93 protein-coding genes and 2 riboswitches (2 of these 95 only partly in view) are annotated in these 115343 nt (G+C 53.4%); of the genes, 22 read left to right on the top strand and 71 right to left on the bottom strand.

Features of this window, described 5'->3' with window-relative positions; all coding sequences use genetic code 11:
* From gltB to AC4G46_RS05235, 3 genes are all read right to left on the bottom strand, one after another.
* Positions 1-4202: the 5' portion of a glutamate synthase large subunit gene (gltB, locus tag AC4G46_RS05245; RefSeq protein ID WP_491128796.1), read on the bottom strand. Its footprint begins 394 nt before the window's first position; the window shows 4202 of its 4596 coding nt (coding positions 1-4202); its start codon is at positions 4200-4202; the stop codon falls past the left edge of the window.
* A gap of 375 nt (positions 4203-4577) precedes the next feature.
* The gene (locus tag AC4G46_RS05240) at positions 4578-6932 is read right to left on the bottom strand and encodes a YhgE/Pip family protein (RefSeq protein ID WP_491126995.1); all 2355 of its coding nucleotides are present in this window, start codon (positions 6930-6932) and stop codon (positions 4578-4580) included.
* A 243-nt stretch (positions 6933-7175) separates the two neighbouring features.
* Positions 7176-7751: a TetR/AcrR family transcriptional regulator gene (locus tag AC4G46_RS05235; RefSeq protein WP_491126994.1), complete on the bottom strand. Its 576-nt coding sequence runs from the start codon at positions 7749-7751 to the stop codon at positions 7176-7178.
* Positions 7752-8056: 305 nt separating this feature from the next.
* Here AC4G46_RS05235 and AC4G46_RS05230 point away from each other — a divergent pair, with 305 nt between their 5' ends.
* Positions 8057-9244, top strand: coding sequence for an MGDG synthase family glycosyltransferase (locus tag AC4G46_RS05230; RefSeq protein ID WP_491126993.1), 1188 nt, complete (start codon positions 8057-8059; stop codon positions 9242-9244).
* Positions 9245-9313: 69 nt separating this feature from the next.
* Here the strand turns inward: AC4G46_RS05230 and AC4G46_RS05225 are convergent, their stop codons facing one another.
* Together AC4G46_RS05225 and thpR are read right to left on the bottom strand one after the other, a co-directional pair.
* Complete coding sequence (locus AC4G46_RS05225; RefSeq protein WP_491126992.1) at positions 9314-10204, bottom strand: cell wall hydrolase; 891 nt, start codon at positions 10202-10204, stop codon at positions 9314-9316.
* An 82-nt stretch (positions 10205-10286) separates the two neighbouring features.
* Positions 10287-10892, bottom strand: a complete 606-nt coding sequence (gene thpR / locus AC4G46_RS05220; RefSeq protein WP_491126991.1) for an RNA 2',3'-cyclic phosphodiesterase — start codon at positions 10890-10892, stop codon at positions 10287-10289.
* Positions 10893-11004: 112 nt separating this feature from the next.
* Here thpR and AC4G46_RS05215 point away from each other — a divergent pair, with 112 nt between their 5' ends.
* Positions 11005-11940: a D-2-hydroxyacid dehydrogenase gene (locus AC4G46_RS05215; protein ID WP_491126990.1), complete on the top strand. Its 936-nt coding sequence runs from the start codon at positions 11005-11007 to the stop codon at positions 11938-11940.
* Between the two features lie 94 nt (positions 11941-12034).
* Here AC4G46_RS05215 and AC4G46_RS05210 read toward each other — a convergent pair whose 3' ends face one another.
* Together AC4G46_RS05210 and AC4G46_RS05205 are read right to left on the bottom strand one after the other, a co-directional pair.
* Complete coding sequence (locus AC4G46_RS05210) at positions 12035-13810, bottom strand: methyl-accepting chemotaxis protein (RefSeq protein ID WP_491126989.1); 1776 nt, start codon at positions 13808-13810, stop codon at positions 12035-12037.
* Between the two features lie 216 nt (positions 13811-14026).
* On the bottom strand, positions 14027-15436 hold the full coding sequence (locus AC4G46_RS05205; protein WP_491126988.1) for a deoxyguanosinetriphosphate triphosphohydrolase family protein: 1410 nt from the start codon (positions 15434-15436) through the stop codon (positions 14027-14029).
* 189 nt (positions 15437-15625) lie between these two features.
* Here AC4G46_RS05205 and AC4G46_RS05200 point away from each other — a divergent pair, with 189 nt between their 5' ends.
* Positions 15626-16399 (top strand): polysaccharide deacetylase family protein, encoded by a 774-nt coding sequence (locus AC4G46_RS05200; protein WP_491126987.1) that lies wholly within the window; start codon positions 15626-15628, stop codon positions 16397-16399.
* 119 nt (positions 16400-16518) lie between these two features.
* A complete protein-coding gene (locus AC4G46_RS05195; protein ID WP_491126986.1) occupies positions 16519-17538 on the top strand; it encodes a helix-turn-helix transcriptional regulator in 1020 nt (339 codons plus the stop codon).
* 88 nt (positions 17539-17626) lie between these two features.
* Here the strand turns inward: AC4G46_RS05195 and modB are convergent, their stop codons facing one another.
* The 5 genes from modB to AC4G46_RS05170 form a co-directional block, all read right to left on the bottom strand.
* Positions 17627-18289, bottom strand: coding sequence for a molybdate ABC transporter permease subunit (gene modB / locus AC4G46_RS05190; RefSeq protein ID WP_491126985.1), 663 nt, complete (start codon positions 18287-18289; stop codon positions 17627-17629).
* Between the two features lie 33 nt (positions 18290-18322).
* The gene (modA, locus tag AC4G46_RS05185; protein ID WP_491126984.1) at positions 18323-19105 is read right to left on the bottom strand and encodes a molybdate ABC transporter substrate-binding protein; all 783 of its coding nucleotides are present in this window, start codon (positions 19103-19105) and stop codon (positions 18323-18325) included.
* A 219-nt stretch (positions 19106-19324) separates the two neighbouring features.
* A complete protein-coding gene (locus tag AC4G46_RS05180) occupies positions 19325-20290 on the bottom strand; it encodes a helix-turn-helix transcriptional regulator (RefSeq protein WP_491126983.1) in 966 nt (321 codons plus the stop codon).
* A 221-nt stretch (positions 20291-20511) separates the two neighbouring features.
* Entirely contained in the window at positions 20512-21162 is a 651-nt protein-coding gene (locus AC4G46_RS05175) for a hypothetical protein (RefSeq protein WP_491126982.1), read from the bottom strand.
* Positions 21163-21350: 188 nt separating this feature from the next.
* Positions 21351-22037 (bottom strand): M50 family metallopeptidase, encoded by a 687-nt coding sequence (locus AC4G46_RS05170; RefSeq protein WP_491126981.1) that lies wholly within the window; start codon positions 22035-22037, stop codon positions 21351-21353.
* A gap of 271 nt (positions 22038-22308) precedes the next feature.
* On the opposite strand from AC4G46_RS05170, the gene AC4G46_RS05165 reads away from it, so the two are divergent.
* Positions 22309-22836 carry a hypothetical protein gene (locus AC4G46_RS05165; protein ID WP_491126980.1) on the top strand — a complete coding sequence of 176 codons (528 nt, stop codon included), beginning with the start codon at positions 22309-22311 and terminating at the stop codon, positions 22834-22836.
* Positions 22837-22877: 41 nt separating this feature from the next.
* Positions 22878-23582: an AIM24 family protein gene (locus AC4G46_RS05160; RefSeq protein WP_491126979.1), complete on the top strand. Its 705-nt coding sequence runs from the start codon at positions 22878-22880 to the stop codon at positions 23580-23582.
* Between the two features lie 104 nt (positions 23583-23686).
* On the opposite strand, the gene AC4G46_RS05155 is transcribed toward AC4G46_RS05160, so the two are convergent.
* The 21 genes from AC4G46_RS05155 to AC4G46_RS05055 form a co-directional block, all read right to left on the bottom strand.
* Positions 23687-24142, bottom strand: a complete 456-nt coding sequence (locus tag AC4G46_RS05155) for a Dps family protein (protein ID WP_491126978.1) — start codon at positions 24140-24142, stop codon at positions 23687-23689.
* 356 nt (positions 24143-24498) lie between these two features.
* The gene (locus AC4G46_RS05150; RefSeq protein ID WP_491126977.1) at positions 24499-27189 is read right to left on the bottom strand and encodes a discoidin domain-containing protein; all 2691 of its coding nucleotides are present in this window, start codon (positions 27187-27189) and stop codon (positions 24499-24501) included.
* A 31-nt stretch (positions 27190-27220) separates the two neighbouring features.
* Positions 27221-28738 carry a glycosyl hydrolase gene (locus tag AC4G46_RS05145; protein ID WP_491126976.1) on the bottom strand — a complete coding sequence of 506 codons (1518 nt, stop codon included), beginning with the start codon at positions 28736-28738 and terminating at the stop codon, positions 27221-27223.
* Positions 28739-28953: 215 nt separating this feature from the next.
* On the bottom strand, positions 28954-31827 hold the full coding sequence (locus tag AC4G46_RS05140) for a PA14 domain-containing protein (protein WP_491126975.1): 2874 nt from the start codon (positions 31825-31827) through the stop codon (positions 28954-28956).
* Between the two features lie 13 nt (positions 31828-31840).
* A riboswitch (cyclic di-GMP riboswitch) is annotated at positions 31841-31920 on the bottom strand.
* Positions 31921-32058: 138 nt separating this feature from the next.
* Complete coding sequence (locus AC4G46_RS05135; RefSeq protein ID WP_090717576.1) at positions 32059-33432, bottom strand: sugar phosphate nucleotidyltransferase; 1374 nt, start codon at positions 33430-33432, stop codon at positions 32059-32061.
* 439 nt (positions 33433-33871) lie between these two features.
* A complete protein-coding gene (locus AC4G46_RS05130) occupies positions 33872-35209 on the bottom strand; it encodes a UDP-glucose dehydrogenase family protein (protein ID WP_491126974.1) in 1338 nt (445 codons plus the stop codon).
* Positions 35210-35213: 4 nt separating this feature from the next.
* Positions 35214-36314, bottom strand: coding sequence for a glycosyltransferase (locus AC4G46_RS05125; RefSeq protein ID WP_491128795.1), 1101 nt, complete (start codon positions 36312-36314; stop codon positions 35214-35216).
* A gap of 45 nt (positions 36315-36359) precedes the next feature.
* Positions 36360-37499, bottom strand: coding sequence for a glycosyltransferase family 4 protein (locus AC4G46_RS05120; protein WP_090717567.1), 1140 nt, complete (start codon positions 37497-37499; stop codon positions 36360-36362).
* Positions 37493-38686: a glycosyltransferase family 4 protein gene (locus AC4G46_RS05115; protein WP_491126973.1), complete on the bottom strand. Its 1194-nt coding sequence runs from the start codon at positions 38684-38686 to the stop codon at positions 37493-37495. Before AC4G46_RS05115 ends, AC4G46_RS05120 begins: the two co-directional genes overlap by 7 nt.
* A complete protein-coding gene (locus tag AC4G46_RS05110) occupies positions 38673-39530 on the bottom strand; it encodes a glycosyltransferase family 2 protein (RefSeq protein ID WP_491126972.1) in 858 nt (285 codons plus the stop codon). The genes AC4G46_RS05115 and AC4G46_RS05110 overlap by 14 nt, the downstream gene beginning before the upstream one ends.
* Before the next feature lie 18 nt (positions 39531-39548).
* A complete protein-coding gene (locus AC4G46_RS05105; RefSeq protein WP_491126971.1) occupies positions 39549-40934 on the bottom strand; it encodes an oligosaccharide flippase family protein in 1386 nt (461 codons plus the stop codon).
* The gene (locus AC4G46_RS05100) at positions 40900-42345 is read right to left on the bottom strand and encodes an O-antigen ligase family protein (RefSeq protein WP_491128794.1); all 1446 of its coding nucleotides are present in this window, start codon (positions 42343-42345) and stop codon (positions 40900-40902) included. Before AC4G46_RS05100 ends, AC4G46_RS05105 begins: the two co-directional genes overlap by 35 nt.
* Positions 42346-42425: 80 nt before the next feature.
* Entirely contained in the window at positions 42426-43199 is a 774-nt protein-coding gene (locus AC4G46_RS05095) for a WecB/TagA/CpsF family glycosyltransferase (protein ID WP_068720658.1), read from the bottom strand.
* 29 nt (positions 43200-43228) lie between these two features.
* Positions 43229-44542: an O-antigen ligase family protein gene (locus AC4G46_RS05090; RefSeq protein WP_491126970.1), complete on the bottom strand. Its 1314-nt coding sequence runs from the start codon at positions 44540-44542 to the stop codon at positions 43229-43231.
* A gap of 9 nt (positions 44543-44551) precedes the next feature.
* Positions 44552-45487: a glycosyltransferase gene (locus tag AC4G46_RS05085; protein ID WP_491126969.1), complete on the bottom strand. Its 936-nt coding sequence runs from the start codon at positions 45485-45487 to the stop codon at positions 44552-44554.
* Positions 45488-45512: 25 nt separating this feature from the next.
* Positions 45513-46205 carry a sugar transferase gene (locus AC4G46_RS05080; protein WP_068720652.1) on the bottom strand — a complete coding sequence of 231 codons (693 nt, stop codon included), beginning with the start codon at positions 46203-46205 and terminating at the stop codon, positions 45513-45515.
* Between the two features lie 35 nt (positions 46206-46240).
* Positions 46241-47134: a UTP--glucose-1-phosphate uridylyltransferase GalU gene (galU, locus tag AC4G46_RS05075; protein WP_082707628.1), complete on the bottom strand. Its 894-nt coding sequence runs from the start codon at positions 47132-47134 to the stop codon at positions 46241-46243.
* A gap of 48 nt (positions 47135-47182) precedes the next feature.
* Positions 47183-47824 carry a CpsD/CapB family tyrosine-protein kinase gene (locus AC4G46_RS05070; RefSeq protein ID WP_491126968.1) on the bottom strand — a complete coding sequence of 214 codons (642 nt, stop codon included), beginning with the start codon at positions 47822-47824 and terminating at the stop codon, positions 47183-47185.
* Positions 47808-48548 carry a YveK family protein gene (locus tag AC4G46_RS05065; protein ID WP_491126967.1) on the bottom strand — a complete coding sequence of 247 codons (741 nt, stop codon included), beginning with the start codon at positions 48546-48548 and terminating at the stop codon, positions 47808-47810. Before AC4G46_RS05065 ends, AC4G46_RS05070 begins: the two co-directional genes overlap by 17 nt.
* 440 nt (positions 48549-48988) lie before the next feature.
* Positions 48989-49624, bottom strand: coding sequence for a response regulator (locus tag AC4G46_RS05060; protein ID WP_491126966.1), 636 nt, complete (start codon positions 49622-49624; stop codon positions 48989-48991).
* 23 nt (positions 49625-49647) lie between these two features.
* Positions 49648-51093, bottom strand: a complete 1446-nt coding sequence (locus AC4G46_RS05055; protein WP_491126965.1) for a sensor histidine kinase — start codon at positions 51091-51093, stop codon at positions 49648-49650.
* Between the two features lie 434 nt (positions 51094-51527).
* Here AC4G46_RS05055 and AC4G46_RS05050 point away from each other — a divergent pair, with 434 nt between their 5' ends.
* Complete coding sequence (locus AC4G46_RS05050) at positions 51528-51974, top strand: hypothetical protein (protein WP_491126964.1); 447 nt, start codon at positions 51528-51530, stop codon at positions 51972-51974.
* 389 nt (positions 51975-52363) lie between these two features.
* Here the strand turns inward: AC4G46_RS05050 and AC4G46_RS05045 are convergent, their stop codons facing one another.
* Positions 52364-53221, bottom strand: a complete 858-nt coding sequence (locus tag AC4G46_RS05045; RefSeq protein ID WP_491126963.1) for a helix-turn-helix transcriptional regulator — start codon at positions 53219-53221, stop codon at positions 52364-52366.
* 82 nt (positions 53222-53303) lie between these two features.
* On the opposite strand from AC4G46_RS05045, the gene AC4G46_RS05040 reads away from it, so the two are divergent.
* The gene (locus AC4G46_RS05040; protein WP_491126962.1) at positions 53304-55244 is read left to right on the top strand and encodes a beta-N-acetylhexosaminidase; all 1941 of its coding nucleotides are present in this window, start codon (positions 53304-53306) and stop codon (positions 55242-55244) included.
* Positions 55245-55256: 12 nt separating this feature from the next.
* Here AC4G46_RS05040 and AC4G46_RS05035 read toward each other — a convergent pair whose 3' ends face one another.
* Positions 55257-55580, bottom strand: a complete 324-nt coding sequence (locus AC4G46_RS05035; RefSeq protein WP_491126961.1) for a hypothetical protein — start codon at positions 55578-55580, stop codon at positions 55257-55259.
* A 116-nt stretch (positions 55581-55696) separates the two neighbouring features.
* Here AC4G46_RS05035 and AC4G46_RS05030 point away from each other — a divergent pair, with 116 nt between their 5' ends.
* Complete coding sequence (locus AC4G46_RS05030) at positions 55697-56674, top strand: hypothetical protein (RefSeq protein ID WP_491126960.1); 978 nt, start codon at positions 55697-55699, stop codon at positions 56672-56674.
* Positions 56675-56742: 68 nt separating this feature from the next.
* Complete coding sequence (locus AC4G46_RS05025; RefSeq protein WP_221802318.1) at positions 56743-56985, top strand: NHLP leader peptide family RiPP precursor; 243 nt, start codon at positions 56743-56745, stop codon at positions 56983-56985.
* 21 nt (positions 56986-57006) lie between these two features.
* Here AC4G46_RS05025 and AC4G46_RS05020 read toward each other — a convergent pair whose 3' ends face one another.
* Together AC4G46_RS05020 and AC4G46_RS05015 are read right to left on the bottom strand one after the other, a co-directional pair.
* Positions 57007-58920: an ATP-binding protein gene (locus AC4G46_RS05020; protein WP_491126959.1), complete on the bottom strand. Its 1914-nt coding sequence runs from the start codon at positions 58918-58920 to the stop codon at positions 57007-57009.
* A gap of 111 nt (positions 58921-59031) precedes the next feature.
* Positions 59032-60930, bottom strand: a complete 1899-nt coding sequence (locus AC4G46_RS05015) for an ATP-binding protein (protein ID WP_491126958.1) — start codon at positions 60928-60930, stop codon at positions 59032-59034.
* Positions 60931-61176: 246 nt separating this feature from the next.
* Between AC4G46_RS05015 and AC4G46_RS05010 the strand changes: the two genes are divergently transcribed.
* Entirely contained in the window at positions 61177-61356 is a 180-nt protein-coding gene (locus AC4G46_RS05010; protein ID WP_491126957.1) for a hypothetical protein, read from the top strand.
* A 20-nt stretch (positions 61357-61376) separates the two neighbouring features.
* Entirely contained in the window at positions 61377-61979 is a 603-nt protein-coding gene (locus AC4G46_RS05005; RefSeq protein ID WP_491126956.1) for a hypothetical protein, read from the top strand.
* Positions 61980-62082: 103 nt separating this feature from the next.
* Here AC4G46_RS05005 and AC4G46_RS05000 read toward each other — a convergent pair whose 3' ends face one another.
* Positions 62083-63321: an MFS transporter gene (locus AC4G46_RS05000; protein WP_491126955.1), complete on the bottom strand. Its 1239-nt coding sequence runs from the start codon at positions 63319-63321 to the stop codon at positions 62083-62085.
* A 146-nt stretch (positions 63322-63467) separates the two neighbouring features.
* Here AC4G46_RS05000 and AC4G46_RS04995 point away from each other — a divergent pair, with 146 nt between their 5' ends.
* Positions 63468-64199 (top strand): peptidylprolyl isomerase, encoded by a 732-nt coding sequence (locus tag AC4G46_RS04995; RefSeq protein ID WP_491126954.1) that lies wholly within the window; start codon positions 63468-63470, stop codon positions 64197-64199.
* Between the two features lie 123 nt (positions 64200-64322).
* Here the strand turns inward: AC4G46_RS04995 and AC4G46_RS04990 are convergent, their stop codons facing one another.
* The 8 genes from AC4G46_RS04990 to AC4G46_RS04955 form a co-directional block, all read right to left on the bottom strand.
* Positions 64323-65417 carry a Leu/Phe/Val dehydrogenase gene (locus AC4G46_RS04990; RefSeq protein ID WP_221802276.1) on the bottom strand — a complete coding sequence of 365 codons (1095 nt, stop codon included), beginning with the start codon at positions 65415-65417 and terminating at the stop codon, positions 64323-64325.
* Positions 65418-65632: 215 nt separating this feature from the next.
* Positions 65633-65962: a hypothetical protein gene (locus tag AC4G46_RS04985; RefSeq protein WP_491126953.1), complete on the bottom strand. Its 330-nt coding sequence runs from the start codon at positions 65960-65962 to the stop codon at positions 65633-65635.
* 39 nt (positions 65963-66001) lie between these two features.
* Entirely contained in the window at positions 66002-66703 is a 702-nt protein-coding gene (locus AC4G46_RS04980) for a pirin family protein (protein WP_491126952.1), read from the bottom strand.
* Positions 66663-66920: a hypothetical protein gene (locus tag AC4G46_RS04975; protein ID WP_491126951.1), complete on the bottom strand. Its 258-nt coding sequence runs from the start codon at positions 66918-66920 to the stop codon at positions 66663-66665. Before AC4G46_RS04975 ends, AC4G46_RS04980 begins: the two co-directional genes overlap by 41 nt.
* A gap of 8 nt (positions 66921-66928) precedes the next feature.
* A complete protein-coding gene (locus tag AC4G46_RS04970; RefSeq protein WP_491126950.1) occupies positions 66929-67576 on the bottom strand; it encodes a nitroreductase family protein in 648 nt (215 codons plus the stop codon).
* 148 nt (positions 67577-67724) lie between these two features.
* On the bottom strand, positions 67725-68162 hold the full coding sequence (locus tag AC4G46_RS04965) for an RrF2 family transcriptional regulator (protein WP_491126949.1): 438 nt from the start codon (positions 68160-68162) through the stop codon (positions 67725-67727).
* A 163-nt stretch (positions 68163-68325) separates the two neighbouring features.
* Positions 68326-69258: a manganese-dependent inorganic pyrophosphatase gene (locus AC4G46_RS04960; RefSeq protein ID WP_491126948.1), complete on the bottom strand. Its 933-nt coding sequence runs from the start codon at positions 69256-69258 to the stop codon at positions 68326-68328.
* Positions 69259-69372: 114 nt separating this feature from the next.
* Positions 69373-70791 (bottom strand): RtcB family protein, encoded by a 1419-nt coding sequence (locus tag AC4G46_RS04955; protein ID WP_491126947.1) that lies wholly within the window; start codon positions 70789-70791, stop codon positions 69373-69375.
* Between the two features lie 258 nt (positions 70792-71049).
* On the opposite strand from AC4G46_RS04955, the gene AC4G46_RS04950 reads away from it, so the two are divergent.
* Positions 71050-71220, top strand: coding sequence for a hypothetical protein (locus AC4G46_RS04950; RefSeq protein WP_491126946.1), 171 nt, complete (start codon positions 71050-71052; stop codon positions 71218-71220).
* 137 nt (positions 71221-71357) lie between these two features.
* On the opposite strand, the gene AC4G46_RS04945 is transcribed toward AC4G46_RS04950, so the two are convergent.
* Positions 71358-71561 (bottom strand): hypothetical protein, encoded by a 204-nt coding sequence (locus AC4G46_RS04945; protein WP_491126945.1) that lies wholly within the window; start codon positions 71559-71561, stop codon positions 71358-71360.
* Positions 71562-72306: 745 nt separating this feature from the next.
* Positions 72307-73134, bottom strand: coding sequence for an AAC(3) family N-acetyltransferase (locus AC4G46_RS04940; RefSeq protein WP_491126944.1), 828 nt, complete (start codon positions 73132-73134; stop codon positions 72307-72309).
* A 240-nt stretch (positions 73135-73374) separates the two neighbouring features.
* On the opposite strand from AC4G46_RS04940, the gene AC4G46_RS04935 reads away from it, so the two are divergent.
* Positions 73375-74361 (top strand): ring-cleaving dioxygenase, encoded by a 987-nt coding sequence (locus AC4G46_RS04935; protein ID WP_491126943.1) that lies wholly within the window; start codon positions 73375-73377, stop codon positions 74359-74361.
* Between the two features lie 117 nt (positions 74362-74478).
* Here AC4G46_RS04935 and AC4G46_RS04930 read toward each other — a convergent pair whose 3' ends face one another.
* Positions 74479-75168, bottom strand: a complete 690-nt coding sequence (locus AC4G46_RS04930) for a stalk domain-containing protein (protein ID WP_491126942.1) — start codon at positions 75166-75168, stop codon at positions 74479-74481.
* A 126-nt stretch (positions 75169-75294) separates the two neighbouring features.
* Positions 75295-75978, bottom strand: coding sequence for a YjjG family noncanonical pyrimidine nucleotidase (locus AC4G46_RS04925; RefSeq protein WP_491126941.1), 684 nt, complete (start codon positions 75976-75978; stop codon positions 75295-75297).
* Between the two features lie 137 nt (positions 75979-76115).
* Between AC4G46_RS04925 and AC4G46_RS04920 the strand changes: the two genes are divergently transcribed.
* Positions 76116-77075 (top strand): MraY family glycosyltransferase, encoded by a 960-nt coding sequence (locus tag AC4G46_RS04920; protein WP_491128793.1) that lies wholly within the window; start codon positions 76116-76118, stop codon positions 77073-77075.
* 74 nt (positions 77076-77149) lie between these two features.
* Here the strand turns inward: AC4G46_RS04920 and AC4G46_RS04915 are convergent, their stop codons facing one another.
* From AC4G46_RS04915 to AC4G46_RS04870, 10 genes are all read right to left on the bottom strand, one after another.
* Positions 77150-77665: a mismatch-specific DNA-glycosylase gene (locus AC4G46_RS04915; RefSeq protein ID WP_491126940.1), complete on the bottom strand. Its 516-nt coding sequence runs from the start codon at positions 77663-77665 to the stop codon at positions 77150-77152.
* Between the two features lie 21 nt (positions 77666-77686).
* Entirely contained in the window at positions 77687-78250 is a 564-nt protein-coding gene (locus AC4G46_RS04910; RefSeq protein ID WP_491126939.1) for an RNA 2'-phosphotransferase, read from the bottom strand.
* A 23-nt stretch (positions 78251-78273) separates the two neighbouring features.
* Positions 78274-80889, bottom strand: a complete 2616-nt coding sequence (locus AC4G46_RS04905; protein ID WP_491126938.1) for a polynucleotide kinase-phosphatase — start codon at positions 80887-80889, stop codon at positions 78274-78276.
* The gene (locus tag AC4G46_RS04900; RefSeq protein WP_491126937.1) at positions 80886-82331 is read right to left on the bottom strand and encodes a 3' terminal RNA ribose 2'-O-methyltransferase Hen1; all 1446 of its coding nucleotides are present in this window, start codon (positions 82329-82331) and stop codon (positions 80886-80888) included. Before AC4G46_RS04900 ends, AC4G46_RS04905 begins: the two co-directional genes overlap by 4 nt.
* A gap of 2 nt (positions 82332-82333) precedes the next feature.
* Complete coding sequence (locus AC4G46_RS04895) at positions 82334-83185, bottom strand: nucleotidyltransferase domain-containing protein (protein WP_491126936.1); 852 nt, start codon at positions 83183-83185, stop codon at positions 82334-82336.
* Between the two features lie 128 nt (positions 83186-83313).
* Complete coding sequence (locus AC4G46_RS04890) at positions 83314-83448, bottom strand: hypothetical protein (protein WP_491126935.1); 135 nt, start codon at positions 83446-83448, stop codon at positions 83314-83316.
* Positions 83449-83598: 150 nt separating this feature from the next.
* Positions 83599-85608, bottom strand: a complete 2010-nt coding sequence (locus AC4G46_RS04885; protein ID WP_491126934.1) for a DUF6449 domain-containing protein — start codon at positions 85606-85608, stop codon at positions 83599-83601.
* On the bottom strand, positions 85562-86464 hold the full coding sequence (locus AC4G46_RS04880; RefSeq protein WP_491126933.1) for an ABC transporter ATP-binding protein: 903 nt from the start codon (positions 86462-86464) through the stop codon (positions 85562-85564). Before AC4G46_RS04880 ends, AC4G46_RS04885 begins: the two co-directional genes overlap by 47 nt.
* Positions 86457-86843, bottom strand: coding sequence for a GntR family transcriptional regulator (locus AC4G46_RS04875; RefSeq protein WP_491126932.1), 387 nt, complete (start codon positions 86841-86843; stop codon positions 86457-86459). Before AC4G46_RS04875 ends, AC4G46_RS04880 begins: the two co-directional genes overlap by 8 nt.
* 255 nt (positions 86844-87098) lie before the next feature.
* Positions 87099-88205 carry a polysaccharide deacetylase family protein gene (locus tag AC4G46_RS04870; RefSeq protein WP_491126931.1) on the bottom strand — a complete coding sequence of 369 codons (1107 nt, stop codon included), beginning with the start codon at positions 88203-88205 and terminating at the stop codon, positions 87099-87101.
* Positions 88206-88741: 536 nt separating this feature from the next.
* Here AC4G46_RS04870 and qoxA point away from each other — a divergent pair.
* The 5 genes from qoxA to AC4G46_RS04845 all read left to right on the top strand — a co-directional run bounded on the left by qoxA (position 88742) and on the right by AC4G46_RS04845 (position 94423).
* Positions 88742-89752: a cytochrome aa3 quinol oxidase subunit II gene (gene qoxA / locus AC4G46_RS04865; protein WP_491126930.1), complete on the top strand. Its 1011-nt coding sequence runs from the start codon at positions 88742-88744 to the stop codon at positions 89750-89752.
* A gap of 43 nt (positions 89753-89795) precedes the next feature.
* The gene (gene qoxB / locus AC4G46_RS04860) at positions 89796-91739 is read left to right on the top strand and encodes a cytochrome aa3 quinol oxidase subunit I (RefSeq protein ID WP_491126929.1); all 1944 of its coding nucleotides are present in this window, start codon (positions 89796-89798) and stop codon (positions 91737-91739) included.
* Entirely contained in the window at positions 91736-92332 is a 597-nt protein-coding gene (gene qoxC / locus AC4G46_RS04855; RefSeq protein WP_491126928.1) for a cytochrome aa3 quinol oxidase subunit III, read from the top strand. Before qoxB ends, qoxC begins: the two co-directional genes overlap by 4 nt.
* A gap of 1 nt (position 92333) precedes the next feature.
* Positions 92334-92627: a cytochrome aa3 quinol oxidase subunit IV gene (gene qoxD, locus AC4G46_RS04850; protein WP_068728289.1), complete on the top strand. Its 294-nt coding sequence runs from the start codon at positions 92334-92336 to the stop codon at positions 92625-92627.
* A gap of 251 nt (positions 92628-92878) precedes the next feature.
* Complete coding sequence (locus AC4G46_RS04845; RefSeq protein WP_491126927.1) at positions 92879-94423, top strand: stalk domain-containing protein; 1545 nt, start codon at positions 92879-92881, stop codon at positions 94421-94423.
* Between the two features lie 100 nt (positions 94424-94523).
* Here the strand turns inward: AC4G46_RS04845 and AC4G46_RS04840 are convergent, their stop codons facing one another.
* The 10 genes from AC4G46_RS04840 to AC4G46_RS04795 form a co-directional block, all read right to left on the bottom strand.
* Positions 94524-96233 carry a methyl-accepting chemotaxis protein gene (locus AC4G46_RS04840; protein ID WP_491126926.1) on the bottom strand — a complete coding sequence of 570 codons (1710 nt, stop codon included), beginning with the start codon at positions 96231-96233 and terminating at the stop codon, positions 94524-94526.
* A 137-nt stretch (positions 96234-96370) separates the two neighbouring features.
* A complete protein-coding gene (locus AC4G46_RS04835; RefSeq protein WP_491126925.1) occupies positions 96371-97057 on the bottom strand; it encodes an ECF transporter S component in 687 nt (228 codons plus the stop codon).
* A complete protein-coding gene (locus AC4G46_RS04830) occupies positions 97021-98727 on the bottom strand; it encodes an ABC transporter ATP-binding protein (RefSeq protein ID WP_491126924.1) in 1707 nt (568 codons plus the stop codon). Before AC4G46_RS04830 ends, AC4G46_RS04835 begins: the two co-directional genes overlap by 37 nt.
* Positions 98643-99587 (bottom strand): energy-coupling factor transporter transmembrane component T, encoded by a 945-nt coding sequence (locus AC4G46_RS04825; RefSeq protein WP_491126923.1) that lies wholly within the window; start codon positions 99585-99587, stop codon positions 98643-98645. The genes AC4G46_RS04830 and AC4G46_RS04825 overlap by 85 nt, the downstream gene beginning before the upstream one ends.
* Positions 99584-100360 carry a DUF4430 domain-containing protein gene (locus AC4G46_RS04820; RefSeq protein ID WP_491126922.1) on the bottom strand — a complete coding sequence of 259 codons (777 nt, stop codon included), beginning with the start codon at positions 100358-100360 and terminating at the stop codon, positions 99584-99586. The genes AC4G46_RS04825 and AC4G46_RS04820 overlap by 4 nt, the downstream gene beginning before the upstream one ends.
* 183 nt (positions 100361-100543) lie before the next feature.
* Positions 100544-105772: an S-layer homology domain-containing protein gene (locus AC4G46_RS04815; protein WP_491126921.1), complete on the bottom strand. Its 5229-nt coding sequence runs from the start codon at positions 105770-105772 to the stop codon at positions 100544-100546.
* Positions 105773-106043: 271 nt separating this feature from the next.
* A riboswitch (cobalamin riboswitch) is annotated at positions 106044-106251 on the bottom strand.
* A 1001-nt stretch (positions 106252-107252) separates the two neighbouring features.
* A complete protein-coding gene (locus tag AC4G46_RS04810; protein ID WP_491126920.1) occupies positions 107253-110390 on the bottom strand; it encodes a GAP1-N2 domain-containing protein in 3138 nt (1045 codons plus the stop codon).
* A complete protein-coding gene (locus AC4G46_RS04805; protein WP_090719956.1) occupies positions 110387-111649 on the bottom strand; it encodes a hypothetical protein in 1263 nt (420 codons plus the stop codon). The genes AC4G46_RS04810 and AC4G46_RS04805 overlap by 4 nt, the downstream gene beginning before the upstream one ends.
* A 153-nt stretch (positions 111650-111802) precedes the next feature.
* Positions 111803-112438, bottom strand: coding sequence for a beta-mannanase (locus tag AC4G46_RS04800; RefSeq protein WP_491126919.1), 636 nt, complete (start codon positions 112436-112438; stop codon positions 111803-111805).
* A gap of 52 nt (positions 112439-112490) precedes the next feature.
* Positions 112491-113762, bottom strand: coding sequence for a vWA domain-containing protein (locus AC4G46_RS04795; protein WP_491126918.1), 1272 nt, complete (start codon positions 113760-113762; stop codon positions 112491-112493).
* A gap of 116 nt (positions 113763-113878) precedes the next feature.
* Between AC4G46_RS04795 and AC4G46_RS04790 the strand changes: the two genes are divergently transcribed.
* The gene (locus AC4G46_RS04790) at positions 113879-114148 is read left to right on the top strand and encodes a hypothetical protein (protein ID WP_491126917.1); all 270 of its coding nucleotides are present in this window, start codon (positions 113879-113881) and stop codon (positions 114146-114148) included.
* 316 nt (positions 114149-114464) lie between these two features.
* On the opposite strand, the gene AC4G46_RS04785 is transcribed toward AC4G46_RS04790, so the two are convergent.
* Positions 114465-115343, bottom strand: partial view of a transcription initiation factor TFIID gene (locus AC4G46_RS04785; RefSeq protein ID WP_491126916.1) — the end only. Its footprint extends 1497 nt past the window's final position; 879 of the gene's 2376 nt are visible here — the last part of the coding sequence; the start codon falls outside the window, past its right edge; it ends in the stop codon at positions 114465-114467.

Here is a 115343-nt window from a genome sequence, read left to right as displayed (position 1 = left end):
GTCATATATTCACAGCCGTGGTCGCCCACGCCTTCTACGACTACATTCGCGCCCGAGTTGCGGACAGCAAACCGTTCACCGGCAATACCGTTGATATACGCTTCACCGCCGGTTGCCCCGTAGAGCGCGGTATTTCCGATAATGATGTTATCTTCAGCGGCAAAGGTAGCCTTAGGCGACGGCTTGATGATCAGCTTGCCGCCGGACAGTCCCTTACCCACATAGTCATTGGAGTCGCCTTCGACCGTAATCGTGATCCCCTTAGGTACGAAAGCACCAAGACTTTGTCCGGCAGAGCCGGTGAAGTTCAGGCGGATCGTATCATCCGGCAGTCCGGCAGCCCCGTATTTGCGGGTCAGCTCACTGCCCAGGATGGTACCGACAGCACGGTTGACGTTGGTAATCGGCAGGGATACCTCCACCGGCTGGCCGGATTCCAGTGCCGGAGCCGCCAGATCGAGCAGCTTCGATACATCAATCGTTTCTTCCAGGCCGTGGTTCTGGAACTTGCTGCGGAAGCGGGTGCTTCCTTCCGGCAGTTCCGGTGTATGCAGCAGGCCGCTCAGATCGACACCCTTCTTCTTCCAGTGGTAATCAGCATGGACAGCATCCAGGCAATCCGTACGTCCAACCATCTCTTCAATGGTCCGGAAGCCAAGCTCTGCCATAATTTCACGCAGATCCTGAGCTACAAAGGTCATGAAGTTAACGACATGCTGCGGATCGCCGGTAAAGTTTTTGCGCAGATCCGGATTCTGGGTGGCAACGCCGACCGGACAGGTGTCCATCTGGCAGACACGCATCATGATACAGCCTACCGCTACGAGCGGCGCGGTTGCGAATCCGTATTCTTCGGCTCCCAGCAGTACAGCTACCGCAAGGTCGCGTCCGCTGAGCATTTTGCCGTCGGTTTCCAGTACAACACGGTCACGCAGATTGTTCAGCATAAGCGTCTGGTGAGTCTCGGCAAGCCCGAGCTCCCATGGCAGACCGGCATGGCGGATCGAGTTCATCGGGGAAGCCCCGGTACCGCCGTCATAACCGCTGATCAGGATAATGTCGGCACGGCCTTTGGCTACGCCGGCGGCAATCGTTCCGACACCAACCTCAGACACCAGCTTCACGTTAATGCTGGCCCGCGGATTAGCGTTCTTCAGATCATAGATCAGCTCTGCCAGATCCTCGATCGAGTAGATGTCATGATGCGGCGGCGGCGAGATCAGGCCTACGCCTGCTGTAGAGCCGCGCACTTCCGCAACCCAAGGATAAACCTTGCGGCCCGGAAGCTGTCCGCCTTCACCAGGCTTAGCTCCCTGTGCCATCTTGATCTGGATTTCATCGGCGTTCACCAGATAGTTCGAGGTTACCCCGAAGCGTCCCGATGCCACCTGTTTGATCGCACTGCGGCGGGAATCGCCGTTAGCGTCAGGAATGAAGCGGGCCGGATCTTCCCCGCCCTCACCGGTGTTGCTCTTGCCGCCGATGCGGTTCATTGCAATCGCCAGCGTTTCATGGGCTTCCTTACTGATGGAGCCGAATGACATTGCTCCGGTCTTGAAGCGTTTCATGATCGATTCTGCCGGTTCAACCTCATCCAGCGGAACCGGCTGGTTCACGGATTTAAATTCCAGCATGGAGCGGATCGTCTGGTGCTTCTTGCTCTCCCCTTGAACAAGCGCCGCGTATTTCTTATACAGCGCGTAGTCACCGCTTCGCACAGAATGCTGCAGCAGATGAATGGTCTGCGGGTTGAACAAATGATCTTCCCCGTCACTGCGCCATTGATAGTCGCCGCCGGAATCGAGCACCTTGTCGTTGCCGTCCTTGTCAGTGAATGCGCGGTTGTGATGCATCAGGGCTTCAGCCGCCACTTCTGCAAGGCCGATACCGCCGATGCGGGAAGGCGTCCAGGTAAAGTAACGGTCCACAAACTCTGTACTCAGGCCGACCGCTTCAAAAATCTGTGCGCCGCGGTACGACTGAATTGTGGAGATACCCATTTTGGACAATATTTTAACTACGCTCTTTGTCGCAGCCTTGATGTAGTTCTTAACAGCCTTCTCATGCGAGATGCCGCGCAGCAGACCCTGGCCGATCATATCGTCCAAGCTCTCAAATGCAAGATACGGATTGACTGCACTCACGCCGTAACCAAGCAGCAGCGCGTAATGATGTACTTCACGCGGTTCGCCGGACTCCAGCAGAATGCTGACCTTGGTGCGCGATCCGGAGCGGATCAGATGGTGATGCAGGCTGGATACAGCCAGCAGCGCCGGAATAGCTGCATTCTCACGGTCTACGCCGCGGTCAGACAGGATAAGGATATTGTGGCCTTTGGCCATTACACGGTCAGCCGCTTCATTCATGCGCTCAAGCGCAATGCGCATGCCTTCCGCTCCAAGCTCAGCCGGGAACAGGATCGGAATCGACATCGACTTGAAGCCGGCACGGCGGACGTGGCGGATCTTGGCGAAATCCTCATTGGAGAGGATCGGCGACTCCAGGGAAATCTGCCGGCAGCTCTCCGGTTCAGGCTTCAGCAGGTTGCGTTCCGGACCGATTGTGGTAGCGGTAGACGTAACCAGCTCCTCACGGATAGCATCGATCGGCGGATTGGTTACCTGTGCGAACATTTGTTTAAAGTAGTTATAGAGACGCTGCGGACGGTCCGAAAGCACGGCCAGCGGGGCATCATAGCCCATCGAGCCAACGGCTTCGGCGCCGGTGGAGGCCATAGGCTCAAGCACCTTGCGCAGATCTTCAAAGGTATAGCCAAACGACTGCTGCAGCTGCTGCACATTGTCATGCTTAGGATTTGGCAGCTCAGGCGCTTCAGGAAGCTGATCCAGACCGATCAGATGCTCATCGAGCCACTGGCGGTAAGGCTGCTCGGAAGCGATTTGGGCTTTAACTTCCTCATCCGAGATAATCCGGCCCTGCTTCGTATCTACAAGCAGCATACGGCCCGGTCTCAGACGGTCTTTGTATAATACATCCTCTGCCGGAATATCAAGCACTCCAGCCTCTGAGGATAAGATAATCATATCGTCTTTGGTTACATAATAACGCGCAGGACGCAGACCGTTGCGGTCAAGCATCGCACCGATTTGTACACCGTCGGTAAAGCCCATTGCGGCCGGCCCGTCCCACGGCTCCATCAGCGTGCTGTGATACTCGTAGAACGCCTTCTTCTCTTCGCTCATAGTCTCATGGTTGCTCCAAGGCTCAGGAACCATCATCATGGCCACATGCGGCAGAGAGCGTCCGCTGAGATAGAGGAATTCAAAGGTGTTATCGAACATAGCGGTATCCGAACCGTCAGGATTTACAATCGGCTTGATTTTGCCGAGGGATTCCCCGAATACTTCACTCTTGAACAAGGACTGGCGGGCATGCATCCAGTTCACATTCCCCCGCAGCGTATTGATCTCACCGTTGTGGATCATGAAGCGGTACGGGTGGGCACGCTCCCAGCTCGGGAACGTGTTCGTGCTGAAGCGGGAGTGAACGAGGGCAATTGCCGACTCCAGGGCTTCATTCTGCAGATCCAGGTAGAACTGGCCTACCTGCTCGGTTGTAAGCATGCCTTTGTATACGATCTTGCGGCAGGACATGCTTGGCATATAGAAGGATTCAGCCTCTTCAACACCGCCGTAGCGGATAGCAAGCTCTGCACGCTTGCGGATTACAAACAGCTTGCGTTCAAAAGCCAGCTCATCAGCAAGGCCTTCCGCACGGCCGATAAACACCTGGCGTACATAAGGCTTGGCAGCCTTAGCGGTTTTGCCCAGCATTTCATCATAGGTGGGAACATCACGGTATCCCAGCACTGTCTGGCCTTCTTCAGCAATAATCTCGCTTAACAGAGCTTCATGACGGGCACGGATCTCCTCGTTATGAGACAAAAAGATCATACCCACGCCATATTGGCCCTGTTCCGGCAGCTCAAAGCCAAGCTTGCTGGCTTCACCGGCAAAGAAACGGTGCGGAATTTGCAGCATAATGCCGGCTCCGTCACCGGAGTTCGGCTCGCTTCCCTGTCCGCCGCGATGCTCCATATTAAAGAGCATGGTCAAAGCGTTGCTTACGATATCATGGGAAGGTTTACCTTTAATATGGGCAACAAAGCCCATGCCGCATGCATCTTTTTCGAACTGGGGATCATAAAGACCTTGTTTGTTGGGCAGTTCAGTGTGTCTCATCATACGCAACCTTTCTATTCTAAAGTAGTACCTTGATTCTCAGGAAAATGTTACAAAGAAATACTTAATATTTATTCAAGCCAGATTGGTTATATAAGTTTATCATCGACCTGACATGAGCGCAATTTAAAGTTTTTTATGAGTTTGATTAACATTTGTTTTTACGGTACAGCTTTACTTGGCGAAAGTGTAAAAAAACTTTATCATGCATATTTATGCATAACTAATGTATAAGTCCTTATTCAATGAAAACGCTTCAGACTGTTTTCTTTTTCACTATGTACTCTTTTTTATGGACTTTTCCGCATATAAAAAACCAAGGGCGCCCCCGCAGGGACGCCCTTTGTTCATATCAGCCTTTTTCAGATAAAGTGATTATACAGTCAAAACTTGTTCACCTTTTACAGAAATTTCATTCTCCTGCTCACGGGTCATGAAGTACGTAAACGTAAGCGCCAGGAATACAATCCCATAAATGGCCAGTGCTCCCGCATCACTCCACATCACACCGTAATTGCCGGTGGAAATGGCTGCCTTGAACCCGCGGACACTGTAGGTCATCGGAAGCAGCGGGTTGAAGAATTTCATCCAGCCCGGAATCAGCTCCAGCGGGAAGGTTCCTGCGCTGGTTGTCAGCTGGAAGATCAGAATCACAATCACTACAAAGCGTCCAGGCTGATCCAGCCAGGTTACAATCGCCTGGATCATCCACATGAACGAGATGCTGGTGATAAAGGTAAAGGCGTAGAACAAGGCCACATTCTGCACCTCAAGGCCAAGACCATACAGTACAATCATTGCCGCCATCAGCGACTGGAGCACGCTCATCATCGAGAAGGTCAGCGTACGGCTGATGAACCGGTTGAACCGGCTGGCGCCTGGAACTTCGGAGCTGCTCATCGGAATGACCAGTGTGCAGATCAGCGCGCCTACAAACAATCCGAGCGACAGGAAGTAAGGGGCAAAGCCTGTGCCGTAATTCGGCACTGCGCTGACCTTCACTTCTTCAATCTGCACAGGCTGTGCGAACATGGACACCAGCGCATCCGTCTTGTTCACGGTGCTGGTCTGGGAAGCGGCATCTCCAAGCTTGGAGGCCAGCTCACCGGAACCGGACTTCAGCTCATCCAGGCCGTCCTTCAGCTGGCCCGCACCGTCGCTGAGCTTCTTCGAGCCGTCCGCTACCGAGCTCAGGCCGCTGCTCAGCTGGCCTGCGCCCGCCAGCAGCTTAGAGGTGCCGGCTTCCAGCGCCTTGCCTCCGTCAGCCAGCTTCGCTCCGCCTGCAGCTGCTTCGTCCAGCTTCGCGCCGAACTGCTGCATCCCGGCGGACAGCGTACCGCCGCCGGTTTCCAGCTTCGCTGCGCCGGCAAGGAGCTGCTGCTGCCCGGCCAGCAGCTGCGTGCTGCCTGCATTCAGCTGCTGCGCACCTTCATGCAGCTGGGTAACCCCCGCATCCAGCTGCTGCGTTCCCGCCTGCAGCTGGTTCGCGCCCTGCACCAGCTGCCCGTGGCCGCTGTGCAGCGATGTTGCGCCAGCCAGCAGCTGCTGCTGGCTCTGATCGAGCTGCGCTGTGCCTTCGGCTACAGCGGCGCTTGCGGCCAGCAGCTTCTGCACATCTGCGCTTGCAGCAAGCTGCGGGTTCGACTTGGCCAGCTGCTGCAGGCCGTCTGATACTGCCTTGGCAGCGGCGCTAACCTTCGCGCTGCCTTCCTTGGAAGCCTGAAGACCGGCTTCCAGCTTCGCACTGCCTTCATTCGCGTCCGTCAGACCGGCCGCAAGCTTCGCGCTGCCGTCCACGACAGACTGTGTGCCGGCCGCAAGCTTCGCTGTTCCGTCTACGGCCGACTGTGTGCCGGCCTGCAGAGCCTTGGCTCCGGCTTCGGACTGTTTCAGTCCGGCGCTGAGCTGCTTGCTGCCGTCAGCGGTCTGGGCAACGCCTGCCTGCAGCTTCTTGTGTGCAGCGGACAATTGTTCAAGTCCGCCTGCCAGGGTGCTGCTGCCGCTCTCCAGCGCCGCAGCACCCGTATTAAGGGCAGTTACACCTTCGGTCAGCGGAGCTACGCCTTCTACCAGCTTGCCTGTACCTTCGGTCAGCACAAGCAGATTATCCTTCAGCTTGAGCGCACCGTCATCCAGCTTGGCTGCGCCGTCGGCAATTTTCGTTGCACCGTCTCCGGCTTCGCCGAGCCCATCGGCGATTTCCGTAATTTTATCGAACACGGAAGTTGTATAAGCTTCAGTAATTTTTGCGGATACCTTGGTCTTGATATCCTTTACTGCAGTCCCGCCGATCTGGCCGGCAAGGAAGTTATAGCCTTCGTTCGGCTCATAGATGATTTTGGCCGGCTGCGGATCTGCTTCCAGCAGCGTCGTTGCGTTCGCAGAAAAATCCTCAGGAACGATAATCGCCATGTAATACGTATTATCGTCCAGTCCGGCTTCCGCTTCGGCGCGGGATACGAAATGCCACTTGAACCCGTCGGTCTTTTTAAGCTCCTCCACCAGATCACTTCCCGCGGTAAGCTGTGAGCCCTCGTATTCGGCGCCCTTATCTTCATTGACAACAGCGACCGGCAGCTCGTTCATCTTGCCGTACGGGTCCCAGAAGGCCTTGAGGAACAATCCGCTGTACAGCACGGGAATGAACAGGACGACAAACATGGGAATCAGCACCTTCGGATTCTTCAGTGCCGCGCCCAGGTCCTTGAAAAAGACAGATAAAGATTTCATTCTGGTTCTCTCCTTATAATCATATGCTCTTTATACAAAGCTATAAATCTCTCTCTGTTTAGGCGGTACTACTAATTTGCTGGCTGGATGAAAGTTGCAGTAACACCAGATGACCATTTTCCCCATTCGGTCAATCAAGAGCAAAAAAAATTTGTTCACCCATTCTGCTGTACTCTCCAGATGCAGCGCCGCATTCAGGGACAGCGGACAAACTGTGCGCCGTTCCCTCCCGCAGGTCATAACTTACTGTGCCAGGCCATCTGACAGAAACAAGTGAAAATAATCCTTGATCTGTTCCTTGCTCAAAGGTACATGCACCTTGTTCAGCTCGGCGGTCAGTACAATGTACAGCCTGAACATTACTATGGACACGATCTTGGGGTCGCACGGCTTGATCTCCCCTTGCTGTATGGCCTGTTCCACCTCCCGCTGCAGATATTCCAGCACAACGTTCTCGAGCTTGTCGAGCCCGTCACCGGCCTGCGGCGTTCCGAAATCGCGGCTTTCCTGGGAAAGCTTGATAAACAGCTCATGTTCGCTTCGAAATTCAAGCAGTGCATCCAGCACCCTGTGCAGGTTATCAAAAAACGGCTTATCCCGCCTGATCTCCCGCTCGGCGATATGCTTCATCTCGGTAATGACATCACGCAGAATCTCATCAAACAGCTGCTCCTTATTCGTAAAAAAGGTATATATCGTGCCTTTTCCGACATTCGCAATCTTGGCGACCTGATCCATTGTCGTTGCCTTATAGCCGAATAATGAAAAACATTTCGTCGCGGCCTGAAGCACCAGCTGCCTTCGATCTACCACAGCCACCTGCATCCACTCCCTTTCCTGCAAAAAATTCGCTGCCACATTGTCCTGACCACTTTACTAATCCGGTCATTTGGTCATTACCCACTTTATCACTTTCCCTTTCACTTGGCAATACCCGGCTGTGCTCTTTATTTTTAATTTATTGCAGTGTTTTAACTTTCCATTTACGTCTTATTTGTATAATGTGAGATAAGGGGTTCATTCCCTTGTATAATGTAATAGAACTATTACAGAGAGGTATCTCGTATTCGATCTAAGAAGAGGACCCGCAATTCTACCCATGAAGGAAAGTAGCAGGTGAACTTATGCGAAAGAAAAGAGTACTGCTGTTTTCGGAAGGCTTCGGCACGGGCCATACAGGGGCAGCCTATGCTCTGGCCGAAGGAATCAGACTGCTTAACCCGGACGTCCAGTGCCGGGTCATTGAGCTGGGCAAATTCCTGAATCCTACGGTTGCGCCTTGGATCCTTTCCGCTTACCGCAAGACAGTCAGCAGCCAGCCTAAGCTGGTCGGCATGATGTATAAAACCCAATATCATAAATCACTGAACCGGCTGACCCGTGCAGCGCTGCACCGGGTTTTTTATACTCATGCCAAAAAGGTGGTCGAGCAGCTGAGGCCCGATCTTATTATCTGCTCCCATCCGATTCCTGCCGCAGTCATCTCCAGGCTGAAGCAGCAGGGGCTGGATATACCGCTTTATACTTTGATTACAGATTATGACGCGCACGGCAGCTGGGTGAACCCTGAGGCTGACCGCTATCTGGTCTCTACCTCTCGGGTCAAATCCATCCTTACCGGGCGGGGAGTTCCGCCTGAGCTGGTCACAGTCACCGGAATTCCGGTGCACCCGAAGTTCTGGGAGCGTTCCAACAAAACCTTGCTTCGTAAAGAGCTCGGACTCGCTGATATCCCTACCGTTCTGATTATGGGCGGAGGCTGGGGCCTGATGTTCGGCCAGGATGTCATGGATTCCCTTACCGCCAGAATGGATCAGATTCAGCTGATCTTCTGTATGGGAAGCAACGACAAGCTGGTAGCGCGGATGCGTTCCACCCCGCTGCTAAATCATCCTAATGTAAAAATTCTGGGCTACAGCAGCGAAATCAACAAGCTGATGGACGCTTCAGACCTGCTGATAACAAAACCGGGCGGGATGACCTGCACGGAAGGGCAGGCCAAAGGGATTCCAATGCTGTTCTACAGCGCCATCCCCGGCCAGGAAGAGAAGAACTGCCAGTACTTCGTAGAGCTCGGGCTGGCCGAGGTGCTTGACTCACAGGTGGTGGACAAATGGTTCTCCCTCCTGCTCCGCGAATACGCGGGGATTGAGGAGCAGCGCAGACGGCGGCTCGCCCTGGAACGCCAGCAGCCCCATAACTGCGCCTCCACGGTGCTGCAGCTTCTGGGCAAGACCGCGGACGGACCTGCCGAGCTGCGGAGCACACGGACGCAGGCGCGGACAGAAGAGGCTGTTTATGTTACGCCCTGAACGATCAAAAACCTCCAATTCTGCCTGATGCAGATTTGGAGGTTTTTTAGTTGTCTGCAGGCAGGGCCTTTATTTATAAAAGGTATGATTGCCGATGGTCTTGGCATAGGTGCGTGAATGATGTACGGTCAGATCCTGTGCCAGCTGCAGCGACAGGAAAAAATACGTATCGTCCGTAACCTCTTTCACTCCGGAAAGAGCGGCATTGACCGCTTTGATGCTGTCTTCATTCGGTTTCACACGTTTAAGACGCCCGTTAGCTACCGGGCTAAACTGGCTTTTCTGATAAATGACCTCATATATAGTGTCGGGAAAATTGGCTGACCGTAGCCTGTTCAGAACAACGTTGGCGACTGCCACCTTGCCCTGGTACGGTTCACCCTCCGCTTCTGCCATTACAATCTTTTGCAGCAGTAGCAGGTCTTCTTCGGATACGGCGTAGCTCCAGGTTGCTTCCGCTTGCTGTTCCTGGTTTAGTAGCTTTGTCCGGGAGAAGAACAATTTTAGGGGGGGATTTTGCTGAGATGCCGTTTTGACTTTGTTTACGGTCTGATTCCCCTTGGCTGCCGCCTGTTTGAGTGCTGTCTGCACTGCCGGCGGGGCCTTCATCAGAGTGGCTTTGGGCTGAACGGTCGGTTTAACGGCTTCCTGCTTGGGCTTCAGCTTGCCAGGATCGATCCATTCCGCCTTGGGCTGCTTGTCCTGCCAGACCTGGCCAAGACTTGCTGCTGATGTATAAAAGATAGGGGTGCTTATCCTGCTTGACCTATCCGGAGCTGACGATTGCTGTACCTGCAGCGCTGCGGCTTCGGCATGGCCGGCTCCGCCTAGTTTATTCAATTGCTGTGTATTCTGGCCTTCGGTAACAACGCCGGGGCTAAACAGGCTTATCGCTGAGAAACACACTAGAATTACGCCGACCAGCAGCGCAATACAGCGGTTTTGTTTAAAAATCTCCATCACTTACCTCCTAGTTTACGGCACATTCCTATTGTATGTAACCGAAAATGGAAGCTTTGAAAACTTTCTTGTCGATTTAAGCTTAGAAAAATGACATTTTTCCGATCATTTCATACATAGGAATGGCATGCATTCTAGTAGCATACACCACAAAAGCATCAACCGTCCAGTCTTTTACCGAACAATTGTTCTCTATTGTGTGTGGCCGGCCCCGCATATCGCTCAGCAGTCCCGTACTGAAAACGCGTTCATCCCGGTATTTACGGGCTAAAGTCAGGTGCGGAGAATAGGATCTTTTTTCCGTCATGAATCCCAGCGCCGAAGTTGCCGAAACAACATTGTGCCGGAGCTCCTGCAGCCGCTCCAGCTCACCGGAAATCCCGGCCCAGAGCACTCTTGGCGACTCCGGAGCACCGAAGGTCCCCCACTCCCCCAGACGGAGCCTGAACGGTTCCTGTCCGGCAGAAATTACCTTCAGGGCAGCAAGCAGTGCCGGAATTTGGGCAGCCGGGGTGTCACCCAGAAACTGGAGGGTAATATGATAATCATCGGGATATGTCCATTTGGCGAACTTCAGCCTTGAAGACAGAGCGGCCGCTTCCTGTCCCAGCAGCCTTCCCTGCTCCTCAGGCAGCTTCACGGCAACGAACAGACGCTCAGGATCACGGCCGGTCAAACGGTTTTCCATGCGAATTTCACCTTTCGGGACAGATTTGTTATCCTTATTGTATACAAGATCAGCCAATTTTACGAAAATTGTATAACGGGAGGGAACCATCATCACTAAATCCATTGTTTGTTTGCAGCCCCTTACTTCTCAGCAGCAGGAGACCGTTCTCGCCGCCGCTCCGGGTTATACCCTTACACTCGGAAATGCCAAAAGCCCGGATCTTGATCAGCTTGCGCACGCGGAAATTATAATCGGCTGGGGCAAAGGCATAGCAGATACCGTGCTGCAGCCGGATTCACCGCTCCGCTGGGTCCAGACCTGGTCTGCCGGCGTGGAGAAGCTTCCGCTCGGGAGGCTTGCGGAGCGCGGCATCCTGCTGACGAATGCCAGCGGTGTCCATGCCGAGCCGATCACGGCCGTTATTATCGGATTCATGCTGATGTTTACCCGGAACTTTCACACAGCAATCCGCAATCAGCTGGAACGCAAGTGGCATTCGGACGGCAAGGAGAGCGAGCTGACCGGTAAAACCGCCGTCATTGCCGGAACAGGCTCTATCGCAAGCGAGACCGCCAGAATCGCCAAGGCTTTCCGGATGAAAACCATCGGAATCAGCCGCTCAGGCTCAGAGGTTGACGGGTTTGACAAGGTCTACACCACTGCACGGCTTCAGGAAGCAGCCGAATCTGCCGACTTCCTGATCAACACCCTGCCGCTTACTGACGAAACGCGTGGACTCTTTAATGCCGATGTGTTTAATGCCTGCCCGCAGGGGGCTTATTATATCAACATCGGACGCGGGGCGACCACGGATACGGAAGCCCTTATGACCGCGCTGAACAGCGGGCAGCTGGCCGGAGCCGGCCTCGATGTCTTTGACCCCGAACCGCTCCCTTCTGAACATCCGCTCTGGGGCATGGAGCAGGTCATTATTACACCGCACTGCGCCGGTACGACGGACCGTTATGCCGACCGGATCGTAGAGCTCTTTACAGAGAATGTACAGGCTTACCTGAAGGACGGCCAGCCGTCCCGTAACCTGGTGGATTATAGCCGGCAATACTAATATCGTATAGCATCCGGTTTAATTATTTAAAAAGGGGTATTCCCGGCAGCCTTTCCTGGCCGGGAATACCCCTTTGTCTTTTGCTGATCGCGGTTTATATCCGGAAACGCGTTACCGACTCCTCAAGCTCCACCAGACGGCTGCGCAGCTGGCCGATGCCGGCTGCCACCTCACTGGTCGCCTGTACCTGCTCATTGGCGGAGGCTGACGTCTCCTCCACCCCTGCTGCCGACTGCTGGGCAAGCGCCGAGATATGCTGGCTGAATTCATTCATCGTCTCACTTGCACCGGCCATTTTCCGGATGTCTCCGCCCATATTATCAATGGTCCCAGCCATCACTTCTACCGAGCGGTTAATATCCGCCAGGGCGCTGCCGGTCTCCAGAATCTGCCGTCCGCCCTCCTCTGTCTTCAGGACACCTTCCCGCAGCTGCTCCACCATCTCTCTTGAATCAGCCTGAATCCCCTGGGTGATGCTGGTGATTTCGGATACAGTCTGCTGCACATCCTCTGACAGCTTGCGCACTTCCTGGGCAACGACCGCGAATCCGCGCCCGCTGTCCCCGGCTCTGGCTGCCTCTATCGCCGCGTTGATGGCCAGCAGATGGGTCTGTTCAGAGATGCTGCGGATGGAGCCGACCAGCCGGAAGATCCCTTCATTCTTACGGTTCAGCTCCTCCACCGTATCCATCGAGTGGGATACAACTTCGGCAATCTGGCCCATCTGCGCCACCGAGCTTTCCATTAGTGCCCTGCCCCGCTCGCCTTTGGTACGCACCTGATCCGAATGCAGCAGCAGCTCATTTCCTTTGCCGGAAAAATCATTGATCAGCTTGTTCAGATCCTCAACCGCCTTGGAGGCTTCCACTGCTGATTCCGCCTGGCTGCCTGCCGCATTAGCCAGCTCCTCCATTGTCACGGCAATCTGGCTGCTTCCCTCTTTGGTCCCTGACACCGTGCGGACCAGCTCATCGCCCTGCCGGGCGATGATTCCGGAGACATTACGGATCTGGCCGACGATCGCGAGCAGCGTCCGGTTTGTTTCATTGACGGTTTTGGCAAGCCGCCCGACCTCATCCTCATTACGGATCAAGGTATCCTCAGAGGTCAGATCCCCCTCCGCAATCCGCTGCAGATGGGCGGTTACCGCTTTGATCGGGTTAATAATCGTCTTACGGATTACCATATTGATTATGCCAATGGTCAGCAATACAAGCAGTATGATTATACTGATAGTAGTAAGCGAGGCGTGAAATGCATCCTCCGAGTGTCTCCCTTCCTGCTCGGCATCCTCCTGGCTGTGCTTGACCAGCGCCTCCAAATCAATCTGCATCGCATTGAAGGCTTCAATCCCTTTTTGCGAGACCTCCAGCGCCAGCTCCTCATTTCCCTCATCACTGAGCTTGATAGCCTGATTATTGATCGTCATGTATTCATTCCATTTGTCACTAAGGGCTGACAGCTGCTCCAGTCCTGTGTCACTGTTAAGCGATTCTCTGTAAAGCTTCATTATATCGGCAACCTTACGGATCGCCTGACCCCTTTGTTCTTCCAGCTTTGCCTTTTCAGCACTGTCTGTATTGAGAATATGCTGCATGCTGAGCGCCATAATGTGCTCTGTATAATAGTTGATATCATGCACCTGATTAAGCGCCGGTATTGCTTCTTCAACAATATTCCCTGTGTTTTTCTGCATATTGTACATTTGATAGAGGGAGGTACCCCCGATTAGCAGAACCAGTAGGGCCAAGGCTGCGTAGCCTGTGGCGATTTTAGCTCCAACGCTTTTTTTTCTGGCCTCCATGCCCTTTTTCATAGTACCTTTTGTCTGCTTCAGTACGGATTCCATACGATTCCGCTCTTTTCCCACAACAATGCCCCCTCTGATTTCCGAAAACTTTACACGTAATTTACAATCGATTGCTTTCATTTTCACAATTGGGCAAAACGACACATTACACTCTATATTTCGGCAAGGATTACGGATATTTTTAGATGATGTCATATATTCCAAACCATGAACCGGCTTTACTCCTCTATACAAATAACCGGGCTCCCGCAGGGAGTCCGGTCTGTCTGAACGGCTTTAATCCAGGTCGTAAATGGAGCCTACCTTAAGGCCGTACAGCTCGTTATAAATTTTTTCGGCAAAAGCATCCGTCATCCCGGCGATATAGTCGATCACCATATGCTCCCAGGTCCAGATCGGCTTCTGCTGCCGCTGATCCTTCTCAAATCGCTGCAGCCAGTCGCTCGGAATGATCGCCTTGGAGGTCTCCGGATCGTTGAACGCCCCCCACAGCCGGCGGAGAATCCATTCACTGCGTTTTTGCAGGCGCTGCACGCGCAGGTCGCGGATCATTGTAACCCAGGCGAAGCTTTTGAGCACACTGACCGTCCGCAGCATATCTTCATCCTCTGCGCCATCCTTGATGAATGTGACCTTCTTCCAGTCCCCGTCGGAAATGACCCCGAGACTGGCCACGAAGGTGCTTACCCAGTAAGCCTTCACCTCCCGGCGCGTACGTGAATAATCATTTTCGCAGGTCGGCATCTTTTCCATCCAGACTCTCAGGAACTCGCTCAGCACCGCCTCCACCTTGATATGGATCGCTTCAGGCTGCCAGTCCTTCCAGAAGGAATCCTCCAGTGTCGTGATCTTCTCCACAATCAGCCGCTGGATATAGGCATCGTGCATAAAGTGCTCATGGACTTCTATTTTGCCCGCCTTGATCCCGTCCTCCAGATCATGCGCGGAATAGGCGATGTCGTCGCACAGGTCCATCAGCTGGGCCTCCAGCGTCTTTTTGCCGTCAGGAATTCCCCATTCCTTGCGGATCTCCGAGATATAATTCCATTCGGACAGATACATACCCTTCTTCAGCACCGTGCCGGGAAAAGGATACTTGTTGATCCCCAGCAGCACAGCATCGGACAGGTTCAGCCCGTCGATATTCTCGCGCTTTTCCAGGAACATGATCAGCCGGAAGTTATGCGCATTGCCTTCAAAATGCTCATACTGCCGCTTCATATTCCCTTCGATCGTCTGCTTCTGTACCGGGCCGGCGCCTGACTTCAGCGCTTCCTCGGCTGTTTTTTTGGCGATAAGCTGCTCCAGGATATTGTCCAGCACCTCTTCCCCTTTATGCCCGAACGGGGGATGACCGAAATCATGGGCGATGGCTGCACATTCCACCACTTCAGGATCAATGACAAGCCCGGGGTTGTCCGCCTGTCCGGTTTCCACCTCGGGATAAGAACGCAACAGGCTTTTGGCTGCCTCGCGGGCAATCTGCGCCACCTCGAGCGAGTGGGTCAGACGGGTCCGGTAATAATCGCCTGTGCCGGCGCCGAATACCTGTGATTTGCCCTGCAGCCGGCGGAAGGTCGGTGAGTGGATCAGGCGTGAATAGTCGCGTTCATACGCGGCTCTTGATGTCTCCAGACGGGTAATCTCCGGATATTGCCTGTGCTCTCTTTTCTCAATTAGTGTCATATCCGCTGCCCCTATCCATGTTCTGTATTTAGTACTTCATTATAGTCATTTCCGGCAAAACTTTCACTCTAAAATAGAAAAAACGAGTTCTCGCCTACCGTGAATATTTCAGCACAGGGATGGAGCATTCTAAGGTCAAAATAGCCCGTTCCCCGCACACGGGTCCGCTATGGAGTGAAACTGACAACCATGAAAAGATTTCGCCGAATATCTGCAGCAGTACTGGCCCTGCTCATGCTGCTGGCCAGCTGGTCAAGCCACGCCCTGGCCCGTTCCGATATCAAGAACCGCCAGTATCACGAGCAGAAGGGCGACATGATCTGGGAGGTGCCGACGCGCCAGAAAGTGATTGCCCTGACCTTCGATGATGGACCTGACCCGACCGACACCAACAAGATTCTCGATGTACTGCAGGAATACAACGCCAAGTGCACCTTTTTCGCCATAGGCAAAAAAATCGCCGCCCACCCTGAAATTGCCAGCAGGGTTATCTCAGAGGGCCATGAGCTGGCCAATCACACTTATAACCATGTATATTTCAAACGGCCCATCTCTGTAGAGCAGGTAATGAAGGAGCTGAAGCAGACGGAAGACGAGATTGTAAAGGTTACCGGCCGGCACAGCAGCCTTTTCAGACCGCCGGGCGGGATGTACGACGAGACGCTGGTCAATGTCTCTAACCGCATGGGGCTGAAGCCCGTGCTGTGGTCGTGGCATCAGGATACACGCGACTGGAACCGGCCGGGGGTTTGGAATATCTCGAGCAAAGTCATCACGAATGCTCATAGCGGTGATATTGTGCTCTTCCATGACTATGTTCATGGACAATCCCAGACCCATGAGGCCCTGCAGATCATTCTGCCCGCTCTGGAGAAGCAGGGATACCGGTTTATTACCGTCTCCGAACTGATCGGACTGTCAGCCTCCGAGAAGGCGGGAGACATTAGACAGCTTGCCTATTAGGGACTACCCTGCCTCCTGAAGGTTCTATAATTGCACAGGCTCTCAAAATAAGGTAGGCTTGATCTATCATTTAGACTGATTGGGCGCTGCCGCAGTGCACCTCTAGGAGGCTTTATCCCATGTCCGAGAATACTTCCTATACAACCGAGGAAATCGCCCGGCTGTTGAAGATATCGAAATTAAAGGTCTATGACCTGATCAAAAAGGGTGAGCTGCCGTCATACCGTGTCGGCAAACAGATGCGGGTAGACCACTCTGATCTGGAGGCCTACAAGCAGAATTCGCGCAGCACCAGTGCGTCCGCAGCGCCGCAAGGTGCTTCTGCCGCACCCGTCCCTCTGCAGACGGGTATGCCGTTTGTTCTGCCGCCGGCCACCTTTTCGCCTCCGCTTCACCTCACCCAGCCTGGGGCCGGACCGGTTAAGGCTGCTGCAACGAACATAGTGATTACCGGGCAGGACATGTCACTTGATATTCTGGCTACCCATCTGGAGCGCAGCCTGCCCTCCTCCCGGCCGCTTCGTTCTTATGCCGGCAGTCTCGACAGCCTGATTGCCATGTACAACGGCGAATCGGACATAGTCAGCACTCATCTGCTGGACGGCGATACAGGGGAATATAACCTCCCCTATATCCGCAAGCTGCTGGTGGGCTTCCCTTATCTTGTTGTGCATATGCTGACCCGCAGCGCCGGGCTCTATGTACAGCAGGGTAATCCGCGGAATATCCGCGGCTGGCAGGATTTGCAGCAGCCGGGCCTGAAGCTGATTAACCGTGAGCGCGGCTCCGGCGTCCGTGTGCTGCTGGACGAGCAGCTGCGGCTGCACGGAATTCCTGCAGCCGGACTGAGCGGGTATGGGACCGAAGAGAACAGCCATTTGGCGGTAGCCGGCCGCGTGGCCCGAGGTGAAGCCGATATCGGCTTCGGTATAGAAAAGGCCGCCAAAATCATTGAAGGTCTGGATTTCATCCCGCTGATTCAGGAGCGTTATGATCTTGTGATGCTCAAGAAGCCGGAGAATGAACAATGGATTGGCGCAGTGCTCGATATTTTGCGTTCCCCGGCCTTCAAGAATGAGCTTAATACGATTCACAGCTATGATCTTACAGGAACTGGTGAGATTATCTACGAAACATAACGCTTGGAAGCATAAAGAAAAACTCCGGCTTTCCCTGACTGAACAGGCAAAGCCGGAGTTTTTGTATGTAATCGTACACTTTCACCGCTTAGGAACGGCGGTTAACAAACATCAGCATAAGCGCAGAAATGACTATGATTGAACAGACCCACATCCACGCGAGGGTCATATTGCCGCCGTCAACGGCAACATAGATTGCAGTCGGTACAGTCTGGGTACGCCCCGGAATATTCCCGGCTACCATAATGGTCGCCCCGAACTCACCCAGCCCCCGGGCGAAGCCCAGCACAAATCCGGCAGCCAGCGCCCGGCCTGCCAGCGGCAGCGTCACATACCGCAGTACCTGCAGCTCGCTGGCCCCCTGGGCGCGTGCGGCGTCCTCAAGATCCTTATCCACTTCCTCAAAGCCGGCCTTGACGGTCCGGTAGACCAGCGGAAAAGCGACAACTACAGCCGCTATAACCGCTGATCCCCACGTAAAGAGAATAGTCTGCTCTGTAAAGCGTTCATACAGCTCACCGATCCAGCTCCTGCGTCCCAGAATGACCAGAAGCACAAACCCGACTACAGTGGGCGGCAGGACAAGCGGCAGCATCAGTACAGTCTCCAGCAGACTGTAACCCGGGAATTTCCGGCCCGCCATCAGCTTGGCCGCATAGGTAGCCAGAATAAATACAATAATGCTGGTAATTACAGCGATTTTGACTGAAAGCCAGACCGGGGCGAAAAATTCAGTCCAGTTAATCTCCATCCGCTTTCACCCCGCTTATCTTCATTCGATGAATTAATTGGCCAGTGAAAAGCCGTAGCTTGTAAAGACACCGCCTGCTGCCTTTGTCTGAACATAGTTATAGAAGGCCATGGCTTCTGCCTGATGATCAGATTCCTTGATAATGCCTACAGGGTAATTAATGGCTTTATGCACATGTGCGCCTACAGTAAGTGCGATCTTCACCTTTTTGGAAGTCAGGGCATCCGTCTTGTATACGAAGCCTGCATCCGCATTCCCTGTCTCTACATAGGAAAGCACCTGGCGGACATCCTTGGCAAATACCAGCTTGCTTTGCAGTGTATCCCATACATTCTTGGCAGTCAATGACTGCTGGGCATACTGGCCGGCCGGCACGGATTCAGGCTGGCCGACAGCTACCTTTTTAAAGGTTTTGTCCGTAAGCTGTGTTATAGTAGTAATTTTTGTTTTGGAGTCCGCAGGAACAACCAGCACCAGCTGATTCTTTAAGAGCTGCTTATTCTCCGAGATAAGCCCTCCGTCTACCAGCGCCTTCATCTGCTTATCCCCGGCAGAGAAAAACAGGTCCGCCGGCGCTCCTTGTTCAATCTGCTTCTGCAGTGTGCCTGAAGCACCATAATTGAAGACAAGGTCAATATCAGGATGCTGCTTCTCGTACTGTACCGCGATTTTGTCCAGACTGTCCTGCAGGCTGGCAGCTGCGGATACGATAATCTCAGTTTTCTTGGCTGCTGCCTGTACCTCATTCCCGGGCGCTGCCGATGTACCCGATACGAGCAGAACAGACATGATGATCACAGCGAGTTTCTTGAACATTTGGATTCCTCCTACTTATGTATCTGTATATTTTGGTGTTATTTTAGCACATCCTTTTTTATAATACTATATGTTTAGTTATGTTTGTTTATATTTAGCTATGAATAGTTATATATAATATAAATTGAACATAGGTCAAATACGCACGAATCAGATTAGTTGCCTGTATCGCGGGTCTAAATCCAGGGTACAACAGGAACAATTCCTGATGTATCCTGATTATTTGTATAGCATCAGCCATTGTTCCATATGATATCTGAGCACATCCCTGTAATAAAACGGCTCCAGGATCTCAGCCTCCTCCTCAAACCTCATCAGCCAGCGGACAAAAGCGATATCCTGCTCAATAGCGACCTTAAAATGCATACAGCTGTTCTGTCTGTCCACCTTGCTAGGCTTTACCGGCAGTTCCTCATACTTCAGCCGCTCCATCATCCGCTCCGAGAACCGGATTCTGAATTCGATCTGTACACTGTCCTGATCAAGATTCCATTTTTGCGACATAAAGGCCTGCAGGTCAAAGCGTTCCTTGGAAAACCAGTTATTCAGCGTCTTCACCTTGGAGAAGCCATTAATATGAAAAGCGCGGATTCTTCCGAAACGGTGACAGGCACCTATCAGATAAATCCGGTTCTCCAGCGGAACAAGACAGTAGGGGTCAACCTGGAGCGCCTGCTCCTCCTTGCCATTCTCACAATAGTCTGCCTGCATGCTCCGCTGCTTCATTACAGCTGAGAGGATTTCCGTAAGAAAAACAGACTGCTCCAGCTGCATGGAATTCCAGTCTGCGCCGGGCTGCCCGGCTTCCTTTCTCACACTTTCCATCGTTTCTTCCCTTTCCGCCCTTTGCTTATATTGTGCAGCCATTATTTTTTCATAGGCAGTTTCAAACTCAGCAGGCAGCAAAGGCTTGATATCTTTCATCACTTTACGCAGCTGTGAAAAGGCAGCCGCCTCGTCATCCGTGAGATCTAAAGGGTACAATGCAAAATTACCGATAAAAGCATATCCCTTCCCATGCCCCAAGTGGGTAATCGGAATATGCATGGCGCTGAGCGCATCCATATCCCGATAAATCGTTCTTTCGCTGTTGCCGCAGCGCTCCGCCAGCTCACGCGCCAGAATCCCAGGTTTTGCCTGCACTAGCGTGATGATGCGCATCAGCCGGATTAATCGGTCTGTCATTTTTCAGTTCCCCTTGATATATGGTAAAATAGACCCATTATTTTTAATAATTTAGTTATATTTATCTATAAATGATAATCAAATAACCGAGTCACAAAAAGATAATAGAACTATTTTACTACATTACCACATTTATATTACATGAGCTGTAAAGCACCTTATTCAATATCGGGTGATTCTTATTATGTATGTAACACTGCTTATCCCGCTGAATTGGCCTGCTAGGCTTCAAGCTGCTTATACAGCACTTCAGCCTCCTTTACCAGCTGCATATCGCCTGAACGTGCTGCCAGCAGCAGCAGCTTATCCGCCTGTCTGCGCAGCCTCTCCTCCAGCACCAGATCCCTTCTGCGGCTGTCTGACAGCGGCACCTCCTCAAGCACCTTAACCATCTTTAGAAGTTCCAGATGCTTTTCAACATGAAAGCAATTATCCAGCGTCAGTGCATCGGTATGATGCGTATATTCGAGTCCCAGCTTTTGCAGCGGCAGCTCCCTGATCCGTTCCACCGGCGGCTGCTTGTATTGCCACTGCAGCCAGAGTGCTTCATGGATTCCGGCAGGCATGCCTTCGGTTTTAAATTCCAGGCAAATGAACTTGCGGGCTCCGGCATGGATCTTTCCCAGCTTCAGGAGCAGGGATCTCCCTTCCCCGGCTTCAGCGGTGCAGCCGTAGGCCCCGATAAAGGTCAGGTGTGCTTCCAGCCAGATTCGCAGCTCGATCTCCTTTGCCACCAGCTTGCGGCTTTGCTTACGCACCTCCTCCCGCTGGTTCAACCCTTTCCATTCCACAAGCAATATTAAATTCCGGGATGCTCCGGCAAAAATCCGGCTCCGGCTCCATGTAAATATGGGCTGGATACTTGCTTGCATATTTCCACCTCTTTCTTTTTTTGGTTCTTCTATTAATGTACCAATAATGGCGGACAACTCCTTGTCATGGAATGTATGTTCGTCTCTATATTATCGACAAAAAAAGAGCCAAACTGCTTAAAAAGCAGATTGGCTCTTTTTGAATTGATGTCCTTTTGTCTAAATCTGACGAATTTCTCATCAGACCTTCACCGGCGCCCTCTTGTAACCTTCGCACGTTCCTTTCTGAAAAAGCAGGCGAGCGACCATTTGGCACAAAGCAAGGAAAACAGAAAGAATAATGCAGCCCAAAAGACGGCAGGCAGAACAGTAAGTCCGGCCAGATTTGCCGCATCTCCCGCTCTGGACGGTGACAGCAGCGATGCTGAGAGCAGAAACAATGTGCCCATTACCGACTCTTCCAGCGTCAGAAAGGCCAGGAACAGATAATAGTATTTGAGTGCCTTGGGCCAGATGTACAGCAGGGACAGATTAAGGGCGATGAACCCGCCCAGCCAGAGCATGCCGAAGCCGCCCCTGACATACAGCACCAGCATAATCAGAGCGACCAGCGAGGATAACAGCAGCCCCCAGCGTTCACGCCCTGCGGCGTACAAGTAAAACAGCAGCAATGCAAACAGCGACGCCAACGGATAACCCGAAAGAGATACCAGCACTGGCCGAAGTCCTGCTTCAACAGCCGAATAGGTTACACCGCTATGGTCTGCATACAGCTCGATCCTCAGCACTTGTCCCGAGAGCAGCAGGGTTACCAGCGCATGCCCGAATTCGTGGAACATCGTATCCAGATTGCGGAACACCGATGAGAATGGAATCAGGCGTGTCAAAAGCGCGGAGCCTGCGAGAAACAGCACGGTTTTCAGCCATTTATTCATACGATCAGCCCTCCCCGTTCACAGTATACGTTAAATTCATTATTTAAGAAAAGCCATTTGAAACCTGCCTGTCCGAATCGCTGTATTACTCTTTGGTTACTGCTGTAGGCCGAAGGGTAAAAGTCCTTAAACTGATCTTTTCCGCCAAAATCACACACCGTCTGTCAGGCAGATGCCGAAATGCTGCCAGACTTCGATCAAAAGTGCCAGGGCCTGCCTCTCTATGCTAAAATAATAGTAAGTACGAACCTATTTTCAGGTGGTGAATGATATGAAACTCATACAACCTTTAACCCGCACATGGAAGAAGCTGACGCTATCAGCCCTGCTGCTGCTCGGTCTTTCCGTCTACCTCCCGGCTCCGGCAGCAGAGGCCAATTATTTCAGTGATTTATATAATGGATTACAGAACTTCTCAGAGCTGCCGGGCGAAGTAAACAAGCTGCAGCAGAGCTATCAGGAGACTGTTGAAGAGCTCCAGCAGACCAAGGATCAGCTTGGCCAGACCGTTGATGCACTGGGGGAAACCCAGAGCCAGCTGGGGCAGACGCTGGAGCAGATGGAGACCTACCGTGCCCAGAATGAGGCCCTGCAGGAGCAGAACCGCCAGCTCAGCCTCGTTGTTGATGAACTCAAAAATGACCGCACCGAGCGGGAGAATTATTATAACCGGATAAAGGTTACAGTGATTACCGGAATTGCCCTTATTCTTGGCTATTTTGTTATCATCCGGCTGCTGCGCTTTATGATGCGCCACCGCTCCACAAAAAGCGACAGCCTGCGTGACAGGCTGCGTTAACGCAGTATCTGTTTCTCTCTCAACAGGAAGGAGTATGAACGATGAACGTTGACATCCAGGATGAAGGTGACAGCAGCAGCGGACAAGCCCTTGCTTTTACTGTCGGGGAGAACGAAGAGGTTCATGTCCTGCATCCTCAGCAGATAATTGCATATCAGGGCCCTTCCTCCGGAAGGGCTGACCGGCTGATGGATGTCAAGGGCATGTACCGCAAGCGCAAGCTGATCCGTTCTGATCTGTCCGGACCCTGCCGGTTTGTCGCAGCGCTTCCTCCAGGCTACAAGGTCAAAACCCTGCAGCTGGACGGCAAAAGCGATCTGCTCTATGACTTCAGGCACCTGTTCTTCTACAGTAATGGAATTACGATGCAGACACGCGTACTGAGCATGAAAAATATGCTGGTGACCCGCGATGTGGTGAAGGTGAAATTTGCCGGCCACGGCAGCATCGGCATTCTTACCGAAGGAACGGTCTGCGAGGCTGAACTGCATCCCACCGAGCCGCTGTACGTGGATGCAGGCAGTATTATTGCCTATCCGGAGAACGCCAGGCTCGAGCTGACCGTTTACGGCAATCATCTGGCCAGCCAGCATATGAGCTATCACTGGAAAATGACCGGCCACGGTCCGGTGCTGTTTCAGGCAGGCCGCCAGAGCCGCCGCTTTGAACGGGAGCATGACGAGGATGGGATCATCAAGCGTTTTCTGCGTGAGGCGCTGCCATTTGGCGGTGTATTCATTAAATAGGCTGTATAATTAAAAGTGCCCGTGCGGTTATCGCACGGGCACTTTTAATTATACAGCAGCCTGCACAGGGCAAAACAGCTCAGCCATTCATCAAGCAGTTGTTATTAAGCCAGATAAGCGTTCAGCATCCAGGCATTCTTCTCGACACTGGTTCTGATTCCGATTAGAAGATCAGCCGTCGGCTGGTCACTAAGCTCCTCCGCAGCGGAGATCGCACTCTTGAGCTCTTCGGAGACATGTGCAAAATCCTTAATCAGCTGGGCAACCATTTCTTTTGCACTTTCGCCGCCGACAGCTTCCTTCAGCTCGGAGAGGGCCAGATATTGGGTCATTGACGAAGCCGGCTTACCGCCGATAGCGAGCAGACGTTCAGCCAGATCATCCACATAGGTGGCAGCCTCGGTGTAGAGCTCTTCGAACTTGGCATGCAGGGTAAAGAATTGTGTTCCGCTCACATACCAGTGGTAGTGATGCAGTTTCACTCCGAGCAGGGTCCAGTTCGCAGTCTGGCGGTTCAATGCAGCGTGCAATTCAGTCTGATTATTGACTTGAGTACTCATTCTAAATAGCCTCCTATAGTGAATTTATTTGTTATTGTATTTAGACTCAATCTAAATCTATATACAATATAACATAATGATATGCTGTCTGCAAGGTTGTTTTTCGCTTTTGTTGCTGCAAATTCTAGCATACCTAATAGGAGAAACCTGTTATTTGTATCACAATCAGCGGAGTACAGCTATATTGACATAAATCACCTGGCGGCGGGATAGAATCTGACATAAACAGCATAGCAGGGCGATTATCTGCTTCTTTTTAGCATGTGCAAATCCCGCCGTCCTATACAAAGCAAAAACCCTGCCGGTAGCGGCGGGGTCCCTTCACAAGAATGCAGAATTGCTGCCACTCCTGTACCCTATTCTCTTGAGTATACCTGCAGTTCCTGAATGGACCAGTAATTCCCTCCGGCTCCTGTCTGCAGAATCTTGATATAACGCGTCTTTAATTGAGGAAAAGGGATCCGGGTCATACTAAGCTGGCCTTTACCGCTGACCACCCGCTTCCAGTTCTGCGCATCATCTGAAACGTACAGCTCATAGCCGCGGGGATAGTCATAGGAGGACAGAGTATAATCTAGCTCTACCACCTCAACCGTATGGGCTTTGCCGAGGTCAATCTGAAAATATTCCCCTGATGCCTGATGCTTGCCGGTATCCCAGCGTGTGCGCCGGTCTCCGTCTATGGCACCGCCCGGATTGGAAACACTGGTACTGATGTTGGAGGAGACCTTCCATTCTGAACGGTCCAGCGGAACCAGACCTGTAGCAGTAATCTGCACTTTGTCCGACAGAAGATGCGAACCGGCAACCCTTACTGCATAAGTATAAAGCATGCCCTCCTTCAGCTTGCTGTCGGTATATCCGGTGCTCTGCACATTCGTGGCTACAACCTTCATATCCCCGCCGGAGCCGTCGGCCCGGAGCACCTCATAGCTTGCTCCGGGAGCCTCCAGCCAGCTCAGCTTCATGGATAACCCTTTTACTGCCTGCGCTTTGAAGCCTTGTGGCGCAGCATCCGCCACCCCGGAAGAAGGCTCCAGAATATACTGGACCGCCTCTCCCGGCGCTAAGGTCTCGGTGAATTCGAGCTCAGGGGCTGCATTTTTTCCGGTTACATAAATGCGTGCTGCCTCATAGGTATCCCCGTTGCCGAAACGTTCTCCTTCGTATACCGTTTTTTCAGGCATAGTGACTTTAACCTTAACGGTTTGTTCTGTTTCTTCAAAGTTAATGAAATTCACCAGCACCTTATTGGATGTAGCTCCGCTGCCGGCCAGCGGCTCCAGGGTTGAGGTGTCTACAGCCCGGACATAGACCAGCTTGTCGGCCAGCTCATCCTTATTGGTGATCTGATAGGTTAATGGTGCTCCATGCGTGGCATAGGCAAGACTCAGCCTGCGCATAATGCTTACCCGGGAATCCTCATTTTCTTTGGTGTAATAGATTTCCGTCTTGGCCGGATCATGCTCTTCCAGATTAAAGCCGTATTTAAACAGACTGAAATTTTTGAAGAAAGCGGCATGCTGCACAAACATATCCGCGTAACCAACATGGGCGCGCATGATCCGGTCAAATACCGCTGCCGTAGGCTCGGAAGCCCCGTACTGGTAAGAATCGACATGTGAATCCGAAGTACCGAATTCAGTGGTCAGCATTTTTTTGCTGAGTCCGTCTGCCGCACCGCCGAAGGTTTTGAGATTCTCAGTGAAGCTTCCCCCGTCGCTGAAAATATAGGAGTCCCCGTAGGAATGCCCGTTTGTCAGATCCGTAACCTCTTCCAGCTCGGCCCTCTGCTCGGGATCACGTTCCCAGCCGTCAGGATCGCCGCACTGTTTGACGGTCCCTTTCTGATTGCCGCAGGAATCTGTTCTATATTCAGGCCAGTAGGCCCAGCCCGGTGCAACAGTCTGCAGATGCGGGGCAATGGTCTTGCCCTTCGTATTCAGCCAGTCGGCAATGGCCAGGTTAACTGCTTTGGAACGGTTAAACAGCCCCGGCTCATTATCAACCTCATAATATTGAAAATAAGGGCTGTATTGCTCGAAGTAATCTGTCAGCTTCTTCTCTGCATCCGCCGGCAGTGAGCCGTCAGCATTCAGCTTGATATCTCCGGTATACAGGTAAAGAGCCACCGACTGCATATTGTAATCCTGAAGCACTTTGTAATAATCCGCCATGTTGGAGCAGGAGCGGCCGACGTCGCTGGCACAGCTGGTACGCATAACGTTGCCGCTGTATGCTATACCGAGCCATTTCATAATATACGGAAGATGGGTAACCGCACCTTCGTCAAAATAAAACTGCTTATTGTTGACCATCGTGCCCGTCAGTGTGTAGCTGCCATGTATCGGTTCCAGAATCGGCTCATTCAGCGATTCCAGACTAAGGGCATCCCAGGTCCACCAGTTGTACTTATCCTCCATACTTGACGAATAGATTCCCCGGGCAGCCTGCAGCTTCAATTCATTGCTCCCTGCTATAAGCTGCTCTTTCGGTATATAAAGCTCATAGGTTTTGCGGAAACCGTATTCGTTGTCTGTGCCGGCCACACCGGCAATCTGGATGATGCCGGACAGCTGGCTGTTGGAGAAAACACTCATTTGGGGGACGGATTTGTAGGCATCAATGATGCTTACGCGAAATAAGACCCCGTTCTCCGGGATCTTATTCAGATTGTAGGTGATACTCAGCTCAGGATTGGTATCCCCTCTCAGCCCCGAAGGTACGCCCTGAAGATTTGAAGGCGTCTTGCCGGAGGCGGAAGAAACAGTATAGGCGGCTTTGACACCAGCAGAAGTAGCTGCCGCAAATTCTGCGGACGATCCGTCATGCTTGCCAAGCTGCCACAGCATAGTCCCGTCAGGCAACTTCGGGCCAGAATCACTTGCTGATGACAGTTTGGTCATGTCTACCTCCACCTCGCCCCGTTTCGTGCCGTCCTCTCCGAAGACAGAAATAGACACTAGAAACAAGATGGCTAAAGCTGCGAATTTAAGCAGTAGATGAAGAGGTTTAATGGTTTTTTTCTTCTTATTTCTGGTCCTCATTCCCTTGTCCTCGCTTTCTTCCGGGGGTAGATTACTTAGGAGGAGTCAATGCGCTCGGGGGAATAACTCCCTGCTTCTGACTGGCGCTCTTCCATTGTAAACCAATGCTTGCGTTGCCGTGATCCTCATAATATTCGACTTTGATGTCATATGGAGTTCCGGCTTTCAGCAGTATACTACCCTCCCGGCTGTCGCCGCTCTGCTTCTTCCAGCTGTCGATAATCAGCCTGCCGCCGATCCAGACGCGGACTCCGTCATCCGAGGAGGATATAAAGGTATATCTTTCGCTGTACAAAGGCTTAATGGTTCCGGTCCAGCGGACGGAAAAAAGATCTTTCTGGATTCCGACCGCCGGCGAATTCTGATGCCAGTTAAAGTCGATCTTACTGTCATTGCGGATCAGATCTGCACCGCCGGTCAGGTCAATATTATTGAAATACTGTGCCCTTAATCCTTTGGCCTGAACAGCGGTTGTCTTGTCTACCTTGCTGGCCAGGTTAACAATGTAGTCATCCCTTGAAACAATGTATTTATTGTTCATAAAACTGGTTATTTTCTGGTTATTATTATTCTCCGTCAGCATTTTCCCCCATGTCATCGTATATACCCATTTGCTCTGGGTTTGAGACAATGTTACAGGGTCTGGAAGCTCTCCGCTTTCGCCGATGCCGATCGGCTTTCCTTGCGCAAGTCTCAGCAGCTTATCATAGTAGGACTGCCTGAAGTCATTATTGTAAATATCTGCAGCCAGAATATCCACCTTGTCGATACCCGGAAAATAAGGATCATATTCATCAGACGATTCATTAGGCGCATTCGGATTCCAGACCCACAGCAAATTATTCAGTCCGTGTGTACGGGTCAGGCGGCTGTACATAATGTCCCAGAGCTTGACGAAGTTTTCCTTCTCCCCCCACCAGAACCAGCCCCCGTTCATTTCATGATAAGGCCGCCACAGCACCGGAACTCCGGCTTCCTGAAGCTGGTCCAGATAAACGGAAATTTCATCAATATCAGCAATCAGCTTGTTATATTCTGCGGTACCCGGAGTCACATAAGCATCAAACTTCTCCTGGCTTAACCCCATCTTGACATTCTTCCATTCGTCAGAGGTTCCGGGCAGATTCTGATGGAAGGTCATCGCTACGATGCCTCCGCCCTCATGCCAGCTGATCGCACTGTCCACAACCCACTGGCGCTGCTGGGCTATAAGGGATTTCGGCTGATTGCCAATTGCTCCGAGCTCATAACCATGCAGCACGGCGGACTGCCCGCTTATTGACTTCAGCTTTTTGTTAAATTCATCAGGGCTCTCCAGATAGTCATGCTGCCCGGAAATCAGTCCGGTACCGCTCAGGCTTGTGAGATAGCTTAGTAAATCTTCCGCTTCCGGGGAAGCGTCAGGATTAATCGGGGTAATTTCTGCTGCCGGGCCTACCGGTGTTTGAGTAACAGGAAGACTGCGCACCTCGGACCAGGGCAGCAAAGAAAGGATAAAGATAATGGGCAGGACAGTGGTGTACAGCCGGTACTTGCGGTAAGTGTTCAATGTTATCTCCTTTCTCCAGCCGCATAGCCGCATAGGTGCCAAAAAAGGGTTCCCGGCAGGGATTCCTATTCTTGCAACCGGATGAGGACTATAGCTTAGTAGCCCTGCCGGTAAGCAGGGCCCATAAGGTGGACTGTGAGGATTTAGTATTGTAACAGCTCAACCAGCATCAGTGACGGCGAAGAACTCAGCAGAACACACACTCCGTTTCCTGATCAGGAAACGGAAGGCAGGAATAAGGCACTGGCAGGAACAGCCTCCTTGATTTGGCTGGCACTTTCCCACATCAGTTTAGCCTTTGCATCTCCTTGATTCTCGTAATATTCCACTTTAATATCATATAATTTCCCGGCCTGCAGGCTGATGCTTCCTACACGTTCGGTTCCGCTCTGCTTCACCCAGCTGTCGATGATCAGGTTGCCATCGACCCAGACGCGGATGCCGTCATCTGAAGTGGTATAGATGTTGTAGTTTTCACTGTACAGCGGTTTAATTTTGCCGCTCCAGCGTACGGAGAAAAAATCAATCCCTATCGCTGCATCGGGCGTGCCCTGCCGCCAGTTGAAGTCCAGCACCGCATCGGTACGCACCAGTGCAGGAGCACCGCTAAGCTGAATATTGTTAAAATATTCTGCCTGCAGTCTGTTTACAGCCACAGCTTGTGCAGGTGTGGCTGTTGGTACTGGTGTTGGCGCCGGCGTTGGTGCCGGTGCAGCTGTAGGCGTTGGCGCCGGTGTTGCTGTTGGAGTTGGTGCCGGCGCTGGTGTAGGTGCCGGTGTTACCGTTACTGCTGCTGCCGATTCCAGTGAAGCTGTAACTGCTGTATTGTCAGCAGAATTCTTAACAAACAGTGCGCCGGTTGGAACAACTACCTTCGCCTGGCTCGGGCTCTGCCACAGCAGGCGGACGCTGGCATCGCCGGCATTCTCATAATATTCTACTTTAATGTCGTATAATTGGCCGGCCTGCAGGGCAATGCTGCCGGTACGCTCGGTACCGCTCTGCTTCATCCAGCTGTCGATGACTGCTGTGCCGTTAACCCAGACACGGATGCCGTCGTCCGAGTTAGTAAAGAACTGGTAAGCTTCGCTGTAGGCCGGCTTGATCTGGCCAGTCCAGCGGATGGAAAAACCGTCTACCGGGAGTACCGGATCCGGAGCTGCCTGACGCCAGCTGTAGTTAATCTGTGCATCATTGCGTACAAGCGCCGGAGTACCAGACAGCGTCATGTTCTTGAAATACTCACCTTTGAGCCCGTTAACCACCGGCTCCTGCAATACAGAATCCGGAGCCAGTCCCGGTTTGACAGCCAGCACCGGCGCTTCTGTTGGTACTGGTGTTGGTGCTACAGTTGGTACTGGTGTTGGCGCTGCTGTTGGCACAGGCGTAGCCGTTGGTACTGGCGTTGCTGCTGCCTGGCTGGATGCCGGGTTCTTAACAAACAGTGCGCCGGTTGGAACAACTACCTTCGCCTGGCTCGGGCTCTGCCACAGCAGGCGGACGCTGGCATCGCCGGCATTCTCATAATATTCTACTTTAATGTCGTATAATTGGCCGGCCTGCAGGGCAATGCTGCCGGTACGCTCGGTACCGCTCTGCTTCATCCAGCTGTCGATGACTGCTGTGCCGTTAACCCAGACCCGGATACCATCGTCCGAGTTGGTAAACAACTGGTATGTTTCACTATAGGACGGCTTGATCTGGCCGGTCCAGCGGATCGAAAATCCGTCTACCGGGAGTACCGGATGCGGAGCTGCCTGACGCCAGCTGAAGTTAATCTGTGCATCATTGCGTACAAGCGCCGGAGTACCGGTTAGCGTCATATTTTTGAAATACTCACCTTTAAGTCCGTTAACTGCCGGCTCCTGCACTGAGGAATCCGGAGCTGGTAGCGGAATTGTTATTGGTGCCGTTGTTGCTGTTGGTGCCGGTGTTGCCGTTGGTGCCGGTGTTGCCGTTGGTGCCGGTGTTGCCGTTGGCACTGGTGTTGGCGTAGCCGTTGGTTTGACTGTCGGTGTCGGCGTCGGTGTTGCTGTCGGTGCGGCCCATACCTTATACTTGTCACGGGTCAGGGTATAGCTGTCATTCATAAAATTTTTGATAGTATCAGTAGTGTTGTTTTCGTACAGCATTTTTCCCCAGTTCATCATAAAAACATAGTTTTGCTGGGAAAGCTTCAGCTTGGCAATACTCGGCATTTCACCGTTTTCACCGATACCAATCGGTTTACCGGCAGCCAGGCTGAGAAGACTGTCATAATATCTGTTCAAAAAGTCATTATTATATATATCTACTGCGAGCACATCCACTTTATCCGCACCCGGATAGGTCAGTTCGTAGGGATCCGAATTGGAATTGGGAGCATTCGGATTCCATACCCACAGCAGATTGTTTAATTGATGAACGTTGACGAAACGGTCATACATGATATTCCACAATTGAGCAAAGTTATTTTTCTTGCCCCACCAGAACCAGCCGCCGTTCATTTCATGATAGGGTCTCCAGAGGATGGGAACCCCTGCGTCCCGTAAACTTTTGAGCGAAACAGCTACTTTATCCAGATCAGCAATCAGGGCATTATACTCCGCAGTTCCAGGTGTTACATACTTGTTAAAATCAGCCTGGCTGATGTTTTTCTGTACATTGCCCCACTCATATTTGGTGCCGGGCAGATTCTGGTGAAAAGTCATTGCTACGATACCGCCGGCTTTGTGCCAGTTGGTGGCGCTCCAGACGATGTTCTTGCGCTGCGCAGCTACCCCACTCTCAGTCTGTCCGCCGATCGCTCCAAGCTCATAGCCGTGCAGGGCGGCATACTGTCCGCTTATGGTCTTCAGCTTGTTGCTGATTTCATCCGGACTTTCGAAATAGTCATGCTGTCCTGTAATAATCCCCTTCCCGGAGATGGCGTACATTTTGTCCAGCAGCTTGACTGCCTCTGCTGAAGCATTGGGATTTACTGGGGCTCCGGTCACGGAAGCTGCTTGCGCAGATAACGGTGCAAAGCCTAATCCTATAGGTACAGCGGACAATAAAACGGCCACGGACAATACGGCAGACAACAGACGAGACTTACGGTAAGCTTTCAATATTCATCTTCCTTTCGGTAGCCAGGCTGCCACTTGGTAGAGGCCCTATAGCTTTGCGTCCCTATCTTTCGAGTAGGTTTGCCTTTGTCGTTTTGGAAGGAAATATCCTTCTTACCGTAAGTATCGACTCTATGAAGTTGTAGGTTTATAGCAAAAATGAATAAATCTTAATAAATAGTTCCAAATACCCGTTTCACACTTTTCACAATTGGTTAAATAGATAAATTAGACCTAAGAAATAAACTGGTGTAATTCAATATCTTCCCAATCGAGCGTAATCCGGATGTTATCCTCTTCCACCAGCTCGGAGCCGCTCTGCACCTCGATAAACTCTACATCTGTCAGCGCCAGAATGGCATGTTTGGTTCCTTCGGGGATGCGGACGACATCGCCTGCCTTTACCTTATGCATCTTTTCATTGATGACGATGCTGGCTTCCCCGCTTACAAAGGTCCAGATTTCACTGCGTTTGTGATGAAGCTGGTAGCTGATATTTTTACCCTGCTCGATAAAAATCCGTTTGGTCAACACTTCATTGCCCTCATCATATTTCACATAGTCAATTACCTTGTAGTGGCCCCAGCGGCGTTCCTCGTACATCGGTCTTTGTTCATGAGATTTGAGCACTTCCTTGATGCGCGGGCTTTCCGCCTTATGCGTAACAAGAATTCCGTCAGGGCTCGCGGCGATGATCAGATCCTTGGCTCCGATAACCGTAATCGGAATATCCAGCTCATTGATCAGGCAGGTCCGTTCGGAATCCGAGGTTACTACCCCTTTGCCGACCAGATTGCTGCTCATTTCCTCTGTAAGCGTATTCCATGTGCCAAGATCCTTCCAGAAGCCGGCATACGGCTGAACGACGATTTTCTCTTCTTTTTCCACCACTTCGTAATCAAAGCTGATGGAAGCCATCAGTTTGTATTGCTTCTGCAGCTCCTCGTAGTTAAGCGGCAGACCTTTGCTCTGCAGAATATCCAGCAGATAACCGAGGCGGAAAGCAAATACGCCACAGTTCCAAAGTGCGCCCTTACTGATGAGCCCTTCTGCCTGCACACGGTCAGGCTTTTCCTGGAAGTGGCTTACCTGCAGGTAGCCGCTTGCCCCCGCCGCATCACTGGTAGGAATAATATATCCGTATTTTTCTGACGCATGTTCAGGCACTACGCCCATCAGCGCCAGGTTCGCGCCGCTCTCCTCCATCGTCTGCTCCAGCCGGACTACCGTATCGAAGAAGGAAGCCTCCACATACGGATCGACAGGCAGAATGGCCACTGTTTCCGCCGGGGAAACACCGGCAATGGAATACAGGTAAGCCGCTGTCAGCGCAATAGCCGGGAAGGTATCGCGGCGTTCCGGCTCCACGATAATCGGCACATGACTGCCGAGCTGGCTCTGGATGGACTCCACCTGGCTGCGGCCTGTAGCGAGGTAGGACGAGCCCGTCATCCCTGCTTCCTCCAGCTGTCTCCAGACCCGCTGCACCATTGATTCCGGTTCACCTGCCGGGCTTTCCAGTACTTTCAGAAATTGCTTGGAGCGAGAATCGTTGGACAATGGCCAGAGCCGTTTACCTGAACCGCCTGATAGAAGTACTAGTTTCATGGGAACCCCTCCTTGGTATATGTGACGCGAAAATTTCGGATTGTTATTGGGAGCTGTATGTTGTCGGAAAGCAAAACCGTTTCTGTTGTAAGGGTCACTGCAAGGAATGTTTGGGCTTCCGGCCGCTGTTGTCTTCGGATTTCCTGATTTAAACCGCTGGCCGCGGTAGAAATCCGAAGACAAAGGCGGACGCTACCGCTCCTACAGCTCCAAAATTCCTCTCCGATCCTTTTTACAACAGGTGAGCTGTTTGCTGTTCACGCAGGGAAGGCTCCCTGCTAAAGATCCGGAATTGCCGCTTGGTTGAGCGGCAGCTAAAGATTAAGAGCTAAGAATTAAAAGCTAAAAATCAAGGGCTATAGTTATGTCAGAGTTTTGCACTATGCACGAAAGAGATAAGAGCGTACAAGCGTACAAGCCTTCAAAAAAATTTACGAGCTTAAACCGCGCCGGCAACCGGAGAATATCCGCTAAGCCCGCCCATCTGCGGACGGCCGACAGAATGATACTCCAGGCCCGTGCCCTCGATCTGCTCCTTCGAGTAGACGTTGCGCCCGTCAATCAGGATTTGGCGGCGCATAGTGCCGGACAGGTGATGCAGATCAATATCCTTGAACTGTGCCCAGTCGGTCAGCAGGCAGACAGCATCACTGCCTTCCGCAGCCTCCTCCGGCACGCCGCACCAGCGCAGCTGCGGATGATCATATTGTGCGCGGAAGTTGGCAGCGGCGATCGGATCGTACAGCTTCACTGTAGCTCCCTCCGCTACCAGTGCCTCCACGATCTCGCGGGCCGGAGCCTCACGGACATCATCGGTATTCGGCTTGAAGGCGAGGCCCCAGATGCCGATCACGGCGCCGCGCAGGCTGCCAAGCGATTCATGCAGCTTGGAGATGATCATGAACCGCTGGTCCTTGTTCACCTCGACCACCGATTTCAGCAGCTTGAACTCGTAGTCCACGTTGCCGGCAATTTGAATCAGGGCATTGGTATCTTTCGGGAAACAGGAGCCTCCGTAGCCGATGCCGGCCTGCAGGAACGAGGAGCCGATTCTCCGGTCCATCCCCATACCTTCCGCCACCATGGTCACGTCAGCTCCCACCTTTTCACAAATGTTGGCGATCTCGTTGATGAAGGAGATTTTGGTCGCCAGGAATGCATTGGATGCATATTTGATCATTTCCGCACTGCGGATGTCCGTTACGAAGATGTTTTCCGTGAAGCCCTGATGAAGCTGGCGCATAACCGGCTCAATCGACGGGTTGTCGAGGCCGATAACGATACGGTCCGGGTGCAGGGTATCGCGGATCGCGGAGCCTTCACGCAGGAATTCTGGAGCGGAGACAATATCGAAGGGGTGATTGGTGCGGGAAGCGATGAGCTTGCGGATTCGTTCATTCGTGCCGACCGGAACCGTGGACTTGGTCATGATGATTTTGTAGCCTTCCATGGCATCGGCAATTTCAGCGGCAGCCCCTTCGATATACTGTAAATCGGCTTCGCCGCCAGGCAATGACGGTGTTCCTACAGCCAGGATCACGATATCGGAGCGGCGTACCGACTCCTTGAGATCCGCTGAAAAGGACAGTCTGCCTTCACGCAGATTCATTTCAATCAATGCCTCAATGCCCGGTTCGTAAATTGGGGATTCCATCCGGTTAAGCTTGTTGATTTTTTCCTCATCCTTATCGACACAAATCACATGGTTTCCATTCAAGGTAAAGCACACGCCTGATACAAGACCGACATAGCCGGTACCGATAACTGCCAGCTTCATACAATCATCCTCCTTTTAGGAAATTAACGTAGGCTTGCTCTACATACTGCTTGAACTGCACCATAAACGCCTGTTCATCGAATTTGCGGGCATGCCCCATAATCCGGCCGATATCCCATGCGTAGGACTCCACTTCGTTTATGGCCTTCAGTAAATCGTCAACTTCCTGATGCTGAAAAAATACCCCGTTCACATAAGGCACGATTGTATCCAGCGCCCCTCCGGCCTGGTAAGCAATAACCGGTCTTCCTGCAGCATTCGCCTCCAGCGGAGTGATGCCGAAATCTTCTTCTCCCGGGAAAATAAAGGCCCGGCACTGCGACATAAGCCCCGTTACCTCGGCATCCTCCAGCCGGCCCAGGAAGGACACATTGCCCTTGGCCATGCCTTCCAGACGCTTGCGGTCCGGTCCGTCACCGACGATGAACAGCTTCAGCCCGTTGCGGTTAAAAGCTTCCACCGCGAGATCGATCCGCTTGTAGGATACGAGCCGTGAGACGATCAGGTAGTAGTCGCCGATTGAGTTCGAGCTGCTGAAGCGTGCGGTGTTGATCGGCGGGAAGATAATATCCGCATCGCGGTGATAATAGTTCTGGATCCGCGTCTTCACGACGGAAGAGTTGGCTACGAACTGGTTAACATTTTTACTTGTCCGCTGATCCCAGGTCTTGAGCCGCTGCATGTAGATCTTCAGCAGTCTTTTGAACAGTCCGGAATTGGTCTGCCGCTCCATATAAGTGTCATAATCCCAGGCAAAGCGCATCGGTGTATGGCAATAGCAGAGATGGAACGTCGATTCGGGCACCTGAATGCTTTTCATAAAAGCACTGCTGGAGCTCAGGACGATATCATATCCGCGAAAATCCAGATCACGGATGGCCATGGGATATAGCGGCAGCACCCCTTTAAAATTGGTCTTCACTCCCGGAATTTTCTGCAGCCAGGAGGCCCTAATGTCCGCGTCTTTGAGGTTGTCGGTCAATCGGCTTCCGTTAAACACGGTTGTGAAGATCGGAGCCTCCGGATACATGTGGTGGAATACCTCCACTACTCTTTCCGCCCCGCCCATTTGGATTAAGTAATCGTGCGCTATCGCAATTTTCATGTGAATCATCCTCAAAGTTTTATGGAGCTGCATCATCAAGCACAATCAGGTTGCCGCCAGCAGTCCTTTGTAGTAATCAACAATGTCCTTGACGGTATTCTCGATGACAAAATGCTCTTTCACCCGTTTCGTTCCATTCTCGGCCATCCGTCTGCGCTCCTCGGGGTGTTCCAGCATCCATGTAATGGATTCTGCGAGTATCCCTGCGTCTCCAGGCTGGATCAGCATTCCGGTTACTCCCGGTACTACAATCTCTACAGGCCCGCCTTCGTTCGAGGCGATGACCGGCAGCCCGGCTGCCATGCCTTCAACAATGACCTGGCCGAACGGCTCAGGCGTAACCGACGTGTGAATCAGCAGATCGGCTTTTTGCATTAATCCCTGTATGTCATCCACATGGCCCAGCAGACTGACATTGGTCAGATCATTCTGCTGAATCGTCCGGATCAATTCCTGTTTGTATTCCTCTTCTCCGAACAGCGCATCGCCGGCCAGCCAGAATTTCACTCTGCTGTCCTGCTTGAAGGCCTTGGCTGCCTCCAGCACGACATGCTGGCCTTTCCAGTGTGCCAGCCGTCCGACCAGCAGCACGTTGAAATCCTTCTGGTCCCGTCTGCGGGTCCCTTCACTGATCGCCTTGGCGAAGGCGGAGTAGACAACGAGTGTCTTTTTCGTCTGCGGCAGCTCCAGAGCGCTCAGTGTAGAGTGCGAATTGGCGATGACCCCGTTCGGCAGCATGCGTGACATCGTGCGGATGGCCTTGGCGACCACCGGCTTTAAGTAAGGGGCACCGATATGGTCCCGGATATGCCAGATCAGCGGTACGCCCGCTTTCTTGGCGGCGACTGCACCGTAGAACGCTGATTTCAGCGAATTGGTATGCACACAGTCCACCTTTTCCTGCTTCAGCAGGGGAGCCAGCTTGCTGCCGTAGGCCAGCAGCTTGATTGCTGCTGCCGGAGCGCCAAGATTGACGGCGTTGCGGCCGCGGCTGCGGATGCTCTCATCCAGCGGAATTACGCGGACATCAATGCCCTTTTCGCGCAGCCGTTCAGCAAGTGCACCTTCTTCGGCCAGAATGACGAGCGGCTGCACATTTTCTCCGATATTGGTGAGGATATTGAATAAGGCAACCTCTCCTCCGCTCCACTTGGCGGTGTGATCAATATAGGCTACTTTTAGCATCCTGCGGCCACACCCTTTCCCAAAGTCTGCAGAAATACCGATTCAACCTGATCTCCGACATGCTGCCAGGTGTACTTCTCAAGTACATGGCCACGGCATTCTTCACGGCTCGGCAGGAGCTTGCGGTTGCTGAGCATATGAATCATACCCTCTGCTATATCGTCGCTGGCTGCACTCTTGAACAGCAGCTCCGGCCGGAAGCCCTGGAGAATTTCCTTGTTGCCGCCTACCGGGGTAGCCATAACCGGAAGTCCGGAGGACAATGCCTCGACGGTAATCAGCCCGAAGCCCTCCAGCGCCTGTGAGGGAACCACGAACATGTCGGCTGCCTGGTAGTAGGAGGCCAGCTCATGGTCGGGAATATATCCGAGCAGCCGGACCTTGTTGCCAAGGCCGTAATCGGCGATTTTTTCTTCAAGCTCGCCGCGCAGCGGCCCTTTGCCGCCGATCAGCAGAATCGCGTTCGGGAAGCGCTCCGACACCTGCTTCCAGGCATCCAGCAGCTGCAGCAGCCCCATGCGGTTCATCAGCCGCCGCACGGTCAGCACGGTAGTTGCCCCTTCGGGCAGATTCAGTGTCCGCCGTACCGCCAGCCGGTTGTTCGCCGGAACAAAGCGATCGATATTGGCCGCTCCCGGAATCACGACAATCTTGTGCAGCGGTACTCCGTGCAGCTGATGCAGCATGTCGCGGAAGTACTCGCTAAGGACGATAAATTTATCTGCCAGCTTGTAGGCTTTGCGTTCGATGGACTTGGCGATGGTCGTCTTGACCCGGTGCTTGATGCCCTGGCCCTCGATCTTCATCTCTTCATTCCATGGACCGTGGAAGGTCATGATAACCGGAATCCCCCGCTTCTTTGCCTCAATCGCCGGCCCTACGCCGTAGGGGGCAAAGTGCGAGTACAGGATGTCGATGCGTCCGCTGCCGCTGCCCATCAGATCTGCCGCTTTGCGCTGGAAGGCATCCCTGCGCTTCCAGATCGTCTCTTTGGGATCACCCGCGTTATGGATGATCAGATCCTTGGGAGTCGGCGGTGTCTCCTGGCTGCAGATCAGCGCATGCACCTGATTGCGTGTGGAGAGCTGCTCGCAGACAGATTTGAAATACGTGTTGAGCCCGCCGGGCTGCAGCGACGGCCAGCTGAGGCCGGTCGTCATAATGTTCAGTCCGTCACTGTACGGCATAGCTTCTCTCCCCCTTCTTCTTTCCTTTCTCCGCTTGGCCCTGCGCGTTATGCCGGGCCAGCCTGCCGGAGCTGGTTAATTCGTAAAGCTTGAAGCCGACCATGAATTCATACATCACCCAGAATACGGATACCGCAAATCCGGAAATGCCTTTCTTGAACAGGCCATGCAGGAAGTATTTCTGCAGGAAGCGTGCCGGCGGCCGCAGCAGCAGGTTTCTCAGCTTGAACGGCTTGCCTTTCTCAAATGCCGCTTGTGCCTCCAGGTCGGTATATTTGTTGAAGCGGGCCACATGGTCGTTGATGCTGCGGAAGCCCTGATGCCATAGCACCCCGTTCAGCCGGACCGTCCTTTCCTCCTCAACCTCGGGCATCTCATGCACCAGGGAATTACGGATGCCGTACTCCTTGCGGTTGTACAGGCGGACCAGGTACTCCCCTTTGTCCAGCCATCTGCCCAGGAAATCACCGATCCGGTAAAGTGAGAAGGCTACGCCCCGGTCTGTCAGCCCCGGCTTGCGCTGCAGAATATCCTGTGCCAGCTCCTCGCTGACCACTTCGTCGGTATCAATCAGGAAGACCCAATCATGGACGGCGCGTTCCACTCCGAATTCCCTTTGTTTGGCATATCCGGGCCACGGGTTGACGTATACCCGGCAGCCGAGGCTTTCAGCCAGCTGCACCGTCCCGTCCTTGCTTCCTCCGTCGATTACGACTACTTCGTCGGCGAAGGGCCGGCAGGACTGAATTGCTTTGGATATGCGAACTTCGTCATCCTGAGCAATGATGACAACCGAAATCGGGTAACTGCCCGGGCTGCCAAGCACGCTTGTTACTGAATCCATGAAGGTTTCCTCCTTTGCTTAACTGCTGGTATCCGCTGGTTTCTTGCGGATGTAAGAATTCATCGTTGTCTTCATCCATTGGATGTCTTGCCTGCTGATCAGCAGGCGGGGAAGCTTAACTTTCAGGTTGTATCTGATATTAAGAATAATGAACAGGAAGCGCAGGATTGCCGATGACAGCATCGCCACTCCCGCTCCGAACAATCCGAACTTTGGCACCAGCAGGAAGAGCAGGGGGATTACCAGAAGCAGCCCCACCCCCTGGAGGATGGATACAAACTTCGGTTTGCCGAGCGCCATGAAGGTCTGAGCCAGAATCAGGGTGCCTCCGCTGATCGTTACCTCCAGCAGCAGCAGCCGGAATACCGTCAGTGCGGTGTTGAAATCCTTGCCGTACAGCAGCGGGATAACAAAGGGGGCTACCAGCATCAGGAACAGTGCGCCGAGCAGGGTGCAGGTGGTGCTGATCCGGAAAGCCTTGAAGGTCAGCGAGATTGCTTCATCTTTCGAAAGCTCGGAGGCTTTCGGGAACAGCACCACAGTAATGGAATTCGAGAAAAAGTTGACCATCCGCGACAGGCTTACCGCCACGGCATACAGCCCCAGGTCGGCCGGCCGCAGCAGGCCGGCGATAATGATCTGGTCAATGTATGTAGAGAACTGGCCGAGCAGGTCATTACCGTAAGAGCCAAGCCCGTAGGTGAACAGTCTTTTGAAATTAAGGTAAGTGTTTCTCATCTTGACTCTGTAGGTGCGCAGCAGCAGCAGCGTCATCCAGATAAAGAGCGGCACCGAAGGAACCAGATAAGCCAGTGCGGTAGTATATGGATTCATACTGCCGGTAAGGATCAGAATGCCGATGACCGCCAGCGTCAGGAGCGGCACCAGATACCGCTGCCAGTTGAAGGTTTTGTAATCCCCTCTGAACTGAAAGGCCGCATTGTTGATCTGTGAGACCACAATCAGCGGGCACAGGATCATGGACACTTGCGCGAACAGCACAACCTCTGAACTGAAGGAATCGAGCCAATACGGCAGAACGAAAATCCCTACTGTCATCGCTATTATCCCGAAACCCAGGCCGATCAGCAGCGCCACCCGGTACAGCACCCCGGCTTCATCGGGGTTCTTCTTGGCGTTGTAGATCAGCGCCGACGGAATCCCGAAGCTCATACTGAACGCCAGGAACTGCGACCAGCTCACCATCGCCGTCTGTTCCCCGCGGCCGGATGGTCCAAGGTAGCGGGCGGTCAGCACGCCGGTCAGCATATTGACCAGCAGGATCAGCACGCTGACCATCATGGTTTTGACTGCCGCCGAGCTGTTGTTCTTGCTCTTGGTAAACCGTTTGAGCGAGGACCAGACCGCGCTAGTGGGAAGTGATTTGGCGTTCGACTGCTGCATGCGGTGTTCCCTTCTTTCTACTCTCAATAATCTCTTTGGCTCCGAGACCCAGCCCGATCAGCATCCAGATCAGGTACCCCTTCAGTCCCGGGAAGCCGTTATCGGATAACAGGCTGACTACCGCTCCTGTCCAGGCTGCCAGTGAAAGTCTGGCGTACGGCTGAAGACTGTCCTTGCTCGTGACCCTTTGGGCAATCTGTTTGATGACAACGCCCAGTGCGCCGAAGAAGAACAAGGCTCCCAGTACTCCGAAGGTGAGCAGCAATGCGATAAACCCGTTATCCATATTGCCGTACTCGCCAAGTTCGCCTCCGTTACCCAGCTTGGTACTCTGTCCTACACTGCCTATTCCCTGGCCAACGGGGTTCGAGGCTACCAGCGGTACCATGTTCTGCCAGAGGGCGAGCCGCTCATTGTAGGAGTGATCCTCCTGTACCGAGGTTAATGTCTCCATCCGTGCGACCAGCCCTTCTGCACCCGGAAGCTTGGGAACAATCCAGAACAGTGCTGCGGCGACAAAGCCGAGCTGGAGCAGCGTCTTCCACTTGCCTTTGGAAGGAGAGGAAGCGATGTAGACCAGCAGCATGACCAGCAGCACCAGCCAGGCCGAGCGGACCAGGGTGGTCAGCAGGCAAATTACGACGAGCAGGACGCCGAGCCAGCGCAGCGTACCCTGCCATCTCCGCTCCAGAATCATCGGCACCAGGGCGAATACCAGGAAGGTAGCGGCCGGTCCGGGTGAATTCAGCGTGGAGAACACCCGGACTTCCAGCGGATAAGGCGTTCCGATAGAGATCATATCGGCATTGCGCATCCAGAAGGCATCCCATGGCGGAACGGTCAGATACTGGATGATGCCGTAGATGGCTACCAGCACTGCAATGTTGGCAAAAGCGTACAGCAGCCGGTCAATATCCTTCGGCGTGAACCGGGTAACCGCAAAGAACGGAATCAGCAGCAACGGTACGATGTAGTTCGCCAGATCGTACACCGAGCCCACGCCGTTCTTGGCCAGCCCGATCATTGCGCCGTAAGCCAGCGCCACCGAGAACAACAGAATGATCCGGGATGACGACTTGCGGATCCGGTGAATCTCGCGCAGCACCGGGATGGCAAGGGTTGCCCCCGTCAGCAGCGGCGCCAGACTAAGCAGAGATACCGAATGGTACACGCCTTCCGACCAGTCGGCGATACGTCTCAGCTCCGGGGCCACTGCCCAGATGAGCAGCGTATAGGCAATCAGCTGTTTGGGTTTCAGCAGTGCCAGCAGGAAGGCGGGAAAGAGCAGCCCTGCCAGAATGGCTCCCTGCAGACTGTCGGAGGCACTGAGCTGTGCGCTGGCGAACCCGATGATCAGCGGAAGGCCAAGACATATGGCGCAGATCAGCGCTGTCGCTGCGCCGGATTTCATCGTGTTCAGGGATGGCAGCGATATACTGCTCTCATTCTGCTCCGTCATCTTCGTTCCCCACCTCCTGCCGGCAACTGTAATTATTCAAGGCTTCTGCCCTTTACCCGGTCTTTCTTGCGCAGCTCCTTGAGCAGCAGAACCAGGAATTGGGCATCGTCTACAAGATATCTCTTCCAGAGCCTTCCCGGCTCCTGGCTTAGCCGCCAGAACCATTCAAGCCCTGTCTTCTGCATAAAGTCCGGCGCCCGCTTCACGGAACCGGAGAGGAAATCGAAGGTTGCGCCGACACCGATCGAAATCGGCGCCTGGTAAGAGGTGTAATGGCGGTAAATCCATTTCTCCTGCTTCGGCGCGCCCACGCCGACGAATACAATGTCCGGCTGGCTGTCCGTCAGCATCTTGATGATGTGCCGGTTCTCCTCCTCGTTATGCTCAAAGCCGTAGGAGGGAGAGTAGCAGCCGACAACATTGATGCCGGGATAAGCCGCTTTTAAATTCATTGTCGCCTTTTCCGGCACACCTTCCGCCGAGCCCAGGAAGAACAGCCGGTACTTCCTTTGCTCGAAGGCGTTGCCCAGACGGCTGAAGAGATCCGAACCGGATACCTTCTGCTTAAGCGGCTTGCCAAGCATCTTTGAAGCCCAGATCAGCGGCATCCCGTCTGCGACGACTGCGCCCGCCTCTGAATAAACGGCCTGGAACTCTTTGTCCTTGCGCAGCTTGATTACATGATCGACATTGCAGGTCAGGATGTAGGACTGGTTCCTTTCCTGAATCGTTTTGTCGATGTAATCAAGCAAGTCCATGAAGTCATAGTTATTAAAGTTAACATCGAACATATTCACTTGATTCATCGTATCACTTCTTTTTGTGGGGAATCGGCCTACTGTGAAGATCGATACAGGCAGTTCAGGTACCAACAGAACGGAATAATGAATTGGACCGTCGACAGCGTGTTATCTGAAAAGGAATATACTAGAAACGCTGCAATCAAGAGTGCGTAATAAGGTCTGACCCGCGGCGCTAAAGCTCTGTAAACCACAAGAAACACAGCCAGTAAAGAAAGCATTAGCAGGATGGCGCCGATGTACCCTCCATCGTAGTAAAACCGGATGTACTCGTTATGCGGAACAACAAACCCGTAATAGAGTGTACCGTCATTGGCTACGGTGGCTGATCCAAGTCCCCGGCCCGCCCAGGGCGACCCGGCTGCCTTGTTCAGGAAAAACTCCCAGGCTTCCGTCCGGCCCGACAGGTCAATCCCCGTCTCGGTAGTCCGCTCAAAGGAGCGTTTTCTGAGGTTATCCAGCTGCAGATAGACAGCTCCGGAGAGTACGATCCCCCCGCCCAGAAGCAGGAACAGGTACTGTGACTTGCCTTTTAAGTACTGGCGCGAGATGTCGTAGAAATAATAGAGAACCATAGGTACGAGTGCCAGCATCGGCCCTCTCGTTCCTGTTCCGACAAGAATCAGAAAGTTCAGACCCAGCAGGGTGTAAAAAAGCCGGATATGCTGCGGGCTGCGCTTGATCTCTATGAAGCAGATCGCCACGCCCATGAACGCCAGCATCGCCAGATGCGGTGCAATATTTGCTCCCTGCAGCCGTACAGCACCTGTAAATTCAGTAGACAGAAGGGAATGCATGCCTGCTATCTGCAGCAGTATCCCTATCCCTACACTGATTACGGGCAGACTCGCAAGAATGCGGATCTGCTTGTCGGCGACCTCCTTCTTCCAGTTGATCAGGAGAAACACGAAGGGGAGCGACAGTCCGATAAAAGCTTTTACAGCAATGGAAGAGCTCATCTCCGGCAGCCAGATGGAGAAGCCGAAGGTGATAATCACCAGAATAAACATCGCCCACAGGGGGGGACTCAGCTTGAATCTCAGTCCGTTCACCAGAATGCAGGGTACCAGCAGCATCAGGATTACCAGCTTGTAAAGCGAGAGAATTTCGAAACCGAACATGCTGCCGCTGAACAAAAAGTTGATCGAGACCGCTGTCGTCAGCAGTACGAAATAACTGATAACATCGGGGCGTGAGATGGAGACAGTCAGTAAAATAATCAAGAGTACGGCCGCTACCGCAAATACCGGCTGGTAAATGACCGCGGTCCCCAGAAACAGTGCGGACACGAGGTAGAGCATTCCGTATGGCAAAGCGTTTAGTTTGGTGCCCCACTCAAAATTAGTCATTGTCTACCCTCACCCCGCTGCAGATTCCCTTTTCCGGTTCCAAAACATATGAAGCGTCCCCCGAATGCTTTCCAGCCGGCACTTGTTCAGCAGCTTTCTGCCCTGGCTTCTGGAAAAGACCGAATCGGCCATGACGTACACGATTTTGGCGGCCGTTATACCCAGCAGCAGCAGATTACCCTTCAGCCCTTCGCTTTTCATGGCGTTGGAGATGCCCTGGCTGTAATACCTTTTCATAATCCAGTCTTCGGTCAGACGCCCTGCTGCCACGAAATGGTCTACGGCCATCTGCGGGTGATACAGGATGGTGTGTCCCTGCTTCTGCAGCTGCCCGAAGAGCCAGGTTTCCTCACCGGAGATGAGGGAATCGCCCTTTCTTCCGAGATCCAGCGGAAACAGGCTGATATCGAAGGCCGGCTTGCGCATCGCCATATTGGCTCCGCATGGATGCAGCCGCTTCGGATATTCCCTGACCTTGCCTCCGAGATCCACGATGGTGTAAGGCAGCTCAAACGGCTTGATCAGCCAGTCGGGGCGCTTGCTTTCGAAGATCGGGGCCACCTTTCCGCCCATGGCCATGACTTCCGGCCTTTCTTCAAAGGTGCTGATTATTGTTGTAATCCAATTCCGGCAAGGTATCGCATCGTCGTCGAGAAAGGCGATGATCTGCGATTTGGAAGCCAAAATTCCTGTATTCCGGGCCGCCGACAATCCCTGTACCGGCTCCAGAAGATAACGGATATCCATTTCTGTACCATGACTCCCGATGAAGCCCTTGATCGCTGCTGCCGTATCATCCGGTGAATTATTATCCACCACAATGATTTCAGCCTGATGCAGATTCTCAAGTCCGATCAGCGACTGAAGGGTTTTAACCAGCAGGGCCGACCTGTTATAGGTGCAGATAATAATGGAAACCTTTGGGATGTCTCCGTACTCAGTCATCGGCAATCACCCAATTCCCATATTTTTAATAAGCGTCCTTGGAACCGAGCAGCATCAGTCCGGTTTTGAAAATGATCTTCAGATCCAGCATCGTGCTCCGGATATGGATATAAGTCAGATCCAGCTGCACCATTTCGTCAAAGCCGACGCTGTTTCTGGCGTTAACCTGCCAGTATCCGGTACAGCCCGGCGTAACCAGCAGCCGCTGCTTGTCGTAATCCGTATACTGCGCCACCTCTTCAACGAGCGGAGGACGGGGGCCGACCAGACTCATGTGGCCCATCAGCACGTTCCAGAGCTGAGGCAGTTCATCAATGCTCGTCTTGCGCAGAAATTTTCCGATCCGGGTGATGCGGGGGTCATTTTTGATTTTGAACATCGCCCCGCTCACTTCGTTGTAAGCCTTAAGACTTTCTTTCAGCTCCTCGGCATTGGAAACCATGGATCTGAATTTATACATTGGAAACAGCACTTCGTCCTTGCCCACTCTGGTCTGCCGGAAGAATACCTTGCCTTTGGGATCCTCCAGCTTGATCAGGATAGCCACAAGAGCAAAGAGCGGCAGCAGTACGAGAAGACCAAGTGCGGAGAAAAGAATATCAATGATCCGCTTCATTACCAGATAGGAATCCATCCCTTTGCTTCCTTCTTTGGCATGCAGCATGTAAAGTTTCGGCAGGACGGCCTCGTAGTCTTCCGGCAGTTTTTGCATGCTCATTTCTCCTCATTCCTCCTAAAGGTTTAAATATATTTTTAGCTGCTGAGTGTGGTTTGTCCGGCTTTACTGAGCCATTCTGCCATTGCATCCATCACCGGATAACGGAGATCATCGCTCTGGAGGGCAAATTCCAGTGTAGTCAGGATGTAACCGAGACGTTCACCGACATCATATCTGGTTCCGTCGAAGTTATAGGCATATACCCGTTCGCTCTGGTTCAGCTTCTGGATGGCATCGGTCAGCTGGATTTCGCCACCGGCGCCTTTTTCCTGCAGATCCAGGTATTTAAAGATTTTTGGAGTAAAGACGTAACGTCCCATGATTGCCAGATTGGATGGGGCTGTGCCCAGAGGAGGTTTTTCCACAAAGTTGTTAACCCGGTAGAGCCGTCCGTCCTGCAGATCCGGTTCGATAATCCCGTAACGGTTGGTGAATTCATCCGGAATTTCCTGTACTCCGATTACCGAATTCTGTGTTTCCTCGTACTGGTCAATCAGTTGTTTAAGGCAAGGTGTATTGCCTGTTACGATGTCATCCCCGAGCATAACGCCGAAAGGCTCGTCTCCGATAAAGCGCCGTGCGCACCATACGGCATGCCCCAGACCCATCGCTTCTTTTTGGCGGATATAGTGGATTTCCACTTTAGAGGAACGCTGAACCTCTTTGAGCAGCTCCAGCTTTCCATCCTCCAGCAGTCTGGATTCCAGCTCGAACGCATTGTCAAAGTGATCCTCAATCGCCCGCTTGCCCTTACCGGTAACGATGATAATGTCCTCAATGCCGGAAGCGATGGCTTCTTCCACGATATACTGGATGGTCGGCTTGTTGATAATCGGAAGCATTTCCTTAGGCATGGCCTTTGTCGCAGGAAGGAAGCGCGTTCCTAACCCAGCTGCAGGGATAATTACCTTCTTTACCTTTTTCATCATCGCACTTACCTCCTGATCGTTATGTGTAGGATTGTAAATCTTGGGACTTTACCGGGTCTGATTCATGGCGATGCCGAGAATATTCGACCCGCTCTGCTCAAGCAGCCCCTTCAGCTTGCGGACCGCTTCGCGTTTCGTCTTACCGTGCCTGGCCACCAGGATCACTCCGTCGGAGAGCGGGGCCAGAATACGGGCATCACTGTACTCCACTGCCGGCGGGGTGTCGAGCAGGATCAGATCAAAGCTGCTCTTCAGCTCCTCCAGCAGAGCGCCCATTTTGTCGTTGCCCAGGAGATCCGGCGGACTGATGCGGGTCTTGCCTGCCGGAATGACGGCCAGGTTGGCCAGATTGCCGTATACGGCAATATCCTTCGCAGCCTCCTGACCGCTCAGGTAGGCGGCCAGTCCTTCACTGCCTTCCACCTCGAACACGGCATGCAGTCCGGGATGACGCAGGTTGCAGTCTACAACGGCCACCTTCTTGCCGTCCTGTACAAAGGATACAGCGAGATTAGACAGCACTGTTGTCTTGCCCTCCCCGCCTTCAGCAGAGGTAAAGAGAAGCACCTTGCCGCTGTCCCCCCCGGTCAGCCCGAGCTGGCGGATGTAGGTGCGCAGCGAGCGGAAGGATTCGGAGATATGCGAGGATGGATTCAGGTCTGCAATCAAGCTTTTATTCAGCCGTAACATAAGTACCCTCCCCTACTCTTGCTTTGGCGTTTGCCGCACTGCCCAGATCACGTTTACGGATGGCGGGGATGCTGGCAATAACCGGCAGTCCGACATCGAATTCCGCTTCCTTCTCGGTGCGGAGCGTTCCATTCAGCGTTTCTAGCAGCAGGATGATACCGATAGCAGCCATTAATGAAATAACAAAGCTGATAATCAGGTTCATGGCGACGCCGCCGTTAGATGGAGCTGGAAGATCAGCCGGATCAGCCGGGGTCAGGAAGGTAACATTGTCCAGCATCATAAGCGACGGCAGGCTGCGTATGAAGCTTTGCGAAACCGCGTTTACAATGTTGGCTGCCGTGCTGTAGCTTTCGTCCTGTACACTCAGATTGATCACTGAGCTTTTCTCCGAGGATCTTACCTGCAGCTTCGCGGCCAGCTGTTCTTCCGTGAGACCAAACTCGGGATGATCGGCCACAACACTGCCCAGAATTGCGGGGGACTTCATAATTTCCTTGTAGCTCTCGATGAGGTTCAGGCTGAAGTTCAGGTTGTTGAGATTGTTGCTCTCGGGTACATTTGCGGTATTGTTGACCAGCAGCTGTCCGGAGGCGGAGTAGACGGGTGTAACGAAGTTCTTGCTGACATAGAAGGTAGTAGCACAGGAGATCAATACAAATACCGTTATCAGCCAGAGCCTCTTCTTAATCAGGTTAATGTAATCCAAAATCGTCTTTTCCACAGTAACCCTCCTTCCGCATTCATTACGTTCTGAAAGCATTCATGAAAGTTTCAGATATCTTGTGTCTTATTCTATCAATCTGTACGGATTGCCACATGGCTCCTCCCATTACTTTAATGTTCACTTTCGAGTGAGTGAATTTGGTGCCTATGCGGGGCAGAATGGTATACTTTAGTACCATATCTCCGGGCAATCGTTTCCGGCATATGGAAGATAAGCCTACGACAACCGGCATCTCATCCTCTGAACCCCCAAAATTCCGTACATAATATGTCAGTTAAAGAGAATTCGGACGCACGCAAACAGGACCGCCTTTAAGAAAGAGGGCCCTGTTTTCTGTAATATACTTACATTTGCACAAAACATTCTTAAATTTGCACAAAAAAACACGGACAATCCTGTCCGTGCTCTGCCGCCTGTATAAGCTTTATAAAGTGCTGTTAATCATAGGACATTTCAAATTTCGTCAGTCCGACTGCATTGGCATACAGCGCCGCCTGAGTGCGGTCGGCTACCTGCAGCTTCGCCAGAATCTGGCTTACATGCTTCTTGACGGTGAATTCGCTGATGAACAGGCGCGAAGCAATATCCTTGTTGCACGCTCCCTGGCCGAGCTCAATCAGAACTTCCTTCTCCTTGGGTGTCAATTCGTCGGTAGGACTGCTGCCGCTCATCCGCATCTTGTCTTCCATCAGGCCCGGATCATAATACTTCCGTCCCTTGTAGACCAGCTGGATCGCGAACAGCAGCTCCTCCGGCAGAGCCTCCTTCAGCACGTATCCGTCAACCAGCACCTCTTCCGCCTTGAGAAAATCCTCCCGGCTTGCCGACGAGGTAAGCAGAATGAATTTGCTGGTGAGGCCGCGCGTCCGGGCAGCCTTGATTACATCAAGGCCTGACTCGTCTGCCAGCCGCAAATCAATCAGTACAAGATCAGGCTGAGTCTCTTCTATAACCTGAAGAGCTTCCTGGCCATTCGTTGCTTCGCCTGCAAAATGCAGATTGGGCTGCATGGAGATAACCGCAGCCAATCCTCTTCTTACCAACGGGTGATCATCAACAATGACGATATTCACTTGAATGACCTCCTGCCTAAAGTTTATGCATTCTTTAATTCAGCCACGCCGACAGGTATCGAAATCAAAATCCTGGTTCCTGCATTCTCGCTGCTGGAGATGTGGAATTCTCCGCCCAGCGACTGAGTCAGATATTGCATATTCTTCATGCCAAGCCCGCCGGTGGTATCCTCAGATGTAGTCCACAGAAGATCCGTATCAAAACCGATACCATCATCTGTAATGGACAGTCTGATCCATTTGGGCTTCAGAGACAGCTCGACATCCACCCGGCTGGCCGCGCCATGACGTATGGCGTTACCTGTCGCTTCGGAAATAATCCGGAAGAGCGCCTTGTGGTAAGGATAAGGGAGGCTGAAATCATCCCCCGTTATTTTGAGTTCAATTTCAACATCGTTGAGCCTGGACAGGCTCTTCAGATGCGATCTGACCATCCCCAGCCAGGTTGGCCCGCCGCTCTTCTTGGAGCTGAGGCTATAGATTGTTATCCGCAGCTCTTTGGCAACCCTGGTTGCCGAATCATGAATCAGGTCAATCTGCTCTTCAAGCTCAGAGTCAGACATCTTGCGCCAGGTCTGCTTCAGTGAATGGGTTGCGTATACGATACCGAACAGGCTCTGCGATACGCTGTCATGCATTTCATCCGCAATCCGGTTCTGCTCATTCGTGATGATCAGCCGGTTTTCAATGACACCCAGCTCATGCCGTTCCAGAATAATGGCACTCAGCTCCGACAGGAACATCAGCTGCTGAATATACCATCTGCGCCCTTCAAGTCCCTCTGAGGATTCCAGCTTCACGCCGATCATACCGACAAACCGGGTGCTCATTCTCACCGGCATCAGCAAAAAATCGCCAAGGCCCGGCATACTTTTGAACACCGGCTCACGCTGCAGCCTCCACTCGTGCTCATGCTTTTCCAGCTCTGTGAACAGAAAACGTTCTTCTTCATGCTGCCAGCCGGTCTGCCGGCTCTGCGGAGCGGGCTCACCGCTCTTTTTGGCAAACCAGAATAAGGCCTTATCCAGTTTGGTCAGCTTCACCACGTAATCCGTTATGACCTGGCCGATGTTCATGAAGTCATGCTGGCTGGAGGTTTCGACGATGTGATAGAGCGATTTGATATGCTCCATGGTTTCGTTGGTCCGCGCGTTCGCTTCTTCCCGCTGCCGCTTGATCCTGTTAACCATCTGCATAACTATAACCGCAAGAACCAGGGCTAGAAACAGGTTGCCGTTCTGAAGTACTGCTTCTGATAAAGATTTGCCCGCAGCGTTCACAAACATATAACAAAATCCGGTTACGACAGCAATGTAGCCGAGCAGCAAACTCCACCCGAAGTACACGGACAGCGACCCTGCTGCAATCAGAACAGGATTAAGTACATACAGCTTAAACACACTGTCAAACCCGCCGGTCAGTAAAGTCAGTGCAATAACACCGGCCATCTCTATGCTGACTGCCAGCATAAGAATCCGCGGTCTGGTCCGGAGCCTCCGGTAAATCATTACGAATACTTGGGCGATTAAGAAAAGCGAGATAATTAATAGGGATTTATAAATAACGGAAGGCCCCGTATGGTCCAGGAGGTACATCAGAGATGTGAGGGACAAAGAAAAGTATCTGTAAAATGCTATCATTCTGTCTTCCGCGGTTGTTTTGATTTTCATCCCACCACCCTATTCTCCACCTTTTTTGGAAAATGCGAGCTCATCAAAGCTTTGTTTAAAAGCATCATACATGAGAAAAATCACAATAACAAGTTTCTCTATTTATTGACAACGTTTTCTTTTCAAAAAAATAACATTATGGCCTAATTTTTTTTCATGATTTTATTATATTTTTATTCCTCCTCCTTATACCTGGTACTGGTAATCTTAGGGATCCGGAATCAAGGGCATTTTTGCCTTTGATTTCGCTCGTTCCGGCGCGGGAGCCGGAATCAAGGGCATTTTTGCCTTTGATTTCGCTCATTCCGCCGCGTGGGCCGGAATCAAGGGCATTTTTGCCCTTTATTTTGCTCATTCCGGCGCGGGGGCCGGATTCAAGGGCATTTTTGCCCTTGATTTCCTTCATTCCTCCACGTGAGCCGGATTCAAGGGCATTTTTGCCCTTGATTTTGTTCTTTCCGGCGCGTGGGCCGGAATCAAGGGCATTTTTGCCCTTGATTTCGCTCGTTCCGGCGCGGGGGCCGGAATCAAGGGCATTTTTGCCCTTGATTTTGCCCGTTCCGGCGCGTGAGCCGGAATCAAGGGCATTTTTGCCCTTGATTTCCCTCTTTCCTCCACGTGAGCCGGATTCAAGGGCATTTTTGCCCTTGATTTCGCTTAACCGGCCGTATTCCGCCTAACAGAAGGGGCTGCGGCACGCAAAACAGCCTGTCCGCAAAGCGGACAGGCTGTTTACAGAAGCATTATTGGTTACGGGCATTCAGGGCGGCTCGGCTTGACAGGACTCCGGGTCTAAGACGGCTGCGGCTGTTTATTATTACAAATACAAATCTGATAGCGCTGCTCCCCAACGATATGATAGCCGGTGGAAAGGACTCGGATAGTATGATTATTACGCACATCAACCTTATGGAGACTACGGCAAGCAATGCAATAAAACTCTCTCATGGTTTCATCTCCGGAAAACGCATAGTCAAAAAGCACTAAAAAAGGGCTAATATTATCTAAAATAATAGCATCCCGTTTTTATGAGTGTCAACATAAATCCGCATAATCCGACAAAATTCTGCTATTGAACATTGCTGCGGCAGAGCTGCGGAGAGAGCCCCATATATTTCTTGAACAGCCTTGAAAAATAAAACGGGTCACTGTAATGCAGCATGCCGGAAATTTCCTTGACCTGCAGCGATGTATTAAGCAGCAGATGCTTTGCTTCCGCCATTTTCATCCGGTGTATATATTCATGCAGCGGATAGCCGCTGCTGCTGCGGACCAGCCGACGCAGGGTGGACATGGAGATATGGTGCTTCGCAGCAATCCCCGGCAGATTTGGCTGCTCATAAATGCAGGCTTCCAGATCGCCGCGTATTTCCGTCAGTGTCCCCTGCCGGCGGAACCGCGGATGATCAGGGAACAGGCAGGCGCATTCCAGCAGCGTGGACTCCAGCCGCAGAGCTGCCCGGTCGGCATCGGCCGGAACGCCCCCGTCCATCAGACTCAAAACCTCCTCAAAGAAAGGGACCAGCTCCTCCGGACTGCCGGCCTGAAAGACACTTCCGCCTGCTATGAGTCCCGCTTCCAGCCACTCATCCGCCCGGCTTCCGATAAAGTTGATGTAATATTCATCCCAGCTCCCGCCGGGGGGCGGACCAAAGCTGTACCTGCAGCCCGGCCGGAAGAAGAACAGGCTTCCTGCGCGTACCTGCTGCGCCGCCCCCCCGCTCTCGGATATACTGCCGGAGCCCGCGGCAATATAGACCAGCGCCCAATGCCCGAACACTACCCCGCTGCGGAAAAGCGTTCTTCCCGGCAGATGTCCGGCCTGCCCGATCCGGATGCCTGTCAGCCGGAGCATGGAAGCATCCAGCTTGGGGTCAATGATTCTGACAGGATACGGGCTGATCATATAATCCATGATCTTGGGCATCCCCTCTATTCCTCCCTTAATTGCCGAATGGTATCGTTAATGCAGGTGAACATATTCTACAGGAACAAGAGGTGTTTAAGCTATGCCTGAAATCTGTAATCTGCAGCTTTTGCCCGTTCCGCAGACCCTTACAATGTCTGAAGGGCTATTCCGCATTCCGCTAAAAAGCCGCATTATTCTCCCTGCAGCAGAAAACCGGGACATCCTGCCCGCTGCCCGCAGGCTTCAAGAGGCAATCGGCCGAATTCTTCAGCTTAGCCTGCCCCTGTCGGTCGGCAACCGCTCATCTGTCCGGCCCGCTGCCAGCTTCTGCTGCAATCCCCTGCTCCCTGCGCAGAGTTACGAGATCACAATAGCAGCAGACGGCATTACCGTAACGTACAGCACACCGGAGGGCGCTTACTACGCCGTTGCAACACTTCAGCAGATTCTGGAGCAGTGCGGCAGGGAAGTACCCTGCCTGTTCATCCGTGATCAGCCGGACTTTGCCGCCCGCGGCCTGATGCTTGATATCAGCCGGAACAAAATCCCCAAGCTGGAAACCCTGTATAAGATTATTGATCTGATGGCTGACCTTAAACTCAATCAGCTGCAGTTATATATAGAAGGTTCTCCCTTCGCCTACGAATCCTTTCCGCAGGTCTGGGAGCTGGAGACACCTGTTACCGGTGACGAAATTCTGCTGCTGGATGCCTACTGCCGCGAGCGGTATATTGAGCTTGTACCGAACCAGAACAGCTTCGGCCATATGGAACACTGGCTGACCCGCCCGGAATTCAATCATCTGGCAGAAATTCCGGAAGGCTTCATGCTGCCTGATAATATGTACGACCACGACTTGTATCCGGACGGCCTGTTCATGCAGCCGGGAACCTTCGACACAGGAAACCCCGGAGTCCTGGAGCTGCTTGAAACAATGTACGATGATCTCCTGCCCTACTTCACTTCAGCCCAGTTCAATGTCGGCTGCGATGAAACCTATGAACTGGGACTTGGCAAAAGCAAAGCACCGGCCAATTCAGCGGGCAAAGGCCGGCTATACCTGTCCTTCCTGCTTGAAATTCATAAGCTTGTCACTGCCCGGGGTAAAAAAATGCAGTTCTGGGGCGATATCATTATCCAGCATCCCGAGCTGATTCCGCAGCTGCCTAAGGATATCATTGCCATGGAATGGGGCTACAGTGCGGAGCATCCGTTCGAAGCCGATACCCTGAATTTCCGCGAGGCGCAGATTCCGTTCTATGTCTGCCCGGGAACAAGCTCCTGGAATTCCGTAACCGGCCGCACGGACAATATGCTGGCCAATCTGCGCAGTGCAGCTGTTCATGGCAAGGAAAACGGGGCAATCGGCTATCTCATTACCGACTGGGGCGATTTCGGCCATTGGCAGCATCTGCCGGTCAGCTATGCCGGATACGTATACGGGGCCGCGCTGGCCTGGAATGTCCGGAACAACCTGGAGGCCGATGTGGCCGGATACCTGAACCGCTCCGTTTTCCGGGACCGCTCGGCTAAGACCGGACAACTGCTGCTTGACCTTGGAAATTACTACAAGCTGGAGTCCGGCGCCCTGAGGCCCAATGATTCCGAGCTGTCGATGCTGCTGCGCAGCCGGCTGGATAACATGGGCATCGCCCGGAAGCTCAGCCCGGTCCAGCTTGACCAGCTTGAGGCTTATATCCTTGGCATTGAGAACCGCCTGGAGGAGCTGTCTCCCGGCTGCAGTGATGCCGGGCTTGTCTTGCAGGAGCTGGCGAACGGCATCCATTTCCTGAAGCATGCCGTGCAGCTGGCCCGGATCAAGCTGCAGCTGGACGGAGAGCCGGGTGCCCTTGATCCGGCGTTTATCCACAGCCTGATCAAGGATCTTGACCTGCTGCTTCATGATTACCGCAGGCTATGGATCCGTCGCAACCGCCCCGGCGGACTGGAGCAGAGTGTGAGCCGGCTGCTGCGTCTTAGAGGTGAATATGACGCCCTGCTGCATACCCTTCCGGAGCGTCCGGCAGCACCGTCTGAATAAAAGTAAAACGCATTAAGGCCCGGCTTCTTCTGCCGGGTCTTTCCTTCTCTCAAGAAACAACTGCCGCGCTTCCTCATACTGGTTCACCAGCATTTCACGCTCCCTGCGTTCATGCGTCTCCCGGTCCCCGGCCTCCCGCAGGCTTTCTTCATCCTGGGTTATCGTCCAGATGTCGGAGAACAGGTAATCCCTGATTTCAACCACAGCACCGGCAAGCCTGCCCTCCTGCCAGACCAGGCCGCCGGAAGTGCGGATTACGGTACGTCCGTCAGGTGTGGCTGCCCTCTGCCCGAGGCGGATCTGCATCAGCATTTGCCCGAATGTGTACCATTCCATCAGCTTCATTCCCCCTCTCAAGTTCTAATTGAAAAAGACGTTATTGCAGCATACAATCAGATTAACCTACAGCTAAAGATTTACGTACAAACCTTATAGTGACAGGGGACAAGCCTATGGATTGGCTTAACGATTATGAGCAGGAGCTCCGGACGGTATTTGAGGAATGCAAAGCGATCATTTCCGGATTCCCCGAGCCGCTTGACTCCCGCGGGCTGGCCTATCTTGAACAGTTCGATGTCTTTGAGGCCCGCAGCAAAAAGAACTATATCTGCTATCTCCTCCCGTTCTGGCTCCGCAGTGAATGCGGACTCGGGGCAAGAGAGGCGCATATCATGTCCTCAGGCAATGTTCTTCTGATGCTCTACTTCTTCCTGCAGGATGATCTGATGGACAACCGCCGCAGCTCTGCAGCAGAACTGCTGCCGCTTGCGAATCTGCTGTATGCGGAGTTTCTGGATCTTTACCGCCCGCTCTTCCCTGCAGAATCCTCCTTCTGGACGCATTTCAAACGTTATCTCTTCGAGTGGTCAGACAGCGTCAGCGGAGAAATCGGCGGGGATTATTACTTTAACGACCGGAGCCGGATTGCCGGCAAAGCAGCGCCATTAAAGCTGTCTGCCATAGCCGCCCTGCTGCTCGCCGGCGTGGACTCCTCTATTTCCGCTGCAGAACAAGCATTGCAGGAAGTGCTGATCACCCTGCAGATGCTCGACGATTATGAGGACTGGGAAGAGGATCTGGCTGAAGCCAGCTATAACTGCCTGCTGTCCCTGGTCCGCCACCGGCTGCACCCGCAGGCTGACAGAGCTGTTCTTACTCCGGACGAAGTAAGGGCATTTATCTATACGTCCGGCGGACTAATGGAGTATGCGGCAGCGGCAGCAGCCAACCATGAACGGCTGATCTCGGGCGCTTTCCGCATTCCCGGACTCACCGCATTCCATCAGATGCTGGCGGACAACCTCCGGCAGATTGCCGCAGCGATTGAAGCGGAAAAGATGCTGCTGCAGCAAGGCGGCTTACAGTACTGGCTTTCCAGGCATATGAAAGAAGATCTGCGTTCTATTCATTCAGATAACAACCAAAAATAGTCATAGATTCAAATAAAATGCTATGGTATGCTTACGGGGTAATATTACCATTTCGGGGAAGGGTGATTATTGTGTCAGAGGCGATTTTTAAGAATCAAGTGATTCAGAAAGCATGGGAAGATCCAGGTTTCAAAGCGAAGCTGCTTGCCGATCCGAAGGAAGCTCTCAGAGAAGCACTAGGTATCAATCTGCCTGATCATATTACACTCAAAACGGTCGAGGAAGGCTCCAATGAGTTCTATCTGGTTATTCCTCCAAATCCGTCCTCCGGTGTTATGAAAACGGATGTCACCACCCTCGGTTCCTGGTAAGCATACATCACGCCTCTGACTTCACAGGGAGCCTGAACCTTCCGGAGGCTTTGCCAATGGCAAAGTCGTAACGGATTCGGTTCCGGCTCCTTTTTGGCTTTCGAAGCGGATTTCGCCCGCCATCGCTTCAATGATCCGGAAGGTCACCATCAGCCCCAGGCCAGTCCCCTTGGTTTTATTGGAGAAATACGGTTCACCGAGCCGGCTCAGCACTTCAGGGTCCATCCCCTCACCGTCATCCTGAATATGAATATACACATAATCACCGACACCGTAAGCGATCATCTGTATGCTGCCTTCATCTCCAAGCGATTCAATGCTGTTCTTGATAATGTTGATAAAAGCCTGCTTGAACTTCGAGGAGTTGCCTTTGACCCACAAGCCCTCACCGGCCTGCATGAGCATTTTACCCCCGTTCAGATGGCACAGCGGCAGCATAATGCTCTCGATATGCTTGAACTCCTCCCTGACATTCAGAATGGAAATCTGCTCGAATTCCGGTTTGGCAAAGGTCAGAAAATCCGTAATGATATTAGCTGCACGGTCCAGCTCACTAAGTGCCATGGATAAATACTGTTCCTCGCTGCCGCTTGCCTTCTCACTGAGAAGCTGCAGAAATCCTCTTGTCACCTGCAGCGGATTACGTACCTCATGAGCTACTGAGGCAGCAAGCTCACTGATGATTTCCATTTTTTCGGAACGCTGCAGCTCGTTATTGAACAGCTCCAGCTCCCTTGAATATTTGACCACCTGCCGGTGGTTCAGAGCCAGCCTGCGGCCCAGAATGATAATCAGTGAAAGAATGAACACGACCAGCGCCCATTTCCAGTAGAACAGATCGTAGTCACCGTTGTTGATATAATACCAGACCAGCTCGGCTACCCCGGTTAAGGCTGCTGTACCGAAGCCTATGGCAAATGTAATCGCGTCCTTGTTCTTTTTTAGTGAAAAGAAGATTACACAGGCAATGAGCAGGACAAACTGGGCGATCATAATAAAACCGATTACCGTAGTAGAGACAAAATAATAGAACTCCACAAAGCGGTTGTCTGTCAGTGTATTAATGATCAGGCACAGAATGCAGAATGCGGAGTAGGCCGTCTGAAAAATGCGAAACCGCCGGATGATGGCGAAGCGGCCGCTGCCGAATATTTTCTCAAACAAATACGTAAGCGCCGGGAGCAGTGACAGCAGCCCCAGATCCAGAAAGATGATACTTAACGCTCCGTATTGACTGTAAAACGTATAAATAAAGGGCGAATAGGTAATCGCCAGTATACCCGTGGCCGCAATGACAATGGATAAAGACACGGCAATCGAAAAGTGCTCCCTGTCCAGAAAGAAACCGCACATAAACAGGACCAGCGCCACAAAAATAAAAGACCCGCCGAGAATGACATCAATGAGCCCGTTTTTGACAAAATTGCGGATCAGCTCGCTGTGCTCGCCTATCACGATTGAATCCTTGATTCCGATCCGGTCCTGGAGCGTCGAAGTCCATATATACATGGTTTTACCGTTATCCTCGCCCGTTAGCGGTACAAGCAGGGAATAGTTATCCTTGATGTAGCTGCGGTCCCCCTCCAGCACAAGCCGGTCCTCTACAAATACCTTGATATGCAAGGCATAGAGCTTTTCGATGTAAACGGCAGGCGATACATAGTGAAAGGCCGGAAGCTCGATGCGGGTCCACGCGGAGGATAGCCCGTCCGGAAGATCGCCTGCAGGATTAGCCGTTCCGCTGTCGAACCAGGCCCCCTGATCCCCGTCCGGGACTCCAAGGCCTGTGTCGCCCGGGCTCTTGCCCCACTGCATCTGCCATTCTGTTATTTTATTTACAGCATAATGCCCTTCCCCGGAGGCCGACAATGACACGAACATCATCATCAGCAGCAGCATCGCTGTTATATGTACACTTTTACCGATCAAGCGCATGCAAGCACCCCAAGAGAACGTATTGGTATAAATGCGGGACAGATCACAGCTAGTATTTCGCCCAGCAATGCCCTTATCCCTTTAAAATACCCATTTTTTATCAAATCTTTTCTATCTGCTGTAATCCGCTGGTAATTTTACGACAACCTCGGTTCCCTGGCCTTTTTTACTATAGAATTGAATGGTGCCGTTCATCGCTTCGACGATCCGGAAGGTGACCATCAGCCCCAGGCCTGTTCCCTTGGTTTTGTTGGAATAATACGGCTCTCCCAGGCGGGACAGCTCGCTGAGCTTCATGCCCTCCCCGTTATCCTTCACACTGATGATAATATGCTGGCCCGATTTCCAGGCTGACACCGTAATCAGTCCCTCTTCGTGCAGCGATTCCACACTGTTCTTGATCAGGTTGATGAAAGCCTGCTTAAACTTGGCGGGACTGCCCAGCACGTAAAGCCCTTCCTGCAGCTTCAGTTCAATGGTACCGCCCTGCAGATTAGCCAGCGGCACCAGGATTCCGGCAACATGCCGCAGCTCCCCGGACAGCTCGAATACATCCACTTCCTCCAGTCCGGGCTTGGCAAAGGTGAGGAAGTCTGTAATGATCAGAGAGGCACGGTCCAGCTCCTGCACCGCCATATCGAGATATTCCTTCTCTTTACGGCCGGAACGTTCACCCAGAATTTGCAGGAACCCGCGCGTCACCTGCAGCGGATTGCGCACCTCATGTGCTACAGAGGCAGCGAGCTCGCTGATGATCTCCATTTTTTCCGAGCGCTGTGCGGCATTGTTGAACTGCTCCAGTTCACGGGAATACGCAAGCGCCTGCTCGTAATTTCTGGCGAAGCCCCGGCCGAGAATGATGATCAGCGAGAGAATAAACGCCACCACGCCCCATTTCCACCAAAACAGATGGAACGGGTTTGTTGAGGTAAAGTACAAAACCAGCTCGCTCATCGAAATGACTGCGAAGATGGTGAAACCGGTGGAGAAAATAGCGGCATCCTTGTTGCCTCTGTAAGCATATACCACGGCCAGCCCAAGCAGATATACCAGCTGAACAATCATCAGCACCCCTAGCACATTCACCGTCATGATTACATACAGCTTGTCCAGCCGGAAGGACAGCAGGACATTCACCAGCAGAAACACAAAGCAAAAACATGAGTACCCCAGCTGTATGTTGCGGAAGCGGACAAGATGCCGGCCTTTGCCGGGTCCGAAAATCCGTTCGAAATATAAGGTAAAGGCCGGCAGCAGGATAAATAGTGCCGTATCAAAGCTGGCCTCGACCAGCCGCTTGCTGCTGCCCAGAACCAGAGACAGGAACGGGGAGTACGTAATAAACAGCACGCCGAATGCAAGAATCACCAGCACCAGGTAGTACCCGCCGGACAATGTCTGCACCCTTATAAAAAATAAACATACCAGCAGGACAGCAGCCATAAAAATGAGCGAGGTCCCCAGGATCACATCCACCAGGTCGTTTTTGACATAAAGGGACATGAGACCATTATGGTCTCCCGCCCTGATCTGCCCCCCTACCCCGAAGCCCCTGTCCCCTCCGCTGCTCCACAGATACAGCGGTCCGTCAGCCTGTCTTGCCGTTAACGGAATCAGCACTTTACTGCCGCTAAAATTAACGTTCTGCCTCGAATCGTAGATGAGCGTGTGATTGCTATACGCCTTAAGCGTTGTTCCGTATACTTTATCAATAAGCAGCGCTGAATCTGTCTGCATTGGCGGTATTTCAATGCGCAGCCAGGCTGCGTCAACATCTGCAGGAGGCAGCGGTCTGGCTGTATCCGCAGAACATTTCATCCAGTCCTCCTGCGGAGCAGCTGCCGCTTCAGCAACAGTCTCATCCCCGGATTGCGCCCATTTCAGCTCCCATTCCGGCAGGACAATATCCTGTTCACCGCTCCGCCCGATCGCAATCCCTGCAGTCACCAGAACGGTCAAGAGCAGAAGCATGAATATGGCGGCCACTCTCTTTGGTGATGACAGCTTCATTAGACACCTCAATAAATCATAAGTTGGATTTTAATAGTTCGTATGATTCTTACTTTCGACAACCTTCGCACTTTCCCTGCCTCTATCGGCAAAATTCAGCGAAAACCCTGTTTTTTATTATCGGCACGGTTAATCAATCTGAAGAATGAATATATTAAGAATGCCCTGCCAAGCCCGGGAGGCGCAGATTCGCAGCCGTTTAATCGGGTATAGAATTACTATAGATCAGGGTAAGGAGGTCCGGCTATGACTGACAAAAAGAAATCTGATGCCAGCGCGGAACGGGATGACGACGGGCTCATAACCGAGCGGGATATAGATGAGGATTTCGGCTTGTTTCAGGAAGGCTCTTATCCCGGTGCACTGCGGGATGAGGAGCAGGAAGCTGCCATTAATCATGCTGTCCCCAAAGAGGGACAGACTTAAATCTAAGGAGCTGAACGGCTATGGGTAATGAGTTCAACAAGACTGAAGCCGATTTTGCATATGAGCGCTATCAGAAAATGGGCGACGCCCCACCGGAACAGGATATTCCGCTTGAGGATCGTCGCCCTCTCGGCACTATTACAGAGCAGGGTGTAAGCGGTGTTACTCTGGATGTGGAGCGCCAGCCGCTGGAGTCGTCACTGGCCAGCCATGAGCCAGCTCATGAAAGACCAGTTGATTATGTTGACGGCATAGCGGATGATGGGGCTGATCCGGCGCTTGAGGGTGACTCCATCCTCGCCGCCGATATCGGTGTAAACGAGCCACAGCCGGCGCTTGGCCGCAGAGCCGACCGGGATAGCAGTATCTTTGCTTCCCCTGCCCCGCAGCGGGACGAGCTGCTGGAATCCGACTCGCTTTTCGCCGCCGGAGCAGCCGGTTTAACCGGCAGTGTTATTGATTATGCCGATGACGAGGAAAGCTATGAGGAGGAGCAGCCGCTGGAGGATGTTCCGGATGCCGATGAGCTGCAGCCAGGCACGGCGGTTGACCCGGCCGCCCCTCCGGTTGATGTTATGCCCGGAACCGATCTGCTGAATGGCTCTACAGGCGAAGAGGATTAGTCAAGGAGCTTTAGCTGAAGACGTTTAAGCAATAATGTGCAAAGGGCCAGAAGCAAATCCGGAAACGAGTTCCCGGTGCTTTTGGCCTTTTGTTATATTCTTTTTAGATATTGCCGCTTGCCTGCGCATCTGCTGCTTCACCGTGGGCACGCGCTTCACTAACCTTGTCCTCCAGGTTCCGCAGCTTGACCAGCAGCGCTGCTGCAAGCAGTATCATCCCGTTAATAACGAATACCCAGCGGATCGGGATGAACGCGCCCAGCAGCCCGCCGATGATCGGCCCGGCCATGGTAGCAAGCTGCGAGGCTGCCTGATTCAGGCCGAACGCGCGGCCGCGGAAGCCCGGTTCAATCGTCTGGACAATCATTGCATTGACTGAAGGAAGCACTCCCGCATAGAACAGGCCGTAGGCAAACCGCAGAATGGCAAACTCCACATATCCGGACACGAAATATTGCAGAATGTTGCCGATCCCGCCGCCGATCAGGCCGATGAACAAAATAAACCCGAAGCCCTTACGGCTGCCGATCCGCCCCCACTGCGGAGCCATTATTACCGTTGCTATGCCGACAGCAGAGAAAACAATCCCCGAGCTAAGCGATGCCGTGTTCCTCGAAATCCCCATATCCAGCAAATAAATCGGCAGCAGCGGCTCCAGAATCATAACGGAGAAGGTGCTGATTCCCACAAGTGACAGCAGCGTAATGAACGCTTTATTTTTGACTGCCTCCCGGATGTCATCGCTGACACGCGATCTCGCCGCGGAACGGTTAAAGTTCTCCTCCCTGGCAAAAAAGGTGGCGATCAGTGCTGACACGAGCACAATGGCCGCCGAGAACAGAAACGCATCACGGTTGCTCGAATAATAGCTCACCACCCCGCCGATCAGCGGGCCGATAATGCTGCCTGTCGCTCCCGCCGTGGACATAATGCTGAGCGCATAACCCGTCTTTTCCTCCGGTGTATTGGTTGCTACCATCGCAATTGCGGCTGGAACAAACCCGGCCAGCAGCCCCTGAAGCACACGCACAATCAGAAACACATACGGGTCATGAACAAAGAAATTAATCAGATAAAGTGCAGCCAGACTGAAGCCCGAGCGGATAAGCATCGGCTTGCGCCCGTATTTGTCAGCCAGAGACCCCCAGTAAGGTGAGATCAGCGCGCTCGCGAGAAAGGTAATCCCGAAGCTCACCCCTGACCAGATTTCCAAATGACTGGTAACTCCGAGCTGGTCACTAAGAAAAATGGAGAGGAACGGAATCGAAATCGAGTAGGCGGTGCTGCAGAAAAACACCCCTATCCAGAGCACGATCAGATTCCTTTTCCATGAAAATGCCAAGACAACCACCGTCCCTTCTGTTAAACCCTGAAGTATCTACCATTCTAGACCTCTTTTCCCGTGATGCCAAATCAATGTTATTCCCGGGACTTTGCATCAGGACGGACAAACCATGTATGATGAGTGATGAGCAACCCAGCCTACTCATGATTAAAGGAGAGATTTACAACGTGAAGCGCATTAGAAGAACCCCTGTCATTCTGCTGCTGATGATGACCCTGCTGATGGTCTTTGCCGCAGGCTGCGGCAGCAAGCCGGCAGACAACAATGCAGCAGGCAATACCGGCGGAAACCAGGCCAGCCCGGCTCCCCAGGAGGGTGCAGCTGCCGCCACCGAAGGCGTCCCGTCTGCCACGGCCAGCCATCCTGTCGTTACCATTGAGATGGATAACGGAGGCATTATCAAGGCTGAGCTCTACCCTGAGGTTGCCCCGAATACCGTAAACAACTTCATTTCCCTGATTCAAAAGGGCTTCTACGACGGAACGATTTTCCACCGTGTTATCCCGGGCTTTATGATTCAGGGCGGTGATCCCGACGGCACCGGCATGGGCGGTCCGGGATATAGCATTGCAGGCGAATTCTTGGCCAACGGCTTCACGAATAACCTGCTGCACACCGAGGGTGTGCTGTCCATGGCCAGAAGCCAGGATATGAACTCCGGCGGCTCCCAGTTCTTCATTATGGCCGCAACTTCTCCTCACCTTGACGGCAGCTATGCCGCCTTCGGCAAGGTAACGGAAGGCCTGGATGTCGTGCAAGCCATCGTTAACCTGCCGCGTGACAGCTCGGACCGGCCGGACACGCCTCCCGTCATGACCAAGGTTACGGTAGACACGCTGGGCGTTACTTATCCGGAGCCTGAAAAAACAGAATAGCTCCATCCTGACCGGGGGAGCTTCAATCAGTACAGCATAGAAGCCCGTCTCCGGGTTAACCGGAGACGGGCTTCTTTACGTTCCAGCAGCCTGCACCGGATGGCTTCCGGTGCAGGCTTGCTGTTATCTTCTGCTGATGGCATGATGCGGATTGCGCAGGAAGGTGCTGCGGCTGTTGCGCAGCAGGGCAATCCGTTCCTCGGCCAGCCGGTCTGCTGCGGCATACGCAGGAATACCGCTGGTACGCGAAATTTCCAGCACGCGGGTAATGCTGTCATAGATTTTGCTGATCTGTTTGAAGGCGCGGTCCTTATTGTAGCCGTTCAGTTCGTCGGCAATATTAATGACGCCGCCGGCGTTAATGACATAATCGGGCGCGTAGACGATGCCCATCTCATGCAGGGCGTCCCCGTGGCGCGGCTCCTTCAGCTGGTTGTTGGCTGCGCCTGCAACCACCTTGGCCTTAAGCAGCGGCAGCGACTCGTCGTTGATAGTCGCTCCAAGCGCGCAAGGTGCGTAAATATCACACTGTACACTGATAATATCCGCCGGATCAACCGCCTTGGCGCCATAGGCTTCAACCGCCCGGGCTACCGCTTCCTTATTGATATCCGTGACAATCAGCTCTGCGCCTTCCTCATGCAGATATTTGCACAGCGTAAACGAGACATTCCCGACACCCTGCACAGCCACCGTTCTGCCCGCCAGCGAGTCACTGCCAAAGGCGGCCTTGGCCGCTGCCTTCATCCCTTGATAGACCCCGTAGGCTGTCGCCGGTGACGGGTTACCGGAAGAACCGTAAGTAGCCGAAATCCCGGTTACAAAATCGGTCTCCTGATGAATAATGTCCATATCCGCTTCTGTGGTTCCAACATCCTCAGCTGTAATGTAACGTCCGTTAAGTCCTTGTATGTATCTGCCGAAAGCACGGAACATGGCTTCATTTTTATCCTTCTTCGGATCGCCGATGATTACGGTTTTACCGCCGCCCAGGTTCAGACCGGCCACGGCATTTTTGTAGGTCATCCCTTTGGCAAGCCGGAGCGCATCGGTTATAGCGGCCTCTTCAGTAGCGTAGGTCCACATTCTCGTTCCGCCCAGCGCCGGTCCCAGTGTAGTATCGTGAATCGCAATAATTGCCTTGAGGCCCGATGCTTTATCCTGGCAAAACAACAGTTCCTCGTAATCGTCCCGCTCCATTGCTGCAAACAATTCCATTATGTCCATATCTCCTGTCTTATCGCATTATGCGTGTTACGTTTCATAACAAAGCTAGTATACTCAACTTTTGTTGTCAAGTTCATTTGTCCTTTTCTTAGGAAAAAACGCAAAATAAACCCAATAGCCGACATCAATATAACGTATGATGTTACCCCCAAGTTGAGCCGGCTATGCCATCCTTAACGCTTAAAAAAAGAAGCGCAGGTGCGCCTCTATTCCCAGTATTCATCCGGCCGGTATTCGATTTCTGATTGTATAGTGATGCTAAGACATTGAGCATCCGCATCATATACAACAGGGTTATCCCCGACATAATACCAATGCTTGATCACCGGGCCCTCGGCCGGCTCTTCAAACCGGAACACATTCAGCTCCGATCTTAGCTCCACCACGGCCGCTCCCTGCGCAGCCTTTACTCCGCAGAGCTTAATCACCGTAAGCTTCCCTTGCGGGCTGAAGGTGTATGTCATTCCATCCGTGCTGCTGATAAGCATACGCCCGGTTACGGAGTGCTTCACCAGCACCCTCTCCTGCTGCTGCATTTTTGGCTCCTCCTTCATAGTGGGATTGTCCGTACCTGACTATGGCAGATCAATAACCATGACCAGAGTGTCAGCTTCACTGGCTAGCGCAAGCCTGCTGATTCCCTCAATCCGGGCCGAATCTCCCGGCTGCAGAAGCTGATCATCCGGCAGCTTAACCTGTCCTTCAATTAAATAAATGAAAATACGGCGGCCTGACTCCTGCTCAAACGTCAGCTCCCGGCCTGACTCGGCCCGGCCGAGATAAATCGTCATATCCTGGGCGATGTCTACTATCTCCGGTGTGCGCTCCGGGGCAACCACCGGCAGCAGTCTGCCTTCAAGCCTGGCGGGATCAAACCGCCCGGTTGTATAGGAGGGGGCTGTACCGCGTGTGCGCGGCATGAACCACAGCTGCAGCAGCCGCACTGGTTCTGTGTCCGAAGGATTATGTTCGGTATGGATCGCCCCGGTACCGGCCGACATCCGCTGAACGCCGCCGAACTCCGTCTCCGCCACATTGCCCAGATTGTCCTCATGGCGCAGCCGGCCGGACAATACAATGGAGACGATCTCCATGTCGCTATGCGGATGGGCGCCGAAGCCTCTGCCCGGTGCAATGGTATCATCGTTACAGACGCGCATAGGACCAAAAGCCGTATTATCCGGATCATAGAAATCCCCGAACGAGAAGCTGTGGCTGCCCTTCAGCCAGCCATGATCAAACCGGTGCGCGGATGCCGCGGGATAAACCTTGATCATATGGATCCCTCCTGATTGTCTGTTGCGTTTTAAGTTCATAATTCAGTGATTGCTGGAAGCATAAATTCTGCTGTAGAAAGCCTGCATTATTGCAGGGCACTAACAATAGTTTAGCAGAAAGACCGGCAAAACCAAAAATGACGGTTAGCAGCCGGAGAAAGCACTCCATCTGCCAAAAGAAAAAGGAGCAGCCGGCATACACCGGCCACTCCTTCATTTTTCAAGTCACCCCTCGAATCCGTTCCACTGGACTACTTCTTCCAGCGGCAGTCTGGCGGTGGAGCGTCCTTCCGCTGCTGCTTTGCCCAGAGCAATCAGCATTACAGTCTCGTACCGTTCAGGAATGCTGAACAGCTCACGGAACTTATCGGGTTGGAAGCCGCCCATAGGAACCGTGTCGTAGCCCTTCGCCTTCGCCGCAAGCATCAGCTGCATGGATACCAGGCCGCCGTCAACGAGGGCAATTTCCTTCAGCTTCTGGACCGGCATGCTGGAGTATCCGTCTCTGCTGCGCTTAGCCATTGCCGCCCCCACCTCTGCAGTAACATATCCGGCTGCTTCAGCGTACTCATATATTTTGTCTGCATTGCGGTAAGCCTCGATGTCGCCGATTACAGCAATCGTTGCCGAAGCATCGACAACCTGCTGCTGGTTATGGGCAATCGGAAGCAGCTGCTCCTTCAGCGCCGGATCTGTAATAACAATAAAGCGCCAAGGCTGCAGATTGGATGAGGACGGGGCCAGAATGGCATCATCCAGAATCGCTTTGATTTCCTCATCGGAAATTTTCCAGGACGGATCATATTTCCGCACCGAATGCCGCTCCCGGATCACCTTACTGAACTCCACTTCCGCCTTCAATTCTGTTGTCATTGTCTAACTCCTCCTCTTCCTGATTCCAATTCTGTGATTATAAAAGCACAGTTAATGTCAAAAAAATATCTGCGTCTTCATGCCCTATGCTGCCCAACATTTAACTGTAATTAATTATGCACAGTATAGTTCACAAAAAAGCCTTCTGTCAACAGCCAGCCTTGCGCACCATTTCAGCCAGCGTATATTTTTCCAGCACAACCACGATACTGCGGTCCATTTCGGCAAAAATATCACCGCAGGCGTCCATCATCTGCTCACCCAGCGGATTGCTGCACATCGTCTCGCTTACCGCTTTGCTGCACACTTCGTCTGCCTCCAGTGCCTGATAAATCTCGGCAAGGGTCAGCTTTTCCGGGTCACAGTTAAGCGCGTAGCCCCCGTCCCGGCCTTCTTTGGTTACCAGAATCTGCGCTCGCGTCAGCTTGGCCATCGTCTTTCTCAGCAAAGTTGCCTCGGAAGAGAGCAGCTCGGCCATTTCACAGCTTGAACAGGTATCCCCTTTGCGGGCAAGCACCACCAAGGCCTGCAGTACCAGTCCGAAGGATTTATATTGGGAAGCGCCACTGCTGCGTGTTTTTGTCATACGGGCTCCTTTCTGACTCATTGATTGTATGTTAAGTATAGAACGCCGCACCTTTTTTGGCAAAAAGAAAGCCCCCGCCCTAATGAACACAGGTCCAAGGCAGAGGCTTGCTGCTATACACACGGGCCGTCAGCTGGTAAGCTTCCTTGCCCTTCTATATTGACTACAGCTTGGCGATCGTTTCAGTGAGTACCGGCACGATCTGGGATTTGCGGGATACAACGCCTTTGAGCACCGCTTTGTTGTCATCCAGCTTCACATTGTAAGCCTGCTCAACTGCACCGGCGATACGGCCGAGCGCCAGACCTACGGAGTCGTTGTTCAGGATATCAGTTACTACGAACAGGAACAGATCCAGCTCCTTTTCAGCAATAATGGCTGTCAGCGCTGTTTCCAGTTCCGTCTGCTTGGAGAGCACATCGTTCACGTCAACCGCGTTGACCTGGGCGATTTCTACCTTGTAGTCTCCCATTTTGAATTCCTTGGCATCCAGGGAGATCAGCTGGGCAATGCTCTTGTCGCTGAGGTCAGCACCGGCTTTGAGCATAGCCAAACCGTATTCTTCGGCATTTACACCGGCGATTTCAGCCAGTTCACGCGCAGCCGCTACGTCCTGCTCGGTGCAGGTCGGCGATTTGAACAGCAAAGAATCGGAAATGATTGCGGACAGCATCAGACCGGCGATTTCCCGGGGAATCGCTACACCGTTTTCTTTGTACAGCTTGTTCAGGATAGTCGCTGTGCAGCCTACTGGCTCAGCACGGTAGTAGAGCGGGTGCGCTGTTTCGAAGTTGGCGATCCGGTGGTGGTCGATTACTTCAACTACACGGACCTGCTCAATTCCGTCTGCACTCTGCTGGCGTTCGTTATGGTCAACCAGAATCACCTGAGCGGCTTCTCCGGCAACATTTGTAACGAGACGGGGTGCAGCTGTGCCAAACTGATCCAGCGCGAATTGAGTTTCCCCGCTTACTTCACCCAGGCGTACCGCTTCAGCATCCCAGCCCAGCTCCTTCTTGAGTGCTGCATAAGCAATTGCTGAACAAATTGTATCCGTGTCCGGATTTTTGTGTCCAAAGACGAGTGTTTTTTCCATTTCCAATCTCCTTACTTTGTTTTTTGTGAGAATAATATACCATACATTGATAGGGACAAGCCAGAAAAGGAACAGGAAGTCTTTGTTGTCCTTGCATTCTATAATTTTTCGCAGCTAAATGCCTTTAATCACCGCCATCGGTTTGCACTTGGCTACAACATCAGCGAGCCCTGCCCCTGTGATGCTGTCGATAATCTGGTCCACATCCTTATAGGCTTGCGGACATTCATCAAGAATCGTATCCAGGGAGCGGTGATTAACAATAATCTCCTCGTCGGTACCCACCCGCAGTGACTGGCTAAATTCATCTACGGTCACTGCCAGCCGGGTCGCTCTTCTTGAACGCACCCTGCCGGCCCCATGGCAGATGGAATAGAAGTTCTTCAGGCCCTCCTCGCGGCCGAGCATAATGTAAGACGAGGTTCCCATAGAGCCGGGAATGAGCGCCGGATGACCTGTCGCTTTGTACACCGGCGTATTCAAAAAATGCCCCGGCGGCAGCGCCCGTGTAGCCCCTTTACGGTGCACCAGCATCGGCTGCCCGCGGTGGAACTCTTTTAACGCATAGTTATGCATCAAATCATACAGCACCGGCATTTCAAACTGCGGCCCGTACAGCTCGCGAAAAGCCTCCCGCACCCCGAACGCAATCATATGCCGGTTCGTCACGGCAAAGTTCAGCGCAGAGTACATCAGATTCAAGTATGTCTGGCCCTCGCGGCTGCTGATCGGCGCATAATTCAGGTTCGGATCAGGGTTCGTTACACCCCACAGATGCATCGCTTCCTTGATGGTTTTTGTGTGTTCACGGCCGACCATCGCCCCCCAGGCACGCGAGCCGGAATGGATCATAACCACAACACCGCCGTCGAAGAGCCCCCATTGTGCTGCCAGCTCTTTGTGCTCCTCGGCAATTTCCAGGTACTGAATCTCGCAAAAATGATTACCGCTCCCCAGGGTGCCGAGCTGGCCGTGGGCGTTTTTGCGGATTTTAGGCGGCAGCTGCTCAAGCGCAGTATGGTCATAACGGAAGTTGCTCTCCTCCACATGGGTGATCCATTGCGGCGAAGGGATATATTTATCCGGCAGACCGTTCAGGCCACTGCGTACAACCTCCATAATATCGATGTCGGCATAATTGCTGTTGACCCGTTCGTTCGTTGGCACATATTTTTCAATCGCTTCGATCAGTCTGCGGCGGACCTCCTTATCCTGCAGATCCCGCTTATGCAGCGGTGTCGTGTGCACACGCATCCCGCAGCCGATATCTACACCGACAATCGAAGGCGAGACCATCCCGTCCTTCATGTTCCACACCGCCGTTGTGCCGATGCAGGTTCCCACGCCGACATGCGCATCCGGTGTATAGGCCATATATTTATTGCGCGGAATCCGCAGATTGTTGTCAGCCATCTCAAACACTTTGTCTTCGAATGACTCGTAGATTTCCTGATTGGCGAACACATGCAGCGACCCGTGCGTGAGCTCCAGCTCATAGTGATTGCTGCCGTGCAATTTGATCTTTCTGTTCATTGATTCTCCTCCTATAGTTTTGTTTATATAAAAAAGCTGCCGGCCTGCGCTGTCCCTGCTATACCTGTAACCAGGTATAGCGAAACCTTGCGCAATCCGGCAGCCTCATTCAACGTCTATTGCTGCAGCACGGCTATGCGTGTTGCGGCAAATGTAGACCAGACCTGTACCTCTGCCCCGTGTGAGAGGGAGAGATGGCGGAATGAGACGGATAACAGCCGGATAGATAGAGCCCGCGCTCCCCGCTCTGCCGTCTGAATGCGGCGGAACGGAAGCGAAAGGGTTGCGGGTAGAGGCCTCGCTCGATATCGGCTGCCGGGTTTAGAGCCGGAGCTGGAGCTGGCGATAGAGCTGGCGATGGAGCTGGCGATGGAGCTGGCGATGGAGCTGGCGTTATGTCTAAAACCGGATCGGATTCCGGGGTTATAGCTAGAGCTGTAGCTAGAAATAGATCGGATTCCAGAGCCAGAACTGGAGCTGGGGCTGATTGCGGAGCAGGATCTTGTTCATTGCCCATACCTGTGCCCGTCTGTATGCCAAGCCCTGCTGTCCGCTCTAACTGCTGCTCATTCCAGGTGATTAGTTTGCTCATTCTTCTCTCTCCTTTCAGGGATGTGGGATTGGCTAGGTGTGGGTTCAAAGGGATTTTTCCCTTTGATTTCAATATTTGGCCCGCTTGCGCCTCGGATCAAAGGGATTTTTCCCTTTGATTTCAACATTTGGCCGCTTGCACCTCGGATCAAAGGGATTTTTCCCTTTGATTTCAGCATTCGGCCCGCCTGCACCTCGGATCAAAGGGATTTTTCCCTTTGATTTCAACATTTGGCCGCTTGCACCTCGGATCAAAGGGATTTTTCCCTTTGATTTCAGCATTTGGACCGCTTGCACCTCGAATCAAAGGGATTCCCCCCCTACTTCAGCTCTATTGCTCAAGTTTCAGGACAATTAGTGGGATTTTTCCCCTTAAGCCTTGTTTACTCAATATCTAAGAACAACAAAAAGGCTGCGTCGCGCCGCCCTTCTCTCCGCCCTTGCACAAGGTCAAAGAAAAAGGCTGCGGTGCACGCAGCCTGAAATCCCGGTATTGCCATAGATTTGGCGGCAGAATCAGATCTGCCTGACCCAAGGCACGGGAGTGCTGCGTGAATCCTGAGTTTCCTCTGGATAGGAATATGCCGGACGCGTGAAAGGTATCGTTAGCTCACGGTCAAATCGTTGGCTAACTTGTTCATCCCTGTTCAATGTCTGCATTGTTCCTGCTCCTCCCTATGCCATCTGCGGCGTAAATTTGTAGCCAGCTTACCATGGTTTTCCAGAAGCTGTCAACCTCCAGAATCGTCAGTACACATCGATATCATAAGCCTGCATACTGATACTCTTTCCATACCTCTAACTAATACGGCAATGAAACCACCCGTTAGTTCCCGGGCTGAGCTGGGAGGGAGAATTCTGCGCTAGCATCCAGCTATAATCACCTGGCACTGAATTCTGCGCCAGCCTTTTAGCTATGATCATCTAGCCCTGCCCGGCACCCGACCGCGGCAATCCACGCAAAGTCCTGGGCAGGGGATCAGGTACGGCCTGGCCATCCAGCGGCTCATTGTCTCCGAACAGATCCGGGTTCCCGGCCAGCATGCCGCTTATGATGTCTGTAGTTTCCGCTGCACCGCAGATCATGACAGGAGCAGCGCCGAAATGCCCCCTGCGCAGCGCTCCGCCGTCCTCCAGCACATGCTCCACCTTCCAGAAATGCTGGGACCACGACAGCCCGCAGTGTTTGCGCGACGGCACAGGGATCTCGGTTCCGTCCGGCGTAATCGTGTACAGCTGCTCCGGTTCATCGGTCATTCTCCCCGGAATGTCCACCCATTCCTCAATGCCGTGAATGAACGTATTCCTCCGCAGATCCACGCCAAGCAGCATGATCTCCGCCTCACGGTCCAGCAGCTTGCCGTAGACCGATCCGCGGGCACAGGGAGTATCCCAGCGGTAATCCCCCGCGGTAAAAGCTTCGGCATCCTGCCCAAGGGCAGCCACCGAGTGGGTCGGGTGCCAGGAACGGATAACACCCGGACGCGCCCGGAACAGCTCGGGCAGAACTCCTACGCAGGATGGTGAATCCTGTACGGAGAAGCGCGGATTCGCTGCATCAATATACGACCAGGTATGTGTCGGCAGGACAAGCAGCCCTTCCTTCATATATTCGGACAGCACATCCAGCACGGTATCTGCGCCACCTTCTACGGGTCCAATGCTTTTTAGTGAGGAATGAACCAGCAGCGTTCCTTGGGGATTAATCTGAAGTTCCTTCAGCTGTTTGAGCAGGCTGGCTTTCGTATACATTGCGGTATTCTCCTTTTTACGGTCGATATATAGTTTCCACTTGCAATTTAATAAACTAACTATTAAAATTATAGTAACTTAATTTAATTCACCTATTGACCCAATATTAACGCTGCAACATTGTGTAAATAATGAAAAAGCATTTACGAACTCTGTCTATTCCAGTTGTCCCTTCACTCACAATATTCAAAAATACGCTTACATCATTCCATAACATCACAAATCCGAGGAGGATCTACAATGAGTTTAACATTAAAAGGCCTTCACCATGTATCCGCCATTACAGCCAAAGCTCCGGAAAACTACAAATTCTACACTGAAGTGCTGGGACTCCGGCTGATCAAAAAAACAGTCAACCAGGATGACATCTCCGTCTACCACCTGTTCTACGGCGATGAAGCCGGCAATCCGGGCACAGAGCTGACCTTCTTTGAGCTTCCGAACGCCGGACGCAACCGGGACGGCAATAACAGCATCTCCGCCCTGTCGCTGCGTGTACCGGACGATAAGGCGCTGGATTACTGGAAAGAACGGTTTACAGCCTTCAATGTAGACCACGACAGCACAATCACTGACCGCGGCGGCCGCCTTACCCTTGGCTTCCGCGACCATGAAGGCCAGCGGTTTCTGCTGGTCTCCGACCAGAACAACCAGGGAGTTGCCGGCGGCAAGCCATGGCCGGCCAGTCCTGTGCCGGCGGAATATGGCATCACCGGTCTTGGGCCAGCCCATCTGACCGTTGAGGATGCCGAACCGACAACGCTCATCCTCCAGGATCTGCTCGGCTTCCGCCGCAAAGGAAGCTATCCTTCACCGGCGGCCGGACAGCCGGACATCGTCGTATTTGAAACCGGAGAAGGCGGCTCCGGTGCCGAGGTCCATCTGGAGGAGCGCAGCGATCTGCCGCAGGAGCGCCTGGGCCGGGGCGGTGTGCATCACGTTGCCTTCCGGGTGGATAATGAGACGGAACTGAAATTATGGATCGAGCGTATCCGCACAGTCCAGCTGCCCAATTCCGGCTTTGTGGACCGCTTTTACTTCCGGTCCCTGTACTTCCGTGAGCCGAACGGCATCCTGTTCGAGCTGGCTACGGACGGCCCCGGCTTCGCGACCGATGAGCCGCTGGAGCATCTCGGCGAAGCCCTCGCCCTGCCTCCATTCCTGGAAGCGAAACGGGATCAGATCGAAGCTTACCTCAAGCCGCTCGACACCCGGCAGCAGCAATGACATAGAACCAGAATGTAACCCAGCTCAGCCCAAACAGCTGCGTTCCGCACAGGAACGCAGCTGTTTCTGTTGCACCTATTCCCGGTCCGCTCCAGCTTCAGACAGCCGCAGAAGCGGTCAGCTCTCCGACCAGGTAATGGTGAAAATATTGAAGCCGGGCCGGGCCGTAGACGGCTTGCCCGTAATCGAGACCGGACTTATGCCGCCCAGCCGGCCGGTAATCTTCACCGTTGTTGCCGACACAGTCTGCGAGGCATTGTCGAGCCGTTTGATTTTGGCATATTCACTGTAGACGAAGCCCATCGTCTCCAGCGATTCCTGTGTGGAATAGCTGAAGGCAGCCTTCTTCACGCCGCCCGAATCGGTATCCAGTGTCGTTGCGATGATAGCATCACCCGGAATCGGAAAATCCTGCGGCAGGTTGACCGGCCGCACCGTGCTCTCCACAGGCGCAGCAGTGCCTGAACCTGAACCGGAGCCAGAGCCAGAACCGGCAGAGGTCCCCGCATCCGCACCAGTGCCGATCCGGACTTTATAGTTTACCGCATCATACGTAATCGGCACATTCAACGCCTCCGCAACCGAGCGGACCGGCAAATACGTAAGGCCCTCGTACGTTATTGGCCTTAAGGTTTTGCCGTTGCCGTCTCTCAGCCAGTATGGCGTGCCGTCAACCACTACTCCAATGCTGTTGTTCAGATAGGCCTTAATCTCCTGAAGCTTGGCTCCGGCATATACACCGGCTGATCCGGTAAGCGCCATACCGGCGGCAACCGCGGCGATCAGCCATTTCCGGTTCATTTTCATGAGAAATCCTCTCCTGTTCACTGGGATGATGTAGCTATAAATACTGCGTCCTAATATATTTAACACCGGAAGAAGTCTTCCAACCTTTTATCAGGGCAAAACACCTGCCGCATACGTCTATATTAATCACTTAACAATATCCAGCAGCTCCGCCAGTTCACGGATTTCATAGTCCGGCACAACACCGGCACTGTTAGTCTTTCCTAGAGGATTGAACCAGCAGGTATCAATTCCATAGTTAACCCCGCCGCGGATATCCGAGGTCAGTGAATCTCCCACAATCAGCACCCTGCTTTTATCGGAAATGCCCAGCTTGTCAAAAGCATAATCAAATATCCCGGCCGCCGGCTTCTGATAACCCGCTTCCTCCGAAATAATAATCTGCTCAAACGTGCCCGCAAGCGGCGAGCCTTTAATTCTCGACAGCTGCACATCCTTGATTCCGTTCGTAATAATTGCCAGCCTGCAGCCTTCAAGCGCCCCGCACAGCTCGACCGCCCCCTGGATCAGAAACGTGCCTTCCCCCAGAAAACGCAAATAAGCCTCGCTGAATTCCTCCGGATTGTACTCCAGATTATGCCGGACAAACAGCCGGTTAAAACGCTCCACCCGCAGCGCTGCAGAGGTAATCTGCCCCGCCTCCAGATCGGCCCACAGCGCACGGTTAATCTCCTGATAGCTCGCAGCATACTCCTCTGCTCCAGCCGGCAGCCCGAAGTGGGTGAACACATTCAGAAACGCCTGCCCTTCAGCCATTCCATAATCAAACAGCGTATCGTCAGCATCAAACAGAATTACGTCGTATTTCATCATCCGCCTCCAAAATGGTTGTACAATCGACAAGTTATTGCACTCTGAGATATAATCTAGACAGCCCTGCTCATAAGACAATTTATCGTGGTACATCTTAAGCTTATCTTTTTAAAAAATCAACGGTGGTGATTGTCATTTTTTACGTTTTGGCGTTTCTGGTATCGTTTTGTATCGTTTATCTGCTCATTCCTCCGCTCGGCAGGCTTGCATTCCGGCTTGATTTTGTGGACAGGCCCCGGGAGGATGTAGAGCGTAAAATCCACAGGGAGCCTATCCCTCTGACAGCCAGCTATGCGATATTTATCGGCTTTTTCATTACATACCTGCTGTTCGCCCGTGATTTCTCGCTGGAGACGCTCGCCCTCTTCATCGGCGGGGTGCTCCTGCTCACTATAGGTACTATTGATGACTGGTACAAGACCAAAGGCAAGGATTTCCCGGCATTGCCCAAGTTCATCGTTCAGATTGCGGCAGCCATTCTTGTCTTTCTGTCCGGCAATGCTTTTACCGGCTTCATCAACCCGTTCTCGGGAGATTATGTCTCCCTGCCGTTCATCCTGCAGTTCATTCTGACGATCGTATGGATCTTCGGTGTGACTACAGTAATTAACTTCTCTGACGGCATGGACGGGCTGGCCGGCGGGCTTACAGCAATTTCAGCCGTTACACTGTTTATCGTTGCGCTCACCAAGGGTCAATCCGCTTCCGCAATCATGGCGATTTCCCTTGTGGGTGTCACACTGGCTTATCTGCGCTTCAACAAAGCTCCGGCCAAAATCTTCATGGGCGATGCCGGCGCCACGTTCATGGGCTTCATTCTGGCAGTCATCGCGCTGGACGGTGCCTTTAAGCAGGCTACGGTGCTTTCCCTGTTCATCCCGATCCTGGCGCTCGGCGTGCCGATCTTCGACAATTTGTTTGTCGTGATCAAGAGGTTCCTCCAGGGCAAAGCGATCTATCAGGCCGATGCCAGCCAGGTGCACTACCGGCTGCTCAAGGCCGGCCTGAACCAGAAGCAGGTCGTTGCCGTGCTCTATCTGGTCAGCGTCTGCCTGTCGCTGTCCTCCATTATTCTGCTGCTGATTGAAACATAACGGACTTTGCAGCAGCGTGCTGCCCCAAACAGCAACACCTCCTTCACTAATGTGAGGGAGGTGTTTTTTTGCCTTCAGCCATTCTCCTGAATGAAGTCATATAACTGCCGGTAGATGCCTATAATCTCCGTCATCGGCATCCGGACCAGCCCGCTGGAGGAGGGGGCGACGAACTCGCGTACCCCGTCGACAACGGGCTCTGCTGTCTGGAAGCCCCAATCCGCTTTGGATCTGCGGCTGAACTCCGTGTAGACCCCCTTGCCCACAAAGCAGGCAATCTGCGGCCGGTACTGCTCCAGCTTCCCGCGCAGCAGCTCCCGCCCGGCATTATATTCCTCGCGCGTGATATCCTCCGCACCCACCGTAGGCCGGGCCACAATATTCGTGAAGCCGTAACCAAGCTTCAGCAGCTCACCATCTTCTGCAGCCTCATACAGGCGCGGCGTCAGGCCGGACTGCTGAAGAATCCGCCAGAAGTTGTTGCGCGGATTCGCATAATGATGCCCCAGCTCCCCGGAGCGGATGCTCGGGTTAAAGCCGATAAATACAATCTGCAAGCCGTTCTCCAGGTGATCCGGCACTTCCTCCATGAACATCCCTCCTGCCCTTCGTTATTTCTCCTTGTTCTCCAGCTCAGCTATACAGTCCGCAGGAACAGCTCCTGCAAGCCACACCTCATTGCCCGCATAATAGAAGGTTACACCGGAATTCGCTGCCTTAACCGTATCTATGGCAAGAAGCACAAGCGCTCCCCGGCGGCGGCCGGCCAGAGATGCAAAATGCAGCCCCTCCGACAGGTGAACATACTGCCGGCCCATGGGCTTCAGCCCTTCCCTCAGAATGACGGATAGCGCACTCCGGTGCGTTCCGTGATAGAGCAGGGCCGGTGGCTCTCCCGGCGGATAGGCCACCTTGGTATGGCTGTGCCCGTACCGGGCTCTTATCCGCTCCCCCTCAATGGCAAAACGCTGCTTTTCACAGTTCGATACCGTCTGCCTGACATCTGACTCGGTGATCCCTGACCACTTGGGAGCTGCCTTGATTACATCAAGCAGCTCTTCCAGCAGGCAGGAGCCGTCCTCCGGATCAAGAATTAATCCGTACTGCTCCGGCGTATGCCGCAGCACCTTGGTCATAAATTTGCTGAGGGAAACCTCAGCTTTTGCATCTAACATCCTATAGAACTCCCCTCATCCCGCTACAGCCGGGGATCAACCGGATCAGACTCCAGCGCAAGAGCAGCCAGCACACATTCATGCACACGCTCCAGCGGCTCCTTGCGGATGAACCGGTTTACGGATTCCACGCTGAGCGCGCATTCCATCAGAGCGTGGCGCTCTTTTTTGGAGGTCCGGCGCTGCTTGAGCCGTTTCAGGTTATCCGGCTGCAGATAGTCGATACCGTATATAATGTGCAGGTATTTCCGTCCCCGCACCTTGATGGCCGGCTGGACCATGTGCCTGCCGTTCTTCGTAATAAAGGTTTCCGGCTTGATGACGATGCCTTCATGGCCGTCCTCCGTCATGTCCTGCCACCATTTGATGACATCCGCCTCATCAGCCCCGCTGCGGATGACCCGGTACTCCGTCTCCATGAACAGCGGCGAAATTCCGGCCAGCAGACTGGTCTGCTCCATATGCCAGATATGGCTGTGGTCAAAAAAGCTCTGCCCGCTATGGGCCAGCACATGAAACGGGGCGATCCGGATGCCCTCAAGCCCGCTCACATCCCAGCAGTACTGCTGGAAGGCCTGGCGGAAGACCTGGACATTATGCAGCTTCGCTTCCATCTCCTGCACCCAGCCGGAGACATCGCGGCCCGCCGCTTCTGCCTGACGCAGCTTAACCAGCAGGTGCTCACGGTCCATTTTCGCCGCTTCTGCAACATGGGCATATTGGGTGGCAATCAGCTCCCGCGCCTTGAGGTTCCAGGGAATAATCTCCGCATCCAGCAGCAGCATTTCCGTATTGTATCTGGTAAAATAACCGGCCTGCACCAGATCGGCATTCAGCCGGGCCAGTACCTGCGCTTCCGTCTCCCGGTCAAAAAACGTCCGGCCTGTACGGCTATAAATAGTGCCCAGCGCCGGCCGCCCGATATAGGACACAGCCGCCTGCTCGTCGCGGAAGAGGAGCAGCACGGCACGGCTGCCCATATGCTTTTTCTCGGCGACCATCGTGGTAACGCCCTGCGAACGGAAATAGTCGAAAGCCTCCTGCGGATGCTCCAGGTAAGACTCATCTGCGGATACAGACGGAGTCGGACTCATGGTCGGCGGAATATACACCAGCTCCTCCAGCGGAACTGTATAGTGGGAGACAGTGTCGACCGCCGCCTTCACATAATCCCCGCGCACCGCGACCTCTCCGTATGCGTCGGTAAAGACAGAATAGCCATTTACCAGCTTGCCGAGGTTAGGCGGAGCAAACCGCCCGCGCTCCCAGCGGATCAGCGGGCTGTCCGGATCTTCCGCATAATCGCGGTGTGCCTTGACGCTGACAAATTCCTGCTCCGGGTAGCGGTAAGCCGTAAGTGCTCCGCCGAATACCGCCCCCTGGTCGATGTTGATCGTATTCTTCACCACTGCGGGATACGGACGCGGGTCATGGCCCCAGATAATCAGCTCGCCTGATTCATGTCCGGTATACCACTCTTTGCGTACCGGTGCTCCTGCAGCGTCCATCCCGTCAGTGTCACCGTAACGGCAGAAATCCTGAACACGCCGCGACTGCCTGCCGATATATTCATCACGGATGCCCGCATGGGTAATGACAAGCCGCCGCACCCCGTCCCGGCACATAACTAGATGGCTGGGGGCAGACAGAAGAAACTGCTTCAGCTCATCTTTTAAGGCTGCCGCAGCCTCAGCGCCGGACGTCTCGGCGAATAAGCGGAGCTCCTCGGCAATATTCTCGTCACCGTGACTCAAGGTGACATTGCGTCCGCTGAGGTACCGGGCGATCTTCCAGCCGTGGTTGCTGTCGGTCATCCGGGCAATCCCGGCATCAAAGTGCCGCTTCCAGAAGATCATCGTGTCCAGCGATCTCGGTCCGCGGCTCATGACATCACCGACCGAGACCAGCGTCCGGCCTTCAGGATGCCTGTACAGCCCGTCTTCACCGGCAGCATAGCCAAGCTCTCCGAGCAGCTCCAGCATTTCATCGTAGCAGCCGTGGATGTCGCCGATCACATCTATTCCGGCGCCGATATCAGCCAGCAGCGGATTGTCCCGGCGCACAAACTGCACAGCTTCAGGATCCTTAAGCATGTATGTAAAGTCAAAGCCCTCCTCGCGCAGCCCGCGCAGTGAGCGCTTGAACTGGCTGTACTGGCTTTTGACCCGCTGACGGCCGCGCGGCTGCTCCCGGGTCTTGTCCCGTGCAAGCAGTGTCTGCTCAGGCACATCCAGCACCCATGCCACGCAGGGCAAATCATGCTCCGCTGCAATATCAATATACTTGCGCCGGTATTCCGGCTGCAGATGCGTAGCGTCCACTACCGTCAGCTTACCCAGCCTGCTGCGCATGGACACCACTGTGTTCATCGCCTCGAAGGCCAGGCCGGAGAGCTTCTGATAATCGTTGTAAAGGATGTCTGCCTCCTCCCGCGGCCGCCCCTTCCAGTCCAGGTACTCGACATCACCAACAAGGGTACGGTAGGTATCCGAGGATACCATTTCCGTCTCCAGCAGCACGCCTTCCTCTACCAGTCTGCGGAGCAGAGTGGTTTTACCGCTGTTTGACGGCCCGACCAGCACGATAATGCCTCCGTGCGGAAACGGAATGGTCCGCTGTGCTTCATTTTTTTCCGTCATTGCAGGTGTTCTCCTCTCGTAAATACCGCCATCTGCGTCGGGTATCCATACTCCGCAGAACCTTCACCGATTCCTGTAATCTCAGCTGTATAAGGAAATGCTCCTGTCCAGCGGCTGCACCAGGCCGAGAAAGCTTCGCGCCCCCACTCAAACCGGTGGTCAGCATGCCGGATCTCCTCCTGCTCCATCCCGTAAACGGTGTTGTAATCCTTGTTCGGCGTTGTCACAATCAGGGTCTTGGGGGCATACTGGGCAAGAATAGTATCCATCACCCGGTCCAGCCGGTGTTCATCGATATGCTCAATAACCTCACACAGAATCATAACATCACTGCCCCGCAGTGACTCATCGAAATAGAATAGCGAGCCGGTCACGGGCTCGGGAACCACTGCCCCCGGTCTGCCCTCCAGCTTGGCGAAGCGCTCCATTGCCCGCAGCTGTGAAGCAGCCGACGGCTCTACCGCCCTAATCTCGCGGACGCCCGGCACACTGCTGAGCCTGGCCGACAGCTTGCCTTCCCCGGAGCCAAAGTCCACAATGCTGGCTTTGGCTGCCAGCTCCCCGACCGTCCGGGCAATCGCCTCATAGCGCAGATCGTTAAGCCGGACCTTCGGCGCTTCCTGATCTCCGGATGGTTCTGCAGAACCGCCGGGAGAGGCTCCTTCCAGTACGGGAATGTCCGCCGGTGCTCCGGTGCCGCCGCCGGCTTCCCGCAACTCTTTTGCCGCCATTTCCTCATATTGTCTGATCGCTCCGGCAAAACGCAGTGTGCGCTTCAGAATCAGTGCCCGCTGCGGATGCTGCTCCAGCCAGCCTGCGCCGTAACGCCGGATTTTATCCACTTCATCATCACTGATGTAATAATGCTTGTAGTCATCCAGGGCGGGGATCAGTACAAACAGCTGCTGCAATGCAGTCTGCAGTGTCTGCTTCCCTTTAAGCCGGATATACCTTGCCGAGCTGCGCGCTTTTAGCGCAAAGGTATATTCCGCATCGCCACGTTCCAGAGAAACCTCATAGCCGAGAGCACCAAACAGCTCTTCCACCGTGCGGTCCGGCAGATTGGATGCCACAGGCCCGAAGCTCAGCGCAAGCTCCAGCGGCTCCTTCACCCGGGGCACATAGGCTTCCTTCGGTTTGCCGTTCAGTGCCGTGCCAAGCGCCGCCCGGATGTAAGTACAGAACAGGCTGCTGGTCACAAATTCCCGGTCATTGATATATTGCGTAATATCATTGTGCGCCTGTGAGTCTCCCTTTACAAGCTCCACCGGATCAGGCGTCACATAAATAACGGCTTCGGTCACCTCTTCGGAAGAGGCGGTAAAAACAATGCGCACTCTTGCCTCTTTTTCAGTCCGGTCGTACAGGTTATTCGGATTTTTGGCCAGCAGATGGGACAGCATGCCTGCTCCCGCTCCCGTCGCCCTGATGATTAAATGCATCTCTAGTTCCCTCCATAAGCGTTGCCTGACGGCCTCCTGACCTCTTTTAATCCTGCAGTCCAGGAGCTTTCATTACCCCAAACCTCCGCCAGTGCGCTGTAAAATAGTACGTCCAGTTGTTCATCCGGTACTCCGTCAGCTGCTTCAAACAGGGAAGCCGACTCTTCAAAATGGGCAATTGACTGCTCCAGATAATTATTTATAACCTCAAGCCGGGGCTCTACATTCAGTTCGTCGCCGGACATTTTACGGATCAGCAGCTGATCTACCGTTTGCCGCAGCGGTGTTCCCCCGGGAATCAGCGTCTCTACGAGCACGGAGAATTCCAGCGGCGGAACCTCGTTATATTTCTCAATCCACGCACAGGCAAGCAGCGGCCGTAGCACATAAAAGTATTTCTTGATCTTGACCTCGCTGCCCTGAAGATAGCTGCGGTAGTTCCCCCGGGCCATGTTCAGATAATGATAAATGCAGGACTTCGGTGAAAAGCCGAGCGGCGAAAGCGCGCGGATGCTCTCGGCTACGGTGTAATTTTCCTCATACCGGATGCCGGACTGCAGCCATTCCAGCAGCGGCGGGTTGGATTTGCGGAACAGCAGCAGCGCTTTTTTCAAATCCCAGCCGTTAATGTCCAGCAGATTGTTGATCGGCCGTTCAATGACATCCCTTGGTTCAAAAATCGACAGATACGCTTCAGGCCGGCGCACGTACAGGAAGCGCACATCGTAGTCACTGTCCCTGGACGGAAACCCCCAGGCCCGGCTGCCTGATTCGCAGGCATACAGGATACGCACATCTTCTTCCGACTCGATCATGCGCAGCTGGCGTATAATCTCCAGCTTGATTTCAGACATTCTGTTCATGCTCCTTTCGACTCAAAAAATATACAAAAAAGGCCATGGACTCCGTCGTCCATGGCCTTACCCCATTCTGCAGCTGACTGCCGGTTACGTATCGCGGCTTCCGGTAAATACCGGTACCGTCAATAAATCACCTGCTGCCGAGACGGGTTATGATCCAGGGAGGCCAGAGAGATGGAATACATGTGCGGATTCTCGGAATGCATAAGATTTTCATAGCTATTATTGTTGTTGAACGCATTCTTGTAAGTATTCATCTGCCGCTGACCTCCTTTAACATTTTGTTTGGTGAATTGAATTTGAAAATATATGCTTTGCCTGAGTATTTTCCAACAGCATAATTCACAGGCCCAGTTTCTGTCAACCCGCCGGGCACCGGCAGGCCGGTGCCCGGCACACTGTAGAGGCTACGGAAGAACCGCCCTGATTGCCGGCGTCAGATCCTCTTCCCGCAGGGTTATGAAGTCCTCTCTGCCCTCATTATAGACCAGCTTCACCAGATAACCCCCGTCGGAGTTAGTATAATATCGTCCCCGGTCAAGGATATCCTTGACCGCTGCAGCATCATTAACTGAAACGGAGCGGTTCTCCTTGCGGGCCAGCTCCAGATGGCGTTCAAGATTATATCGGTCACTTCCGGTGAACCGGCTGGAATATTCGTTCGGAATTACTTCTGCCGACTTCACATCCCCCGGTGTCACACGGATTTTGTCGGCATAACCCAGCTGCTCAAGCCGCTCCGTCAGCTTACTGAAGGAATGCATCCACTCATAGCTTGAGAAGTAAGGATATCCTTCATCATCAGGCTTGCCTATAATCTGAATGGTTGCGTAAGAACGCTGCCGACCGGTCTGGTCATCATAGCTCATATTCATAATTTCCTGTTTCAATAATTCTTTCAGTTCATCAATTTCCTGCGGGTCCGAAATAATAAGTGCCTTGTTGTAATCACTGAAACGCAGGCCTTCTATTTCTTCATCCAGCTGATAAAGCCTGTACAATGTACGTTTATACCCGTCGCTCTCCATTACGGCCCGCAGCTCCGGTTCAAAACCGGCAACGGGAACCCGGTAGCTCCGGTTCAAAATCCGTCCGTTGTCCAGTTTATACATGAGATAAAAATCACGGTATTCCACATTCTGCGGATGTGGCCGCATGGTTGCCATTGCCTGATGCAGCCTGCGGACAGCTTCAACATAGTCCTTATCCCCGATGAAGGGGTCCTGTTTGTCTGCAAAAGGATATGCATTGTTCCAGTAGGCATCATAGGTGGAATAATTATCTGAAGCATATACACCCGCTATCTTATCCGCAGCCGGAACCCTGTTCTCATAGCCGGTGAGCCCGGATACCGGAATATACAGCACAAGTCCCAGCAGCGCTGCATATCCGGCAAACTCGAGCGCCGCCTTGCGGGTCAGAATCAGCCAGGTTTTGCGGATAATCATCTCTGCGGCAATATAGCCGATCAGTGCGCCGATCAGATGGCCGCCGATAATCCAGCCAAGCTGCTGGTACCGGAGATGAGCGAAGTAAGTACCCGATAACAGCATGGCACAGAGCATAATCCCCGCTTTGAACAGCGGGTTAAAGTAAGTAAAGGCAATCGCCTGGCCCGCTTTCTCCCCGTGCCGTCTACGGTACAGCAGGAAGGACAGCCCAAACAAAAGGACAGTCAATGCCGAATAGAACCAGAGATAGCCGGCGGTGAACGGATTGGTTTTGACATAGATCATATGCATCAGCGGAGACCAGACTTCACTCCGGCCCCTTAATCCGTACCATGCCGGGTAACCATACAGATACATGCTGAAATGTTCATTCACCAGCATCAGCAGCGCGGCAGGCAGAACCAGCAGAATGTAGATCACCACCCCCTGAAGCACGGATTGCCCGGTACAGATGCCGACAAACACACTGAACACAAACAGGAACAGCGTAAGGATCGTCAGCGTCAGGCACCATTGCCCCACGTCTGCCCAGGAGTAAATATACATGTTGCCGGCCATTGGCCGCACTATTGCGGTCACGGCAGCAGTCAGCCAGACCGGTCCGAGCACCAGAATCAGCCCGCTTGCCGTATGGGACACCAGCAGGTGTTCCCGGCGCAGCGGCAGGCTGTGCCACAGGTCGGATGGCGCTTTGGCCTGCAGATAACGGAACAGGAACAAGGCTGCCGCGACCGGCACCGTAACGGAGAACAGCATCTGAATCTCTCCGCCGATGAAGAACAGGTTGTCTATAGTCCTGCGCTCCGGGTTGGGGTCATTGTTTAAGAACAGCTGCAGCGGCAGCGCGAATAAAAGAACGAGCGAATAAATAATTCCGATCCAGCCATGCTGGCGCAGGTTCTGGCGGATGACACTGCTGTTAAAGAAGAATCGGCTGCGCATCATATCCGGCATCCCCCATTTCATAAATAAAGATTTCCTCCAGCGTCAGCGGCAGCAGGTCGAACACATAAGGCTCATACACATGAAAAGCCTGCGTGATCCGCTCACGGTCGCCTTTTACAATATACAGGCTGACGCTGCCCCGCTGTTCCTGGTGGAGAATCTGCAGCTTGGCGGCAAGCGCACCGGCGTGGCGCTGATCGCGGAAGGCCACCTGGATTTTATGCGTATCCGCCTTCAGGTCATCCAGCTCCTTCTCTACCAGCATCCGGCCGCCGTGCATGATACCGACATGGTCACACAGATCTTCGATCTCGCGCAGATTGTGGGAGGAGATCAGGACGGTCAGCCCCCGGTCGGCCACTTCCTGAAACAGCAGATTCTTGATCTGCCGGCGCATAACCGGATCAAGCCCGTCGATCGGCTCGTCCATGATCAGCACCTCCGGCGTACAGCTCAGAGCAAGCCACAGTGCCGCCTGGCGCTGCATCCCTTTGGAGAACCTGCTGAGCTTTCTCTTCCTGTCCAGCTTAAAAGCTGTCCCAAGCTCCCCGAACCGCTTCTCACTCCACGAAGGATAGATCGACCGGTAAAAAGCAGCCATGCTCTGCAATGTTGCCTGCGGAAAAAAATACGGGCTGTCCGGCATGAAAATAATCCTCCGCTTTACATCCGGAGCTTCAAAAACCGGCTCACCGCCAACCGTAACGGTCCCTTCGTCGGGCCGGTAAATCCCGGCCAGTGTTTTCAGGAGCGTGGTTTTGCCCGCGCCGTTTGATCCGAGCAGGCCGTAGATCGTCCCTTGCCGCACAGACAGCGAGAGGCTGTCGACGGCCTTTTCCCCTTGAAATATTTTGCTTACCCCGCGCATCTCAATCATGCTTCTCCCCCTCTCTCTGCTCCATAACCTGCCGGTACAATGCACTTACTTCGCTCTCGGTGAAACCGAGGTATACCGCCTCGGCCATCAGCCTCAGCAGCTGTCCGCGCAGCTCTGTCCGCTTACTCTCACTGCGCTCCTGGGCAAGCGGTGCTACGAAGCTCCCTTTTCCGGGCAGGGAATAAATAAAGCCTTCACGCTCCAGCTCCCGGTAAGACTTCTGTATCGTATTGGGATTGACTGTGAGCTGTGAGGACAATGTTCTTACCGATGGAAGCTGTTCATCCGCCTGCAGAATGCCGTGCATGATCATTTCTTTTACCTTATCAGTCAGCTGCTCGTAAATCGGCTTGCGGCTGCGGACATCCAGTTCGAACATAGGCGCCCTCCTTTACTAAGCTACAAATATGGAAAACTTAGGTGTATTAACTGTACTACTATTATTAATACAGTTAGTTGGAATTGTCAACGCAAAGAAACGGCCTGCCCGCTAGAATACACTTATTTCAACTTCGCAGTTCCGCCACTAGTAACGTTTATACGCAAGCAGCCCATGCACAGCAAAAAAGCCGGCAGACTAAGTCTGCCGGCCTCTTTTCACAAACATCATGTTTTCCGTTCCATAAACCTGCTGTTACCGCTCATCATTCCAGAAGTTCAGCGGCTTCAGATCTTTGGTGATTACAGCAAAGCTGTAGCCTTCCTTCTTGAAGGTCTCCAGCAGGCGCGGCAGCACCTTCAATGTTGCCTTCTGGTCATGCATCAGGATGACCGGATTAGTCTTGGATGACTGCAGCTTGTGCACCTGGTCCATAACCGATTTATAGATTTTATCGCTGTCTTCCTTGTATCTCCAGTCCTCCGAATCGACATTCCAGTCCCACAGGTGGTAGCCCTGGGCCAGCACCTTGTCCCTGAAGCTTTTGGTGAAGTAGGGCTTGCTTCCGTATGGCGGACGGATCAGCGTAGTTTCCGCCCCGCTGATTTTCTTCAGCACCGCGTTATCCGCCGTCATTTCAGCCAGCGCTGCCGCAGGCGAAGCATAAAATTTCTCCTTACGGTGGGTCATGCCGTGCAGCCCAAGTCCGCCCCCTGCCTTCACAATCCGCTTCACCTGGGCGGGATAACGGTTCATGTTCGGGCCAAGCATAAAGAATGTTGCCTGGACTTCGTACTTATCCAGTATATCCAGCAGCTGTGCCGTGGTCGCCGACGGCCCGTCATCAAAGGTCAGATATAGGGTCCGCCCTTTAACGTCCCCTTCTCCGGAAGGTTTAGCCGGACTTACAGCCTGCGGCTTCAGTTCGTCCGCATACTGCTTCACAAAAGCCTCATCGCTCATGGCCGCCGACCCGTCGCGGACTCTCAGTAAATATTTATCTCCCTGAAAGGTTATGCTATACCCGAGGTATCCGCTGAGCTTCACCGGTACCATCAGATTCCCGTTCTGCAAGAAGCTGTCCATCGGCACAACTGTACCGTCCTGCAGCTTTAAGCCGCCGTTATTCTTGAGCAAAAGTACGGATTTGCCGCCCGCAGCAACCGCAATTCCGTCAGTCAGCCCGGTAATCGTCCACTTCAGCTCTGCAGATACAGCCCGCAGGGGGACATAATAGCTGCCCTTAACCGGCACAGCTTCAATTCCGGTCAGCTTGTCATTCACACCCAGCTTCAGGCTCGGGCCCGCACCGGCTGCACTTGCTGCAGTCTGCAGCACACCAAAAGTTACAAATAAGGACATAAGAACAAGCATTACTTTTTTAAACACAAGCAAGAGCTCCAATCTATGTATATTTGCCTCTAACTCTACCATACATAGATATAACGTAATTTGAGAGATTGTAACCGGGTGCCTAAAATATTGTTACTTTTTCACGCTGTGACAAATCACACAATAGCACTTTACGCCAATAGGAGTGCAACTTTCGTCGAATACTGTCAGACCAACAAATAAAGCGGTTAATTTCTGTGAATTTCACACATTATAATTGTGACGAAATTAGCAACAATACGGTAATTTTGAACAAAGTTTGAACAACCTTAAATTTAGCTTAAAGCCCGCCGCTACAGTGATCTTTGTCATACATAACTGTACTTGTAACAAATTGATCACACATCTTTAACTTTATCGCCATTTTTGAGGACGATTATAGATATTTTTACAAATTATGTATTTTGCAATCCGGGTAAGTAATTCTTACTATATATACAGGTTATTAATTCGCCCGCCAGCAACGAACGGCTAATGAAAAGAATTATTGAAGGAAGGAGTTCTATATGAAAAAAAAGGGACCGTTATACGCTTTGTTTCTCAGCCTGCTCTTTATTCTTCCGGGATGCAGTTCGTTAACCGTACTGAATCCTAAGGGCCCGGCTGCACGGACGCTGTCTGACACCATTATCCTCTCCATTGCGGTGATGGCCTTTGTCCTGGCAGTTGTCTACATCTTATATATCTTCGTCCTGGTGAAATACCGGGCAAAGAAGAGCAATGAAGGCTACATTCCTGAACATGAGGAGGGCAATAAGGTTCTTGAAGCGATCTGGATTATTATCCCGATCATCATCGTGGCCTTCCTGTCGGTTGTGACTGTAAAGTCCACCCATGCCGTAGAGAATGTGGCGAATGAGTATAAGGACCAGAAGCCGCTAGTCATCTATGCCTCCTCCTCCAACTGGAAATGGCATTTCAGCTATCCTGAGGAAGGCATCGAAACAGTAAACTATGTGAACATCCCGGTTCACCGTGCAGTTGAGTTCAGACTGTATTCCTTCGGAACGATCACCAGTTTCTGGGTTCCGCAGCTGGCCGGACAGAAATACGCAATGAGCGACATGCTCACCTATCTGAACCTCTCTGGTGATACCGTAGGCTCTTATATCGGAAAGAACTCGAATTTCAGCGGTAAAGGCTTTGCCCACATGGAATTTGAAACGCTGGTTATGACTGACGCGGATTATCAGGATTGGATTAAGGAAGTGAAGGAGACTGCTCCTGCGCTGACAGAAGACGAATTCAAGGGCCTTCTGGCCGCCGAGCATCTCGGACGCAAGACTTATTCTTCTACCCATCTGGAATTCAGTCCGCCTCCTGGCGATCACAGCGAGCATATGAGCGGTGACGGCATGGAAATGGATATGCAAAACGGCGGCGAAGAGCATGAGGACAACAAGGAAATTCATCCTTCCCCGGCACCTTCAAGTGAGACTGAATTCAAACTGGACCCGAATCCGGAGCTCTTTGAGCCACTGCCGACTTCCGCTGTCCAGGAAAATTCTCAACGATAAAGATTAGATCCGCAACAGCAACAACCTGAAAGGAGCCACCCTAATGGATTTAGAAAAATTTAAGGTTCACGGCGGAGCCTTAATATATGGAGCCATGGCCAGCATCGTCCTTGCTACCATTGCGATTATTATCGGGCTGACCTACTTTAAGAAGTGGGGCTATCTGTGGCGCGAATGGCTGACTACCGTGGACCACAAAAAAATCGGGGTTATGTATATCCTGGCTGCCCTCCTGATGCTCTTCCGCGGCGGCGTGGACGCCATGATGATGCGTCTGCAGACTGCAGCACCTGAAATGAAGTTCCTTGATGCACAGCACTATAATGAGGTCTTTACCACTCACGGTCTGATCATGATCCTCTTTATGGCCATGCCGTTTATCATCGGTCTGATGAATGTCATCATTCCGCTGCAGATCGGCGCAAGAGACGTTGCTTTCCCGCGTCTCAACGCCGTCAGCTTCTGGCTCTTCTTTTTCGGGGCCATGCTGCTTAACATCTCCTTCGTCATCGGCGGTTCCCCGGATGCAGGCTGGTCCGCTTACTTCCCGCTGGCGAGTCTGGAATTCAGCCCGACTGTAGGGAACAACTACTACTCTCTGGCGCTGCAGATTTCAGGTATCGGTACGCTCATTACAGGGGTTAACTTCATTGTTACCATCCTCAAAATGCGCGCTCCGGGCATGACACTGATGAAGATGCCGATGTTCACCTGGTCTGTTCTGATTACCAACATCATTATCGTCTTCGCTTTCCCTGTGCTTACCGTAGCACTGGCACTGATGATGTTCGACCGCCTGTTCGGCTCGCAGTTCTTCACGATGGCCAACGGCGGGATGGATATGCTCTGGGCCAACCTGTTCTGGGTATGGGGACATCCTGAAGTATATATCGTTATTTTGCCGGCCTTCGGTATTTATAGTGAGATTATCGCCACCTTCTCTAAAAAGAACCTGTACGGATATACCTCCATGGTATTCAGTATGGTTATCATCTCCCTCCTGTCCTTCCTGGTATGGGCGCACCATTTCTACACCATGGGTCAGGGCGTAATGGTCAACAGCTTCTTCTCCATCACTACAATGGCGATTGCTGTACCGACAGGGGTCAAAATATTCAACTGGCTGTTCACCCTGCGTAAGGGCCGGATAACCTTTACTACACCGATGCTGTACACGCTGGCCTTTATTCCGATCTTTACCATCGGCGGTGTTACCGGCGTCATGCTGGCGATGGCCAGTGCCGATTACCAGTACCATAACACGATGTTCCTGGTAGCGCATTTCCACTACGTTCTGATTCCGGGCGCTGTGTTCGCCGTTATTGCCGGGTTCCACTACTGGTTCCCGAAAGTATTCGGCTTCCGTCTGAACGAACGTCTCGGCAAGCACGCTTTCTGGTGGATCATCATTTCCTTTAACGTAACCTTCTTCCCGCTGTTCTTCCTCGGTCTGATGGGGATGACACGCCGCATGTACACCTATTCGGAAGAGACCGGCTTCGGTCCGCTGAATATGCTGTCGTTCGCCGGAGCGGTAGGTCTGGCTATCGGTTTCGTTCTGCTGGTGTACAACATCTACTGGAGTACCCGCTATATGCCGAGAGACACAACAAGCGATCCTTGGGATGGACGTACCCTGGAATGGGCTACACCAAGTCCGATCCCTGCCTACAACTTCGCTATTGTGCCTAAGGTTAACTCCCTGGATCCGTTCTGGGAAGCCAAGCAGAAAAAAGTATCGCTGTTTGAAGATAAAATCACCAAGATTCACCTGCCTAACAACACTGGGAAGCCGTTTATCCTGGGTGTAATCTTCTTCTTCCTGGGCTTCTTCCTTGTATTCAGCATGTGGATTCCTGCTATTGTTGCCGGAGTCGGTGTTATCGTTATGCTGGCTGCAATGTCCTTTGACCAGGATCATGGCTTCTATGTAAGTGCAGAAGAAGTTATTGCTACTGAAAAGAAACTGCGGGGTGAGACTGTATGAAAATAGATGCGTCGAAGCCGCTGGAATATTCAACGGAAGAAAACAGTAACAAAATCTTCGGCTTCTGGGTTTTCCTTGGAGCTGAAATTCCGCTCTTTGCTACATTGTTCACTGTATACTTCGTTATGGTTAACCGTTTTGCCGACGGACCAAGCGGCCCTGAAATTTTTGAAATCGGCCCCTTGCTGATATCCACCTTCCTGCTCCTGACGAGCTCGTTCACGATCGGCCTTGCCGTGCACGCCATGCGCCTCGGCTACAAGAAGGCTATGATGTTCTTCATGGGGATTACACTGCTGATGGGTCTGGGCTTCATCGGCGTTGAAATCGAGGAGTTCCTCACCTACGTTCATGAAGGAGCAACCCTGCAGACCAGCGGCTTCCTGTCCAGTCTGTTCGTATTGCTCGGAACTCACGGTGCCCACGTCAGCTTCGGCTTCCTGTGGGGAGTAGGGATTATGATTCAGTTGTGGCGCCGGGGGATCACACCCGCTACCGCCAACAAGACTTTTATCTTCTCACTGTTCTGGCATTTCTTAGACGTAGTCTGGATCTTCATCTTCAGCTTCGTCTATCTGAAAGGAATGATGTGATATGATAAAGCAACTGTTTCCAATCCGTCATGTAATGGGCTATCTGGCCTCCCTGGTTCTTTCAGCCGCTGCGCTGATTGTTATTTACGGTGATCTGTCCCACGCAGCCAACGTGGTGGTTCTCACGGTCACAGCAATTATCCAGGCATCCCTGCAGCTGTTCGTGTTCATGCACATCGGCGAATCAGCAGATACCAAAAAAGAGCTTTACATCAACATTGCCTATGCTTTGTTCGTAGGCCTGATTACCCTTTTCGGTACCCTCTTCATCTTCGTATGGGGCTGGTACGCGTAAGCTTTACAGCTTCATAATCGTTTTCACAATACAGCCCGCTTCCGGCATATGCTCCGGTTGCGGGCTTTTTTTTCGTGATGGGACACCTTGCCTTCAGGCATTTTCAACAAACATTCAGCCCGGGTTCAACCAACATTCAGCGCAGGCTCAGATGGTTCTCAGTTAGCGGTTCTACAATGTAGTTATTCACAGCACAGAAAGATGGAACTACATAGCAGGGCCTACACTAACAGCAAAGGATGAGAACAAGTATGAGTAAAAAAAGTGGAATGAAGGGTTTTGTCGTTGGAGCCGCCGTAACCGCCTCACTCGCCATGTCAGTATCAGCTTATGCCGACACCATTACGAAAAAGATTGCCGTCACCTACGATGATATTATCGTTGAACTGAACGGCCAGGAAACCGCACTGAAGGATGCCACAGGCGCGACTGTAGAGCCATTCATCTATAACGGCACCGTCTACCTTCCGGCCAGAGCGATCTCGGAAGCGGTCGGATTAACGGCCAGTTATGACAAGACCACCAAAACCGTCAGCCTGACCGGGGCCGGCGAAACGGGTTCAGCACCGGAAGAAGCAGCCGGAACTGCAGATGCGGCCAGCTTAGGGAGTGCAACTTATCTGCTGGACGGCAGCACTGCCAGCAAAACAGATGAATCCTTAACTGCGGTGACAACAGATACCTCCGCAGTCAAAGTTACAGCCGGCGGTGCCCTCACGCTAAACGGAGTGACTTTGAGTAAAACCGGCGGCACTTCCTCTGAAGACAACAGTAACTTTTACGGGCTAAACGCCGCGCTCCTTGCAGCCGGGGGCAGCACGGTGTCCCTGAATGATTCAACCATTACCACCAGTGCAAACGGAGCAAATGCCGTATTCGCAACCGGTGCCGGGTCAACAGTCAATGTATCCGGTGCAACCATCACAACTACCGAGGATTCATCCCGCGGTCTGGATGCCACCTATACAGGAACCGTCAATGCGACCAATACCAATATCACCACAGCCGGCACCCATTCCGCCAGTATTGCCACTGACCGCGGAAACGGTACCGTAAATGTTACCGGAGGCAAGATGCTGACAACCGGTACAGATTCGCCGGGGATTTACTCCACCGGTACGATCGCCGTCACAGATGCGCTGATTACAGCGCAAGGATCGGAAGCAGCCGTAATCGAAGGCAAAAATTCCATCACACTGACAAATACTCACCTGTCCGGTGCCAAAAAAAGCGGGATTATGCTCTATCAGAGCTTTTCGGGTGATGCCGAGACCGGAACCGGCTCGCTGACAATGACCGGCGGCTCGCTGACCGCTTACGAAGGACCGCTGTTCTATGCCACCAATACTGATGCAGTTATCAATCTTAAGAACGTTGGACTGATAAATAACTCCGGCATCCTGCTGGCTGCCAATGCTGATAAATGGGGCACAACGGGTACAAACGGCGCTACAGTAACGCTTAATGCCAATGCCCAGCCTTTGACCGGTGATGTCACCGCCGACAGTATCAGCTCGGTTAAGCTTACTCTCTCGGACGGCAGCTCCCTGACCGGAGCAATTGACGCTGCCAATGCAGCCAAGTCGGTTTCACTTACGCTTGATGCAGCCAGCGTTTGGAACGTTACTGCCGATTCCTACCTGAGCACCCTGACTGACGGTGATATTACCCTGTCCAATATCAAGGATAACGGATACACCATCTACTATGATGCGTCGGCAAGCGCCAACAGCTGGCTGGCCGGGGCGACTATTACACTTAGCGGCGGCGGCCGTCTGACACCATTCACCAGTTAAGGCCATTTGAATAACCGGACGGATCAAGCATGAAAACATAACAGCCCCTGGAACCTAAGCGTTCCGGGGGCTGTTTGCGGATGACATTCTTTATACTCTGCTATAGCTTGAACCTTGCCAGCTCCTTCTGTAAATCTTCAGCCAGCGTCGCAAGGTACTGGGCGGACATGGACATCTCACCCATAGAGGACAGCTGCTCTCTGGTCGCAGCACTGGCATCCTGAACATCCTCCGCACCTTTGCGTGAAGCTTCGCCTACCTGTTCCATCGCTTCTGTCACCGACTGTGATTCCCCGGAGACATGCTCCACCGCGATTCTGATCCGCTCTGTCTGCCGGACAGCCGACCCGATGGCAGACTGGATTTCCGCAAAGGCCAGCGCGACAGCTTCACTCTGCGCGACACCCCGCGCCACGAGCTCCGATCCGGCTGTCATGGAATCGACCGCACTGCTCGTCTGCTGCTGGATATCCGTAATGATCTCCGTAACCTTTAGTGAGCTGTGCCCTGTCTCTTCAGCCAGCTTGCGGATCTCCTCCGCAACCACTGCGAATCCCCGTCCGTGTTCGCCTGCTCTGGCAGCTTCAATAGAGGCATTCAGCGAGAGCAGATTCGTCTGGTTCGCGATATCGTTTATTGTAGTAATGATAGTGTTAATCTCTTCCGAGAGGCTGCCCAGATTGCCGACAATGGCTTGGGTAGCAGCAACGCTGGCATTGATTTCACTCATCCGGGTGATAATGCCGTTTACCGCCTCGGCACCGTATCCGGTGGAAGCCGCTGCACCGGTCATCAGTTCAGCCATATCGTTGCTGCTGTGCTCGACTGCTGCAATATCCTCTGCCATGGTCTGCACGGATGCAGTGGTACGGATGATACTGTCAGCCTGAGTCTCGAATCCGGCCGCAATATCGCCCGAAGCCTCGGCAATCAGCTGTGAAGCGCGCGCCGTCTGCTCTGCGCTTGCACTCATCTCCTGTGAAGAAGCGGACAGCATTTCCGTACTCTCCGATATCCCCTGCATCATCCGCTTCAGGCTGGTGAGCATCGAATTGAAGGACTGGTTGATCTGGCCGATCTCATCATTGGAGGCATACGCCGCGGTTACGGTCAGATCGCCTTCTTCCGCGCGTTTCATAAGAGCCTGAAGCTCCTTCAGCGGTTTTGTGATCAGCCGGGATATAATGATGCTGATGGCAATGCACAGCACCCAGGCAGCGGTAATCAGCAGGGTGCTGACCGCACGGGAGGTCTTGGCATTGGATAGTGTAAGCTCGTTATGTGCTTTGGCATCTGCAATCAGGGAAGCGGCGGCATCGTCTAGCAAGCCGACCATCTTGTTCCGCGAATCGCTGAAGGCACTTCCCGAATATACCTGGTAGCCCTCTTCATTCAGATTTTTGCCTGCCAGCTGAAGGATATTATCGCGCTGTGTCCGGTAGTCCTCAAGCAGCGACAGATACTCATCGATTAAGCCGCTGATCTCTGCATTATTGAATTCAATGGATTTCAGCTGCCTCATCAGCTCATTGTTCTGCTCGATCTTGCCCTGAATGTCAGCGGTAAGCTGTTTGCTTTTGTCCGATTCCCGGGTCAGCAGATCCTCCAGGAGAAAAGACTCGATCGCCCGGTTATTGGCGCGTGTTTCAGTAACCAGATAGATGGGAATCAGATTCTGATTGTAAGTCTCCTGGGACCGGTCAGCAAGTTTACCCGTAAAGAGGATCCCTACAGTTCCGACACCAACCACCAGGATTACTGCAACAGCTACCAGAACTGCCATTTTGAATTTTACTTTTAAATTCCTCATTAGCCTTATTCCCGCCTTCTCCCTATCGTGCTATAAAATCTATATCGGCGAAAAAAGTCGAAAAATGATGCATATGTTAAAAATTTGTAGAATACTTCAGTGTCGGCTGAATGCTCCTACAGGGATAATGAACCCGTTCAATCCTGCAGCAGCCCGTATTTCCGGCGAAAACGCTCCAGTACACCAGTCCATCCCCCGGCAAGTATGGCCAAAAAGAACACATTGGACAAGGCATGGGCCAGGTCAAAATAAAAACTGGAAGCGTAGGCAGTCATAACCAGCCCCCAGCTGAAGGCCTCCGGCAGACTGATAATGTACCAGATGTTCATGATCCATCCGAACAGGAAGCCCCAGAGAAAGCCGAACAGCAGCATGCCTCCGCGCTTTTTCATCCACCAGGAATTCCGCAGCCAGCCTGCGCTTAGCCCGGCCATTCCCCAGGCGAACATCTGCCACGGTGTCCACGGCCCTTGTCCAAAATAAATATTGGATACCAGCGCAGCTACGGCCCCGATGATAAACCCCGCTTCCGCCCCAAACACATAGGCCGACAGGATCACAAGGGCGGATACAGGCTTCACGCTCGGCAAAGCTGCGAACGGAATCCGGCTGACTGCGGCAATCGCCGACAATACAGCCAGCAGCACCAGCTCCCTGGACTCCAGCTTCCGCCGTTCCAGCCGGAGAAAAACAGGCAGCAGTGCCGCCCCCAGCAGCAGAAGGCTCAAAAGCATATAATGGCGGTCCTTAAGCGCAGCCGTAAGCGCCAGCCCCCCCAGAAACAGGGCTACAGCAACGATGAGCGGAAAGCGTAACCTTGCCATGCTGTCATCACATCCTCTATTGTCAGTGCCTGGGGCAGTATATCCCGCACCATGCGGTTAACTGCAGTCGTATAAAAATAGTTGCTGCTGAAAAAATCCGCCGGACTCCCCTCCGCCGTAATGCTCCCGTCAAACAGCAGGGCACAGCGGGAAGCATACCGTGCAGCAAACTCTACATCATGTGTTACTACAGCGATACTTATCCCCTGCTCCAGCAGCTGCCGTAGCAGCCCGGCAAAGCGCACTTTCGCGTCAGGGTCGAGTCCTTTGGTCGGCTCATCCAGCAGCAGGACCGCCGGCTTCAGCAGCATGACCATGGCAAGCGCCAGCTTCTGCTGCTGACCGCCGCTGAGATCATGCGGGTGGCTCTGCAGCACCTGCTGAAGCTCAAACGCCTCTGCCAGCCGGGTGATCTCCGATGTGGCTTCATCCGCCGCCAGACGGGCAAACGCAACCATGTGCTGCAGCTCTTCCAGCGCGGTATCATAGCTGAAATAGAGCAGCGGGTTCTGGGCAAGAAATCCTGCTGATATCCCCCTGGCCAGCTCCACCTTGCCGCGCTGCGGCTTGGCCAGCCCGCTCAGCACATGCAGCAGCGTGGACTTACCGGCGCCGTTGCTGCCCAGAATGGCAAGCAGCTCCCCCTGGTACAGCGACAGACTCAGCTTGCGCAGCACCTCCCGGCCTTCCTTCTCGTAGCGGAAGGTAACTTCTCTCGCACTTAACAGCGGAGCGGAATCAGCCTTATGCGGCAAGGCAGCGGTGTTACTGCCGGAAGCGGCAGCAGAATTGCCGCCAGGCGGTTCGCCCGCCGCAGGTGACACAAGGTTATGCAGCCAGCGTTTACCTTCGCGAACCGTCAGGGGGACGGACTCCGTCAGAGCATCCGTCTTCCCCTGTGCAGGCAGCGCCAGGTACAGGCGCGCTGCGGTAGGCAAATACGATTGGACCGCGGCAAACGTGCCCTCCGCTGCTTTGGCAACAAGCTCCCGCGGAGGACAGGCCGCCCGCAGCATTCCGCCCTCTATAAGCAGCACACGGTCAGCCAGCGGCAGCACCTCCTCCAGACGGTGCTCACTGATGATAATAGTCACCGACATTTCCTCATTCAGGCGGTGCAGGGTCTGGATGAATTCACGCGCTGCAACCGGATCGAGCTGTGAGGTCGGCTCGTCCAGCAGCAGCAGCTTTGGCTGAAGCAGCAGGACGGAGGCCAGATTAAGAAGCTGCTTCTGGCCACCCGAAAGCTCATGCACCGGCTTGTACAGCAGCGGCTCCAGGCCGAACAGTCCGGCCATCTCCGCCAGTCTGCTCCGCATCACCTGCGGCGCGAGACCCAGATTCTCCATCCCGAAGGCCAGCTCATGCCAGACGGTATCCATGACAATCTGCGCCTCCGGATTCTGGAAGACCATCCCGATCTCCCCGGCCGCCCGTTCCTCCGGCAGTTCAGCCAGCGGCAATCCTGCATAACGGATCACGCCGCTCCCCGTTCCTACAGGGGTGAGCTCACGCTTCAGCTGGCGCAGCAGCGTCGTTTTGCCGCCGCCTGACGGGCCCATCAGTACTACAAACTCCCCTTCCTCTACCGTAAAGGTGAGCTCATGGAGCGAGTCCCGTTCGGCTCCGGGGTAACGGAAGGATAGGCCTTCCGCCGCGATGATCTCCATAGCCAAATCTCCTTTCCTTCCAAGCCCGTCGGTATCAGCACGAACAGGCAGAAGCTGATGTACATCACTGCTTCTCCGCTGCCGAATACCAAAGGCTTCATACGCGGATAAATCTCAAATGTTCCGAAGCCCTGCAGCCAGAGAATCAGCGGAATCAGTCCGCTTAGCCCCAGCAGCAGGAGCACGGTTTTGTCTAACCAGTCCATTTTGTATATCGAGTACGTACTGCGTCTGCGGATACCGTACCCCCTTGCTTTCATGGAGTCACCCGTCTGCAGCGCCTCCTCCAGCGACCAGGTCAGCAGTACCTTCAGCAGGGTCATGCCGTCACGCATTCTTTTGCGCAGGCTCCCTTCACCGACATCAATTCCCCGAAACCGCTGGATCAGGGTGATTTCGCGCAGCCTTCTCTGGAACAAAGGCACAAACCGGATGGCCATCAGCGTCAGCAGGGCCGTCTTGGGCGCAGCCGCAGCAAAGGCATACATGAATTTATCCGTTGTTACGGTGTAGTTGTAAGAGATGAATAACAGAAATATCGTAAGCAGCACCAGCATCATGATCAGCCCGTACAGCACAGCCTCCAGCGTAATCGGCTGGTCCCACAGGTAGAACAGGATATGCGCTCCCCTGTGCGAGAACAACGGGTTCAGCACAGCCACGGAGCCGGCCATCAGCAGATAGAAGGGCAGCCCGCGCAGCAGCTGCCGGCCCTGCCCCTGCAGCAGCAGCAGGAGGATTAGCCCTGCAAGCTCGGTAATCAGAAAGAGCGGATGCGTAATCAGTGCGGCGAACAGCAGTAGCCCGGCGTAATAGAGCAGCGCTACTGCCGGATGCATGGCCCGGAAGCCGCTGCTCATGGCGCCTTGGCTCCGATGTCCTTGCCGAGGTCAAGTGTATACAGCCATTCTATCGTATCCCCGGGCTGTACGGTGTAGCTTCCGGCACTCTTGTCCGGAAACTCCCCGTTCACCCGGTACATCCAGCCGCTCTCCGCGCCATGATCCAATTCATACAGATTGTCTATGCCTTCGACATAGGCAAAGCCTTTGGCTCCCTGGAATTCCATCTGGATTTTGTGCTGGCGGGTAATCCGCTTCAGCAGGTCCAGCGCACTTTCGCCTTCCTTGATCTCGAACGCCGCCGGCGCAAGAATCACCCCGTGCTCCGCATCTCCTGTAATGGAGATGACGGCTGTATCGGCCACGGCGGCAGGCTGCGCAGCCGCCGTGGGTTTGGCCGCCGCTGGCGGCGGCGTTGCTGCCGGCTTCGCAGCGCCGGCAGAAGGGCTTGCGGCAGCGGACGGCTTCGCCGCTGCCGCCGCGGTGGCGCCGGCGCCCTTGGCGGGCGGCGCCGTAGCCGTGGCCGCGCCTTGGGTGGCCGTCTCCGCTGCGGGAGACGGCGTGGTGTGCCCCGCCGGCGCGGACGGCGGGGCGGTGACGGCAGCGTCTCCGGGCTGCGGAGACGCGGTGGCCGCCGGCTGCGGGCTCTGTGCCGCAGCCGTGGCGGTGGCGCTGCCGCCCGCGTCCGGGGCGGCGGCATCCCTGCCGGGGGCTGCGCAGCCCGGCAGCAGCAGCGCGGCCAGCAGCACTAGCGCTGGCGGAAGCAAACGGCGGATAGCCGGTCTAATCATTACTCTTTGCACCTCCTGGAATAATCCGCAGAACATACCCTTTTTATCTTTGAAAAAAAGGGAAAGAACGAGAGCCAGATGCCCCCGTTCTATCCCGATCCTATCATCTTCATTTATTTTAGCTTAAACCGGGCTGTAAATCTGCTCTTTCTTGTAACCTTTCGCATAAACCGCAGCAGCGCTTTACGGCAGCCGGACTGCAACGACCGCGGCCATCTCACGGGTTACCGCAGCTGCAGGATCAAAGGAGCCGTTATATCCGCTCATATAGCCCAGCTGTGACACCGTCCGCACAGCAGTCAACGCATAGCTGCTGATCCGGCTCTCGTCCGTGAAGGCGGCAGATGCTCCGCTGCTCTCCAGCTTGAAGGCCCTCATGATCATAACCGCCATATCCTGGCGGGTAATATAACCGTTAGGATTGAAGGACGTATCGCTTACACCCGAAATCATTCCCAGCTCCTTCGCTTTCAGCACCGTCCCGTAATACCATGAACCGGCTTTTACATCGCTGAATACAGCAGCTGCCGAGGAATCAGCCGGTGTTTCTCCAGTCAGTCTTAACAGCAGGGCTGCGAATTCGGCACGGGTGATCTTCTGCTTCGGAGCAAAGACCAGGTCCGTTTCACTAACGCCCTTCATCAGTCCCTGATTAAAGGCCTCTTGTACGGAAGCAAGCGCCCAGGCAGAAATTTGGCTTTCATCGGTAAAGGTAACGCCGCTCACTGCTCCCGGCGTAATGCTGAACAGCTTGGAATCACCTGTCAGGAAGCGGCTATAGGCTGACAATGCCAGCAGCGCCTGCTCCGTAGCCAGACCGTTGCCTTGCTGTCCTGCAGTGTGGGCATAGCTGCCGTCTGCCTGTCTGAATGAAGCCAGATGGCTCAGCAGACCGCCCTTCGCTTTTACAAAACGTGCATCTCCGGGACCAATGCCGGCAGTACTGAGGGCGATAATGACCTGGGCCGTACTCTCACTGTTTTCAGTGCCGGATACCTTGTAGCCGCCGTTCTCCAGCTGCTGTCCGGACAGCCACGTTACCGCTTTGTCCAGAGCGGCCTTCACTGCCGTCTGGCCGGTATGCGCGGAGAGTGCCGTGACCGCCATCGCGGTCAGATCCACATCATCAGTGCCTCCGGCGGTCAGCGGGAAGCCACCGTCCTTGCTCTGCAGCTCCAGAATCGCAGCAATCAGACGCTCCCTGGTCCACAGCGCATCTGCAGGCACCTTATAGGAGCCGCTATCGAGAGCAATCAGGCCAAAAATCAGACCGTTGCTTCCCTGGCTTGCCATATTGCGGTTGTTATAAATCTTCTCAATCAGATTATATCCGCCGATACTCTGCGGATCTGCCCCGGCCGCAGCCACGGCCAGCACCAGACGCTCATAATCGGTTACCTTGCGGAATTCACCGCTGCTTGCAGCAAGCTGCTCCTTCACTGCGTTCAAATAACCTGCCGGTACAGCATGGCCGGTGCGGGCCAGGCCAATGGCCTGCCAATCACTCAGCTCCTCTGATGCTGCCACAGTCTTGGCTGTAGCCGTAATATCACTGGCTAGCTTGCCCTGCTGCGGCTCAAACTTGCTGCGGTCTACGACCGCGTATGTGGTGAAGTGGCTGACTTTACCGGTCATGATGCCAGTCTTCAGATCAAGTGAGGCGGGTACCGGTATCCAGTTGCCTGTACTTTCATCCAGCCAGGCCAGCGCCAAATTGCTCGGATTAACGGCTGTAACGGGAATGCGGATCAGCAAATCCGCTGTCTTCAGGAATTTCGTACCGTCCGGCTTGAAATCATACAATCCCGATACAAGCTCGGTACGGCTTGCGCTGCTCTCTCTTACACTGATTTTCACTGTTCCGGACACTGCACCGGAAGGCAGCTGCAGTTCTACTTCTCCGCCGCTGTCCTTCAGGGAGGCTGCCGCCCCCGGAGTCACATCCTGCTCAATAGTGACCACGTTGGCCGCCAGCTGCTGTTTAAGCGCCGCAGCTTCAGCTGCTGACATCACAGTACCGGTTACGGCTGTTGTCTGGCCGGCCTGATTGAGCGGAAGAGTATTGTCTGCAGTGATGGTTACTCCTGCAAGACTTCCGGAACCGGCTGCTCCTGTTCCTCCCGAGCTTCCCGCGCCGCCCGGCGGATTTCCGATATCTGCTCCGCCGTCGGTTGTATAGCGCCAGGCCAGCACATCCCCGCTGCTGAGCTTATAGCTGCCGGCACTTGTTTTGGGATAGCTGCCGTTGACCGAATACATCCAGCCGCTGTCCTTGCCGCGGTCCATCTCAGCCAGGCCGTCGATGGATCTAATATAGACACTGTCACCGCTGCCGCCGCTCACCACTTTGCTGCCAAGCTGGCGGACCAGCAGGCTGTAAGCTGTTTCGCCTTCGTTCAGCGTTACAGTTGTACTGGAGAGAATCGTACCTTTCAGGCTATCGCCTGTAACGGAAATGGTGGCTGTTGCCGGCTGTGGAACCGTGGACGGGCTCACCACCGTCAGCGCCTGTGTAAAGCGGGCAACGTTAGGCGTCTTCCCGTCCACATAACCGGTGACAGTCAGGGTGTAAGCACCGGCCGCCAGGCCCTGGTTGAAGGAAGCCACACCTTTCTCGTCCGTTGTTACAGTTTTTCCGCCAATGCTGACCTGTACGCCAGCAGCCGGAGAAACAACCGGGTCCATCGTAAAGGTTGTATTGTTCCAGACCCATTTTTTCTGTTCAACTGCAACCGTGAAAGCCTCGCCTGTCTTCGGCTGCGAAGGCGATACGGCCAGCGAATGCACTACCTGCGTATTATTCCCTGCATAGTACACGAGCACATGATCAGACGGCTCAAGTACAAAGTCATTCAGCCCTACATCCGGTGAAATCCACTCCCCGCCGCGCAATACGGCGAAGGCCCAGTAATCCTGCTGATTGTAAGTGCCGTTCTCAACACCGCCAATGCCAGACACAAAAATACCGTATGCAGACTCCGTGCTTTGCAGTGCAAGGCTGCCGGAAGCAGCCAGCTGCTGCAGGGCATCGTAAGCGTTGAACGCCTCAAGCCTGCCCTCGGCCATAACCCCCTGCGGTCCTTCTATCGCCAGGCTGGCTGTAACATTTCCCGGGGCTACCTTCAGGGACTCCGCGTAGCGGGCAACCTTTGGGGCAGCTCCTTTGACGTAGCCGGTTACTGCCAGCGTGTATATTTTTGCAGACAAGCCTTGTTCAAATACAGCAACGCCGTTACTGTCCGTTGTTACCGCCGTTCCGCCAATGGTCACCTGAACGCCTGCAGCCGGTGAAACCACTGGGTCACTTGTGAATGTTGCGCTGTTCCACACCCACTGCTTCTGGATAACCTTAACCGTGAATGCTTCATCCGGCTTCGGCTGCTGCGGAGTTACTGTTACCGAATCGACAATCTGCGTACCGGTTCCGGCAAAATAGACCAGTACCCGGTCCGATTGCTGCAGCTTGAAATCTCCCATACCCACGCTAGGGTAGATCCATTCTCCGCCGCGGTAGACTACAAAATTCCAGTAGCCGTCATAGGTTCCATTCGTGATCCCGGCAATGCCGGACACATAGCTGCCGTAGGCGGAATCCGTAATCTGCAGCGGGATGTCCTGTGCAGCAGTCAGTTTTTTCAGCGCAGCAAGTGCATTTGCGGCTTTCAGCGTTCCCTCTGCCACCATGCCTTCCGGTCCTTCGACCGTCAGATGGGCAGCTGCGTTTCCGGAAACTACTGTAACAGCCTGAGTATATCTGACTAACGCCGGGGCCTTGCCGGCAGCATAACCGGTTACGGTCAGCGTATAGCTTCCTTCCGCCAATCCGTCTTTAAACGCCGCCAGCCCGTTCTGATCCGTAACAGCCTTTTGACTGCCGATCGTGACCTCGACCCCGGCAGCTTTTGAAGTCACCGGCTTTGAAGTAAACGTAGCGTTATCCCAGACCCATGTAATCTGAGTAACCGTGACGTCAAAAGCCTCATCTTCCCCTGGCTGCGCCTTGGACAAAGTCACTGATTCAACAAGCTGGGTATCAGCACCCCCGTAATAGACGACAATCCGGTCAGAGCTCTTGAGGCTGAAATCCTTCATGCCTACATCCGGATACAGCCACTGTCCTCCGCGGACGACAGCATAGCTCCAGCCATCCCAGCCGCCGAACATTCCCGCAGCTACATTGCCGATGGCCGTAACATAATTGCCGGACGGATTCGTAAGCGCCAGCCCGTTCTGGGCAGCAACCTTCTCCAGCGCTTCGAGGGCATTGCCTGCATAGGCATTCCCTTGGCCCAGCGTACCCTGAGGTCCTTCAATTACAAGCGGTACATATACAAGCGGATTCTGCGCTGCCGGTTTAGTAAAATCATACAGCTTCCCGTTGCTTCCGCCGCTGAACAGATTATAGGCAACCAGCGCCTGCAGACCTTGTTCGGTAGCATACGCATTGACCTTCCCGCCTTCGTTATGGGCAAAACCTCCGCCGGCTGTAAAGAAGCTCAGCAGTCTTCCGGTCAGATCTCCTTCTGCTTTGGTAAACTCAGCTCCTGACGGATCTATGCCAAAGGAGGTCAAACCAATAATAACCTGGGCAGCACTTTCACTGTTGTCGCCGTATCCGCCTTTGCTGTCCTGCGCAGCGGATAACCAGGCTACCGCCTTCTGTCCGGCTGTCGCTACGCCCGGTTCATTCCGGTGTGCAGCCAGCGCCGTCAAAGCCATTGCTGTCATATCCGGGTCGCTTGCACCTGAGGACAGGGTAAAACCGCCATCCGCATTCTGCTTGGACAAAATCTCGCCGAGCAGCGCAGATTTGGTCCATTTCGCATCGCCCGGAATGGTATAATTACCGGAATCCAGTGCGAGCAGCGCATATACCGGGGCATTCAGGGTCTGCCCGCTGATTCTGGTATTGTTATAAATTTTCTCAATCAGATTGTAGCCTGCAGTGGTGCCGGTACCGGCATAATTCTCCGGATCAGCGCCGGCAGCCTTTACTGCGAGCACGATCCGGGCATAATCCGTTACACTGGAAAAGCTTCCGCCGGCAGCCTTCACCTTTTGTTCAAGTGCCTGCACATAGCTGTCAGGTACGGTATAGCCGGCCTGGGCCAGCCCGATGGCCTGCCATTCCGATGTCACACCGCTGCCCAAAATATATTCGGCAGTTTTATAGGTGGCCTCTTTTACAGTAACTTGTCCATTTTGCGCTACTGCCTCCAGAGTAACCGGCAGTTCCGAGGAGGAAGCGTCTGCTGCATACACAGCATCTGTTACACGTTCAGCACTTTGCACCGCTGAATCAGCGGCTGCATAGCTTTGTCCGGAGGGAACAACAGCGCCTCCAATAATCGAGATAACCAGCAATAAAGCCAGGCCAAGCCGCCAATACCTGGCAGAGAATTTCTTCTTCATTGTTAACCCCTTTTCTGTTAATAGAATGATCGTACAAATAGTGCAGTTAGCAGCACGGACTGGGATTCCCCCGCAGCCTCACTTGCCCAACATAAAAACCGCCCTGTTAAGGGCGGCCGGGAAGAATACAAATTAACGGCTGGACAGCTTGTAAGCTGAGCTTGCTGCTCACAGGCCGGCCATCAGCAGGCGTACCTTCTGCAAGGCGCGCATCTGCTCTAAGCCGCAGTTCATCTGCATGTGTTCCGCATTCTTACCCCACGAAGAAGTGAAACGTCCATGAAAAAAGGCAGGTCTCCTGGCTTATGCCTCATCGCTTCCCCTTTGCCTTCCCGTCAGCATAAACAGCCGGACAGTGGCGCATCCGCAGGAGTCGCTCTGCATTTACAGTGGCGGGACCGCGCCGGACTTGCACCGGCCTTCCCTATTAAGCGGTTCTATGAAACACAAGAACGCGCACCCTTTTCAATAGCTTATTAAATTTTAATATTCATAATCATATCTACTATTTCCCTCTATGTCCATAGAAAAGCTGTTACAATCTCATTCCATCCCATGTCAGCTATTAGCGGCGGAATAAAGCTGCACAGAGCTTGCTTCAACCAGCCGCTTGTGTCAGAAGGGGCGGTGTATATGCGGACTGCTCTTAATTGGCAACCACCTTATCTGCGCAGACTACCTTCTGCTCCTACCTAGACCAGACAACCACTAGCCATAAGGACTACACAAAGCATGAAGTCTGCCCAAGCACTTAAGCTACTCTAACTCAAACTACCTGCCACGTGAGCTAACCTGTCCTTGCAGACTACCTTTTACTTTTACACAGACCACTCTAACCACATCGGCTGTTCCAACCCAATATAGTTGGCCTAAACTCCCCGCCCTGGCAAGCTAACCTGTTCTCACAGACTATCTACCACTCCTACATAAACCAGACCAACCACTCGCAGACTACTTTACTCTTACACACGACCACCCCGACCACACGCAGACTACTTTATAAAAACTTGTCGCCGTAGCTAGTTGGAAAAAAGCAGCTTAATTTCACCGAAACCCTCATTCCGGCGTAATTAATTGGAAAATGGATACTTCATTTACTGGTTAAGCACACATTTCAGCAAAATCGCCTGAATTAAGTGGCAAATTTCCACTTAGTTCTGTTCATCACTTGTTTCGGCAGAGATTAGTTGTCTAAAATCCACTTAGTTACAACCAGGTGGCCGCAAAGAAACATAAACATGCTACCCGTCATCTGCGGATGGTTGTACTGCTCAGAATAGAGTATATGCTGCGAATAAGATCAAGTTAGTCTGCAAGAAAACGTTCCTCCACTCTGACTGCTCTCTGCACCAGTATTCTGTTGCCAGCTCCAACACATTCTGCTGAAAAAAAATCCTGAACGCACTCAAGCCGTCATCCGGCTGTTTGTGCTGTTCAGGATTATAATATTTGTTTATCAGTTAATTATGAAAAATAGTCGCTACTCCGCACCGGCAGTGCTCTCTGCACCAGCACCGTTTGTGCCGGATTCGCCAGTACTTGTCTCACCCGCTGTATTGCTTCCGCTGGTATTGTCACCAGTGTTATTGGTACCAGCTGAAGCATCAGGCGTGGCCTCAGCTGTGGCAGAAGGCTGTGCTGCCGGCGATGCGGTCACTCCCGCCGCAGGATCAGGCTGAACAATCAGCTTGTACTTACCGGCAGTAATCATATTGCCGGCTGCAAGCACGGCGCCCTGCTCCAGGTCAACGGTGACCTGGTAAGCCGGCGGAGACGAGACTGCCGCGCCGCCGTCTGTCCCAGCACCCGCGTTGTCCGCCGCGCCGCCGTCTGTCCCGGCACCCGCGTTGTCCGCCGCGCCGCCGTCCGTTCCGGCACCCGCGTTGTCCACCGCGCCGCCGTCTGTCTCGGCTCCCGCGTTATCCGCCGCGCCGCCATCCGTCCCGGCACCCGCGTTGTCCGCCGCACCGCCGTCCGTACCAGAGCCGGCCGCATCCGTGGCAGCGGCTCCCGGTTCCGGCGACGCCACCAGGCAGCTGCCCGTCGTTGCAACAACATCATACATGTCCGTCACCTCATCCCCGGACATGAGCCCAATTTCCGCCGGCTTAAAGGCGGAGCATTCCGCTGCATCCTCAAAGGTGAACACCAGCCTGGTCCCGGCAGTCCCGCCGCTGCCAAGCATAGCGGTAACCGTCGAGGCACCGCCGGCCCCGGAGCCAGTCGCCGGCTGCGCCGTGTCAGCAGGGTCCGGCCGCAGCAGGCTGACCGCTATAATGACCGCGATGATCACTAGCCCCAGAACAGAGCCGCTGATCAGGAGTTGAAATCGGCTGCGGCTGACCCACCGCGCCAGCGGTGAAGCCAGCTTGCTGCGGGCTTCATTGTAGATAGTCTGCAGCGCCGGTCCTGCGGCAGCTGCATAGCTTTTGCGGAAGTCACGGCTCTTGAACGCTTCACGGTCCTTGTTCATGAAATACTTCAGAATGGCCCGTTTATATCCCGGCCACAGCTTTTTATTCGAGACTGTGAACAGCCGGCTGCCCTGCGACCAGTCGAAGAAACGGTACACCGTCTCTTTATCTCCGCCCGCCTTGCGCACAACCAGCTCCAGCAAAGCCTCATAATCCAGCGGCCCGTCCTCGCGCTCACTGATATGATAGAAGGCCAGCGGCAGACGCTCAAAAGGCTCTGCACTGCGCATATCCTTCAGCCAGCGCCGTCCGAGCAGCTGCACATCGTCCAGCTCCCGCGGGGCAAGGCCGGCAAAAATCTTCTCATCCGGCTTCTCCTCGCCAAACCAGCGGTAGGCGGCCCGCAGGGCATTCGCCTTGCGTCTGCTGATGGAATCCAGCGGCGGCTGCCAGTCCTCAGCGTCACGGTAACGCAGGAACGAAATATCCAGCAGCTGCTCCAGCGTCAGCTCGTCCAGATCCACACGGCTGAGCAAGAAGCGGTCTGCAGCATCCGCAAGCTCCAGCAGCAGCGACATCGCCTCCGGATAGAGGCCGCTGCCTCTGCGCCGTTCTTTTTCGGCCTTTTCTACAAAATCATGGGCGGCCGCTACGGCGGCCACAGGATTGTTGTCCCCGGCCAGCTTTTCCAGCAGATATTCTTTGATCATATCCCGGGCGAAGGACTGCTGCAGCACCTCCGGCAATGACCGCCCCCAATGGAATACGAAGCGCATAACGTCCCTTGAATCAGCCGCAGCAGCAAGCCGGGATTCCATATAAGGCTCCAGCAGCTGTCTGCGGAATATGGGCTGGCCTAGCACTTTTTTGAAAAAGGCTGCACTCAGCCCGTCATTGCTCTCGATAATGCCATAAGCCGCAGCCAGCACATCCTCCCGACCTGCAGCCGGACAATTCAACATGCCGTTGATGAAAAAGTCGACGATTTTGCCCCGGTAGTTATGACCCTCCAGCACAAAGTACTCCTTGAACTGCTCAAGTACTTCAGGCTGGGGAATCCCGCGCTGCCGGATGGCATCGTACTCACGGTCGAACCGCTCCAGGAACAGATCGTTCAGCCGCACCCGTGACTCCAATGCTCCCTGGGGCTTCAGGTAGGACAACAGACCGCTGAGCACAGCTATTTTATTGTCTGTGTACGCCTGCTCATCCCCCTGCTCAATCTCATAAAAGACCGCCAGCTCGTTATATACCGCCAGCTGCAGCTTACGCTCCGGCCCTTCACCTGTCAGCAGGGAATCGGCAAAACGGGCATAATCCTCCATGCTGCCCTTCCGGTTAAGCGTCTTCCAGACAAGCTCGGCAAAAGGCTGGCGCGTTCCGCCAAAATCAGCATTGAGCATGCGGCCGGATGCCAGATCAAACACATAATCCTTCTCGATATTGCGGTCCCCGGGACGCAGCGAGCCTTTTTCCACAAAGGTCAGATGGATATATTTGCGGCTCTGCGGCTCATTCGCATATGTAATGACGCCCAGCCGGCGGCGGAAATCATACGGCAGCACGCTGAACAGAATCTCTGTCAGGTCTGCGGCACGCTGCGATACCTCGCTGATGGGCACATCGAGCGCAATATAGATTTTTTTCTTCCCGGCCACGGAGAGCATGACCGCCTGCAGCAGGGCCTTGAACCATTCCTCGTTAAAACCGAGCGTACGCAGCACAGTCAGCGGGTCAGGCCGGCTTTCGCGCTGCCGCACAGGAATATGGTCCAGCTCCGGCAAGGCTCCGCCCGGCTCCCCTTCATGACTGACGGCAAAGTCCGCATGCAGCCAGTCCCCGTAATGCTCCACAATCTCTTCCGAGCGGATCGGCGGCACAACAAAGTTATGGGCGAAAAAAGCGCTCCGCTGCCCCGTAAAATCAGCCGCCAGATAGCGGCTCTGCCCAATTACGGTATCGTTCGTCTCCGTATGGAACAGATGCAGCGCAGTTGGATAAATCTCCTCATTCTTCTCGCCGCGTGCCGAAAGCTCAGCCGGAGCATCGTAGACGCAGAAGGGGTGGAGAATTTTTTTGACAAAATTATTATCTAGACTGTCCGATTTCGCTACTGTATCGAAGCCCTCGGTTGCCCGGTAAACCCCGCGCCGCTCGCGGGTGTACATCTGCTGGGTGATGCCGGACCCTGAAAATCTGTTCACGGCCCGTCGCTCCCCTCAATATAATTCAGCTTATGCAGCAGCCAGATAAACGGCTCGTCCACCCGGATTGGGCTGACCACACCCTCTATTCTCTGATTGACCGGGTTGCTGCCCAGCGCAGATACAGCGAAATACCCCGTGTTGGCAAAATAAACATCCATCGTATCCTTGAACGGGCGGTCCACCTTCTCGATGAAGCGGCGGATTTCCCCGTCGATGTTATGATACTCGTCCAGATTCAGTGTTTTGCGGTGCACATAGTTATTAAAAACATTGCTGTTCGACTTGATATAATCGCCGTCCTCATCCTTGAGCGAATGCAGCATATCGCTTTTGGTCAGCACGACCGCTGTCGGGATGGAGGTTTTGCTCTTCTCCTGATAGGCGATAAAATCGCCGAACATCGTCAGCACCACATCGCGCGGCTCATCATACTGTGAGACCCACTCGCCGGGCTTGTCGCCGTAGTTGATGCGGATTTTCTCGCGGATGGAGCGGATCTGCAGCGGATCGACCATGAACAGGATGCCCGCCGAGTTTTTGATATGCTGGCCGTGCAGCCCGAGGTAATCCTGATCAACCATGCCCTCACCGGCAACATCGAAGAATACCAGTGTCAGCGGCGGCTTGCTCTCATCCTTGAAGACAAACTGGAAGATGAACGGCTCCTGCATTTTTTCCTTCTGGGTCGAAGCCAGCAGATCGCCGCGCTCAAACAGCGGTTCTTCGTACAGCGTGCGGAACTTGCGGCTGATTTCGGCATTCAGCGGCATGCAGGCTGCGTCAAAATGCCCCGCCGTCGTATGCTGCAGCGTATGGATCAGTGAGGTCATATACACCGACTTCCCTACCTGGGAAGCGCCGATGATGGAGATAATGTTGCTCGGCACCTTGCCCGCGGTTACAGGCAGCTCATTATGGCAGGCCGGGCAGAGCCGTCTGCGCGTCAGCACCCCGTAGCGGTCGGTTAGACCGGTGAGTACATGGTCCGTGTAATGATGGTATTCTTCCGGAATGTCAGCCGGATTCAGAATCGCTTCCATATCATCCACCGTATCGAGCCCGAAGCGCTCACGGTATTTATTCAGAGCGTCATCCTCGCCCAGCGCGTAATTCTCATCATCCTCACGGCTGTGCATGGCCCGGAAAACAACTTCCTCCGGCTGGAATTTCGTGAAGCAGTACGGGCACACAATATCATAGAAAAGCGGCCGCGGCTGCGGCTGGTTTTTCTTCATAAAGCGGCTGAAAAAAGACATCTCTTGTCCTCCCAACGTTTTGTCGTTGTCTGAGCGTTACTTCTTGTTGGCCATTTGTTATGGGCTATGCGCTGCTTCGCGCCTTAACTGCACTTTGTACAACTATTTTGCCTTTCAGTCCGGATATTTTCCTTTAAGCTGCATAAAGTACACTTATTCAGGCACCAGCTCATAATACTGACCGTACTTCCGTCCGTCGGTGAAAAAAATCCGCACAAAGTCCTCTTTGCCGATCTCGATCGGCGGCAGCGCGTTCCGTCCGGCGGCAAAATCCTGCACGAACGGGAACAGCACGCCGTCCTCCCTGGAAGCCGGGTACCCGCCTCTTTTTTTGACATAGCAGAGTACATCCTTCGGCACCGGCACTTCGGCGGTAATCGTCATATGTACTGTTTTTTGCTTGCCGAATATCGTTTTCTTCTGGTTGACGGAATAATAAATTCTGGCCTTGCCGGCGCTGACTGTAATCTCGTTGGAACGGTCCGGCTGCCTGATGAGCAGTGTCTCGCCGTTATCGTTAATCCGGGCATATATGGTATAGACCACCAGGCCGATATCATCCATCCGGTCCCGGTAGCCGTTGTTCGCTTTGTATTCCTCACGGGTGTACAGCTTCATGCCGGAAGGCGGAAGCTCCCCTTGGCCGGGTCCCTCCGCCGTTCCTTTGTGGATGCAGACCGCCTGTACGCCGTCCGGCCAGCGCCATCTCAGCGTACAGAGCCGGTCCTCCACCCGGGCAGTCACTTCCGTAATGGCCTGTGCAGGGGGAGTTTCTTCGGCGTACCTCATGACTGTATGCTCCTTTCACCTGTTCATTAGCTTTAGCTGATGCTGCCGGGCCTTAAAAGCCTTTGCTGTTCCTGTTTCTGCGCGGCGAATGAAACCCTTCGGAACCGGATGCTGCCGCCTCTCTTCTTCCCCGGCGGGACAGCCGTCCTTCGCCGACCGGTACCACATAGGTAAAGAGTGAAATAATAGCCGCCAGCACCAGTACAGCGCTCAGCCGGACCAGCGTATCGCCGACAGAATGGCCGTCAAGCCCGAATTCGAGAATCAGACCGGCACACAGGCCGGCTGCCCAGCCGCCAATGCCGAAGCTTTTGGCCAAATGCCGGTTATCAAAAATAATGCCAAGCCCGATCCCAAGCGCAGTACCCACCAGCATCAGCGCCAAAATCCGCACAACTGCATAATAAGGGCTGTCTGCTGTAGCATCGCTGCGCTCTGTGAGCAGGGTACGGTCGCCCAGCCGGTCATAGATTTGCTGGAACACCTCGCCCAGACGGCCAGCATCGGTAACATCATAATATTGCCCGCCTGTCGCAGCGGCAATATCCCGCAGCAACGTGGCGCCTGACGGGTCGTCCAGCGCAAGCCCGACGGTGTTCACGGCGATTCCCCGGCTTTTATACTCATTTAATTCAGTAGCTGTATCAAATTGGCTAAAGCCGTCTGACAGCATGATCACCATAGCTCCGCGACTGGCTCCGCTGTCTGTGTTAATTACGTTCATGGCTTCGGTGAGTGCTCCGCTGATATTCGTGCCGCCCTCCGTCGTCTGCAGACTGCCGATAACCTCCGATACCTTCTCGCGGTTTTCGGTACTCCGCAGTGAGGTCAGCGGCTGAACCACTGCTGCATCCTGGCTGAAGGTGACTACGGCCACCTGATTATCAGTGTCCATCTGCTGCACCAGTGACTGCGCGGCGGCATACCGGCTGTTGCCGGGGTCGCTCTGCTGCATGCTGCCCGAGTCGTCGATGACCATCACGACATTTTTGACCGTTTTGATGCCGCCAAAGTTCAGCTCATACACAAACTCCATCAGCGTGCCGACGCCGAACAGGATAACCACCGTCAGCGGCAGCAGCTTCCACGACAGCCCCAGATAGCGCTGCTTCCATGACAAGCCGTTCAGCTGCGGGGAGATCATCTCAGCCAGCAGTGCACCCAGTCCGATGCCAAGCGCCACTATGGCGAAATAGATGCCGACAATCAGGATTGACGGCAGATCATAAGGCCTGCTGCCCAGCAGCAGCTCTCCAAGCACAAAAGCTATGCCGCCGCCAAGCAGGCTAAAACACAATAAGAGCAGATTGATTTTCCGCTGCATCCATCCTCATCCTTTCAGGAACAACTATTGTTAGATTTATACGTTGCGGAGCACAGCCAGCCTGTTATCCTCTTGGACGTGTGTTCCCTGGCGAAGTAGGCGGCGGAAAAACTCCCTTGCAGTTAACAACTGGCGCATTGCCCGTTTGGGCTGGAATCAAAGGCATTTTTGCCTCTCATTTCGGCCGTTTGCTCGTATCGGCTGGAATCAAAGGCTTTTTTGCCTTTCATTTCGGCCCTTTGCTCGCATTGGCCGAAATCAGAGGCCTTTTTGCCTTTGATTCGGGCCGTTTGCCCTCATTGGCCGAAATCAAGGGCTTTTTTGCCTCTCATTCGGCCCATTTACCAGTATTGGCTGAAATCAGAGGTATTTTTGCCTCTCATTAGGGCCGTATGCCCTTCCTTATTAGTCTGGAGTATGCACGGGCTAGCTGCAATACCTCAGACTGAAATGTCGGCAACTTCCTTCCCAATTTCAGCATTCAATCGTCAGCATTGCAGCACTACGACATTCTGGCATTTTGGCAAATCAGCATTTAGACATTTTCAGCAATCAGCTATCAGAATTTCAGCACCTTAGCTTTTAACGTCCTTAACACTTCAGCATGCTTAGTACCTCAATACATACTCTTACTCAACAGTTCCACAACCAAACAGCACCTTCGCAGCCTGCCTGAGGGGCAGCCTTCCCCAGCCTCGTTACTCATCTAAGCTCAGGCAGCTGCTCCTCATCCACACCGTGCAGCTTGTAGCCGTTCTGCACATAAGTCTCGTAGTAAACCTTGCCGTTGCGGTAATAGAGCAGGTCCTCCAGATGGAAGCCGCCCATCAGGTTGAGCTTCTCCACACCGCTCCGGCGCTGCTCGTGGACGACGCCCAGGCGGTAGATCCTGGTCGTTCCGTCAGCGTTCAGCGCGTAGCGTAGGAATTCGGAGCCGCTGTCGCCGAAGAAATATTTCTCCTCATGACGGTGCTCCTGCGTATACTCGAACAGGCGGACGTTGATGACTGCACCGTCTTCAAGACCCAGATAGAGCTGCTTGAACAGCTCCTCTCTGGAGACAATCTCCCGGTTCTCGTAAGCCGCTGCAACATTGGCCCGCCGCAGCAGCTCCTCCTCAAACGGGAGGACGAACGGCGCTGCCGTCAGCAGCTCTTTTCTGCATACTTCGATCAGGCGGCGTACAACTGCCGGACCGCCTTGGCGCAGCAGCTCCGAGATGCTGCCCATGAAGCGGTCGCTGAAGAAGATGCCCGCACCGCGCCGGGTCTCAATGTCAAGCATGACCTCTGCGGTCACTGTGCGGTAGTATTCCATGATATTCTGGTCCACCGCTTCACCGGAGCGCCCAATGCTTGCCAGCGCAAGGCTGCGCAGCTCTTCTTCCAGCGCCTGCATCGTCTGCACTTTGGCTCTGCTCTCGGCATGCAGCTGTTCCAGTGCAGCGTCATAGCGGAGCGCAATGTCCAGCTCCAGCTTCAGCCTGAGAATCTCGTATTTCCTACTATATATACTCTCAAACAAATAATGAATGAAATTGCGCACGGTCCGCTTGTCGAGCAGCGGCACCCGCTGGAACGG

The sequence above is a fragment of the Paenibacillus sp. fava2 genome (assembly GCF_058313675.1).
This window is presented reverse-complemented; position numbering and strand designations above follow the sequence as displayed.

Bases quoted from the DNA above. Each gene is read 5' to 3' on its own strand.
- AC4G46_RS04880 (WP_491126933.1), bottom strand. From the start codon at position 86,464: ATGATTGAGATGCGCGGGGTAAGCAAAATATTTCAAGGGGAAAAGGCC.
- AC4G46_RS05010 (WP_491126957.1), top strand. From the start codon at position 61,177: ATGACTGACAAAAAGAAATCTGATGCCAGCGCGGAACGGGATGACGAC.
- AC4G46_RS05020 (WP_491126959.1), bottom strand. From the start codon at position 58,920: ATGCGCTTGATCGGTAAAAGTGTACATATAACAGCGATGCTGCTGCTG.
- AC4G46_RS05070 (WP_491126968.1), bottom strand. From the start codon at position 47,824: ATGTTACGGCTGAATAAAAGCTTGATTGCAGACCTGAATCCATCCTCG.
- AC4G46_RS04885 (WP_491126934.1), bottom strand. From the start codon at position 85,608: ATGAAATGGGGGATGCCGGATATGATGCGCAGCCGATTCTTCTTTAAC.
- AC4G46_RS04875 (WP_491126932.1), bottom strand. From the start codon at position 86,843: ATGTTCGAACTGGATGTCCGCAGCCGCAAGCCGATTTACGAGCAGCTG.
- AC4G46_RS04915 (WP_491126940.1), bottom strand. From the start codon at position 77,665: ATGGAGGAAGTGCCGGATCACCTGGAGAACGGCTTGCAGATTGTATTT.
- thpR (WP_491126991.1), bottom strand. From the start codon at position 10,892: ATGGAAAACCGTTTGACCGGCCGTGATCCTGAGCGTCTGTTCGTTGCC.
- AC4G46_RS05170 (WP_491126981.1), bottom strand. From the start codon at position 22,037: ATGAATAAATGGCTGAAAACCGTGCTGTTTCTCGCAGGCTCCGCGCTT.
- AC4G46_RS05155 (WP_491126978.1), bottom strand. From the start codon at position 24,142: ATGAGTACTCAAGTCAATAATCAGACTGAATTGCACGCTGCATTGAAC.
- AC4G46_RS05175 (WP_491126982.1), bottom strand. From the start codon at position 21,162: ATGCAAGCAAGTATCCAGCCCATATTTACATGGAGCCGGAGCCGGATT.
- AC4G46_RS05200 (WP_491126987.1), top strand. From the start codon at position 15,626: ATGAAAAGATTTCGCCGAATATCTGCAGCAGTACTGGCCCTGCTCATG.
- AC4G46_RS05240 (WP_491126995.1), bottom strand. From the start codon at position 6,932: ATGAAATCTTTATCTGTCTTTTTCAAGGACCTGGGCGCGGCACTGAAG.
- AC4G46_RS05135 (WP_090717576.1), bottom strand. From the start codon at position 33,432: ATGAAACTAGTACTTCTATCAGGCGGTTCAGGTAAACGGCTCTGGCCA.
- AC4G46_RS05015 (WP_491126958.1), bottom strand. From the start codon at position 60,930: ATGAAGCTGTCATCACCAAAGAGAGTGGCCGCCATATTCATGCTTCTG.
- AC4G46_RS04800 (WP_491126919.1), bottom strand. From the start codon at position 112,438: ATGAGGTACGCCGAAGAAACTCCCCCTGCACAGGCCATTACGGAAGTG.
- AC4G46_RS05095 (WP_068720658.1), bottom strand. From the start codon at position 43,199: ATGAATCAAGTGAATATGTTCGATGTTAACTTTAATAACTATGACTTC.
- AC4G46_RS04900 (WP_491126937.1), bottom strand. From the start codon at position 82,331: ATGCATTTAATCATCAGGGCGACGGGAGCGGGAGCAGGCATGCTGTCC.
- AC4G46_RS04910 (WP_491126939.1), bottom strand. From the start codon at position 78,250: ATGTTAGATGCAAAAGCTGAGGTTTCCCTCAGCAAATTTATGACCAAG.
- AC4G46_RS04935 (WP_491126943.1), top strand. From the start codon at position 73,375: ATGAGTTTAACATTAAAAGGCCTTCACCATGTATCCGCCATTACAGCC.
- AC4G46_RS04940 (WP_491126944.1), bottom strand. From the start codon at position 73,134: ATGTATACGAAAGCCAGCCTGCTCAAACAGCTGAAGGAACTTCAGATT.
- AC4G46_RS05160 (WP_491126979.1), top strand. From the start codon at position 22,878: ATGAACGTTGACATCCAGGATGAAGGTGACAGCAGCAGCGGACAAGCC.
- galU (WP_082707628.1), bottom strand. From the start codon at position 47,134: ATGATGAAAAAGGTAAAGAAGGTAATTATCCCTGCAGCTGGGTTAGGA.
- AC4G46_RS04820 (WP_491126922.1), bottom strand. From the start codon at position 100,360: ATGATTAGACCGGCTATCCGCCGTTTGCTTCCGCCAGCGCTAGTGCTG.
- AC4G46_RS04995 (WP_491126954.1), top strand. From the start codon at position 63,468: ATGATTAAAGGAGAGATTTACAACGTGAAGCGCATTAGAAGAACCCCT.
- AC4G46_RS05130 (WP_491126974.1), bottom strand. From the start codon at position 35,209: ATGAAGCTGGCAGTTATCGGTACCGGCTATGTCGGTCTTGTATCAGGC.
- AC4G46_RS04925 (WP_491126941.1), bottom strand. From the start codon at position 75,978: ATGAAATACGACGTAATTCTGTTTGATGCTGACGATACGCTGTTTGAT.
- AC4G46_RS05100 (WP_491128794.1), bottom strand. From the start codon at position 42,345: ATGAAATCCGGCGCAGCGACAGCGCTGATCTGCGCCATATGTCTTGGC.
- AC4G46_RS04985 (WP_491126953.1), bottom strand. From the start codon at position 65,962: ATGCAGCAGCAGGAGAGGGTGCTGGTGAAGCACTCCGTAACCGGGCGT.
- AC4G46_RS04845 (WP_491126927.1), top strand. From the start codon at position 92,879: ATGAGTAAAAAAAGTGGAATGAAGGGTTTTGTCGTTGGAGCCGCCGTA.
- AC4G46_RS04960 (WP_491126948.1), bottom strand. From the start codon at position 69,258: ATGGAAAAAACACTCGTCTTTGGACACAAAAATCCGGACACGGATACA.
- AC4G46_RS04795 (WP_491126918.1), bottom strand. From the start codon at position 113,762: ATGCAGCGGAAAATCAATCTGCTCTTATTGTGTTTTAGCCTGCTTGGC.
- AC4G46_RS05110 (WP_491126972.1), bottom strand. From the start codon at position 39,530: ATGGATTCAGTAACAAGCGTGCTTGGCAGCCCGGGCAGTTACCCGATT.
- AC4G46_RS05120 (WP_090717567.1), bottom strand. From the start codon at position 37,499: ATGCTAAAAGTAGCCTATATTGATCACACCGCCAAGTGGAGCGGAGGA.
- AC4G46_RS05030 (WP_491126960.1), top strand. From the start codon at position 55,697: ATGGATTGGCTTAACGATTATGAGCAGGAGCTCCGGACGGTATTTGAG.
- AC4G46_RS05165 (WP_491126980.1), top strand. From the start codon at position 22,309: ATGAAACTCATACAACCTTTAACCCGCACATGGAAGAAGCTGACGCTA.
- AC4G46_RS05180 (WP_491126983.1), bottom strand. From the start codon at position 20,290: ATGACAGACCGATTAATCCGGCTGATGCGCATCATCACGCTAGTGCAG.
- AC4G46_RS04835 (WP_491126925.1), bottom strand. From the start codon at position 97,057: ATGGCAAGGTTACGCTTTCCGCTCATCGTTGCTGTAGCCCTGTTTCTG.
- AC4G46_RS05205 (WP_491126988.1), bottom strand. From the start codon at position 15,436: ATGACACTAATTGAGAAAAGAGAGCACAGGCAATATCCGGAGATTACC.
- AC4G46_RS04825 (WP_491126923.1), bottom strand. From the start codon at position 99,587: ATGAGCAGCGGCTTCCGGGCCATGCATCCGGCAGTAGCGCTGCTCTAT.
- AC4G46_RS04955 (WP_491126947.1), bottom strand. From the start codon at position 70,791: ATGAACAGAAAGATCAAATTGCACGGCAGCAATCACTATGAGCTGGAG.
- qoxD (WP_068728289.1), top strand. From the start codon at position 92,334: ATGATAAAGCAACTGTTTCCAATCCGTCATGTAATGGGCTATCTGGCC.
- AC4G46_RS05005 (WP_491126956.1), top strand. From the start codon at position 61,377: ATGGGTAATGAGTTCAACAAGACTGAAGCCGATTTTGCATATGAGCGC.
- AC4G46_RS05035 (WP_491126961.1), bottom strand. From the start codon at position 55,580: ATGGAATGGTACACATTCGGGCAAATGCTGATGCAGATCCGCCTCGGG.
- AC4G46_RS05080 (WP_068720652.1), bottom strand. From the start codon at position 46,205: ATGAGCATGCAAAAACTGCCGGAAGACTACGAGGCCGTCCTGCCGAAA.
- AC4G46_RS04975 (WP_491126951.1), bottom strand. From the start codon at position 66,920: ATGAAGGAGTGGCCGGTGTATGCCGGCTGCTCCTTTTTCTTTTGGCAG.
- AC4G46_RS04950 (WP_491126946.1), top strand. From the start codon at position 71,050: ATGCGGCGGAACGGAAGCGAAAGGGTTGCGGGTAGAGGCCTCGCTCGA.
- qoxB (WP_491126929.1), top strand. From the start codon at position 89,796: ATGGATTTAGAAAAATTTAAGGTTCACGGCGGAGCCTTAATATATGGA.
- modA (WP_491126984.1), bottom strand. From the start codon at position 19,105: ATGTTCAAGAAACTCGCTGTGATCATCATGTCTGTTCTGCTCGTATCG.
- AC4G46_RS04805 (WP_090719956.1), bottom strand. From the start codon at position 111,649: ATGTCTTTTTTCAGCCGCTTTATGAAGAAAAACCAGCCGCAGCCGCGG.
- modB (WP_491126985.1), bottom strand. From the start codon at position 18,289: ATGGAGATTAACTGGACTGAATTTTTCGCCCCGGTCTGGCTTTCAGTC.
- AC4G46_RS04990 (WP_221802276.1), bottom strand. From the start codon at position 65,417: ATGGAATTGTTTGCAGCAATGGAGCGGGACGATTACGAGGAACTGTTG.
- AC4G46_RS05195 (WP_491126986.1), top strand. From the start codon at position 16,519: ATGTCCGAGAATACTTCCTATACAACCGAGGAAATCGCCCGGCTGTTG.
- qoxA (WP_491126930.1), top strand. From the start codon at position 88,742: ATGAAAAAAAAGGGACCGTTATACGCTTTGTTTCTCAGCCTGCTCTTT.
- AC4G46_RS05045 (WP_491126963.1), bottom strand. From the start codon at position 53,221: ATGCCCAAGATCATGGATTATATGATCAGCCCGTATCCTGTCAGAATC.
- AC4G46_RS04895 (WP_491126936.1), bottom strand. From the start codon at position 83,185: ATGTCTGAAATCAAGCTGGAGATTATACGCCAGCTGCGCATGATCGAG.
- AC4G46_RS05150 (WP_491126977.1), bottom strand. From the start codon at position 27,189: ATGAGGACCAGAAATAAGAAGAAAAAAACCATTAAACCTCTTCATCTA.
- AC4G46_RS04945 (WP_491126945.1), bottom strand. From the start codon at position 71,561: ATGCTGAAATCAAAGGGAAAAATCCCTTTGATCCGAGGTGCAAGCGGC.
- AC4G46_RS05225 (WP_491126992.1), bottom strand. From the start codon at position 10,204: ATGGAGATTTTTAAACAAAACCGCTGTATTGCGCTGCTGGTCGGCGTA.
- AC4G46_RS04840 (WP_491126926.1), bottom strand. From the start codon at position 96,233: ATGAGGAATTTAAAAGTAAAATTCAAAATGGCAGTTCTGGTAGCTGTT.
- AC4G46_RS04965 (WP_491126949.1), bottom strand. From the start codon at position 68,162: ATGACAAAAACACGCAGCAGTGGCGCTTCCCAATATAAATCCTTCGGA.
- AC4G46_RS04930 (WP_491126942.1), bottom strand. From the start codon at position 75,168: ATGAAAATGAACCGGAAATGGCTGATCGCCGCGGTTGCCGCCGGTATG.
- AC4G46_RS05115 (WP_491126973.1), bottom strand. From the start codon at position 38,686: ATGCCGTACAGTGACGGACTGAACATTATGACGACCGGCCTCAGCTGG.
- AC4G46_RS05055 (WP_491126965.1), bottom strand. From the start codon at position 51,093: ATGCTGGCAGTCAGCATAGAGATGGCCGGTGTTATTGCACTGACTTTA.
- AC4G46_RS04980 (WP_491126952.1), bottom strand. From the start codon at position 66,703: ATGATCAAGGTTTATCCCGCGGCATCCGCGCACCGGTTTGATCATGGC.
- AC4G46_RS05090 (WP_491126970.1), bottom strand. From the start codon at position 44,542: ATGACTAATTTTGAGTGGGGCACCAAACTAAACGCTTTGCCATACGGA.
- AC4G46_RS04905 (WP_491126938.1), bottom strand. From the start codon at position 80,889: ATGACGGAAAAAAATGAAGCACAGCGGACCATTCCGTTTCCGCACGGA.
- AC4G46_RS05125 (WP_491128795.1), bottom strand. From the start codon at position 36,314: ATGAAAATTGCGATAGCGCACGATTACTTAATCCAAATGGGCGGGGCG.
- qoxC (WP_491126928.1), top strand. From the start codon at position 91,736: ATGAAAATAGATGCGTCGAAGCCGCTGGAATATTCAACGGAAGAAAAC.
- AC4G46_RS04970 (WP_491126950.1), bottom strand. From the start codon at position 67,576: ATGACAACAGAATTGAAGGCGGAAGTGGAGTTCAGTAAGGTGATCCGG.
- AC4G46_RS05230 (WP_491126993.1), top strand. From the start codon at position 8,057: ATGCGAAAGAAAAGAGTACTGCTGTTTTCGGAAGGCTTCGGCACGGGC.
- AC4G46_RS05105 (WP_491126971.1), bottom strand. From the start codon at position 40,934: ATGCAGCAGTCGAACGCCAAATCACTTCCCACTAGCGCGGTCTGGTCC.
- AC4G46_RS04815 (WP_491126921.1), bottom strand. From the start codon at position 105,772: ATGAAGAAGAAATTCTCTGCCAGGTATTGGCGGCTTGGCCTGGCTTTA.
- AC4G46_RS04830 (WP_491126924.1), bottom strand. From the start codon at position 98,727: ATGGAGATCATCGCGGCGGAAGGCCTATCCTTCCGTTACCCCGGAGCC.
- AC4G46_RS04890 (WP_491126935.1), bottom strand. From the start codon at position 83,448: ATGAATACTTACAAGAATGCGTTCAACAACAATAATAGCTATGAAAAT.
- AC4G46_RS05085 (WP_491126969.1), bottom strand. From the start codon at position 45,487: ATGACTGAGTACGGAGACATCCCAAAGGTTTCCATTATTATCTGCACC.
- AC4G46_RS05040 (WP_491126962.1), top strand. From the start codon at position 53,304: ATGCCTGAAATCTGTAATCTGCAGCTTTTGCCCGTTCCGCAGACCCTT.
- AC4G46_RS04870 (WP_491126931.1), bottom strand. From the start codon at position 88,205: ATGTCCTTATTTGTAACTTTTGGTGTGCTGCAGACTGCAGCAAGTGCA.